The following is a 113694-nucleotide window of genomic DNA, read 5'->3' on the forward strand; positions in this document are numbered from 1 at the left end:
GGCGGTCGCCGTTGTCAGCCGGCTCGCCGGGCCCGGCCGCGCCGGATCGTCCGGACCGCCCCGGGGACGAACACCGCGCAGACCAGGGCCGCCACGCCCCACCACACCCACCCGTCCCGGCGCTCCGGCTCGGACCGGGACTCCGGCAGGTCGTCCAGATTGCCGGAGCAGGCGGTGGGCGCAGCGGACGGGCCGGCGTAGACGCAGACCGTGGAAGCGGCCCGCAGGGTGCCGGGAGCGGCGGTGACGCCGGGGGCACGCGGGGCACCGAGCACCGCGCCGGCGGTGAACACCTGGATGTCGTGCGCAGGCAGATCGGCGTGCCAGACGGCCTTCTGCTCGCCCATCCCGTGGCCGTCGACGGTGCCGCCGTCCGCGGTGGCCGAGATGGTGGTGGCCGGCATCTCCTGCTCGATGCGGGCCCTGTGGACGTCGTTGGCGCCCAGGTTGTGGACGGTGACGCGGTAGTCGAGCCGCCTGCCCGACTCGGCCCGGTCGACCCCGTCGGTCACCGATACCGAAACCGAGACGGCGGGCGGGGCGGGTGCGGCGGCCGTTGGTGCGGGGAGCGTGGCGGCGTACAGCAGCGCGCAGGCGGCGGCAGTTCTCATGCCGTCATCCGAGCACCGGGGCCGCTCCGGTCGGTGGCTTGCGGGGCGTTCGCGGGCCGGGTTCACCCGAGTGAGGGCGGCCCGCGGGCGGCGCTCAGTGCTGGTGCGGCCCCGGCCGGTGCACGGGCCCGTGGGAGTCGTCGCAGTGACCGGAGGCCGGCTCGGGCCCGGGGCCGGGGCCGGGACCCAGCGTCAGCAGCTCTTCGTCGTCCTGTTCGCCGACGTGGTCGACCTGGAGGGTGGCGTGGGTGATGCCGTACTCCCCGCTCAGCAGTTCCTGGAGGCTGCGGCGGACCTTGTGGCAGTCGCCGGCCGGCGCGACCAGGATGTGCGCGGAGAGCGCCGGCTGCCCGGAGGTGATCTGCCAGATGTGCAGGTCGTGGACCTCGACGACCTGGTCGGCGGCGACGAGGTGATCGCCCAAGGAGTCCGGGTCGATCCCGGCCGGGGCGGCCTCCATGAAGATCCGGCCGGACTCCCGCACCAGGCCCGTACCGGCCTTGAGCATCAGCGCCACGACGACGAGCGAGGCGATCGCGTCGGCCCGCTCGAAGCCCGTGGTCAGCACGATCAGACCGGAGATGGCGGTGGCGATGAAGCCGAACAGGTCGGTGAGGATGTGCTGGTAGGCGCCCTCGACGTTGAGGCTGGAGCGGTTGGCCTTCGACAGGAACCAGGTGCAGATCAGGTTCACCACCACACCGGACAGCGCGGTGACCACCACCAGCCCGCCGGTGACCGCGGGTGGCGAGATCAGCCGCTGTACCGCCTCGTACGCGAGCCAGAGGGACAGCAGTAGCAAGGTGATGCCGTTGGCCTGCGCGGAGAGGATCTCGGCGCGCTTGAGCCCGTACGTGTACCCGCCCCGGGCGGGCTTCGCGGCCAGCCGCATCGCGACCAGCGCCAGCACGATCGAGACCGCGTCGGTGAGCATGTGGGCGGCGTCCGAGATCAGCGCCAGCGACTGCGCCAGGAAGCCGATGGAGACCTCGACCGCCATATAGGCGGTGAGCAGGATGAGCGCGGCCTTCAGCCAGCGCCGGTCGGCGTCCGGGGAGACGGCGTGCGAGTGGCTGTGCGCGTGGCTGTGGCCGCTGTGGGCGTGCTCGGTCATGGGCGCGCTCCTTCCTGGGTCCTCGCTGCGAAGCAAACCGCACTTCTACAAAAGATCCAAAGGCTGCACCGGTGACCGTTGTCATTACCGTCGAACGGCGTATCGTCCCTGGTCAGAGCGGTGCAGCGAACCGAGTGCGCGGACCGGCACCAGCGGCGCCGGACAGCGCTGCCGCACGCCCGGCCGCCGTTTCACGTGAAACACGCCGTCCCGGAAACGACGCCATTCCGGAAGCGGTGCGCCCGCGCTGCCGCGTACCGGGCACCCCTCACGCGGCGAGTGCCCGCCCCGCCGTCACCGGGTGCAGCGCGGCGTACTCCAGCGGCGCCGACGGGTCGATCGAGACATCGAGCGGAGCGGGCTCGGCACCCGCCCGGACGAGCAGATCGCCGACCGCGGCGATTATCGCGCCGTTGTCCGTGCACAGCCGCAGCGGCGGTACCCGCAGCGTGATGCCCGCCGCGGTGCAGCGCTTCTCCGCCAGCGCGCGGACCCGGGAGTTGGCGGCCACCCCGCCGACCACCACCAGCGTCCCCACACCGTGCTCGCTGCAGGCGGCCACCGCCTTGCGGGTCAGCACATCGGCGACCGCCTCCTGGAGCGCCGCCGCACCGTCGGCGACCGGCAGCGGGCGCCCCCCGGCGTGATGGCTCTCCGCCCAGCGTGCCGCCGCGGTCTTCAGCCCCGAGAAGGAGAAGGTGAACCGCTTCTCGGGTGGGCCCGCGGTGAGCGGACGGGGAAAAGGGACAGCGCGCGGATCCCCCTCGCGCGCTGTCCGGTCAATGGCCGGGCCGCCGGGATACGGCAGCCCGAAGACCCGGGCGACCTTGTCGAAGCACTCCCCGGCGGCGTCGTCCAGAGTGTCGCCGAGGTGCACGATGCGGTCGCGGGCCAGGTCGCGTACGAGGAGCAGCGAGGTGTGCCCACCGGAGACGATCAGCACCATGCAGGGGTCGGGCAGCGGACCGTGCTCCAGGGTGTCGGCGGCGACATGCCCCGCCAGGTGGTGCACCCCGTAGAGCGGTACCCCCAGCGCGTACGCCAGTCCCTTGGCGCCGGCCAGCCCCACCTGGAGCGCACCGGACAGCCCCGGTCCGGTCGTCACCGCCACCGCCCCGATATCGGCGGCCCGCAGCCCGGCGTCGGCCAGCGCGCCCCGCACCACCGGGGTCAGCGCGTGCACATGCGCCCGCGCGGCGATCTCCGGCACCACGCCGCCGAACCGGGCGTGCTCGTCCATGCTCGACGCGAGCGCGTGCCCGAGCAGCCGCCCGTCGCGCACCAGGCCGGCGCCCGTCTCGTCGCAGGACGACTCGATGCCCAGCACCACTGGCGAGCCCATGGACCGCACTCCCCTCGTGTCGTGTCCCGTTCGGTGTCCCCGGACAGTCATAGTCATACCAAGTAATTGCAACCTATGTGCAATAGGGGCGTTCGGTCACCTCGCGGACCCGCTGTGGCCTCCCCGCGGGAGGGCGCGGCCCGGCCGGTCAGTAGAGTTCGGCACCCGTCCCCGTCCCTTCGCGCCCCTTGAGGTACCCGGCAGTGAGCGCCCCACCACCCCTCTCCGTCGTAGGCATCGGGGCCGACGGCTGGGACGGCCTGTCCGCCACCGCCCGGCGGGAGCTGTCCGCGGCCGAGGTGCTGATCGGCGGGGCGCGGCAACTCGGGTTGCTGCCCGCGGAGTGCGCGGGGGAGCGGGTGCCGTGGCCCTCGCCGCTGCGGCCCGCCGTACCGGGGCTGCTCGCCGCGTACGAAGGCCGCCGGGTGTGCGTACTGGCCAGCGGGGACCCGATGTTCCACGGGATCGGCCGGACGCTGACCGAGGTGCTGGCGGAGGGGGCGGCGGCGCCCCGGCCGCTGCGGGTGCTGCCGCATCCGTCGTCCGTGTCCTACGCCTGCGCCCGGCTGGGGTGGGCGGTGGAGGACACCGAGGTCGTCACGCTCGTCGGGCGGCCCGCGGGGAACCTGGCGCGGGCGCTCCACGACGGGCGGCGGGTGCTGGTGCTGTCGGCCGGGGCCGGGACGCCCGGCGAGGTCGCGGCGCTGCTGCGGGCGCGGGGCTTCGGGCCGACCCGGATGCGTGTCCTGGAGCAACTCGGCGGCGCGCGCGAGCGGTTGGCCGAGGGCACCGCCGACGGCTGGGACGCGCCGGCGGGCGATCCGCTGAACGTCATCGCGCTGGACTGCGTCCGCGCGCCGGGCGCACTGCGGCTGCCGGCCGTTCCCGGGCTCCCGGACGACGCCTACGAGCACGACGGTCAGCTGACCAAGCGTCATGTCCGGGCCGCCACCCTGGCCGCGCTGGCGCCCGCGCCCGGCGAACTCCTCTGGGACATCGGCGGCGGCTCCGGCTCCATCGCCATCGAATGGCTGCGCACGCACCGCAGTTGCCGTGCGGTCAGCGTCGAGCGCGACGCCGTACGGGCCGCGCGGATCGCCCGCAATGCCGACGCGCTCGGCGTACCGGCGCTGCGTGTGGTGCACGGCCCCGCGCCCGCCGCGCTGGACGGGCTGCCGACGCCGGACGCGGTGTTCATCGGCGGCGGCCTGACCGCCCCCGGCCTGCTGGACGCCTGCTGGGCGGCGCTGCCGCCGGGCGGCCGGATCGTCGCGAACACCGTGACGCTGGAGTCCGAGGCTCTGCTCGCCGACCGGTACCGGCGGTTCGGCGGCGAACTGGTGCGGCTGGCGGTCGCGCACGCGGTGCCGGTCGGCGGCTTCACGGGCTGGCGGCAGGCGATGCCGGTCACCCAGTGGTCGGCGGTGAAACCCGCAGAGCCCGGTGCCCGGGAAACCTCCGTGCACCCCGTCCCCCAGGAGACCGAGGAACCATGACCGTCCACTTCATCGGCGCGGGTCCCGGCGCCGCCGACCTGATCACCCTGCGCGGTGCCCGTACCCTCGCCGCCTGCGGGGTGTGCCTGTACGCGGGCAGCCTGGTGCCGCGCGAGCTGCTCGCCGAATGCCCGCCCGGGGCGCGGCTGATCGACACCGCGCAGCTCGACCTCGACAGGATCACGGCGGAGATGGTGCGGGCCCACGAGGAGGGCCAGGACGTCGCCCGGCTGCACTCCGGCGATCCGTCCGTCTTCAGCGCGGTGGCCGAGCAGATGCGCCGCCTGGACGCGGCCGGGGTGCCGTACGAGGTCGTGCCCGGTGTGCCCGCGTTCGCCGCCGCGGCGGCGGCCCTCAAGCGCGAACTGACGGTGCCCACCGTCGGGCAGACCGTCATCCTCACCCGCGTCGCACAGCGTGCCACTCCGATGCCCGAGGGCGAGGACCTGGCCACGCTGGGGCGCAGCGGTGCGCTGCTGGTGCTCCACCTTGCGGCCATGTACGTCGACCGGATCGTGGACGAACTCCTGCCGCACTACGGCGCCGACTGCCCGGCCGCTGTCGTGGCGATGGCCTCCCGCCCCGAGGAACTCGTCCTGCGCGGCACGCTGGGCGATATCGCCGGTCAGGTGAAGGAGGCGGGGGTGGTCCGGACGGCAGTGATCATGGTCGGCCGCACGCTGGGTGCCGAGCAGTTCCGCGACAGCCACCTCTACTCGGCGGAGCGGGAGCGCCCGCACGCACCGTGCGGAGAACCGGCGGCCTCTGAGGGTGCGTCAGCGCCGTGATGGGCCGATCGAGCCTGTCCGGCTGATTATATGACCGCATCGGGGTGAATGTCCGTTTCTGTGTCGAGGGCTGCCGGTAAGGAAGCTGCGACACCGGGGGGACCGATGCAAAGGAGCACGCCACGATGCGTACCAAAATGGCCGCGGGCGCGGCCGTCGCCGCGACCCTGCTGACCCTGTGCGGCAGCACCGTCGCCAGCGCCGACGGCAAGGAAGACCACGCCAAGATGAAGCGCCATCACTTCGAGATGAAGGAAAGCCCGATCAGAATGGCCGCCTGCGCCCTTGGGTCGGCGGTGGGCGCACTGACGGGTGGGGATGCCGCCTGCTGGCGGGACCACGGTTACGGACCTGCCTTCCACCCTCACGAGAGAACCGGTCTCCAGCGCATGGACAAGGGCCGCGAGGGCGATTTCGGGCGCCGGAACGAGATGCCGCAGATGTGACGACGGGCCGCGCGGCGGGGCGCCGGTCTCTTCCGGCGTCCAACCGCCGCGGCGCGGTTTCACGTGAAACCGTCAGGCAGCGGCCCGTTCAGCCTCCCGGCCCGCGCGGCTCCGCCCGTCCCACGACCATCCCCGCCCGGTCGATGCAGATGACATCGACCGCTACCGGCGCTCCGCGCAGCACGGCCAGTGACGCGTCACGTGCCGTGGCCGCCACCAGGTCGCCGAGCGGAACGCCGGCCGCCGCGCACAACTGGAGTGCGGCGAGGCCGGTGTTGGCCCCGGCCACCGCGTCCGCCAGCGCCTCGTCCGCGCCGCCCCGCCGAGCCAGCTCGGCCAGGAAGCCCTTGTCCACCTGGGACCGCGCCGAGTGCAGGTCCAGATGCCCGGCCGCCAGTTTGGACAGCTTGGCGAAGCCGCCGCAGATCGTCAGCCGGTCGACGGGATGGCGGCGGATGTACTTGAGCACCGCCCCCGCGAAATCCCCCATGTCCAGGAGTGCGTCCTCCGGCAGATGGTGCAGCGCGACGGCGACCTTCTCCGAAGTCGATCCCGTGCACCCGGCCACATGCCGCCGTCCCGCGGCGCGCGCCACATCCACCCCGCGCCGGATCGAGTCGATCCATGCCGAACAGGAGTACGGCACGACGATCCCGGTCGTCCCCAGGATCGACAGCCCGCCCAGGATCCCCAACCGCGGATTCCAGGTGCTGCGGGCGATCTCCTCGCCGTGATCGACGGAGACCTCCACCTCGACGTCCGCCGCTCCCCCGCCGCCGTACCGTTCGGCGACCGCCGCCAGATGCTCCCGGATCATCTGCCGCGGCACGGGGTTGATGGCGGGCTCGCCGACATCCAGCGGCAGCCCCGGCCGGGTCACCGTCCCCACCCCGGGACCGGCCCTGAACACCACGCCCGAACCGGCCGGCAGCGCGCGCACCGTGGCGCGCACCAACGCCCCGTGCGTCACGTCCGGATCGTCCCCCGCGTCCTTCACCACCCCGGCCATGGCGCGGGCCGGCTCCGGCCCCGGGGCCGTCAGCTCCTCGACGGCGAGCGCGAAGGACGGCGTCTGGCCCTTCGGCAGCGTGATCGTCACCGGGTCCGGGAACTCCCCGCTCAGCAGCGCCGTGTACGCGGCGGCGCTCGCCGCCGTGGCGCACGCCCCGGTCGTCCACCCGTGCCGCAGCCCGGTGTGCGCGAGCTGTGCGCTCCGCCCTCCCGTACCCTTCGGTTGCGCGTCAGCCACGGAGGAACCCACCACCCATGCCGATGAACGACCCCGCCCGCCACGTACTGGTCCTCGGCGGCACCACGGAGGCCCGCCGCCTGGCCGCCGTCCTCGAACCGGAGCCGGGGGTACGGGTGACGAGTTCCCTCGCCGGACGGGTGGCGGCGCCGCGGCTGCCCGCCGGGGAGGTGCGCATCGGCGGGTTCGGCGGCCCCGAGGGCCTCGCCCGCTGGCTGCGCGAGCACGCGGTGGACGCGCTCATCGACGCCACCCATCCTTTCGCCGGCACGATCAGTTTCCACGCGGCCCAGGCCGCCGCCACCGCCCATGTTCCCCTGCTGGCACTCCGCCGTCCCGGCTGGGTCCCCGGACCCGGCGACATCTGGCACCAGGTCCCCTCATTGGCCGACGCCGCCCGGGCCCTCCCCGGCCTGGGCGCCCGGGTCTTCCTCACCACCGGCCGGATGGGGCTGTCCCACTTCGCCCACCTCACGGACCTCTGGTTCCTGGTCCGCTCCGTCGACGCGCCCGAGCCGCCGCACCCGCCCCGTATGACGGCCGTTCTGGACCGCGGCCCCTTCACCCTGGACGGGGAGCGGGACCTGCTGCGCCGCCACCGGATCGACGTCCTGGTGACCAAGGACAGCGGCGCGGCGGCGACGGCCCCCAAGCTGGCCGCGGCGCGTGAGGCCGGGGTGCCGGTGGTGGTCGTCCAGCGGCCACCCGCCCCCGAAGGGGTGCCGGTGGCCGCGGGACCGGAGGAGGCCGCGGACTGGCTGCGGACGACCCTCGGACTGCCGCGGGGCACCCGCCAACTCGGCTGAGAACGGCCCGCCTTGGGGCCCTGCCCACCCGACGGGCCCTACGCCTCCGGGTACCTCCTGGGCGTCCAGACCGTCTGCGTCCCGTCGTCGCGCCGCACCGCCTGCGTCTGCGACGAGCCGACGAGGAGGATGGTGCGCATGTCGACCTGGTCGGGGTCCAGGTCGGCGAGCGGGACGGTCCGCAGGGATTCCTCCGGACCGCCGATGTCGCGGGCGAGGATGACCGGGGTGTCGGGCGCGCGGTGTTCCAGGAGGAGTTCGCGGGCCTTGGCCACCTGCCACTTACGGGAGCGGGAGCCGGGGTTGTACAGGGCGAGGGCCAGATCGGCGGAGGCCGCCGCATGGAGGCGGGTGGCGATGACGTCCCAGGGCTTGAGGCGGTCGGAGAGGGAGATGACCGCGTAGTCGTGGCCCAGCGGGGCGCCGGCGCGGGCGGCGGCGGCGTTGGCGGCGGTGACCCCGGGCAGCACGCGCACCGGCACGGACCGGTAGGGGTCCTGGGAGGCGACTTCGAGGACCGCGGTGGCCATGGCGAAGATGCCGGGGTCGCCGCCGGACACCACGGCCACCCGCCGGCCGCGGCGGGCCAGGTCGAGGGCGAGTTCGGCGCGCTCGGACTCGACCTTGTTGTCGGAGCCGTGGCGGCGCTGCCCAGGGCGTATCGGGACCCGGTCCAGGTACGTGGTGTAGCCGACCAGGTCCTCGGCGGCGGCCAGCGCGCCGCGCGACTCGGGGGTGAGCCAGAGGGGGCCGGCGGGACCGGTGCCCACCACGACGACCTCGCCGCGCTCCGCGGGCGGCGGCGGTTCGGTGGCCGCGATCCGGCTGGGCACCACCGCGACCGAGAAGTACGGGACGGTGTCCGCGTCGATGGCGGAGAGCCGGTCGGTGCGCTCACCGGGCATGGTGGCGCGTTCGACGTAGCGGGCCTCCGCGATCCGGCCGGAGCGTTCCATGGCGCGGCGCACGGTCGGGAAGGTGCGGCCGAGTTTCATGACGACGGCGGAGTCGGTGGCGGCCAGCCGCGCCGTCAGCTCTTCCTCCGGCAGCGTGCCGGGGAGGATGGTCAGCACCTCGTCGGCCTCGGCGAGCGGGGTACCGAGGCGGGCCGCGGCGGCGCTGATGGAGGTGACGCCGGGGATGACCTCGGTCGGATAGCGGTCGGCCAGCCGCTTGTGCATGTGCTGGTACGAGCCGTAGAAGAGCGGGTCGCCCTCGGAGAGGACGGCGACGGTGCGGCCGGCGTCGAGATGGGCGGCGAGCCGGGCCGCCGCGGACTCGTAGAACTCGTCCAGCGCGCCCCGGTAGCCGCCGGGGTGGTCGGTCGACTCGGTGGTGACCGGGTAGACCAGCGCCTCCTCGATGTGGTCGGGGCGGAGGTGCTGCGCGGCGATGGAGCGCGCGATCGAGCGTCCGTGCCGGGCGCTGTGGTACGCGACCACATCCGCCCGGGCGATGACCTCCACCGCCCGTACGGTCATCAGGGACGGGTCGCCGGGGCCGAGGCCGACGCCGTAGAGGCGGCCGGTGGACCGCTCGGGGTGCTGCGCCGTCTGCTGCTCCGGCACGCCGTTGTGGGCCTGCTGCTCGCTCACGCTCACTCTTCCTCGCTTGCCAGGGCGTTGATCGCGGCTGCGGTCATGGCGCTGCCGCCGCGCCGCCCGCGCACCACGATGTGATCCAGCTTCGACGGGTGGCCGATCAGCGCGTCCTTGGACTCGGCCGCGCCGATGAAGCCGACGGGGATGCCGATGACGGCGGCGGGGCGGGGTGCCCCTTCCTCGATCATTTCGAGGAACCGGAAGAGTGCGGTGGGGGCGTTGCCGAAGGCGACCACGGCGCCCTCCATCCGGTCCCGCCACAGTTCGAGGGCGGCGGCGCTGCGCGTCGTCCCCATCCGCGCGGCCAGCGCCGGCACGGACGGGTCGGCGAGCGTGCAGAGCACTTCGTTGTCGGCGGGCAGCCGCTTACGGGTGACGCCGCTGGCGACCATGTTGGCGTCGCAGAGGATCGGAGCACCGGCGCGCAGTGCGGTGCGGGCGCTCGCCACGACCCCGGGGCTGAAGGCCAGATCGCGTACGAGGTCGACCATGCCGCAGGCGTGGATCATCCGGACCGCGACCTGGCCGGCGTCGGCGGGCAGCCCGGAGAGATCCGTCTCGGCGCGGATGGTGGCGAAGGACTGGCGGTAGATCTCCGCCCCGTCCTTTTCGTACTCGAACGCGGTCACTGGGGCCTCGGGGTGGTGGTGGGTTGAGGGGTGCCGGGGGTGGCATGGGACGGACCCGGTGCCGGCGGCGTTTCACGTGAAACCGGCTCCGGTGCGGCGGATTCCCATGAAACGGAGGGCAGTTGGGCCGTTTCACGTGAAACCGGCGCCGGTCGTGGCGTTTCCCGTGCAACGGGGGACGGTGCCGGGTCCTCGGGCCGGACGACGGTGGTGCGGTAGCCGTCGGGTGTCGCGACGACATCGACCCAGGTTCCGTGGGGGTGTCCGCAGCGGCGTGCGCAGCCGGACCAGTGGACGGGGAGGCCGGCGCCGCCCGTGGGGGCGGAGGTATCCGCGGCGAGGGCGGCTGCCACATCGGCGCGGACATCCGTCAGGGACTTGGCGCAGCCGGGGCGGCCGATGCAGGCGCTGAGGCGGTGCCAGGGGGAGGCCGGGTCGGTGATCAGTCCGGCGGCGGCGAGTTCACGGAGGCGCGACGGCGCGGTCGCGGCCGGCAGGCCGGGGAGGACGATCCCGCGCCACGGGGTGAGGCGCAGTTCGCCCGCGCCGTCGGAGGCGGCGATGCCGGTCAGCGCACGCCATTGGGTGACGGTCAGCCGGCCCAGCGGTGCGAGGACGGCGAGGGCCCGGCGTCCGTCGGCGCCGTCGACGAGGCCGGGAGCGCCGGAGTCGGCGTACGGCGGGGCGGGGGCCTCGGCAGCGTATTCCGGGTATCCCGCGTACCCGGCGTATTCCGTGTATTCCGCGGCTTCCTTGTACTCCGCCGCGATGCCCGCCGCCCGCAGCGCTCGTGCCACCTCGCGGGCGGTGAGCGCGCGGTCGGCGGGGAGTTCGCGGACCCGCCAGGCACCGCTGCCGCTCGCCGCGGCGGCGGTCAGAAAGGTCTCGGCGGCGGTGAGCGCGGCCCGCGGAACGTCCTCGCCGGCGATCCGCAGCACCGCCGGGTCGTCACCGACCCGCAACAGCGCCCCGCGCCCGGACGCGGCACCCGCGGTGCTCTCCCCGGCCGATTCCGCGATGCCCGGTGCAGCGTTGCCCGGTTCTGCGATCAAGGTCACATCGCCGCCGAGACCCGCCACGTCCCCCCGCCCGTCGTCGAGGACGAAGAGGAAACGGCCCGAAAGCCCCGTCGCGGCCGTGCTCGCGCACAGCAGCGCGTCCAGGCCGCGGGCCCACAACCGCACGTCAGGCGGGGTGTACCGGTCCAGTCCGGCCAGCGGCGAGGCCACGATGTTGCGGATCCGCTCATGACGGACGGAAGGGAGCAGACCGGCGTCGGCGAGCAGGTCCGCGAGCTGCCGGCCGCAGCCGTCGGGCAGCCCGCGGAGTTCGGCGTTGCCGCGGGAGGTGAGCGAGAGGTGACCGTCGCCGAGGCGCTCGGCGGCGTCCGCCAGCGCGGTGGCCTGGCGCACCGTCAAGTCCCCTGCGGGCAGCCGCACTCGGGCCAGCCGGCCGTCCGCGGCGGAATGCAGCCGCAGCGCTCCCGGGCAGGCGTCACCGCGATCCCGTACGGGCGGTTCGGTCCCGTGGGGCAGCGGTGCGGGGGAGGGCGGCATGGCGGCGAGCATACCTACGCCGGGTCGCTCCGAAACCGGGGGCGCGGGGCCCCGGCGAGCGCTCCCGGAGGCGCGCTCCCGCAGCCGGGACGCAGCCCTTACTATGCAGGTCGGTGGGTCGGCTGACCCGCCGGACGCCAGCGACGGCGCCAAGGGAGGAAGCCCGGTGAGAATCCGGCGCGGTCCCGCCACTGTGAACCCGGCCACCGCCGGGTGAGCCAGGAACTCCCGCCGTCCATACGACCACCCGGGGCGCGGACACCCCGAGGAAGGGCTGCGCCGTGATTCTGCTGCTGTCGACCTCCGACACCGACCTGCTCAGCGCCCGCGCCGCCGCGGGACCCGTGCCGTACCGGCTCGCCAACCCGGCCCGTCTCGACGTCGCCGACCTGCCCGGCCTCCTCGACGGCACCGACCTCGTCGTCGTGCGCCTCCTCGGCGGCATCCGCGCCTGGCAGGACGGGCTCGACGTGCTGCTGGCCGCGGACCAGCACCGCCCGGTCGTCGTCCTCACCGGCGAACAGGCCCCCGACGCCCAGCTCATGGAGGCGTCCACGGTCCCGGTCGGCATCGCGGCCGAGGCGCACGCCTACCTGGCGCACGGCGGCCCGGCCAACCTGGAGCAGCTGGCCCGCTTCCTCAGCGACACCGTCCTGCTCACCGGCCACGGCTTCGAGCCGCCCGCGCCCGCGCCGTCCTGGGGCCCGCTGGAGCGCGCGGCGCGCGACGTCAGCGGCCCGACGGTCGCCGTGCTCTACTACCGCGCCCACCACATGAGCGGTAACACCGGCTTCGTACGGGATCTGTGCGAGCAGATCGAGCAGGCCGGCGGCCGTCCGCTCCCGCTCTTCGTCGCCTCGCTGCGGGCCCCCGAGCCGGAGCTGATCGACGAGCTGCGCGCGGCCGACGCGATCGTCACCACCGTGCTGGCCGCGGGCGGCACCAAGCCCGCGGAGGCGTCGGCGGGCGGCGACGACGAGTCCTGGGACGCGGGCGCGCTGGCCTCCCTGGACGTGCCGATCCTCCAGGCCCTGTGCCTGACCGGGTCGCGCGCCGCCTGGGAGGAGAACGACGAGGGCGTCTCCCCGCTCGACGCCGCCTCGCAGATCGCGGTGCCCGAGTTCGACGGGCGGCTGATCACCGTGCCGTTCTCCTTCAAGGAGATCGACGAGGACGGCCTCCCGGTGTACGTCGCCGACCCCGAACGCGCCGCCCGGGTCGCCGGAATCGCCGTCCGGCACGCCCGGCTGCGGCACATCCCGGCCGCCGAGAAGCGGCTGGCGCTGGTGCTCTCCGCGTACCCGACCAAGCACTCCCGGATCGGCAACGCGGTCGGTCTGGACACCCCGGCGAGCGCCGTCGAACTGCTGCGCCGGCTCCAGGCGGAGGGCTACGACTTCGGCACCGAGCCGGTGCCCGGGCTCGCATCCGGCGACGGCGACGAGCTGATCTACGCCCTCATCGAGGCCGGCGGCCACGACCAGGAGTGGCTGACCGAGGAGCAGCTGGCCCGCAACCCGGTCCGGATCCCGGCCGCCGACTACCGGCGCTGGTACGCCACGCTGCCGCAGGAACTCCGCGAGTCCGTCGAGGAGCACTGGGGCCCGCCGCCGGGCGAGATGTTCCTCGACCGCAGCCGCAACCCGGAGGGCGACATCGTGCTCGCCGCGCTGCGCCGCGGCAATCTGCTGATCCTCATCCAGCCGCCGCGCGGCTTCGGCGAGAACCCGATCGCGATCTACCACGACCCCGATCTGCCGCCCTCGCACCACTACTTGGCGGCCTACCGCTGGATCGCCGCCCCCGCCGAGGACGGCGGCTTCGGCGCCGATGCGATGGTGCACCTCGGCAAGCACGGCAATCTGGAGTGGCTGCCCGGCAAGAACGCCGGGCTCTCCGCCGCCTGCGGCCCGGACGCGGCCCTCGGCGACCTGCCGCTCGTCTACCCGTTCCTGGTCAACGACCCGGGCGAGGGCACCCAGGCCAAGCGCAGGGTGCACGCCACCCTCGTCGACCACCTCGTGCCGCCGATGGCCCGCGCGGACTCCTACGGCGACATCGCCCGCCTTGAGCAGTTGCTCGACGAGTACGCCGCGATCTCCTCGATGGACCCGGCCAAGCTGCCCGCGATCCGGGCCCAGATCTGGACGCTGATCCAGGCCGCCAAGCTCGACCACGACCTGGGCATGGACGAACGCCCGGACGACGACGGCTTCGACGACTTCCTGCTGCACGTCGACGGCTGGCTGTGCGAGGTCAAGGACGCCCAGATCCGCGACGGGCTGCACGTCCTGGGCGGCGCGCCGACCGGCGAGGCGCGGGTCAACCTCGTCCTCGCCATCCTGCGCGCCCGGCAGATCTGGGGCGGCACCTCGGCGCTGCCCGGACTGCGCGAGGCGCTGGGCCTGGACGAGTCGGCCGCGACCCGGACCGCCGCCGACGACGCCGAGGCCCTGGCCCGCGCGCTCGTCCAGGCCATGGAGGACGCGGCATGGGACCCGGCCGCGGTGGCGCGGGTCGCCGACGGGCACCCGGCCGCGGTCGCCGACATCCTCGACTTCGCCGCCCGGCAGGTCGTTCCGCGGCTGGCCGCCACCACCGACGAACTCGACCACACGGTGCACGCCCTCAACGGCGGCTTCGTGCCGGCTGGTCCGTCCGGCTCGCCGCTGCGCGGCCTGGTCAACGTCCTGCCGACGGGCCGCAACTTCTACTCCGTCGACCCCAAGGCCGTGCCGTCGCGCCTCGCCTGGGAGACCGGTCAGGCGCTCGCCGACTCGCTGCTGACCCGCTACCGCGACGACAACGGCGACTGGCCGGAATCGGTGGGCCTGTCGCTGTGGGGCACCAGCGCGATGCGCACCTCCGGGGACGATGTGGCGGAGGCGCTGGCGCTGCTCGGCGTCCGTCCCGTGTGGGACGACGCCTCGCGCCGGGTGACCGGCCTGGAGGCCATCCCGCTCGACGAGCTGGGCCGCCCCCGCATCGACGTCACCCTCCGCATCAGCGGCTTCTTCCGGGACGCGTTCCCGCACGTCATCGGCCTGCTCGACGATGCGGTACGGCTCGCCGCCGGCCTCGACGAGCCCGCCGACCGCAACTTCATCCGGGCCCACGCCCAGGCCGACCTGGCCGCCCACGGCGACGAACGCCGCGCCACCACCCGGATCTTCGGCTCCCGCCCCGGCACGTACGGCGCGGGCCTGCTCCAGCTCATCGACTCCCGCGACTGGCGCACCGACGCCGACCTGGCCGAGGTCTACACCGTGTGGGGCGGCTACGCGTACGGCCGCGGGCTCGAAGGCCGCCCGGCCCGCGACGAGATGGAGACCGCCTACAAGCGCATCGCGGTGGCCGCCAAGAACACCGACACCCGCGAGCACGACATCGCGGACTCCGACGACTACTTCCAGTACCACGGCGGCATGGTCGCCACCGTCAAGGCGCTCAAGGGCAAGGCCCCCGAGGCGTACATCGGCGACTCGACCCGCCCCGAGACGGTCCGCACCAGGACGCTCGTCGAGGAGACCTCCCGGGTCTTCCGCGCCCGGGTCGTCAACCCCCGCTGGATCGAGGCGATGCGCCGCCACGGCTACAAGGGCGCCTTCGAACTCGCCGCCACCGTGGACTACTTGTTCGGCTACGACGCCACGACCGGGGTCGTCGCCGACTGGATGTACGACAAGCTCGCCCAGACCTACGTCCTCGACCCGGAGAACCGCGCCTTCCTCCAGGAGGCCAACCCCTGGGCCCTGCACGGCATCGCCGAACGCCTGCTGGAGGCCGAGTCCCGCGGCATGTGGGAGAAGCCCGACGCGGAGACGCTGGCCGCCCTGCGGGACGCCTTCCTGGAGACGGAGGGCGAGCTGGAGGGGGAGGACTGAGGCGCGAAGTGGCGTGACGAGGGCGGTGTTTCACGTGAAACGCCGCCCTCGTGCCCTTCTGCTGACCGCGGCCCGGCCCCTCAACTCCGCGGCCACTCCCGCCGCTTGGCGAAGTGCGGCCACGCCGCCGGGACCACCAGGGCCGCGGTCGCCCCGCCCAGCACCATCACCGTCGACGGCGACGTACGGTCCACGATCATTCCGCCGGACAGTGCGCCGAGCGACAGCGCCCCCATGACGGCGCAGGTCGTCCGCCGGCCGGCGAGGTTGCCGAGGTAGGTCCCCGCGGGCACCCGAGCACCGAGCCCAGCGGAACCGCGGAGAAGATCACCGCGGTGGCCCGTCCCGCCGACTCCGCGGGCACCCGCCGCGCGGCCGGCCCGGCCCCGATCGACCAGAAGCCCCCGATGACGACGCCGGCCAGGACCCGGGACAGCAGCACCAGCCAGTAGGCCGGCGCGACCGCGGCGAGCAGGTTCGCCAGCGCCAGCAGCGCGATGAAGGCGCACAGCATCAGCCGCCGGTCGATCCGGGCGGTGGCCACCGTCACGGTCGGCGCGGCGCCGGCGGCCGGCAGCCCGGGGAGCGTCATCGTCAGTCCGGCCGTGCCGTCCGAGATGCGGAAGTCGGCCGCGATATCGGTGAGCAGGCCGATCGGCAGGATTTCGGTGGTGACGACGGAGAAGATCCCCAGCATCACCGCGATCACGGCGAGCCAGCCGTTCAGCGGCGAGCGGGCAGCTGCCGGCCCTGCTGAGACGGCTGCCGATACGGCTGCGGATTCGGAGTCGGTGGCGGTGCGGGCGGCGGTCGACATGGATTCCGTCCTGGTGAGCGGCCTGTTGCGGTGCTCACCGGTCCAGCACCCGGCCACCCCCGCAGTCCGGCAGCTTTACGACGTCGCACTGCGGGGCCGCGCACGGCGTTGCACACGACCTGACGGAGCGGCGGCGCAGCGGCCTCAGCCGGCGGCGCTCTCGGCGGTGATCTCCCCGTTCGTCGTGCTCAGGTCGAGGCGGTACCGCCCTGCCGGGTCCTGGGTGACGCCGATCTTCTTCGCGCCGTTGTCGGTGTCCGCGGACACCCGGTAGCGGGCGTTCGGCACCGTCACCGCGATCGCGCCGTTGGACGTCTTCGCCCGGATGTCCTGCGGCGTCGTCGTGGTCAGGTCGATCCGGCCGTTCGAGGTCTCGACGGCGGTGCGGGGGCCCGCCAGCCCCTTGCCGGTGACCTCGCCGTTCGTCGTCCGGACGTCCACGGCTCCGGACACCTGGTCCAGGTCGATGCGCCCGGAGCTGGTGGCCACCTTCACCGCGCCCACCCTGGACAGCTTCAGCGCGCCGTTGCTGGTCTCGCCGCTGACCGGGACCGTGCCGGGCAGATCGACGGTGTAGCTCACCGAGCACTCGTCGCCGCAGCCGCCGAGCACCAGGGTCCCGCCCTCGACGCGGTGGCTGGGCCCCTGCGGGCGGTCGCCGCGGTAGTCGACCGAGCGGTGGACGGAGACCGTGTCGCCGCCCTTGCCGCCGCGCACCGTCACCGCGCCGTTGCTGGTGTCCACCCGCACGGAGGTGATCTTCTGCGACACCGTGGCGTCGTCCGTGAAGGTCTCGCCGGCCACCAGGCTGCACGCGCCGAGGGCGAGGACCCCGATTCCGGCCAGTGCGGCGGCTCCCACGAAGCGGACGTGCCTGCGCATGAATTCCCCCTGATACGAGATGAGTTGGCCGCTCCTGCCGAGCGCCCCCGGGTGACGGTCCGGGGCCCGTCGCGCGGGCCTGCTCCCACCGGATCCCGGCCCGTCCCGCACGACATTACGGAGGAGGCTGCCCGCCCGGCCATGGGGCTATCCCCCCAATTGCCCTGCGGGCAGCCTCCAGATGCGGCCCGTGGGCGCCGGTGCGACGCTGTGTGTGGGGACTGTTCCCAGGGGGCGGAGGGAGGCTTCCGGTGACGGGTACGGGTACGCGTACGAAGACATGGAAAGCCGAGATCAGCATCGTCGAATCCGGCAGCGAGGTCAGGGCCGAGGCCCGGCTGCGCGGCGAGGACGGCGGGCAGATCGTCGGTGAGGGAACCGCCAGGTGCAATCCGGCGGACGAGAATGTCCCCGCCATCGGGGACGAGCTGTCGGTCGCGCGGGCGCTGTCGGACCTCAGCCACCAGCTGCTCAACCGCGCCGCGCACGACATCGAGGTGCACACCGCTCGCCCCGTCGAGCGGCTGCACGCCTGACGGACGGCGGGCGCCCGCCGCGGTGCGCTCCGGATCGGGCGAGCCGGAGCGCAACTGCGCGGCAGGCGTCAGCTGTTGGCCGTGGTGAAGTCCGGCCCGATGGTCAGCGTCACCGTGCCCGGTGACGCCTGCGCCGACTCCGCGGCCTTGGTGCCCGGCAGCCGGGCGGCGAGCACCTCGCCCTGGGTCTTCAGGGAAGCCGGGTAGCTGATGCTGGTCTTGTCCGTGGTCGGGGCGTTGCCGGTGGAGACGACGGTGAAGCCGAGCTTGCGGAGCTCCTCGGCGGCGGTGGCGGCCCGGCCGGGCGTGCCGGTGCCGTTGAGGACCCGGATCCGGACGGAGTGCGCGGTCACCGGGTTCTTGGCGGCCTCGGCGAACTTGGCCTTCCCGGCGGCGCCGACCTCGTGGTCGTGGGCCAGGTCGCTGAACAGCTCACCGGCCTCCGGGTACTGCCAGATCACGTTGGCCTTGTCGCTGGGGACGTCCGCCTCGCGCGGATAGGTGGGCACGGTGAGGAAGGTGAGGCGGTCGGAGGGGATGTCCTTGACCGTGGAGGCGAGGTCGGACAGGGGCGGGATGCCGGCCAGATCCTTGTCCGTGGTGAGGGACTTGGTCGCCGAGTCCAGGAAGCCGTAGAGATCGGTCGGGCTGGTGAGCTTGGACTGGGCCTTGGCCGCGAGCGCCTTCATGAACTCCTGCTGGCGGCCGATCCGGCCGAGGTCGGAGCCGTCGCCGACGCTGTAGCGGGTGCGGACGTAGCCGAGCGCCTTCTCGTCCTTGACGGTCTGGCAGCCGGCCTCCATGTCCAGTTGGGCCTTCTTGTCGTGGATGGCGTGCTTGGGGCAGACCTCGATGCCGCCCAGCGCGTTGACCATGCCCTTGAAGCCCTCGAAGTTGACGGAGACGAAGTGGTCGATCCGCAGCCCGGTGTTCTTCTCGATCGTCTTGATGCTGCACGCCGCGGCCTTGCCGACGTCGCCGCTGAGCCCGCCGATCGAGAACGCCTCGTTGATCTTGAAGTGGTGCGGTGACGACTGCCCGCCGCCGCCCTTGTCGCACTCCGGGATCCGCACCCAGGAGTCCCGCGGGAAGGACACCGCGGTGGCCCACTTATGGTTCGCCGCGATGTGCAGCACCATCAGGGTGTCCGACTGCATCGTCGTCAGGCCGCTGCCGTACTTGCCGCCGGTGCCCGCCCGGCTGTCGGAGCCGACGACCAGGATGTTCTTGGAGCCGGGGCTGAGGTTGACCGGCCGGTCGCCGCCCAGCGTGGAGCCGACGTCCGCGCCGGTGATGTTGCCGTCCAGGTGCTGGTACACCCACGCGCCCACCCCGGCCGTGCCGAGCAGGACGACGCCGACCACCCCGCCCGTCCAGGCCAGGATCCGGCCGCGCCGGGTCATCCGGGTCTTCCCGGCCTTGCGGCGCTCGGCGCGGGTGACGCCGTCCGCGGCGAACGCGTCGTCGTCCGCCGCCGCGCGCCGCCCCGAGCCCCGCCCGCTCCCGTCGCCGCCGCCCCGACGGGCCGTCTGCCTGTGCGTCTGCCTGTCATGCACGCCGATGGCCCTTCTGGTCCTTCTGGAGCTGGTCTTGCCGTACGAGGGGGTGCGCGGAAACGGAGTCGCGCGGGCGTCCGGGGATGGCCGCGTATCTGGAAACGCGCGTGTATCCCAGCACCGGCGCGGGTACGGGACAGGGCGTGGTTTCCGTGGCCGGGGACGGCAGCAGCGGCGATCCGGGGCGGGGCGGGTGCCCGTGCGGGCGGCTCAGATTCCCGTGGTGGGCAGGAGCCGTACGGACTCCGGGTCGTAGCGGAGCCACCGCGGGCTGGTGCCGGCGGGCACGGTGCGCAGCAGGCACCACTCGTCGCCCGCGGCGTCCGTCCACCAGGCGCTGATCCGGCCCAACTCCCAGGCGCCGTCCGGATATTGGACCTCGACTGGCTGATAGACCCATCGCACCTCCGCTTCTGGAGGCGGGCTGTCCCAGGTCAGGGGTCCGCACCTCGTCGCCATCTCCCCCTCCGGCCGCGCCCGTTGCGCATGTCAGGCGCAACCCTACCGGCAACTTCTACAACGCTGTAGAAGTTGGCTGGTGTGCTACGGATCACAGATCGGTGTCCGCCGCGTGGCGCGCTGGAGAGCCAGGCATCAGTGTGCCCTCACAAGGGCGTTGCCGCCTTCAGAACGAGGAACAGGGCTACCGCTGCGTTCAGCGAGGACAGCGCGGAGGCCGCCGTGCCCGCCGCCGCGACCAGCGCGGCCAGCCCCGCCGGGGTCAGCGCCGGCGGCCAACTGCGCGCCGACGGCACCGGTCCGAGCAGCGCCGCCACCCGCCGCGGCACCGGCCCCGGCTCGGGCGCTGCGAACTGCGCCAGCCCCGGATACGGCGCGGGCCGCGCGATCAGCGCCGCCTTGCCCACGGCCCGCGCGGTCAGCCGCCGGTCGCCGACCGCCCGCGCCGCCTCCTCGTCCGCCCAGCGCTCGGTGCTGAAGGCGACCGCCGAACGCAGCGGCAGCAGCAGCGGATTGACGCAGCCGGCCAGCCGTACGGCGAGCAGATAGCGGTGGTGGCGGCAGTGCAGATGCGCGCGCTCATGGGCGAAGAGGGCGCGCCGCTCGTCGCCGTCCAGACTGCGCAGCATGCCCCGGGAGACCGCGATCCGGCCGGGCCGGGCGGGCCGCCCCGGCCGCGCGGGGGTGCCGGGCACGGCATAGGCGTACGGATCGTCGTCCGGCAGCACCGCGGGATCGGCGCCGGCCGGCAGCACGTCCAGCGCGCCGTGGGTCCGTGCCCGGATGCGGCGGTCGCGGCGCAGCGTGCTGCCGACCGCGGTGAGCGCGGCGGCCAGCGCGAGGATCGCCGCGGTGCCGGCGATCTCCGCATGGGGCACCGCGGACCGGACCTCCGGGTCCGACCAGCTGTCCGGCAGGGGATTGCCGGGCAGTTGGGCGGTGCCGACGACCACCAGCAGCCCCAGGCAGAGCGTGCTGCACAGACCGAGGACCGCGGCGAGCAGGGTCAGCAGGCGGGTGGTGACCCGGGGGTGGAGATGCTGCTCCGCGAGCCGGGCGATCGGCAGCGTGCAAAGCGGCAGGACCAGCGGCAGGAACACGAAGACGCCCACCGGTCAGCCCCCGCGCGCTTCGTCCGAGGGGTGATCGGGACCCGCTCCGGGGCCGGGGGCTGCATCTTCGGCGTCCTCGCCGTCCGCACCGTCCTCGACGCGGTCCAGGAGGCTGCGCAGCAGTTGTTCGTCATGTGCGGACAGCGCGGAGACGAAGCTGGTCAGTACGGCGTCCCGGTCCGGTTCGCCGTCCAGCACGCGGCGCATCCGCAGCGCGGCGAGCCCGGCCTCGTCGGCGGCCGGCGTCCAGACGTACGCCCGGCCGGCCCGCTCGCGGGTGACCGCTCCCTTGGTGTGCAGCCGGGACAGGATCGTCATCACGGTGGTGTACGCGAGCCCGTCGCCGAGCCGGTCCTGGACCCAGGCGGCGGCGACCGGGCCCGGTGCGCGGTGCAGCGCGGCCAGGACCTGGGCCTCCAACTGCCCCTGCCCGCGCCGGATCCGGTCCCGCCCGGGGCTCTGGCCGAGGGCCTTCCCGAAAGGGGTGCCGCCCATCTCGTCGCCTCCCGTCGCACCGGGCGTCCCGGCCGTCCGGGACACCCCGGCATTTTACGGCGCGGAGCCCGCCCGGCCAGGGCCGGTGCCGGTCCGGTGGTGCAGGGCCGCGCGCGGATCGCGGCGGTTGCGCCGCGCGGCGCAGATCCCCGACGCCGGCTTCTACACTCCTGTAGTTTTTCTGGATCACCGCCGGAAAACGGGCAACACCGGACGATACCGGCACACCATCACGCAAACCGGCACCACCTGGAGGGAAGCCATGGGAGTCTCGCTGGCCAAGGGCGGCAATGTCTCGCTGTCGAAGGAGGCGCCCGGTCTGACCGCGGTCTCGGTCGGCCTCGGCTGGGACGTGCGGACGACCACGGGTGCGGACTACGACCTGGACGCCAGCGCGCTGCTGTGCACCGACGGCGGCAAGGTCGCCTCGGACCTGCACTTCGTCTTCTACAACAACCTCAACAGCCCGGACGGTGCGGTGCAGCACACCGGCGACAACCTGACCGGCGAGGGGGAGGGCGACGACGAGACCATCAACGTCAGCCTCACCGGCGTCCCGGCCGAGATCACGAAGATCGTCTTCCCGGTGTCCATCCACGACGCGCAGAGCCGGGGGCAGAGTTTCGGCCAGGTTCGCAACGCGTACATCCGCGTCGTCAACCAGGCGGGCGGGGCGGAGCTGGCCCGCTACGACCTGACCGAGGACGCCTCCACGGAGACCGCGATGGTCTTCGGCGAGCTCTACCGGCACGGCGGGGAGTGGAAGTTCCGCGCCGTGGGCCAGGGTTACGCCTCCGGGCTCGCGGGCATCGCGGCGGACTTCGGCGTCAACGTCTGAGCGGGTCCGGCCGCGCGGCAGGGGAGCGGGAGCCCGGTGGGGCGCCCGCTCCCTTCGTATGCGGTCAGAGGTCGAACTCGGCCGGGGCGATCCCCAGCGCGAAGCACACCTCGCGCACCAGTGCCCGCTCGGTCGCGTCGAAGTCGCCGTCGGCGCCGCCGATGACGATGCCGATCTGGATGACCGCCCGCGCCTCCACCGGCTTCTTCTTCGCCTTGCCGACCTCCTGGAGCACCGCGACCCTGCCGAAGTCGAAGTCGGCGGCGAGCTTGTCCAGGTAGCCGTCGAAGCGCCGCTGGAGATCGTCCGCCGGGAAGTTCCGGAGCACCTCGTTGGTGGCGATCAGCTGTGCCACCCGCCGCCGCTCCGCGGCGTCGACGGTGCCGTCCGCGGCGGCCACCAGGGCGCATATCGCCATGCTCGCGTCGCGGAAGGCGCCGCTCTTGAGGTCGTTCTTCCTGGCGACGAGCTGGGTCTGCATCGTCTGCGCGGAATCCTTGATCCGGTCCCACAGCGCCATCTGGATCTCCTCGACTGGTCGGGCGGACGGCATCCGGAAGCCCTGCGTGAGGCGAGCGTCAGGCATGCTTCCGGTATGCCATTGGTCATGCAGAAGTAAAATCTACCGCCCTGTGGAAGGTGCGCGGACGCCGCCCCTCGTCGCCCTGCCCCGCTTTGGTGCGCTATGCGGCACCACCGCGGGGTACCGTGGGAGGCGTCGTCGAAATGCGAAGAATGCCGAGGAAATTCCGAGATCATCTGGGATATCCGGAAGTATTCGGGTGAGCACCATGCAGACCTTCTTGAGCTTGATCGTGCTGCTGGCCCTGGTCGCGGTGGGCGTGCTGTTCCTCGCCCGGGTCAATGCCCAGCAGGCCGGACGCCCCAACCCGCACCGCTATGCGCACATGTGGGAGTCGTTCCAGCAGCGGCTCCACAAGCACCCGCACGGCGCCCACCCCGGACCGCATCCGGCGGGCCCGCCGCCATCCTCCCGGGACACGGGTCACGAGCGGTGACCCCGACCGCCGGCCACGTTCCGTCGGCGAAGGAGTACGACGGGACGTCACCGTTCCCCGATACCGGCCCCGACCCGCGGCCGAGCGGCGGCCGGAGGATGTATGTCGCGGTCACCGGCATCATCGTCGTCGCCCCGTTCGTCGGCCTGGCCGTCGCCATCCCGCTGCTGTGGGGCAGCGTCGTCCACCTCGCCGATCTGCTGCTGGCCCTCGTCTTCTACGTCGTGACCGGCCTCGGCGTCACCATCGGCTTCCACCGCGGCCTCACCCACGGCAGCTACACCGCGGCGCCCGCGCTGCGCGTCGTGCTCGCCGTCGCCGGATCGCTGAGCTTCCAGGGCGACGTCATCGACTGGGTGGCCACCCACCGCCGCCACCACGCCTTCACCGACCGCCCCGGCGACCCGCACTCCCCCTACCGCTACGGCACCAGCCTGCGCGGCCAGCTCCGGGGACTGGTGCACTCGCACATCGGCTGGCTCTTCGGCAACGACCCCACCCCGCACGACCACTACGCGCCCGACCTGCTCGCCGACCCCGCCATCCGCGCGGTGGACCGGGCGTTCCCCGCGCTGTGCCTGCTCACGCTGGCGCTGCCGTTCGCCCTGGGCTGGGCCCTCGGGGGCACCTGGGTCACCGCCCTGACCGCCCTGCTGTGGGCCGGCTTCATCCGGATCGCGCTGCTCCACCACGTCACCTGGAGCGTCAACTCGCTCTGCCATGTGGTCGGCGACCGGCCGTTCCGCACCCGGCGCCACGACCGGGCGACCAACCTGTGGCCGCTGGCCCTGCTCTCGTTCGGCGAGAGCTGGCACAACCTCCACCACGCCGACCCGACCTGCGCCCGGCACGGTGTCGACCGCGGCCAGATCGATGTGTCCGCCGCGGTCATCCGGCTCTTCGAACGCCTCGGCTGGGTATGGGACGTGCGCTGGCCGGACCCGGCGCGGGTCGCGGCCCGTCGCGTCAGGAGCCCCGTATGACCACCGCCCCCGGGGGCCGTGCCCCGCATCCCGATCCTCCCCGGCACCACGCGCCGCTGCCCGTCGCCCGGCTGGCCATCGCACCGCACAGCGCGGTGACCCGGCGGATCGACGGGGTCTGGTGGCCGCACTCGGCCGACCTGGTCACCGAACTCCCCGAGCTGCTGGCCGCGTTGCCCTTCGACTGGCCGCGGATCACCCATGCCACGGTGAACGGCGCCGGCTGGCCCGCGCTGCCCGGCAGCATCCTCGTCGCCGGCCATGTCGTCCGCCTCCGCCGGACCATCAACCGCTCCGGCCCGGACACCGTCTGCCTGGTCTCCACCGGCGTCGGCCGCTGGGACCTGCTGATCATCCCGCCCACGACCCCGGAGCCCACGGCGGTCCGCATCATGGCGGAAATGTCCCGATCCGGCGAGCCGGCACCGGCCTGACACCGGTACCTGTCCGGCGCCGCGCGGTCTGCAAGAGGCCTACCCCGGGGATCCACCGTGCGCATCCGCTGACGCTCAGCCGCGCCCGCCCCCGGCCCCCGCAGCCGGCCGCTCCGCCCCTGCCCGCACCCCCCGGGCCAGGGGTTTCGCGGGTCCGGCTACTGCGGACGGGTGGTGTTCATCAGAAGAACGCCGATCCGGGGGCGTCGGTCCGTGAATCCTCCCATTGCGTACTCATCATAAGAAAACGCAACAGAAGGAACGCGTGGATCCCCCAGTGGGGTCCCGACCGAAAGAGAGGGATCATGGCTGCGACCAAGGTCATGAAGTTCTGGGCGGCGTGCCTGGCCGTCCTCGGCAAGCTGCTGGCGTCACTGGGTGTCTCCGCCGCGGCATCGGCGGCCCGCCGCGACGCCGCGATCTACGAGCGCACCCTGGGCAGCACGGACCCGGGCCCGGCGACCCCCAAGGCGGTGACCGGCAACGAGCCGGATCACGATCCCGCGGTGACCCCTGCCGCGGAGCCGGTCCGGCCCCTCGTGCCGGCCGCGCGCACCGCACCGCGGTACGGCCAGTCCGGCTCCGTCCGGCTGATGCACCCGCTGCCGTCGCTCCCGCCCACCATCAAGCAGCGCATCGGCGCCGAGGCGCACGGATCCTCGCCCACCTCGCGTACCGCGCGCACCCGCGTCTTCGCCGGCAGCGCTCCGCTGTACAGCGCTCCCGCCGATGCCGCACTCCACGGCGGCAGCGCCCCGGTCACCCCGCTCATCCCGGCGGCCCGCGACCGTTCGCACAACGCCCGTGCCGTCTGAGCCGGGCGGACGCGTTGCGCGCAGGTCGGGACCGCTGGTCGTAGCGGCCGAACGCCGCGTACCAACTCCGCATCGCAGCACCACGGTTGACGTTCACGGGCAGCCCCGGACGGACGCAGCACACCTTCGTAGGACGCACGGCAGCACCCACAGCAGCACGCACGGTACGACGTAGCGCAAGACGTGCGGCAGAACACGGAGAAGCAGCCGCAGAAGCAGCCACAGCAGGACCCACAGCAGGACCCACAGACTTTGATGTGACGTTGCACAGGACGTCGCGGGCGCGAGGGCAGGACACCGCAGCCATCCGCCGTTTCACGTGAAACGGCCGGCGGCCGGGGTCCGTTCAGCCCCCCGCACCGGGGCCCGGCCCCGGCGCCAGACCCAGGAGCGCACGCAGCGCACGGGTGTCGGTCTTTCCGTTCGCGGTGAGCGGGAAGTGGCCCACGACATGGACGGCGTTGGGCTGTTCGTACTCCGCGAGATGCGGGGCGAGCCGCCGGCGCCACGTGAGCGGGGCCTCGCCATCGGGGTCCGCGACGACGAAGTGCAGCGCACTGCCCCGGCGTTGGTCCGGGACGGCCAGCACCTTGACCGGCCGCCCGCAGGCCTCGGCGCGGCGCTCCAGGCTCTCGGGGTAGAGCGTGAAGCCCAGCCGGTGCACGGCCTGATTGCGGCCCACGACCCGTACGATGCCGTCCGCGTCGACGCTGCCGAGGTCGGCCGTCGGATACCAGGCGTCCGGGTCGACCGGTGTCAGCGAGCCGTCCTCCTGGAGGTAGCCCGCCATCAGCCCCGGGGAGCGCACCTCGATGCCGCCGAGTTCGCCGGGCGCGGCAGCGGTGCCGTCGGGGCGCATCACGCGCAGCCGCACGCCGGGCAGCGGACGCCCGCAGCCGAGCGGTGCGTCGGGGGTGGCCAGCGCGACATTGCCGAGTTCCGTCAGGCCGTAGCCGTCCAGCAGCGGGCGGCCCATCGCCGTGCGGAAGGACTCGGCCAGCGGGGCGGGCAGCGGCGCGCCGCCGACGCCCCAGATGCGGACGCCCGCGAGGCCGGCGCGGACCTCGGGGCGGCGGCGCAGTACGCCGAGAAGCGAGTGATAGGTGGACGGGGCGGCGTCGACGGCGGTGGCGCCGTGCGCCGCGGCCTGCTGCACGGCCGCGTCGATCCGCTGGTAGGGGGTGACCAGCAGGGTGCAACGGGCCAGCCACCACAGCAGGATGACGGAGAGCCCGTACTGGTGGGAGAACGGCAGCAGCGGGGCGAGCACGTCATCCGCGCGGTAGCCCATGGCCTGGATGGTGCGCTGCGAGTTGTCGAGCACGGCGCGGCCGGGCTTCACCACGCCCTTGGGCCGCCCGGTGGTGCCCGAGGACCACAGGACCAGCGCGTCGGGGCGGTCGAACCAGCGGGTCAGGTCGACGGCGGCGGGCGGCAGCTGCGGGGCGTCCGCGGCGAGCCGGGGGTAGTGGACGACGCGGTGGGCGGGGAGGCCGGGGAGAGCCGTGGTGGTGCCGGCGGTGACCAGCCAGTGGGCGTGCGCCTGCCGGGCGGCGGCGCCCGCGTCGGCCGCGGAGAGGCGGTGGTCGAGCGGGACGAGGGAGGTGTCGAGGTGCATCAGGGCGAGCAGCGTCACGACGTAGTCGACGCTGTTGTCGCCCTGGACCAGGACCCGGTCGCCGGACCGGATGCCGAGTTCCCGTAAGGCGTGCGCGGCGGCGTGGACCCGGCGGTCGAGGGTGGGGCCTTCAATGCGGGCGGTGCCGTCGACGAGGCGGGCCGCACTGACCGGCGGGGCGAGCGTGGTGGCGATGGTGTCGGTCATGAGTGTTCCGATCCCGTGGGGTCGAGGGGGCGCCGTTCCGGTCCCCGCGGCACGGCGGCGGGGCACAGCAGCGAGGACGTGGTGGTGGCCACCCAGGTGCCGTCGGGGGCCCGGAACTCGCTCTCCAGCGTGAGGAGTCGGCGCCCGGCGAGGGTGCTGGCGGCGGTGACGCGGACTGTGGCGTGGAGGGTGTCGCCGGCGTGGACGGGGCGGGCGTGGCGCAGGCTCTGGGCGCGGTGCACGGCGCCGTCGGCGGTGCATCCGGCCCGGTCGCGCAGCAGCCGGTCCTCCGCCTCGGCGGTGAGGGTGGCGAGGTAGCCGGGCGGCGCGATGACGTCCGGGTGGCCGAGGGCGCGGGCGGCGGCCGGGTCGGTGTGCGCGGGGTGCGCGGTACCGCCGAGCGCCGCGGCGTAGGCGGCGATCCGGGCCCGCTCGATGACGTACGTACGGGTCACGGCCCCGCCCGCCGGTCTCCCGTCCATCGGCGGTCAGTCGCCGATCATGTGGTGGCCGCCGTCCGCGTGCACGATCTCGCCGGTGGTGGCGGGCAGCCAGTCCGACAGCAGTGCCAGGCAGGTCCGGGCGACCGGCTCGGCGTTCTGCGGGTCCCAGCCCAGCGGGGCGCGGCCGGCCCAGCCCTTCTCGAAGGACGGGCCGTCGCCGCCGATACCGCTCGCGGCCAGGGTGCGCAGCGGTCCGGCGGCGACGAGGTTGGCTCTGATGCCCTGGCCGCCGAGGTCGCGCGCCAGGTAGCGCGAGCACGCCTCCAGCCCGGCCTTGGCGACGCCCATCCAGTCGTAGCCGGGCCAGGCGCGGGAGGCGTCGAAGTCCACGCCGACGACGGAGGAGCCGGGCCGCAGCAGCGGGCGGCAGGCCATGGTCAGCGCCACCAGGGAGTACGTGGAGGTGTGCAGGGCCTGGGCGACATCGCGCCAGGGGGCGGTGAGGAAGCCGCCGTCCAGGCAGCCGGCGGGCGCGTTGGCCACCGAGTGCAGGACGCCGTCGAGCCCGTCGAGGTGGGCGCCGACCCGTTCGGCGAGGGTGCCGAGCTGCGCCTCGTCGGTGACGTCCAGTTCCACGACGGGGGGTTCGTCCGGCAGCCGGCGGGCGAGCCGGGCGACGAGGGACGGCCGGCCGTAGGCGGTCAGCACGATGCGGGCGCCTTCCTGCTGCGCGAGCCGCGCCACGGCGTAGGCGATCGAGCTCTCTGTGATCACTCCGGTGATCAGCAGCCGCTTTCCGTCGAGCAGACCACTCATCGCTCCTCCGTCTGACTCATCCTGACTCTTTCCCGACCCCGGAGTCACCGGACACAACTGAGAACGCGCCCGAATCCAGCGCCATGACAGCGGCCTGACAGGTCGTCAAGCCAATCATTGACAACATATCCGACCTCCAGTTGACTACAATAGTCAAGCAGAGTCAAAAGAATGACTGACGCGCGCGGGCCTCGTCACCGCGCGGCGACCGCACCCGCACGCCCACTCCGGGCGCGGGTGGCGACCGCCCTCCGTACGCACCCCCAGGCCGATGCCCCACCCCGTCAAGTCCCCTTCCACCCAAGAGAGGTGAACCGCCATGACACGCGAAGAGATCGTTGCTCAGCTCGCCGAGATCCTGAACGAGGTGGCCGGCGTCGTGCCGGCCGAGGTGACCGAGGAGAAGTCCCTGGTCGAGGAGCTCGATGTCGACTCCCTGGCGATGGCCGAGGTCATCGTCGTCGCCGAGGAGCGCTTCGGCATCGAACTCCCCGAAGAGGAGATGAAGGACATGCATACCGTTTCGGACATGGTGATCCGGGTGGAGAAGCGGCTGGCCTCCTGAACCCCGCCCGCTGTCCGCGGCGTTCCGGCCGGGCCGCGCCGGCCCGCCGGAACGCCCCTTCCGCAAGGGATTTGAATAACAGTCAGTGAATTGCGCCCAACGGCCGGGTGGCGCGCGGCCGGTCGTCAAGGCGTGACACGCCGTTCCGTCGCCCGGGTTCAAGTTGGCGAAATCTGGTAATCGCAGTCAGTAAACCGGAGTTGATTTAAGTCGGCACTTGTTGACTCAGGCATAGACCAGGGTTACCTTGAAGATCGCCAGAGAGTAATTGATATCGACTCAGTGCACTGCTTTCCCGGACGTGAACGGCCGGAGAAAGGAGACAAGGTGCGAGGGGATTTATGCGGGGGGATGAGCCCTTCTGTGGCGCGCATACGCTCGACCGAGCGAACGGACCCGCCGACTCCCCCTGGTGGGAGGGTGGTTGGGCATCGGATCGGCAGGATGAATTAGCCGACGGCTACTTGCACGTATTCGCGCCGGATGCCGCGGATATGCACCGGCCGGCCGTTTTACTGGATTTCCTGGCGCGATTGCTGCAATGCTCCGCGGACGATATTTCCCTGACCCGCGACGACTTCGGGCGCCCGGTCTCCGCCGAACCGCCCGGGTACACCGGCTGGCCCCCCGGAGCCCGCCTCTGCCTCGCCCTCGGCGACGATGCCGGTCGCCGGCTGCTGGCCCTGGCCCGTGATGTCCCGGTGGCCCTCAGCGTCCACACCGTGCCCCGCGGCCCGGTCAGTGAACTGCTGCTGCCCTTCACCGCGTTGGAGCGCGAATTCGTCCGCCGGGCCCCGGCCGAACGGCGGGCGCGGCGGCTGGCCCGGCTGTGGACCCGTAAAGAAGCCGCCCTCCGGCTCACCGGCCGGGGCGGGCTGGCCACCGCGGACGAGATCGACGCGCTGGGCGGGGCGCGGGAGGCGGACGGGACCGTTGCCCTGCCGGTCTCCGTGACGCGGTCCGGGGGGTCCGCGTACGGCGGTGGCGCTCACGGAGGCACCGCGCACGGCGGGCTCGCCTACGTACGGGAGCTGCCGGCCGGGCCGGGCCGGGTGGCCTGCGCGGCCACCGCCGCCCCGGTGCCCGGCGTGCGGCTCTGGGGGCCGTCCGCCCTGGACTCGCGGCCCGTTCCCGGCAGTTGAGCCGCGGGGGCGGCGACGCGGCGGCCCTACGGCATGATCACCGCATGCGGGTCCGGCCCCTCGCCGCCGCGTTCGCCGGCGCTCAGTTCGCGCCAGGTCTCCAGCGCCAGCCGGAACGCGCCGGCCCTCTCGTAGCCGGCCGCGGCGGCCTTGAAACCGTCCTCGGCGGCTGCCGCGTCGCCGGCGGCGCGGTGCGCGCGGGCCCGGTAGAGCGTGCACCGCGCGCGGTCCAGCGGGGACAGCTCGCCGGCTTCCAGGTCGATCGCGGCGGCGTGCCCGGCAGCCGCCGCGGGGTCGCCGTGGCGCAGCGCGGCGGCGGTCTCCAGGACGGCGAGCCAGCTCCGCGCGCCGGGCGTGGCGACCAGCGCCGCGGCCTGCCGGGCGCGCTCCACGAGGGCGTCCGCGGCGTCCTCGGGGCCCGCGGTGAGCGCCAGCAGCGTACGGGAGCGGCCCAGCCGCAGCCGGAGCCGTACGCCGTCGGTCTCGGCGATCAGCTCGTCCGCCTCGGCGAGGAGGGCCAGCGCCCGGTCGGGGTGGCCGCCCAGATACTGCGCACCGGCCGCCGCCCACAGGGCGCTCGCCCGCAGTTCGCCCGCGGGCAGCGGCGCGACCTCCGCCCGCAGCGGCGCCCCGAGCTCCTCGGCGCGGCTCCACTCACCGCTGTCCACGGAGGCGGAGAGCAGCGCGACCTGCGCCTGGGCCCGCTCCGGGCGGCCCGGCTCCAGCTCGCCGGTGACCCGTACGGCCTCCTCGGCGAAGCGGACGCCGTCGGAGAGCCGGCCGGCGGCGCGCAGCAGCTGGGCCAGCTCGATGGCGACCCGGGCGTGCAGGACGGGCGCGGAGCGGGTGAGCGGGTCGTCGAGCAGCCGGCGCAGCGCCGCCTCATGGCGGGCGGGGTCGTCGAGCCGGCCGAGGACCGTGGCCAGCTCCCAGCGGGCCTCCCAGCGGACCTCGTCCTGGTCGGCGCCGTCGGCCTGCTCGACCACGGACTCCAGCTGGCGCAGCGCCGCGGACCAGTCGCCGGCCAGCTGGCTGGCCCGGGCGGCGACCAACTGGCCGACCAGGCCCAGGCGTTGGGCGAGCCGGTCGGCCGGCTGCTCGGTGGCGCTCAGCGCCTCGACGGTGGTGCCGAGCCGTTCCGCGATGGACCGGGCGATCTTGGCGCCGGGGATTCTGCGGCCGTTCTCGACCAGTGAGACATAGCTGGGGGAGAGGTCGCCGCCGGCGAGGTCCCCCTGGGACAGACCCTGAGCGCGCCGGACCTCCCGCACTCGCTTCCCGAAAGCAGGCTGCTCAATCGTCAAGAAAATCGCTCGCAGTTGAGTTGGGGGGACGGACAGTGACGGTCGGTGGACGGCGTTGCGCGGTGTGGTGACGGTGAGTCTACTCACCGGGCCGTGGCGCGGTGCGGCCTGTGGACGGCCGGGCGCGGGCCGGATGGGTGCCCGGCCGCGGCATCCGTGGCCACCGTTGAGTCATTTTTTGTCATGGAGATGTTAGGGGGAAGGTCGCCCTGGTCGACGCGCGGGTGCCGGGAAGGCGCGCATGTCCTGGGGGTTCTGCTGCACTACCTCTTGTCATGTTCTCTGGTTGCATGCAATGACTCTGCTTGACAATAAATGACAATTGGCTGACGCTGACCCTCCATGGACTACGCCCCGAGGAGGGACACATGAGCTCCGCTCCCGCATGGCCGACCGTGGCCGCCGAGCCGGAGGAGGCCGACCGCACCGAAGGCCGTGGGGAGGGCGGCGCCGAAGGCGGCAGCGAGCGCCGGCGGGCGGCGGCGTTACGCCGGGTCCGGGACTTCCTGGTGGCGGACGGCGGCGCCGTGCACGAGCTGCTGTGCGAGATCTCCACCCACCGCGCCGCGCGCTACGAGATCGAGTCGACCATCGCCACCCTCGACGGAGCCCTGGACGAGGTGGCCGCCCACCGGCCCGGCCGGGTGCCGCGGCTCGCCGCGTTCATGCCGTCGAACGTCATCCTCTACTCCTACGCCCTCTACCTCCTCGTCCCCGCGCTCTACGCCGACGAGCTGGTCTTCCGCCCCTCCAGCCGGGTCAAGGACCAGATGCGCCGGCTGCACGCGCTGCTCGCCGAGCGGCACCGGCTGCCGATCGCCCTCAGCGGCGCCAGCCAGCGGGAGTTCCTCCGCGAGGAGGTGCTGCCCGCCGACGTCGTGGTGTTCACCGGCGCCTACCGCAACGCCGAGCAGATCCGCGGCCAGCTCTCCCCGGGGCAGCTCTTCCTCTTCCTCGGGTCGGGCGTCAACCCGTTCGTCGTCGCCCCCGGGGCCGATGTCGCGCAGGCCGCCCGGGACGCGATCGCCATCCGGGTGCTGAACACCGGTCAGGACTGCCTGGGCCCGGACCTGTTCACGGTCCACGAGTCGCTGCTCGGTCCGTTCGTCGACGCGCTGGTCGGCGAGCTGAAGGGCCTGCGCTACGGCCCGTACTCCGACCCGGACGCCGACTTCGGGCCGATCTTCTACGAGGACGCGCTGGAGGAGGCCGCCCAGTTCCTCGCCCGCAACCGGGCCGGCATCGTGCACGGCGGGCACGTCGACTTCCGTACCCGGAGGCTCGACCCCACGGTCGTCGTCGGCGAGGAGGTGAGCCCGCGCACGCACGTACCGGAGTTCTTCGCGCCGATCTTCAACGTCGCCGGCTACCGCGACCAGGACGCCCTGGCCGCGACCCTGACCACCGGCATGTTCACCGAGCGCGCCCTGGGCTCCAGCGTCTACGGCGACGCCCCCGAACTGGTCGCGGCGCTGCGCCGGCGGACCACCGTCACCGTCGACACCACGCTGCTGTCCATCGACAACGGCAACGCGCCCTTCGGCGGCTACGGCCGGATGGCCAACTACATCTCCGACGGCCACGAAGTGCGCGCCGAGCCGGTGCTGATCTCGCAGGCCGTCGCCGCACACCGCCCGGGAGCCGCCCGGTGACCCCGCAGACCTACCCCAGCGCCTGGGCGGCCGTCGCCGACCATCTGCACCACTTGGGCACCGGCGCGGTGTTCGGGCTGCCCGGGGACGACATGGCGCCGCTCGCCGAACTGGAGCGCGCCGACACCCCCGTCGTCCTCTGCCGGGACCAGCGCAACGCCGTCTTCATGGCGACCGGTTATGCGCTCGCCGCCGGTCGCCCCGGCGTGTGCGTGATCGGCAAGGGCCCGGCGCTGACCAATGCGCTCACCGGTGTCCTGGAGGCGCGTTCGGCCGCCGCCCCGCTCCTCCTGATCGCCGACGGCACCCGGCTCGACCGGCTCGGCACCGGCGCGTTCCAGGAGCTGGACCAGCTCACCGCGGTCCGCCCGTACGTCAAGTGGGCGGCCCGCGTCGACACGCCCGAGCGGCTGCCCGCCACCCTGGAGAAGGCCGCCGCGCTCGCCGTCAACGGCACCCCGGGCCCGGTCTACATCGAGCTCGCCGAACAGCTGGCGGACCGGCCGGTGACCCGTACCGGACCCTGGCGCAACGCCGCGCCGCAGCGGTTGGCGCCCGACCCGGACGCGCTGGCCGCCACCGCGCGCCGGATCGCCGCGGCCCGGCGCCCGCTGCTGCTGGTCGGCGGCGGCGCCCGGCACCGCAACACCGGCCGGCGGATCGAGCGGCTGGCCGAGCGGCTGGGCGCGGGCGTCTTCTGCACCGCCTCGGGCCGTGGCACGGTCGCCGAGGACCACCCGCTGTACTGCGGCGTCAGCGGCCTGTACACGGTCGCTCCCGCGGACGCGCTGTGGCGCGAGGCGGATCTGGTCATCGCGCTGGGCAGCCGGCTGGAGGAGACCGCGACGTTCGGCTGGCCGGACGCGGAGGCGGGCGAACTCCCCGTCATCCAGGCCGTGTTGGGCGAGGACGGGCTGTCCATGGAGCGGCCGGGGGCGTATGTCCTCGGGGACGCCGGGCGGATCGTCGACGGCTGGACGGAGCTGCTCGCCGGTCACGAGACGGGCACCGGGTGGCCGGACCGGGTCCGGGCGGTACGGGCCGGACTGGCCCGGCGGGCCGCGGACCGCACCGCGGAGGCGGAGAAGGCGGCGCCCGAGGGCACCGTTCCGGTGGCGCGGGTGCTGTCCTCCCTGGACCGCGCGGTCCCCGCGGACCGGGTGCTCGTCCAGGAGAACGGCCTCCAGGACATGTGGTCCTACTACTTCCCGCACGGGACGCTCGGTGCGGGCGGCGGGTCGGTGGTGCCCAGCGAGCAGACGCCGCTGGGCTTCGGCGCCGCCGCCGCGGTCGGCGTCCGGCTGGCCGGGCCCGCCGGGCGCCCCGTGGTGGCGCTGGTCGGCGACGGCGCGTTCCACCTCTTCCGGGCCGAACTGCCGTCCGTCGCCGACGCGCGGGCCGCCGTGCTGTACGTCGTGCTCGACAACGGGGGCTACGGCTGGCTCCAGTCCAACCTGGACCGGGTCTCCGGCGAGGGCTCGCGGTTCGCGTTCACCGTGGCGCGCCCCACGGGCACCGAGGGCCTGGCGGCGGCCTACGGGCTGGGCTACCGGCGGGCGACCGACGCCGGTGCGCTGGACGCGGCGCTGGCAGCCGCCTGGCAGGAGGTCGCCGGCGGCACCGCCTCGGTGGTGGAGGTGGCGGTCTCGCTGGCCGACACCCCGCCGGGGATGGCCGGTTCGGCGGGCGACTTCCCGGAGCGGGAGGGCGCGGAGGAGGACCCGGGCGGCGGATGAGCGCGGCGGCCGGCGCCGCCGATAGCGCGCGCCCGCCGCCGCCCGCCGCGCTGTGGCCCGGCGGTGTACGTCGTCCACGTCGTACACCGCCGGGCCTTGTGCGTGCCCCGCCCCTGCCGGCCACGGGGGAAGCCGGGCGGGGGCGGGGCACGTCTTCTTCGTACGGAGGGGGCCACGCCGCGGCGTGCCGGGGGTGGGTGCCGCCGCTCCGTACGGGTCCGGGTCAGGTCTTCCTGGCGAACTTGGCCAGGGCGATCGGGGCGGTGACCGCCGTGAGGCCCACCGACCACAGCACCGTCCAGGTCACCGGGCCGGCCACCGGGCCCTCGCCCAGGGCGAGTCCACGGGCCGCGTCGGCCATGTGGGTCAGGGGGTTGAGGCGGGTGAAGCCTTCGAGCCACGCCGGCATCGTCGTCGGCGACACGAAGATCGAGGAGCCGAACTGGAGCGGCGTCAGGACCACCACCGACAGCCCCTGGACGGCCTGGGCGCTGCGCAGCGTCAGCCCCAGGAGCATGAAGACCCACACCAGGGACGTGCCGAACAGGGCGGTCAGTCCGATCGCGGCCAGCAGGCCGGGCCAGCGGCCGGTGAAGTCGAAGCCGAGCAGCGCGGCGACGGCCAGCAGGACCGCGATGGCGACCAGCATCCGTCCGGTCTCCACCACGACCTTGGCGACCAGCACCGAGGAGCGGGCGATGGGCAGGGTGCGGAAGCGGTCCATCAGGCCGGTGCGGAAGTCGTCGTTGACGCCCGTGCCGACCGCCATCGCGATGGTCATCCCGAGGATCACCATCAGGCCCGGCACCAGGAACGCCAGGTACTGCGTGCGGTCGCCGCCGGCGCCGAGCACCCCGCCGAAGACGAAGACGAACAGCAGCGTCAGCACGACCGGCATCAGCAGCGCGTCGGTCATCGACTCCGGGTGCTGCCGGATCTGGAGGAGGCTGCGGCGGACCAGCGCGCCGATGTGCCGCAGATGGGACCGCACCGGGATGCGGCCCTCGGCACGCCGCGGGGCGGCCGGCGCGGCCTGCGGCAGGGCCTCGTACGACGTCATCGCTGCTCCTCCCTCGGATCCGGCGGCCGGCGGCTCAGGCCCCGCGCCGGCGCTCGTCGAGCCACTTCTGCCAGTACGTGCGCCGGTCGCTGCTGGGGTGGGCGACGACGATGTCGCCGAAGACCGCGGAGCCGGTGATGCGCACCAGCGGGGTGACGGACTCCGGGCCGGAGTGCGCCCGGGTCAGATCGCGCAGATCGCCGAAGAGCTTGCTGCAATTCAGCTCGACCCGGACGCCCTCGGGGAGGAGCAGGTGGACATCGCCGAGCACCGCGCGGGCCGAGATGGTCAGTTCGCCGGTCGTCGGGGCCGGGGAGGAGCACAGGTCGAGGGTCAGATCGCCGAAGACGGCGGTGGCCTCGATGCCGTGCTCCAGGGCGGGGCTGCTCAGCGTCAGGTCGCCGAACACCGCCTTGAACACCCGCTGTCCGGCGGAATCCGGGGAGGGCTGCGGTGCGGTGGCGGGCAGATCCTCGCCGACCGACGCCAACTCCTCGCGCGTACGGGCCAGATAGGCCGCCTCATAGCGCTCGGCCAGTTCCTCCAGCGTCAGCCGGCCTTCCGCGGTGGCTTCCCGCAGCCGCTCGATCATGTCCTCGCGCTCGGCGTCCGAGGCGAGTACCGAGGACTGCCGGGGCGCGGGCGGAACGGGCGCCGGATCCTTGTGCAGATCGGGGCGTTGGGGCTGCGTCATGGGAGGTGCCTCCGCTGGTCGGGCGGTAGTGGTGCGGGAGCCGCGAGGCTCCCGCGCGGTCTCATCCGACCACGTCACAGGGGGTGCGGACATCGGCGTCCGGTACTACATCGAAAGGTGCAGACGGCGGTGGCGGGCACCCGGTTCGGCCTACCCGCCGGCCGGTTCCGGCGGACGCGCGGGCGCTGCGCCGCGTCTGCCCCGCCTCTCCCCGGGGCTCCCCGTATTGATCCGGACTCCATTGATCCGGCTCCTGATCCAGACCTTTCGGGTCCTGATCCGGGCCCTGATCCGGGTCCTGCGAAATGATCTCGTCATGGCTTGGTGAAGCCCTGTGTGAAGGCGGGTGAAGAAAGTAAAAAGCGTGTCGACTTCTTCTTGACTACTTGGTAAAGTAGCCCGCGCTCATTGTGACTCGGGATTTGGCTAGCCGACCACAGTCATCAAACCGTTCGAATCCGGAGGATTTGTCGAATGCCTGAGCTGGCGGACACCGGGAGGCGAATCAAAGAGCTCCGGGTCGGCGCGGGAATGACCCAGCATGATCTCGCCGGGTCCGACATGTCCTCCAGCTACATCTCCCTCGTCGAACGCGGGAAGCGCATTCCCAGCGGCCGGGCCCTCAAGATCCTGGCCGAACGCCTCGGGGTCGGCGTGACGGAAATATCCGGCGGCGCCGAGCCGGCCGAATCCGGCGGCCGGGTCCGCCGGCTGGACCTGGTCGGCCGATTGGTCGCGGCCCGCCGCCAATGGGAGGGCGGCGACGCCGAGGGCGCGCTGCGGGAATTCCGCACGCTGGCCGAGACCGAATCGGCCGGCCGGCAGGACGACGTATATACCGAGGCGCAGCTCGCCATTGCCGAAATACTGGGCTCACTGGGCCGCGCCGACGAAGGCGCGGCCGTCCTGCTGCGGATGCAGGACGCGCTCGCCGCGGCGCCGTACGCCGAGGCCCGGCTGCGCGCGCTGATCGCGCTCGCCGACCTGCTGGAGTCGGCCGGCCGGGTCCAGGACGGGCTGCGCTATGCCCTGGCCGCCTCGCTGGAATCCGACCGGGCCCCCGGCACCGGCTTCCACTCGCTGCTGGTCCTCGACGTCCTGACCCGCTGCGCCTACTGGAGCGGCTGCGCCCACTGGGCCCCGGACGCCGACCGCGGCCGGCCGCCCGCGGACGGGGTGCTGCCCGGGCCGCGGGCCGGCATCGATCTGCACCGGGCGCTGGACCTGTGGGACCGCGGCGAGGCGGACCGGGCGGCGGAACTGCTGGCCGACACCGCGCGGCGGGTCACCCCGGCCGCCGGCTTCCGGCTCTGGGAGAAGATCAACGGCCACTACGCGCTGCTGCTGCTCGGCCGCGGCGAGCGGACGGCGGCGCGCAGCATCGTGGAGCGCGGGCTGGTCGTCGCCTCCGTGGCGCAGGAACCGGACTTCCCGCTCTGGCTGACGACCGCGGAGGCGGTCTGCGCGGAGGCCGCCGGCGACCGGGCGCGGGTCCGGGCGCTGGGCGACGAGCTGGCCGCGCTGCCCGATACCGGACGCAGCCACGAGAAAGCCGCCGCGCTCCTGGAGATCGCGGCGGCACACGAGCGGCTGGGGGACCGGGAAAGGGCGGCCGGTTACTTCCGGTATTCCGCCGAGCTGTTCCGGCGCGCCCAGGCGTTCCGGCACGCCGACCGGGCCCGGGAACGGCTCGCCGATCTCCTCGAAAAGCGGAACTGACGCACGCCGCGGAGAACCGCAGTCCACCCGGGCGGAGGCCGGAGCAGAAACTGCCAAAAGCGCCGGCCGTGCCGCAAATGCCGCCATTTCGACGCTATTTATTCGACTTCTTTCCCAGCCCCAGTAGCGCGAACAGCGCCTCCGCGCCGCCGACGATGGCCAGGACGAGTCCGGCCTTGTGAAGTGAGATGATCGGCGTCTCGACTTCCTTTGTGGTCAGCCACAGGATGACGCCGACGATCGCCAGAAAAATGCCTACGGCAATACCCTTCATGAGTTCCCTCGTCCCTCGTTGATGGTGCCGGAGCTGGTTGACCGCTCCAGCGTCCCGTCCGGCCCGGTGATGCGGATCATCCGCAGGTAGGCACTTTCCCCGGCGCCTCCTGTCACTTTCTATGTACGCCGGGCCCTACCCGAGGGCGGGCGCACGGGAGCGGACACGGGGCGCGGCGGTGGCGGCAGCCGGCGCACCGCCCTCGCCGGACGCCCCATCAGTCAAATTTCATGACTCTGTCAGTCATGTAAAGGGTGGCGTTTCCGCTGGTAGGCGGGGTTCTGGCCCCCGTTGACCTGGTCTATCGACTGACTCTGCCGCGGCGGAGCCGTTGACAACTCTCTGACTCAGCTGTCATCTTTCTGGTCATGAGGGCGCCCCAGTCGTGACAAGGGGCAGAAAAGTAGGAGGCGGGTTTCATGGAGTTACGGGCAGCGGATCGGCGGCGCGTCGTCGTCACCGGCTGCGGCGTGGTGTCCCCCGTGGGCAACACCACCGCGGACTTCTGGGCCGCTCTCCTGGCCGGCCGCAGCGGCGTCGGCGCCGTGACCCGCTTCGACGCCTCCGGCCTGCCGGTGCGCATCGCGGGTGACGTCAAGGACTTCGACCCGACCGCCGACGGTTCCCTCACGCCCCAAGAGGCCCGCCGCAGCGACCGGTTCACCCGGTACGCGGTGGCCGCCGCCGCCCAGGCGCTGCGCGCCGCCGGCCTCACGCCCCCGGACGGCATCGACCCGTACCGCTTCGCCGCGGTGATCGGCTCCGGCTACGGCGCCGCCCCCGCGATCCAGCAGCAGTACGACGTCCTCAGGGAGCAGGGCCCGCGCCGGGTCTCCCCGTACCACTCGGTGCTCACCGCGATCGACCACCCGGCGAGCCTGCTGTCCATCAAGTACGGCATCGCCGGCCCCAGCAACGCGGTCTCCGCGGCCTGCGCCACCGGCGCGGTGGCCATCGGGGAGGCGGCCGAGCTGATCCGGCACGGCCGCGCCGACATCGCACTGGCCGGCGGCACCGACGACTCGCTCACCGCCGTCGACCTGGCCGGCACCGCCAACGCCAAGGCCCTCTCCCGCCGCAACGACGACCCCGAAGGCGCCAGCCGGCCCTTCGACCGGGACCGGGACGGCTTCGTGATGGCGGTCGGCGCCACCGTACTGACGCTGGAGGAGGCCGGGCACGCCGAGCGGCGCGGCGCCCCGATCCTCGCCGAGGTGGCCGGTTACGCCGCGACCACCGACGCCCACCACGCCACGGCCCCCGACCCGACCGGCGCCGGAGCCGTCCGCGCGATGCGGGCCGCGCTCGCCGACGCCGGCCGAAACCCCGAGGACGTCGGGCAGATCAGCGCCCACGGCACCGGCACCGTCCTCAACGACCGCATCGAGGCCGCCGCGCTGCGCGAGGTGCTGGGACCCGACACCCTGCGGCGCATCCCGGTCACCGCCGTCAAGAGCATGACCGGGCACATGCTCGGCGCCTCCGGGGCCGCCGAGGCCGCCGCCGCGGTGCTCTCGCTGCGGGACCGGGTGATCCCCCCGATCCGCAACTGCGACCACCCCGGGGAACCCGATCTCGACCTGGTCACCAAGGGCGCCCGCGACTGGGACGGAGACGTGGTGCTCAGCAATTCGTTCGGCTTCGGCGGCCACAACGCCGTACTCGTACTGGCCCGCTACAGCGGCTGAGGAGGGAACGCACCGTGCAGGGACGACTGGTGACCTTGGAATGGCCCGGCGACGACGACTGGGCGGCGATCGCCTCCTGGCTGCGGCCCGGCTCGCCGGCGGCCGTGATGAGCGGCGACTGGGAGCTGCTGGGCGCCGCCGACGTCGAGCAGGCCAACCGCTCCGGGCGGGTCAGCCACATGGTGATCCGCACCCATGACGGCGAACGCATCGGCACCGTGAGCTACCAGCGCACCGGGCGGATCGGCGGCTACTCCGTCGGCGGCGCGATCGGCACCCCGGAGCTCTGGCGCCGCGGCTACGGCGCGGAGGCCGTGGTCCTCCTCGTCGACTACCTCTTCCACCAGCTCGACGCGCACCGCGTCCAGGTCACCACCGCCGCCTACAACAAGAGCATCATCCGGCTGATGACCAAGACCCAGTTCGTGGTCGAGGGCATCCTGCGGGACCACTGCTACCTCGACGGCGCCTACCACGACGCGATCGTGTGGGGGATCCTCCGGGACGAGCACTACGCCTCGCTCAAGCCCAGCGCCACCAACCGCGTACTGGCCGTCGGGCTGGAGGACTTCGTGCCCGAGGACGACAAGGTCCAGGCCCGCGAGATCCTCGCCGGGCACCTGGCGGCGACCGGCCGCAGCGCGGTCGCGGCCTTCCTCGACACGGCGGCGCCGGCCGGGAACGAGCGGGGTGCCGCATGAGAGACGGCGCCGAGAGCTTCGCCCTGGCCGACCGCACCTTCTTCGACTGGCCGGGCAACTGGGACCTGGAGGCCACCCGCTTCCCGGCCCCGCCGCTCCCCGAAGGCTGGACGCACGACGAGAACGAAGCCTGGTCCTTCTGCCGCCCGCCCCGGGACGCGAACCGCCAACTCCCCGACCAGGGCTGGAAGATCCACGTCAGCGCGGCCCCCGAGGACGCCGAGCGCACCCTCGCCGACGTCGCCGACTACTGCGTCCGGCACGGCCTGCTGTTCAAGTACCTCAAGAGCGCCAACGTCCTGCGCGCGCTGAGCCGCAAGTACGCCCAGCGCTCCTCCGCCGGCAAGCTGCTCACCGTCTACCCCGTGGACGAGGCGGACCTGGCCCGCACCCTCGAAGGGCTGGACGCCGTCGTCGGCGGCCGTCCCGGGCCGTACGTCCTGACCGACCTGCGCTTTCGCGAGGGCCCGCTGTACGTCCGCTACGGCGGCTTCCGCGCCCTCTACATGGAGGACGTCGAGGGTGGCGGCGACCTCGTCACGGCCGTGCGGCGACCCGACGGCACCCTGGAACCGGACCGCCGCACCCCCGTCTTCCACACCCCCGACTGGGTCCCGCTCCCGGACGTCCTCAAGGACTCGCTGGCCGCCCGCCAGGCCGTGGACGACTTCCCCTACCGGATCACCGGAGCGCTGCACTTCTCGCACGGCGGCGGCGTCTACCGCGCCGAGCCGGCCGGCGAGCACGCCCTCGGCGCGGGAGCGCCGAGCGTCGTCCTCAAGGAGGGCCGCCCCTACTCCGGTACGGACGGCGTCGGCCGGGACGCGGTCGCCCGGCTCGCCCACGAGCACCGGATCCTGACCACGCTCGCCGGGCTGCCCGGCATCCCCCGCACCTTCGGCACCTTCGAGGTCCGCGACCACCTGTTCCTGGTCCTGGAGGACATCGAGGGGCAGGACCTCCAGTCCTGGCTCGCCGGCGTCTACCCGCTGACCGTGCCCGAGCCCGACGAGGCGGCCGTGGCCGCCCACCGGGACCGCGCACTGGCCCTGTTCGGCCGGATCGAGGCGCTGGTCGCCTCGGTGCACGGACGCGGCATCCGCATCGGCGACCTGCACCCGGGCAACTTCATCATCCGGTCCGGCGACATCCCGGTCCTCCTGGACTTCGAGGTGGCCGACGCGATCGACCGGGCCACCCCCAGCAGCCTCGGCGCACCGGGCTTCCACCGGGCCGACGCCACCGGCGCGGACGGCGACCACTACGCACTCGCCGCCATCGCCCTGTGGCTGTTCCTGCCGCTCGCCGCGCTCGGCGGCCTGTCCCCCGACAAGGCGCCCGCGCTGCTCGACACCGCGGCCCGCCGGTTCGGCCTCCCGGAGGACCTGGTGGCCCGGCTGGCCGGGCAACTCGCCCCGGCCGCTCAGCCGGCCCCGGCAGCCCAGTCCGGCGGTGCCCCGCCGCGCGCCCTGGCCAGTGCCCCCGGCCCCTTCCCGGGCCCGGACCTGATCGCCTCCCTCGGCCGCGGGCTGCGCGACAGCGCCACCCCGCACCGCACGGACCGGCTGCACCCCGGCGACTTCGCCCAGTTCGCCGAGGGCGGCGCGGGGTTCGCGCACGGCGCGGCCGGCGTCCTGTGGGCCCGGCACACCGCGCTCGGCGACCGCGACGCGGACCACGGCGCCTGGCTGCGGGCCGCCGCCGACCGGGTGCCGGCCGAGCGGATCGGCTTCTACGACGGGCTGCACGGCATCGCGTACGTCCTCGCGGAGCTCGGCGACGAGGAAGGGGCGCGCCACGCCCTGGACCGCGCCGAGGGGCAGCTCGCCGTACGGCACTGCCCCAGCCTCTACCGCGGACTGTCCGGCGCCGGCCTCAACCTGCTGCACTTCGCGGAGCGTTGGGCGGACGACACGGCACGCGCCACGGCCCTGCGGCTGGCCGACCGGGTCACCGACCGGCTGGCCGCCGCCCACCGGGAGCCCGTCGAGCACAAGCGGCGGACCGGTTCCCGGCACGCCGGGGGGCTGATGTACGGCTGGTCGGGACCGGCGCTGTTCCTGCTCCGCGCCCACCAGGCCACCGGCGACGCCCAGTTGCTGGACGAGGCGGTCCGGGCCGTCCACCGCGACCTCGACCGCTGTGCGTCAGGACCGCAGGACACGCTCCAGGTCGACGAGGGGTTCCGGCTGCTGCCCTACCTGGACAACGGCAGTGCGGGCATCGCCCTGGTGGCCGCCGAACTCCTCCGGCACCGCGACGACGACCGGATCCGCGCGGCCCTGCCCGGCCTGCTGCGGGCCTGCTCCTCCGACTTCGTCATCGAATCGGGGCTGTGGGGCGGACGCGCCGGACTGATCGGCACCCTCGCCACCCTGCGCGAGTGGGTCCCGCTGCCCGCGGCGGACGCCGAGCGGCAGTTGCACCGCCATCTGGCCAATCTCCAGCAGCACGCCATGACGCTGAACGGCGCGACGGTCTTCCCCTGTGACGGCCGGGCCCGGATCTCCATGGACGTGGCCACCGGCGGGGCCGGCGTACTCCTGGCCCTCGCCGCCGCCGAACGGGGCACCCCACTGCTCCCGTTCCTCACCGACTCGCGTTCCGCCGCGGCCGTTCACCCGGCCGTCCCGGAGCGCGCCCGCGGCGCCCACGGCGCCGCGACCCCCGCCGTCCCGTCCGGGCCGGAGGGCACCGCGGACAACGGAAGGGAGGTGTCGTAAATGACCATCATGGACCTTCAGGGCATCGAGGTGCCGGCCGAGCGTGAGGCTCAGGCGCTGGGCTCGACCGTCAGCACCGGCTGCTGACGCGCCGCCAGGTGTCCCGCAACGGCACCTGACACGGCACGTCACCACCGTGGCCATCGACCACTACGACACATCGAAGGGAGGTTCCGATATGTCGATCATGGACCTTCAGGGTATCGAGGTGCCCGCCGAGCGTGAGGCTCAGGCGCTGGGCTCCACCGTCAGCACCGGCTGCTGACGCCCGTCCGGTGCCCGCTGAGCACCGGACCTCTCACCGTACACATCACCACCGAATCGCGGAAGGGAGGTGTCGTAAATGACCATCATGGACCTTCAGGGCATCGAGGTGCCGGCCGAGCGTGAGGCTCAGGCGCTCGGCTCCACCATCAGCACGGGTTGCTGACACGGCGCCCGGTGGTCCCGCGCTGCGGTGCGGGCCACCGGGCTCCTGTGTTTTCCGGGCGCCATCCGGGGCGTGCTCCGGGTCGGGTTCCGGTGGCGCGTTCATCAAAGGCACGGCAGGACGGGGAGGACGGCGATGGGGAAGGACCCGCACCACGGCGGGAACACCGGCGCACCGCTCTCCCTCTGCGTCATCGGCTGCGGCCCCCGCGGCGCCTCCATCGTGGAGCGCATCCTCGCCAACGTGCCCGCCCTGTACGGCGATCGGCCGCTCGACCTGCACGTCGTCGACCCGTACCCGCCGGGCGCCGGCCGCACCTGGCGCACCGACCAGCCCGGCCTGCTGTGGATGAACTCCGCCGCCGACCAGGTCACCATGTACCCGGACGAGAGCGTCGCCTGCGCCGGACCGCCGCGCCCCGGCCCCACCACCGCCGCCTGGCTCGGCGCGCCGCTGCACGACGGCGCCTATGCCGCCCGCCGGGACCAGGGCCGCTATCTGCGCCGCTTCTTCGCCGAGGTGACCGGCGCGCGGCCCGCGTCGGTACGGCTGCACCTCCACCGGGCGCGCGCCGTCGATCTGCTGCGGACCGCCCCGTACGGCGGCCCGGGGCGCCAGCGGGTGGTCCTCGACTCCGGCCGGACCGTTCTCGCCGACCGGGTGGTCCTCGCCCAGGGCCATGTGGACACCCTCGCCGCCCCCGCCCCGCCCGGACTGACCCGGATCGGCCCCGGCCCCGCCGACCCGGACGCGCTGGACCGCATACCGGCCGGCGCACCCGTCGTCGTGCGCGGCCTCGGCCTGGTCTTCATCGACTGCCTGGCCCTGCTCACGGAGGGCCGCGGCGGCCGGTTCTCCGGGGCGCCCGGCGGCCCGCTGCGCTATCTGCCGTCCGGCCGCGAGCCCCGCCTGTACGCGGGCTCCCGCCGCGGCGTACCGCTGCCCCCGAAACCGTCGGCCACCGCGCCCGGGGCACCGGACGGCGGCCTCCGCTTCGCCACCCCGGGCGCCTGCCGCGCCGCGCTGGCCCGCCCCGGCGCGTCCTTCGGCCGCGACGTCTGGCCGCTGGTGCTGGCCGAACTCGCCTGGCGCCACTACCGCGCCCTGTTCGCCACCGCGCCCGACCGCACCTGCATGACCTGGCAGGACTTCGACGCCCAGTACGCCCTGCTGTTCACCGACGCCGGGCGGCTCGCCAAACTGGCCCGCGCCGCGGTCCCCGACCCCGCCGACCGCTTCGACCTCGACCGACCGGCCGACCCGCTGTCCGGCCGCCGCTTCACCGGCGGCGACGACCTCCAGCGGCAGCTGCGCGCCCACCTGGCCGAGACCCTGCGTCGCCGTACGGGACCGGCGGCCGGCCCCGAACTCGCCCTGGTGGACGGCCTCCGCCGGACCGGCGAGGTCGTCGAGGAGCTCTGGCGCTCCGGCGACCTGGACGACGCCTCGGTCGCCGACGCGCTGCGCCGCTTCGCCGTCGGCACGTACCTGAGCTCGGGCCCGCCGCCGCTCCGCGCCCGGCAGCTGCTGGCGCTGTCCGAGGCGGGCGTCGTGACGTTCGTGGGCCCCGGCATGAGGGTGGAGACCGGGCCGGCCGGATTCCGGGCGCTGAGTCCCGCCGTACCCGGCGCCGTCCACGAGGCGGCCGTCCTCCTGGACGCCCGGCTGGCGCCCGCCGACCCGGACCGGGTCGCGGACCCGCTGCTGCGCGCCCTGGCGGCCCGCGGCGAGCTGGCGCCGGACCCCGCCGGGGAGGGGGGCGGGCAACCGCGGCTGTCCGGTGCGGAGCTGCACCCCGTCGCCGCGGACGGCACCGTGCACCGCGACCGGATCGTGGTCGGCCCGGCCCAGTTCCCGCGTCCGCAGGCCAACGCCGTGGCCTTCCGCCAGAACGACGCCGTCGCCCGGCGGCTGCTGACCGGCTGAGTCCGGGCCCGACCCACCGGACGGACCCCGAGTCCTCACCCCCGCAGGGTGATCCCGTGCTGTTGCGCCAGGATCGCCGCCTGCACCCGGCTGCGCAGGTTCAGCTTCGACAGGATCCGGCTGGTATGCGTCTTGACGGTGCCCTCGGCCAGATTCAGGGTCTGTGCGATGGCGCTGTTGGCCAGCCCGCGCCCGATACAGGCCAGCACCTCCAACTCCCGCTTGGTGAGGGTGTTCAGGGACTGCGCGGTGCCGTCCGGCAGTGAGGGCCCCGACGACGGCGCCTGGAGCGCGAACTCGGAGATCAGCCGCCGGGCGATCGCCGGGGTGAGGAAGCCCTCCCCGTGCGCCACCTCCCGTACGGCGCCGACCAGGACGGCCGGTTCCGCGTTCTTGAGGATGAAGCCGCCGGCCCCGGCCCGCAGCGCCCCGAAGATGTACTCGTTGAGGTCGAAGGTGGTCAGCACCAGCACCTCCGCCAGCCCGCGCTCGACGATCCTGCGGGTGGCGGCGACACCGTTGAGCAGCGGCATCTGCACATCCATCAGCACGACGTCGGGCCGCAGTTCGCCGGCCATCCGCACCGCCGCCTCGCCGTCGCCGGCCTCGCCGACGACCGTGATGCCCGGGTCGGTCTGGAGGACGAGGACCAGGCCGGACCGCACCGCCGCCTGGTCGTCGGCGACGAGCACCCGGATGTCCGGCCGGTTCTCCTCAGGGGCCACCGCACGCTCCGCCAGCCGATTCTCCACCGCATACTCCACTTCTGATCACCGTCCAGGAACTCGGGACTCGGACACACAGGACTTCGGGACGCGCCCACGGCAGGACGCGCCACCGCAGGACGCGCCCCCACAGGGCACGGGCCCGGGCCGGTGCGGGCGCGCAGCGGTGCCGCCGGCCCGCCGACTCCCGCCCGCCCATCAGGAGTTCTGGCCCAGCGGGAGCACCGCGCGGACCTGCCAGCGACCGGGGGCCGACCGGTCGGGACCCGCGTCGAAGACACCGCCGACCAGGGTGGCCCGCTCGGACATCCCGGCGAGCCCGGCGCCCGCCCCGGCGGTCGCCGGATCCCCGGGGCGCCGCTGCCGGGCCGGTACGTCCGGACGGGACAGCGGGCTGTCGACGGAGATGGTCAGCTGCTCCGTCCCGGCCTCGCAGCGGATCCGCACCCGCCCGGCCGCGGCGTGCTTGAGGCAGTTGGTCAGCGCCTCCTGCACGATGCGGTACGCGGTCACCTCGATCACCGACGACACCTCGGGGAAGCTCTCGGGGAATTCGGTGTGCAGCGTCAGCTCCGCCGCGGCGGCGGCGGGCCGGGCCTGTTCGACCAGCGCCCCCAGCGCGTTCAGCTGCGGCCGGTCCCAGTCGTCGTCCACCGCCCGGTCGGAGCGCAGCAGCACCACCATGCGCCGCATTTCGGCCAGCCCCTGCACGCTGTTCTCGCGGATCACCGCCAGCGCCCGCAGCACCGGATCCTCCTCGTCCGCCCGGTCCGGTGCCCCGCCGCTCCGGTCCTGCCGTCCGCTGTGGGCCTCCTGGAGGGACAGCACCGCGCTGGAGTGGATGGCGATGGCGCTGAGGTGGTTGGCGACCAGGTCGTGCAACTCCCGTGCCATCCGGGTGCGTTCGGTCTGGAGCACGGTCTTGCGGTCCAGCTCCGCCAGCCGGTTGATCTGCGCCGCCCGCTGCCGCTCGGCGTCCGCCTGCTCCTTGTGGTTCCGTATCAACACCCCGGTCCACACAGGCGAGATGAGCAGCAGCGCCACGATCAGCCCGGTCGTCACCCCCTCGGACCGGTCGCCGATGAAGAGGAAGACGACGGTGGCGGCCATGGTCGCGGCGACGGTCCCGAACTGGAGCGCCCGGCACAGCCAGGGCGCACCGTACAGCGCCGCCGCGTACAGCAGATCGGTGTAGATCAGCACCGGTCCGAGCCCGCCGCTGGCCGCCGCTTCGAGGCTGACGGTGACGGTGCCCACGAGCACCGCGACCAGCGGCAGCACGCTGCGGAAGGCGGTCGCCGCGCACAGCACCAGCACCGGAAGGACGGCCTGCCATACGGGAATCTCGCCGCCCATCACCCGCGCCCCGCCCAGCACGTACAGAATCAGGCAGCCGGCGAAGAAACCCACCGCCATTCTGAGGTCACGGAGAGGTATGGGTGCACGGCGCAGTTGCTTGCTTGCGAAATCGCGTAACCACACACCAGGACACTACTTCCGCGTACGGCCTGTTCCCTTGGCCTGGCTGCCGAATTGGGTGGCTGTTGCGTACATCGAAGTATGTAGCCGGACATCAGCAAGAGGGATGAGTCGAAGGATCCGGAGGATCTGCAAACCTTGGGCTGACTGTACCGATCGATGTAGGCGAAAAAGGGGGAGCAGGATTCGCCCATCGATTGAAGGCTGTCACTCACCGGTGCGGCCGTGCCACCGCTCGACTGTGGAGGACGGAAAGTACGTGGAAACGAACGCCGCTCTTCTCGATCTTGACCGGGAGCTCCTCGACCAGGAGCTCCTCGGCCAGGACGTCCCCGACCAAGTCCCCGTCTTCGTGGTGCCCGTGGAAGACGCCCCCGAAGAGACCGAACCGCCCACCGGATCCGGCAGCGAGTTGACCGCCGACCGATGTCCGGCCCTCAACGGACACACCCGGGCCACCCTGGACGCCGCGTCCCGCGGCTGGCTGCTCGCCCGGCTCCCCGCCCGGGTCCGCGCCGCGATGACCGCCGCCACCCACTGGGAGCTGTACGGCACCCGCGGCCTGCTGGTCGTGGCCTGCGGCGACGGCGCCCGCCAGATGGGCTTCTCCGTCGAATCCGTGCGCCGCGTACGCCAGGAGACCTCCCCGCTGCACACCCCGTACGAGATCCTCACCGCGCGGGAGTCCCGCGCCGCCGCCGACCGCCCGGCCGCCGAGCGCGAACGCCTCATCACCCGCTTCTGGGTGCGCAAGGACGCCGCCCTCCAGGCCGTCGGCCGTGGCCTCTCCCTCGCCCCCGAACGCATCGAAGCCGGTTTTCCCGCAGACTCCGGCACGGTCGCCGTCCCCGGCCCCTGCGGCACCGAAATCCCGGTCTGCGTACGCAACTTCACCTTCTCCCCGGCCTACGAGTTCGCGGTGGCCACTCCGGAACCGCACTGTGTCACCCCTGCGTTCGCCTATTCTGTCAGGTAAATTCCCGCGGAGACCGCCCGTTTCCACCCCGACGGACCGGGGAAAGGGAAACGGGCCGATCCGCGGCCGGTTTTCCGTCGCCGCAGAACGCCGCAGCCGAATTCGCGTAACCCGCCTGACAGGAGGCCCACCCGAGTGAAAAAGCCTTCTTCTGGCCTATGCAGTCCTGCCGAAAACCATATTGACGGGTTATCTGGTGCCTGCCCCTCAGTCGTGGCGCGCAGGACGTCGCGATGCCGCCGGAGCACGCAGGAGGAAGTACCGCCATGCCGTCGCCTCTCGCCACCCGCACCGCCGTCGCGCTCCCGTCCGCCCTATTGACGCTCCTCGCCCTCTTCGCCACCACCGGCAGCGCGGCGGCGGACCCGCCCCCCTCCGGTACCGACTGGGAGAAGATCGCCGCCTGCGAGAGCAGCGGCGACTGGCACATCAACACCGGCAACGGCTACCACGGCGGCCTCCAGATCTCCCGGTCCACCTGGCGCGCCTACGGCGGCGACCGGTTCGCGCCCCGCGCCGACCTGGCCAGCCGCGACGAACAGATCGCCGTCGCCGAGCGCATCGTCCAGGACCGCGGCCTGGGTGCCTGGCCCAACTGCGCCCCGCAGTCCCTCACCCACTCCCGCTACACAGCGGCCCACGCGGCCGGCAACACCACGCGGCCCGGCGACTGCCTCTCCGCCCTCGCCGAGCGTGCCGGGAGCGGCGTCCTCTCCGTACTCGGCCAGGAACGGCTCCTCAAGGGTCCGGACCGCAGGTGTCCGGAACGGCGCCTCCAGCTGCATTTCTGACCGGGCGGAATGCGCCACCGCAATCCGGCCGGCCCGCTCGGAGGGCCGTCACGGTGAATTCGGTGGTCGGAGAGAGTGAACGCGGGAGACCGGCCGCTATCCAGGCTTGGCCGGCGTGAGGCCGCCCGGTAGCAAGACTGCGGGGTTTACCAAGGGGTTCACCAACCGCGAGGGGCAGGACCGCACAGTGAAGAAAACGGCACGCATCAACATTCTGCTCGCAGGGGTTTTCGGCCTCCTGCTGGTCGGCGGCGCGGCGTCACCCGCCATGGCCTGGGACGGGGAGAACGACGCCGACGGCCACACCTACATCAACTTCGACGCCGGATTCAGCTGCGAGGGCCGCACCAGCAGGGTCTGCATCAACGGCCCCGTGGGCAGCGGGAACGTCCGGAACGCACAGAACATCAGCATCAGCGGCAATCCCGGCAGCACCGCCAGCCCGGTGTCCAACAGCGGTTCCACCAACAGCGGTTCCACGGGTACGGGCGCCTCGGCGGGCAGCAGCAACAAATACAGCTGACCGGGCAGCCGGGCCCCAGGGCCTGCCCGAACCGGCCCCGGAGCGATCCGGGGCCGGTTTTCCGTTGTCCGCGGGCCGGAGCCCGGTCGGGGAACGGCCTCAGCGAATGACCTTGATGATCTTGGCGATGTCGTTCTTGGAGATGTCGTTGTGACTGGCCTTCTCGATACCGTGGGCCTCGTTGAGGCTGTTGGTGGAGCCGGCGGCGATTTTGGGGTTGCCGGCGTCCACCGGGTTCCCGCGGTTGTGGAAGTTGTTGCTGTTCTTGTTGTTGCCGCTGTGCACCGGCCCGTTGATGCACGGATGCGGCGATTTCACCCTGGGGGACTGGTAGTTGAAGTCGACGAGGCGGTTGTCGCACAGCACGCCGGACATCATTCCGGTCACCGAGCCGAGATCGGCGCCCGCCACCGCGGACAGCAGCGATCCGTCCGTGCCCGCCAGCGCGGACAGCAGCGATCCGTTCGAACCGGTCTGCGCCTGCGCGGCTCCGCTGCCGAACAGCACCAGACCGCACACCCCGGCGACCGTTCCCGCCTGCACTAGTCTTTTCACGACGCTCCTTGCTTCGTCAGCCTGCTGTCCGGACGTATCGTGCTGCCGTTGTCCGCCCGTGTCGTCGATAACCCGCAGGGAGCCAAACCCTCACGGGCCATAATCAGTCGGGTGGCCCAACAGCTCCGGACGGCGCGGCGCGGCCCGGCGGGTGCGGGGGGATAACCCCACCCGAAGTCTGCGGCGGCCCTCATGGGCAGCACCGGCGGCGTCAACAACCCTTGATCCATGACGACTTACACGGGGATCCACACCCGGCGGGCGCTGCTGTGCGGGATATCCGCGGTCGCGCTCGCGGCGATGCCGCTCGCCGCCGCACCGGTGGCCCGCGCGCAGGCCGGCGGCGTTGCCGGCCCGGCCCGCACCGCGGTGCCGCCGCTCGCCTGGCGCGCCTGCGAGCGGCCCGGCGGCCCGGCCGGCCAGGAGTGCGCCGACCTGCCGGTCCCGCTCGACTACCGGCACCCGGACGGACCGCGGCTCACCCTCGCCGTGACCCGCATCCGCAGCGACCGGCCCGCGGCCCGGCGGGGGACGCTGCTGATGATCCCGGGCGGCCCGGGCTCGTCCGGGGTGCAGTGGCTGGAGCAGAAGGGAGAGGCGCTGCGCCGGCAGCTGGCCGGGGCGTACGACATCGTCAGCCTCGACCCGCGGGGCGTGGGCGGCAGCACGAAGGCGGCGTGCGGGCTGGCCGCGGCCGACCGGGAGCTGGTGACGCTGCGGTCCTGGCCGGCGGCGGACGGCGGCATCGGCGCGAACGTCCGGCGGGCCCGGCGGATCGCCGAGGCGTGCGGGCACAACGGCGGTGCGGTGCTGCGCAGCTTCAGCACGGCGAACGAGGTGCGGGACATCGACCGCTTCCGCCGTGCGCTGGGCGAGCGGAAGCTGTCGGCCTGGGGCGTCTCGTACGGGACGTACGTCGGGGCGGTGTACGCGCAGAAGTACCCGCAGCGCACCGACCGGTGGGTGCTGGACAGCAGCGGGGACCCGGATCCGGCCCGGGTCGAGCGGGGCTGGCTGGCGAACATGGCGCAGGCGGCGGACGACCGGTTCCCCGACTTCGCGTCCTGGGCGGCCGACCCCGCGCGCGACGCGGCCGGTCTGCGGCTGGCCCAACGGGCCGACGCGGTACGGCCGTTGGTGCTGGGGCTGGCGGCGAAGCTGGACCGGGAGCCGAAGCCGTCGAACGTGCCGGGCGTGCCGCTGACCGGCAACCGGCTGCGGCAGTCGTTGCAGATCGCGCTCTACGACGGCTCCGCCTTCCCGCAGCTGGCCCGGCTGATCAAGGCGGCCCAGGACCCGGCCGGCACACCGGAGCTGCCGGGCGACATCGCCGGGCCGCTGCCGGATGCGGACGCGGCGGTGACGGTCGCGACCATCTGCAACGACGTGCGGTGGCCGCGGTCGGTGGACACGTACCGGCGGGCGGTGGCCGCCGACCGGGCGCGCCACCCGCTCACCGCCGGGATGCCGGCGAACATCACGCCGTGCGCCTTCTGGAAGGACGCGCCCGCCGAGCCGCCCACCCGGATCACCGCCGACGGGCCGTCCGACGTCCTGATGATCCAGAACCTCCGGGACCCGTCCACCCCGTACTTCGGCGCGCGGAAGATGCGGGCCGCCTTCGGCGACCGGGCGCGTCTGGTCACCGTCGGCCGCGGCGGGCACGGCGTCTACCTGGCGAACGGCAACGCGTGCGGCGACCGGGCGGTGACGTCGTTCCTGACGACCGGGCAGCGGCCGGAACGGGACGTGTACTGCGCGGGGTGACGCGCGCGGTGCGGACGGGCCGGGCCACCCCGCGCGGGGCGGTCCGGCCCGTCCGTCCGCTCAGCGGCTCGCCGCTTCCGCGCCCAGCCGGACACCACCCCGCTGGCCTGGCTCACCGGCGAACGGCTCGCCCTCGCCTGCCGGTTGATCGAACGCGGCGAGCCCCGCCTCGACGTCGTCGCCCGGAAGTGCGGCCTGGGCACGGCGGGCGATCTGCGCGCCCTGATGCGCCGCGAGACCGGGCTGACACCGTCCGCGTACCGGCGCCGCTTCGGTCCGCCCACGGCGCCCCGCCCCGCCGCATGACATCCCCCGCCACCCGCCTTAACCTGGGAAAATGGCCGGTGATCTGGTCACAGTCAGTCTCTGCGGCGATGTGATGCTGGGCCGCGGTGTCGACCAGATCCTGCCGTGTCCCGGCGATCCCGAGCTCCGCGAGCCCTACGTGGCGGACGCCCGCTCCTACATCGGGCTGGCCGAGGCGGCGAACGGCCCGATCCCCCGCCCCGTCGCCTTCCCCTGGCCCTGGGGCGACGCGCTGGCGGTCCTCGACGGGGCCGCCCCCGACGCCCGCGTGATCAACCTGGAGACCAGCATCACCCGGAGCGACACCTTCGCCCCCGGCCGGCAGATCCACTACCGCATGAACCCCGCCAACCTCCCCTGCCTGGCCGCCGCCCGCCCCGACGTCTGCGTGCTGGCCAACAACCATGTGCTGGACTTCGGCCGCGCCGGACTGGCGGAGACCCTGGAGAGCCTGGCGGGCGCGGGCCTGCGCGCCGCGGGGGCGGGCGCGAACGCGGCGGCGGCGCGGCACCCGGCCGCCGTCCCCGTCGACGGGCGCCGCCGGCTGCTGATCCTCTCCTTCGGGATGCCGTCCAGCGGCATCCCCCGCACCTGGGCCGCGACCGCGCGGCACGGCGGCGTGCACTTCGTCGCCCGCCCGACGCCCGCCGCCGCGACCGAGCTGGTCGCCCGGCTGGGCCCGGAGAAGCGCCCCGGCGACCTGGCGGTGGCCTCGGTCCACTGGGGTTCCAACTGGGGCTACGAGGTCTCCGGCGACCAGATCGCCTTCGCCCACACGCTCATCGACGGCGGCGTGGACGTCGTCCACGGCCACTCCGCGCACCACCCCCGCCCCCTGGAGGTCTACCGGGGAAAGCTCGTCCTCCACGGGTGCGGCGACTTCATCGACGACTACGAGGGCATCACCGGCTTCGAGCGCTACCGCGACGACCTGCGCCCGCTCTACCTCGCCTCGCTGGAGCCCGACACCGGCCGGCTCCACGAGTTGCGGATCGCCCTCTTCCAGGCCCACCGGATGCGCCTGCGGTACGCCGGGCCGGACGACTGCCGGTGGCTGGCGGCCCTCCTCGACCGGATCGGCAACGGCTTCCGCCCCTGCGCCGTCTCCGCCGCGGAGGCCGCCCTGACCCTCCGCCCGGCACCGGCCGCGGCCTGACGGCCCCGGAACCGGACCGGCCCTACCTCCCGGCCACCGCCGCGGCCAGCGCCAACACCCGCCGGGCGTCCTCCACATGCAGGTTCTCGATCATCCGCCCGTCGACGGTGACCACGCCCCGCCCCTCCCGCTCGGCGAGCTCGAACGCCTCGATGACCTTCCGCGCGCGGGCGATGTCCGCCTCCGCCGGCGCGAACACCCGGTTGCACGGCTCGACCTGGGACGGATGGATCAGCGTCTTCCCGTCGAAGCCGAACTGCCGTCCCTGGACGCACTCCGCCTCGAACCCCGTGAGGTCCCGCACGTCGTTGTAGACCCCGTCCAGGATCGCCTTCCCGGACTCGCGGGCCGCCAGCAGCGCCAGCGACAGCCCGGTCAGCAGCGGTGCCCGGCCCGGCACATGCTCCGCGTGCAGCTCCTTCGCCAGGTCGTTGGTGCCCATCACCAGCACCGTGAGCCGCTCGCTCGCCCCGGCCACCGCACGGGCGTCCAGCATCGCCCGCGGCGTCTCCACCATCGCCCAGATCGCCGTGCGGTCCGGTGCCCCGGCCGCCTCCAGCGCCCGCTCGACGTCCCGTACGGTCTGTGCGGACTCCACCTTCGGCACCACCACCGCGTCCGGACCGGCCTGTGCCGCCGCCCGCAGATCATCGGCATGCCAGGCCGTGCCGGGCCCGTTGACCCGGATCGTCACCTCCCGGTGCCCGTACGCGCCCGAGGCGGCGGCAGCCGCGACCCGCTCCCGGGCCTCGGCCTTGGCGTCCGGCGCGACCGCGTCCTCCAGGTCGAGGATCAGCGCATCGGCCGGCAGCGTCCTGGCCTTCTCCAGCGCCCGCTCGTTGGCCCCCGGCATGTACAGCACCGACCGCCGGGCCCGCACGGCTCCGTGCGCCACCGCGTTCTCCGTCACATCCTCCGTCACGTCACTCACCGGTCCTCCCCTGCCGCGGCATACGCCGCCCGCAGCTCCGCGTCCCGTGCCGCGAGCGTCTCCGCCAGCTCCGCCACCACCTGGCACTGCTTGAACGTGGCGTCGTCCTGCATCTTGCCGTCGATCATCACCGCGCCGGTGCCGTCGCCCATCGCCGCGATGACCCGGCGGGCCCAGGCGACGTCCTCCGGAGCCGGCGAGAACACCTTCTTCGCGATGCCGATCTGCACCGGATGCAGGCTCCACGCCCCGACGCACCCGAGGAGGAACGCGTTACGGAACTGGTCCTCGCACCCGACGGTGTCCTTGATGTCCCCGAACGGCCCGTAATACGGCAGGATCCCGTGCGCCGCGCAGGCATCCACCATCCGCGCGATCGTGTAGTGCCAGAGGTCCTGCTGGAACACGGCCCGCGGCGCGTCCGGGCGCTCCCCGTCCGGATCCTGGCGCACCAGGTATCCCGGATGCCCGCCGCCGACCCGGGTGGTCTTCATCCGCCGGCTCGCCGCCAGATCGGCCGGCCCCAGCGACATCCCCTGCATCCGGGGGCTGGCCCCGGCGATCTCCTCGACGTTGGCGACGCCGGCGGGCGTCTCCAGGATGGCGTGCACCAGGATCGGCCGCCGGATCCCGGCCCGCGCCTCCAGCTGGGCGACCAGCCGGTCCACGTAGTGGATGTCCGCGGCGCTCTCCACCTTCGGCACCATGATCACGTCGAGCCGGTCCCCGATCTCGGTGACCAGGGTCAGCAGATCGTCCAACGCCCATGGCGAGTCGAGGCTGTTGATCCGCGTCCACAGCTGCGTCTCGCCGAAGTCGACGCTCTTGGCGACCTCCACCAGCCCCGCCCGCGCCGCCTCCTTGCGGTCCGCGGCGACCGCGTCCTCCAGATTGCCGAGCAGTACGTCGACCGTCGGCGCGATGGCCGGCACCTTGGCCGCCATCTTCGGATTCCCCGGGTCGAAGAAATGGATCATCCGTGACGGCCGGAACGGTACGTCCCGTACCGGCTCCGGCGCCCCGACCGCCAACGGGCGAAAGAAGTCCTTCGGAGAGCGCATCCACATCTCCCAAATCGGATCGGCATCCCGGCCGCCCCCACCCGCCATCCGACGGCGACCGCCGGCCTCACTCTAGGGCCGCGACCCCCCGACGTTACCGGGCAGTATGTGTGCCCTTGATCACCCAGCGCGAGAGACCCGCGGGTGTCGCCCCCGTCACGCCGCCCGCTGGAACGCCGCACCGGACCGCCGGTGCGGCAGGTCCACGACGCGCACCGGCACGAAGCCCGCCGTGCGGTGGCAGCGGTGCAGCCCGGGGTTGTCCTTCCAGGCGTCCAGCCGCAGATGCGCCTTCCCGGCCGCCGCCGCCCGGTCCGCGGCCCAGTCCGGCAGGGCGGCCCCGACCCCTTCCCCCGCGGCCTGTCGGCCGACCGCCATCCGGTGCGCGGAGAGCGCCGACTCCGGCCGGTCGCCGGACTCCCGGAACTCCGGGTCGGCGAAGCCGTCGAGCTGGACCGTCCCGACGGGGCGCCGCCCGCGCAGCGCGAGGAGCACCTCGCCGCGCCGCAGCGCCGCGGTGATCAGGTCGCGGCGCGGCGGATACTGCCACTGGTCAATTCCCCTTGCGACAAGCCAGGTTGAGGCTTCCGTGAAGAGCTCCTCCACCACTGCGCGCTCGTCGGGCCGGGCGGCCCGGATCTCCGGTTCGCTCATCTCTCCTCATTCCGGCCCCGGTTGCGGGTGTCCTCCATCGGCCCACCCGGCCGTTTCCTTCCCCGGGCTCGGCCGTTGGCCCAGGTACGACATATTCGCTCTCCTCACGAAAGGACCATGATGCGTCTGTTCCGCCCGATCACCCTCGGTCTCACCGGGTTCGCGCTTGTCGTGACCCTCCCCGCAAGCGCGGCGCTCGCCGCCGGCGGAGCGTTCGGCTGGGTGGGGCCCGGGGGCAAGTCGTACTTCGTCAAGAACCTGCCGGACAAGCGGTGCCTCGACATGCGCCAGGAAGCCCGCGGCGCCCGCAACGGGACGAAGCAGCCCCTCCGCATCTACGCCGGCAAGCACTGCACGGGACCGGCGACGCGTCTCGCCCCGGGCGCGTCGGCCCCCTCCGGCACGCGCTTCGCCAGCGTCGTCCTCAACCCCCGCTAGACCGCCCCGCCGCCCGCTCCGCCCGCGGGTCCGGGGCGTCCGGGCGGGCCAGCCCGGTCCGGTAGGCGAGGACGACGAGCTGAGCCCGGTCGCGGGCGCCGAGCTTGGCCATGGCGCGGTTGACATGGGTCTTGGCGGTGAGCGGCGTGACGCACAGCAGCTCGGCGATCTCGTCGTTGGACAGCCCGTCGGCGACCAGGGTGACGACCTCGTGCTCCCGCGGCGTGAGGGTGGCGAGTCCGGGCGGTGCGGTACGGCTGCGCGGGGCCGGCTGGGCGAGGAAGCGGGCGATCAGGGCCTTGGTGGCGTGCGGCGACAGCAGGGCTTCGCCGGCCGCCACGACCCGGATGGCGTCCAGGAGTTCATCGGGGTTGATGCCCTTGCCGAGGAAGCCGCTCGCGCCGGCGCGGAGCGCCTCGGCGACGTACTCCTCGTTCTCGAAGGTCGTCAGGACGAGGACCTTCACCCCCGCGAGGTCCTCGTCCGCGGTGATGAGCCCGGTCGCGGTGATCCCGTCGAGGTCGGGCATCCGGATGTCCATCAGCACGAGGTCGGCGCGCCGGCTGCGGGCGAGTGCGACGGCTTCGCGCCCGGTGGCCGCCTCGGCGACGACTTCCATGTCGGGGGTGGAGTCGATGAGCATCCGGAAGGTGCCGCGCAGCAGCGCCTGGTCGTCGGCGAGCAGTACGCGGATGGTCATGGTCAGCCCTTTCGGCCGGTGTGCAGCGGCAGTTCGGCGTGGATGCGGAAGCCCCCGGCGGGGTGCGGCCCCGCGGTGAGGGTGCCGCGCGCGGCCTTGGCGCGCTCGTACATGCCGATCATCCCGTGCCCGGTCCCACTGCCGGGGCCGCCCTGCGTACCGGTGCCGGCACGGCCGTCGTCCTCGACGGTGAGGCGCAGGACGTCGGGGCGGTAGTCCAGGTGCACGCGCGCCGGGACGGGGCCGGCGTGCTTGCGGGTGTTGGTGAGCGCTTCCTGGATGATCCGGTAGGCCGCCAGGTCGGTGATCGACGCCGGCTCGGTGGGGTGGCCGGTGCGCTCCAGGGTGATGTCGAGCCCGCTGTGCCGGAACGAGGCCAGCAGCGCGTCGAGGCCGGCGAGGCCGGGGGCGGGCTCGCGGGGCGCGTCCGGGGACTCACCGTGCCGCAGCAGCCCCACGGTGGTGCGCAGTTCGTCCAGTGCCGCCCGGCTGGTGTCCCGGATGCGTTCCAGCGCCTGGTAGGCGTGGTCGGGGTCGGACCGCATCAGGTGGTGGGCGACGCCCGCCTGGGCGTTGACCAGGGTGATGTGGTGGGCGACGACGTCGTGCAGCTCCCGGGCGATGCGCAGCCGCTCCTCGGTGACGCGGCGGCGGGCCTCCGCCTCCCGCGTGTGCTCGGCGCGGTCGGCGCGCTCCACGGCGGCGGCGAGCAGCCGGCGGCTGCTGCGCACCGCGTCGCCACTGGCCACCGCCAGGCCCATGCCGGCGAGTACGGCCAGGTACTGCCAGAGGCTGTCCGGGCCCGGCCGCCGGATCACCGATACGGCGAACAGCAGCGCGGCGCTGGCCGCGCCGATGCGCCACGCCGTACGCCGCTCGGTGCGCACCGCCACCGTGTAGAGCGCGACCCCGGTGGCGGCGGGCGACGGCCCGGGGAAGGAGAGGAGGGCGAGCTGGGCGGCGTTGGCGGCCAGGGTCGCCGCGACCACCTGGAAGGGCCACCGGCTGCGGACGAGCAGCGGCAGGCAGGCCAGCGCCAGGCCGGCGAAGTACCCGGCGGCCGGCGCCCGGTGGTAGTACGCGATGATCACCACCACCGGGCTCGACACGGCGAAGCAGAGCCCCGCGCCCGCCAGATCCGCCACCCAGGGCCGGACCGCCGGCCACCCGGTCCGGTCGCTCAACTGCACTCCCTCACCACTGCACTCCCTCACCGTACGCACATCGCTGGGGACCTGCGGCGAAGCCGTTGCGGCCGGCTACCTCTCCACCGTGATCGCGAGCGCGGGGCAGCTGGCGGCGGCCTCCTCGACCTCGACCAGCCGCGCGCCGGACGGCGTGGGGTCGAGCAGCACGACGATGCCGTCCTCGTCGCGCTGGTCGAAGACGTCGCCGGCCGCCAGCACGCACTGCCCGGCACCGACGCACCTGTCCTCATCGATGGTGACCTTCACAGGGATCCTCCGTACGCAAGGGTGTGGTGTTCCACGGTTCGTACCGCGCCGCTTCCGTGCTGCCGCGGTGCGCTCGTGCTCACCAGGTCACCGGCAGCTCGTGGACGCCGTAGACGATCATGTCGTCGCGCATCGGCACCTCCTCCACCGGCACCGCCAGCCGCAGGTCCGGGAACCGTGCGAACAGGGCGGACAGCGCGGCCTTCATCTCCACCCGCGCCAGCTGCTGCCCCAGGCACTGGTGGATGCCGTGGCCGAAGGCGAGGTGCGAGCGGCTTGTCCGGCTGACGTCCAACTGCTCGGGGTCGCCCGGGAATTGGGTGGTGTCGCGATTTCCTGACGGCAGCGCGGCAACCACCAGGCTGCCCGCCGGGATCCGGTGGCCGTCCAGCTCCACATCCTCCCGGGCGGTGCGGCGCACCCCGTACTGGATGACGCTGAGATAGCGCAGCAGCTCCTCGACGGCGCCGTCCATCAGCGACGGGTCGGCGCGCAGGGCGGCCAGCTGCCCGGGGTTGCGCAGCAGGCACATGGTGGCCAGGGCGATCATGTTGGCGGTCGTCTCGTGCCCGGCGACCAGCAACAGCACGCCGACACCGGCCAGTTCCTCCTCCGTCAGCTCGCCCGACTGCACCAGCTCGCTGAGGATGTCGTCACCGGGCTCGGCCCGCTTGTCGGCCGCCAGCCGGCGGAAGTACGCGTTCATCGCCGTCTGGGCCTCCTGCACCTCCTCCGGGGCCGCGTCGATCCGGAGCAGCGTGGCCGAGTTCCGCTGGAACTCCTCCCGGTCGGCGTACGGCACCCCGAGCAGCTCGCAGATCACCAGGGAGGGGATCGGCAGCGCGAAGGCGTGGACGAGGTCGACCGGGCCGCCGGCGGCGGCCATCGCGTCCAGGTGCTCGGCGACGATCCGTTCCACGGCGGGCGCCAGCTGCCGCATCCGGCGCACGGTGAACTGCCCGGTGAGCAGCCTGCGGAACCGGGTGTGCTCCGGTGCGTCCATCATGATGAACCACCCCGTCGGGGGTGGCGGCACCGGCGCGTCCGCCGCGGCGGTCCGCAACGGCCGCCGCCGCGCACTGAACCGCGGGTCGGCGAGCACGGCCCGTACGTCCGCGTACCGGCTGACCAGCCAGCCGGTCGCGCCGTCGGGCAGGGTCACCTCGGCGATCGGGGCCTCGTCCCGCAACGTGCGGTACTCCGCCGGCGGGTCGAACGGGCAGGTCCGCGTCACCGGCTGCCTCTCGGTGACGTGTTGCATCTCGCTCACGCAGCGGTCCTTTCACGACGAACGACGGAAGATCTCGGTGCCCGGGGCCCTCCTGGGCGGACGCTGTCCGCGCCGGCCCCGACCCTGTCCACCGTGCCGCCCCGCCCCGGCCGCTGTCGTCGCCCACCCGCAGACACTTCACCTGCCGCACACGCGGTACGCGGCCGATGCCCGTACCGCACCCGCAGCACCCCCTGCGGACCGCCGGGCCCCCTCGACGCCCCCTCGGCCGCCGCAGGCGGGCGACCACGACGGCGCCGACCGGGACCGCGCCCGGGCCCCACCATCGACCAGAGGATCCGGGTGCACGTCGACGCCGGGATCGACAGCGGCCCCGCCCGGGGCTGCCAAGTCGCCCCGGACGCACCGGCGTTCACCTGCCGACGGCCCGTCCACGGCGCTGCCCGCCGCGGAGCGAACCGTGCCGCACCACCCGCCCACGCATCGCTCGCGCGGGGGGCCGGTCCGACCCGGCCGGTCGTCCCGGACCGCCGGCCACTGCCGTTACGGCCTCGCCGTCCTGCCCGCGCCGCTACGCCGGACGGCTCGCCGTGACGACGTAGTAGTCGAGGAGCCGCTGCTCGTAGGCGCGCAGGAAGTTCCGTGGCCAGGTTCCCGGGGCCCACTTCTGGCCGAGCCAGAGGTCCCAGCCCGGCCAGACGTGCGGCCCGATCGCCTCGACGCGCACGTTCGTGAGTCCGCGCTCCGTGAACGCATCCGTGAGCGCCTTCACCGGCCGGGCGATGTCCAGGCCGTTCGCGTAGGTGTCCAGGAGCCTTGCGAGCTCCTCCGGTCGGCCGGGCGCGTCGTCCACGGTGAAGAAGCTGGCGACGGCCACCCGGCCGCCCGGTCGCAGTACCCGCGACGTCTCTGCTGCGAAGGCGCCGAGATCCGGGAAGTGCTGAGCGGCCTCCACGCTGATGACGGCGTCGAATTCGCCGTCTTCCACGGGCATGCGCTCCGCCGCGCCCTGGACGAAGCGCAGCCGCTCCGGCTCCGCCCGGAGCAGATCGGCGTGCGCGCCGCGCGCCCTCTGTAGTTGCTCCGGATGGATGTCCATGCCGGTGACCGCGGCGGGGCCGTATTCCCGCAGGGCCACCGCACATCCCATGCCGAGCCCGCAGCCCACTTCCAGGACTTTCCGGTCTTTCCGCAGTCCAGCGACGTCCATGACATGCCGGTAGAGATCCTCCTGGCTGCGGATCCGGTCCGCCTCGCCGAGCGGGCGGTCGAGGTCGATGGCCTGCCAGTAGCCGAAGTTGATGAACCCCCCGGCGAAAATCGGATCCCTGCTCAGATCAGCCGGACCATACGTCTCCTGCACCACGGGACGCATGGCGGGACAAGCCCGCTCAGCACCGTTAGCCACTGTGCCGTACCTCCCGAAAGAAACCATCACACCGTGCGCGAATCCTCGTGAACTCTCGTGAACCCTCGTGAACCCGTGCGGTCCGCAAGAGCCGCTCGACCGTGACAACGCCGCGCACGGTGGACGGGTGACGGTCGGGACCGAGGACGCGGTCGCGGGCGGCCCGCGCCACAGCCGAACCCTCCGCCGAAAGGTCGAGGACGCCCTCCACTTCACCCGCCCGCCCTCCCCCGTACCGCCCGGCCGACTCGCAGGCGGCAGCCGTGCCTACGAGGGCGTGCGCCGCCGCCCGACGGTCGGCTCACGCCCTGCGGGTGGGGGCATGTGGACTCACCTTCACCAAGGGCGGTCGGAGGCACAAGGGCGGTCGGCGGGACAAGGGCGGGTGGCGGCACACGGGACGGCGCTGCTCCGTGACCACTTTCGTAGACCGGGCACGCGACCTTCGGCGGTCGCCGCCCGGCGGGGCCGGTGCCTATGGTGCGAGGGTGAAGAGCGTGGAACGGGCGGGCGCAAGGGCGTGGGCCCGTGCACTGTGGCGGCGCATCGCCGAGCCTGGCCAGTGGTCCCGGCGGCGGGTGGCCGGGGAATGCGTGCTGGCTGTCGTGCTGGCCCTGCTCGCGGCGGGTACGGAGGCGCTGGGCGGGCCCGGCGGGCTGCGGACACTGCTCGTCGCGGTGGCCGTCGCGACGGTGTCCCTGCTCCGGCGTGCCCTGCCGGAGGCCATGCTGATCGCCGCGGGTGCCCTGGGCGGGAGCACCGGCGGCGGCGACCTGCTGCTGATCGTGGTGGCCTGGTCCGCGGGGCGCAGGATCGACGGGGTGCTGCGGGCGACGGTATCCCTCTGCGCGTCCTTCGCCGTCTACGAGGCGTTCGATCTGTGGCCGTGGCCCGAAGCGGCCCCGGCTCCGGCTGTGTTCACGGCCGTCGGGTTCCTGGTGCTCGCGGTGGTTCCGGGGCTGGCCAGCCGCTACTGGGTCCAGCGGCGCACCCTGCTGCGGACGCTCCAGGAGCGCAACCTCCAGTTGCTGCGCGAGCGGCAGATGATCGCCGGTCAGGCGCGGATGCGGGAGCGGCAGCGCATCGCGCAGGACATGCACGACAGCCTCGGGCACCAACTGGCCCTCATCACCGTGCACACCGGCGCCCTTGAGGTGGACCACGAGCTGACCGGGCGGCAGCGGGAAGCGGTCGCAGTGCTGCGCGAGGCGTCGGTGGCCGCCATGCACGAACTGAGGGCGGTCGTCGGCATCCTCGGCGACGGCACCCCGGGGGAGGCGAAACCCGCCGCCAAGGGGGTGGCCGGTATCCCGAGCCTCGTCGAGTCGGCGGCAGCCGCCGGTACGCCGGTGCACCTGGCGGAGTCCGGGGAGCCCCGTCCGCTCGCGCCGACGGCCGACCACGCCGGGTATCGCGTCGCCCAGGAGGGGCTGACCAACGCGTACAAGCACGCACCGGGTGCGCCGATCACCGTCAGCCTGCGCTACGAGCCGGACTCCCTGGTGGTGGAGGTGGCCAACGGGCCGGTACCGCAGGTCGGCGCCGGGCACCGGGCCGCGGTCAGCGGCGGGCAGGGGCTGACCGGCCTGTGGGAGCGGGCCCGGCTGGTCGGCGGAATGCTGCACGCCGGCTCGACGGAGGACGGCGGCTTCCGGCTCGCGGGCGTGTTCCCGTACGGAGCGGGGAACGGCCACGGTCCGGGCGACGCGCACGGTTCGGGGAGCACACGGACGACTTCCGACAGCGCTGTGGACGACTTTTGGCGGCAGAACGGGGCGGCGCCGCTCGGCGAGGGTGAGCCGGTCATCGACCAACTCGACCCACGCGAGGAGCTCAAGAGCATCATGGGTACGCGGAAGCGGAGCAACGGCTGCCTGATCATCGCCGGGACCGGCCTGCTGATCCTGGTGGGGCTGATGGCCGCCGCCCTCTTCGGGGTCGGCTCGCTGGTCGACGAGGCCGACAAAGGGGCGATCGACCCGCAGGACTACGCCTCCGTGAAGGTGGGCGATCCCGAGGCGCAGGTACGGCACGCACTGCCCTCCGGCAGTTCCCTCCTCACGTCTCACGCCAGGAGCAAGCTGCCGGCCAAGCCGGCCGGTTCGACCTGCCTGGTGTTCCTCTCCACCGCGGATGAGGACGACTCTGCCACCGACACCGTTTACCGTTTCTGCTTCAAGGACGGCAAACTGGCCGACAAGCGGGAGTTTCACGTCAAGAGCTGACCGCCGGCAGACAGGAGACCAGGTGATCCGCGTCCTCGTCGCCGACGACGAGCCGCTCATCCGGGCGGGCATCAAGATGATCCTCACCTCCGCCGACGACATCGAGGTGGTGGCCGAGGCGGCGAACGGACGCGACGCGGTCGAGCTGGCCCTCCGCCACACGGTGGATGTCGCCCTGCTCGACATCCAGATGCCCCTTCTGGACGGCCTCTCGGCCCTGGCCGAACTCGGCCGGGCCGCCCCCGGTATACGGGTGCTGATCCTCACGACCTTCGGGGAGCGCGACAACGTCCTGCGGGCACTGCGACAGGGCGGGGCGGGCTTCCTGCTCAAGGACACCGCACCCGGCGAACTGATCGCGGCGGTACGGGCAGCCGCTGCCGGCAAGGCGTACCTGTCACCCACGGCCACCCGGCACGTGGCCGACTCGCTCGCAGCGGAGCCCGCCGTGAGCCGTGGCGAGGAGGCGCGCCGGCGCATCTCGGCACTGACCGGGCGGGAGCGCGACGTACTGGCACTGCTCGGCGAAGGGCTCTCGAACGCCGACGCCGGGCGGCGCATCCACATGAGCGAGGCCACGGTGAAGACCTACGTCAGCCGCATCCTCGCCAAGCTGGACTGCGAAAACCGGGTCCAGGCCGCGCTGTTGGCCCGGGACGCCGGCCTTTCGGCCTGACACACCGACAGGCCGCAGTCCCGGCATTCCCCCGCCACCCCCTCAGGATCTCCCCTAACTCCCCTAACTCCCCTAACTCTCCTAACTCTCCTAACTCCCCTAACTCCCGTCTACCGACCGCCCCTTGCCGACCGCTGTTCACCCCTCTGTCCGGCACGACAGTGGCACGGCGGTGCACTCGGCCCCGGAGCGGGACTGTTCCCGCAGGGGGAGGCCCGCTGCGCGGCACGGGCTCCGCTGCCGACGGAACGCGGATCGCTTGGGCGAAGGGGGGCGTCCGGCGGTGTGCCGGTGGGCCGGGCAGATCGCCGAACTCCGCCGGATCGACGAGCGGGCGGAAGCGGACCGATGAGCGCCCCGGGCGCCCGGGCGCCCGGCCCGCCCGCCGCCCGGCTGGCCGAAAATCGCGGGCGCCCGCCCCCAGGTGACGCACCCTTCGGGCAGCGGCGCCGAGGGTGACGCACCCCCGCGCTAGTGTGCGCGCGTGAGCCATTACGTCGTCATAGGATTCGGGCCCGCCGGGGCGGCCACCGCTCGACTACTGGTCGAGAAGGGGCATTCGGTGCAAGTCGTAACCAAGTTAGGTAGAAGCCCCGAGCCCGGCATCGAGCATCTCGCGTTCGACGCGGCGGACCGCACGCGGCTGAGCGAGGCCGCGCAGGGGGCTGCCGCGATCTTCAACTGCGCCGGACCGCCCTACCACCGCTGGGCGGACGAGTGGCCGCCGCTGGCCTCCTCGCTCTGCGCGGCGGCCGAGGCGAGCGGCGCCGTCCTGGTGATGCTGGGCAACCTCTACGGCTACGGCCCGGTGGACGGCCCCATGACCGAGGAGCTCCCGCTCGCGGCGACCAGCCGCAAGGGGCGGATCCGCGCCGCCATCTGGCAGCAGGCCCGGGAACTGCACGAACAGGGCCGGATCAAGGCGGTCGAGGTGCGGGCCTCGGACTTCTTCGGCCCCGGTGTGACCGATGGCGGGCACCTGGCCGGGCGGGCCGTGCCGCGGCTGCTGCGCGGCAAGCCGGTCTCCACGTTCGGGGACCCGGACGCCCCGCACAGCTGGTGCTACCTCCCCGACGTGGCCCGCGCCCTGGTCGAGGTCGCGGGTGCGGAACAGGCATGGGGCCGGGCCTGGCACGTGCCGAACGAGCCCGCCCGGTCCGCCCGGGAGATGGTCGACCTCCTCGCCGCCGAGTCGGGAACGGGGCCGGTCGCGGTGCGCCCGATCCCGCCGGCCGTGCTCGCCGTCGCGTCGCTGCTCTCCCCGCTGATCCGCGAGATGAAGGAGATCCGGTACCAGTTCGACCGTCCTTTCGTGGTCGACGCGAGCGCGTACGAAGCCGCCTTCGCGGTACGGGCCACCCCCCTGGACGAGCAGGTCAGGGCGACCGTGGACTGGTGGCGTGAGCGACCGGTCGGCACCAGGTGAATCCTGTGGCAGCGAACGATCCCGCGGCGGGTCCGGCCTCCCCTGTGGATGCGGCGGGAGCCCGGCCCGCGGACATCGCGATCGTGGGAATGGCCTGCCGCTTCCCCGGGGCACGGAACGTCAACCAGTACTGGCGGCTCCTCACCGACCCGCAGGCGCAGTTCTCCCCCGTCCCCGACGCGCGGTGGCGCGCCGCCGCCTTCCTCAGCGACAGCTTCCGCGACTCCTCCGCGGCCTACACGGACACCATGGCGCTGCTGCCGGACGTGGGCCACTTCGACGCCGCGCACTACGGCATCCCGCCGCGGCGGGCGAAGTCCATGGACCCCCAGCACCGGCTGCTGATCGACCTCGCCCGTGAGGCGATCCAGGACGCGGGGTGGGAGACCGAGGGCTTCGACCGCGAGGAGACCTCGGTGATCACCTCGCTCACCGAGAGCGGCTACCGCGAGATCTCCCTCATGCAGATCCGGATGCGGCAGCTGGCCGGCGGGGAGTTCGGGGCGCGACCGGCCGATCCCCGCTGGCCGGAGATGGTCCGCGCGGTCGACGGGCTGCACGGCACGGCCGTGGCCGGGCTCCTGCTCAACATGGGACCGAACACGATCAGCTCGGTCTTCGATCTGCACGGCGAGAGCTATGCGCTGGACTCGGCGTGTTCCGGCGGGCTGATGGCCGTCGCCAACGCCGTCTTCGCACTGCGCGCCGGCCGCTGCCGGATCGCCCTCGCCGGTGGCGCGCAACTGATGCTCACCCCCGACCTGCTGGTCGGGCTGTGCCGGATCGGCGCCATCTCGCGCAGTGGCCGGTGCCTGCCGTTCGGTGCGCAGGCCGACGGCTTCGTCCTGGGAGAGGGCGCCGGGCTGCTGGTGCTGCGACCGCTGGCCGACGCGCTGGCGGCCGGCGACCGGGTCTACGCGGTGATCCGCGGGGTGGGCACGGCCAACGACGGGACCGTACAGGGCGGTCTGCATCCCCAGGTGGCCGGCCAGCTCCGTACGCTGCGCCGGGCCTACCGGGACGCGGGCGTGTCCCTGGACTCGGTGGGCTACCTGGAGGCGCACGGCACCGGGACCGCGGTCGGTGATCCGGTCGAGCTCGGTGTGCTGCGCGAACTGCGCGGTGCGCGGAGCGCCCCCGCCTTCCTCGGCGCGGTGAAGGCGGTGCTCGGGCACTCGCTCAACGCCGCGGGGATGGCCGGGCTCATCAAGACCGTGCTGGCCGTGCAGCGGGGAGTGGTACCGCCGCAGCCGGAGTTCGACCTGGCCGACCGGGCCGGTCTCGACGCCGCGGGGCTGACCGTCCCGACGGCGCCGGCCCGATGGCCGGGATCCGGCCGTCCGCGCCGGGCGGGAGTGAGCGCCTTCGGCTTCGGCGGCACCGGCGTCCACCTGGTGGTGGAGGAGTCCCCCGCGGCACCGGTCCGCCCGGCACCGGACGGCGGGCCGCACCTCCTCGTCCTCAGTGCCCGCGACCGGGCCGGGCTGGCCCGTTACGCCCGGGAAGTGTCCGACACCATCGTCGGCGAGCGGCTTCCGCTGGACGGGGTGGCGGACACCCTGGCCCGCCGGGCCCCGCTTCCGGAACGCCTCGCCGTGGTGGCTGAGGACGCCGCCGAAGCCGTCGCCGAGCTGACCGCGGCGGCCGACGCCGTGGCGGCGGGCCGGACCGGAACGCCGGATGGGCTCACCGAGCGCGCGATCGGCGGCGCCGGGCTCCGTCCGGAAGGGGAGCGGATACCCCCGTGCACCCTGCCGCCCAGCCCGCTCGCCCCGCGCCGCCACTGGGTGGTGAACGACGCCGCCCGCGATGCCGCGGAGACTCCCCCCGCCGAGGACACTCCCGCCCGGGCCCTCGGAACGGCCGGGGCGGAGCAGTCCGTCCAGCCCGTCCCGGCCGGGCCGGCGCCCGCGGTGGCGCCGCGGACCGGCACCGCGTCCGCCGCCTCCCTCGTGCTCGAAGAGGTCTCGCGGGCCGGCGTCTTCCCCCTCTCCGACCTGAGCGAGCCGATGGCCCTCGTGGCCGATCTCGGCTTCGACTCCCTGATGCTGCAGGAGCTGGAGATCAACATCGGCAAGCGGATACCGGGCTTCCGCACCGACGAGATGTTCCAGCCCGACCTCACCGTCGAGCGGCTGATCGCGCTGGTCGACCCGCACCTCACGGAGCCGCCGGCCACCGGGGCGCCACTGCCCCGGCAGACCGGGGCCGACTGGGACGCCGCCACCGCGTGCGTCGACGACTTCCCCGAGGTGCGGCGGTTCGAGGACCTGCTGACCTCGATCGCCGACACGGGTGCCGACTTCCCGTACTTCCGGGTGCACCAGGGCATCATCCGCGACACCACGGTGATCGGCGGCCGGCCGTACCTGTCCTTCGGCAGCTACAACTACCTGGGACTCTCCGGCCATCCGGCGGTCAACGAGGCCGTGCACCAGGCGATAGACCGGTACGGCACCTCGGTCTCCGCCAGCCGGGTGCTCTCCGGCGAACGGGACCTGACCGTACGGCTGGAACGGGCGTTGGCCGCCTTCCTCGGCGTCGGGGACTGCCTGGCCCTGGTCAGCGGTCACGCCACCAACGTCACCGCGATCGGCCACCTGGTCGGCGCCGGGGACCTCGTGGTGCACGACGCGCTGGCCCACGACAGCATCCTCCAGGGCATCGCCCTGTCCGGTGCGGCGCGGCGCCCGTTCGCCCACGAGGACATCGGCCGGCTGGAACACGTGCTGCGCCGGAACCGGTCCCGCTTCCGGCGGGTGCTGATCGCCGTCGAGGGCGCGTACAGCATGGACGGCGACCTGGTCGACCTGCCCGCCGTGGTCGAGCTGAAGAAGCGGTACGGCGCCCTGCTGATGGTCGACGAGGCGCACAGCATCGGCACGGTGGGTGAACGTGGCCGCGGCGTCGGTGAGTTCCACGGCGTCGACCGTGCCGACGTGGACCTGTGGATGGGCACGCTCTCCAAGTCCTTTGCCAGCTGCGGCGGTTACCTCGGCGGCTCGGCCCGGATGGTGCGGTGGCTCCGGCACACACTGCCGGGCTTCGTCTACAGCGTCGGCCTGACCCCGTCCAACGCGGCTGCGGCGCTGGCCGCCATCGAGCTGATCGAGGCGGAACCGCACCGGGTGCGCACGCTCCGTCGGAACGCGGAGCTCTTCCGTGGCCTGGCCACCGAGGCCGGTCTGGCGACCGGCTCCAGCGCCCACACGCCGATCGTGCCCTGTCTCCTCGGCGACTCGGCGCGTACCCTGCGCGTCGCGGACCGGCTGTTCGACCGTGGTGTGATCGCCGACCCGATCTTCCACCCCGCCGTGGAGGAGGGGCTCGCCCGGCTGCGGTTCTTCGTCACCAGCGAGCACCACGAGGACGACGTCCGACGGGCCGTGGCGATCCTGGCCGAGGAGGTGGCGGCTGCGGGCGGATGAGCACCTCACGTCAGATCAGGGTGCGTTCGATCCGGCTGAGCATGGCGGTCTTCCCGGCGTCCGCGGCGTCCCGGGGCCGTCCGGTGTCCCCGGCCACGGGTGCGCCGTGCCGTTCCGCGGTGCTTCCCACCCGTTGGGAGAGCAGATAGGCGATGATCTCCGCCTCCTGCTCCTGGACGTCGTCGTAGGTCGCGCGCAGGAGCATGTCACGCACGACGCCGGGGTCGAGGTTGGGGAAGAGGAGGCGGGCACTCGCCTCGTCCAGCCAACCCGCCCCGCGATGGCAGCAGATGATGTGACCCAGCTCGTGCAAGATGATGTGCTCCTGATGCGCGCTGGTCGTGTTGGCGTCGTAGAAGATCAGGTCCTCGTCGCGGGCGGCGACCCACATCCCGCACGGGTGCGACGCGGGCATCTGCATCGGGACCAGCGTGATCGGACGGTCCCGGATCTCGCTGAGGTGGCGGCAGAGCTCGGCGACGTCGGAGACCTCCGGCAGATCGAGTTCGGTGATCCGCCGGGCGCCGGCCTTCCGGAGCCGCTTGAGCTGACTGCGGCGGTCCTGGTCGACCGCGCGGCCTTTCCTGCTGCCCCTCACGCCCCCGTGCTCCTCACTCGCCCTCCGAGGGGTCGGTGACGGGCGGCAGGCCCTGCATCTGCCGGTACTGGTCCATGATGGCCGTGATGGCCTGGAGGTTCTCCTTCTTCATGCCGGCCGCCCGCATCGCCACCGAGCGGACGCCCGCCTGCCGCAGCGCCTCGATGGCGGCGACCTGGCTGAGCACCGACTCGGCGACCTCGTCGTCGAAGAAGTAGGCGACCGACACGCCGAAGAAGCGCGCCAGCGCGTCCAGGAGGTCCGGGGAGGGATTGGACCGCTTGCCCGTCCGCAACTGCGACAAGTACACGCCCCCGACGCGGAGTTCGGGGTTGGCCCGCTTCAGCTCCTCCGCGACCTCGGAATTGGTCCAGTGCTTGCCCTTGGGGCGAACCGTCTTGAAGAGGTTGTCCAGACGTACCGCCAGTTTGGGCCGGTCCTCAGTCTCGGACATTGTGGGTCTCCCTCCCGTCACCTCCTAGGCGTTAGCCCTCGGCTAATCGTCAGTTTCGCAGATTAGCGGTCAGTTGACAATCGGCCGAGACTCCGTCACCGTGGATCCCGCCGATAGCTGTCAGCTAACTTCGCTTACGGGGGTAGCCGAGTTGGTTGCCGGCCATGTCGGCCTGGAGCGGCACTCGGGGGAAGGGCCGGTCCAGAACCGGACGGGGACATCCCGCCCGGCCCGACAGGTGAACACGGGGGAGCAACGGGGGATCCTGCGGGGGAAGCAACGGGGGAACAACGCAAGTGACGGGGGGCAACGGGGGAGTACCGAGAAAAAACCCGCCCCGGTCTGACGGGGGACAGACCGGGGCGGGAGCTCCCAACGCGGGTGATATCAGCCCGCGTTGTCGAGTTTACGGTAGGCGTACGCGACTTTGGTGAGCCAGTCGACTTCCGCCGTGAAGTTGTTCGTATCGCGGTCCTCGAAGTCGCCGGCGTCCTTGTTGTCGTCGGGGATGGTGCCGATGCGCTTGGCGTGCAGGGCCTGCCGGATCTGGGCCGCCTCGGCCAGCGCCTGCCGGGACTCTTCGCTCGCCCCGCGGTCCGCGCCGGGCGCCCCGTTGGCCGTGCGCTCGATGTAGGGGCGCAGATCCCGCCATCCGTCGCGGATCTCGATGACCCGGCGGTGGAGCCGGTAGTTGAGGTCGGAGACCGAGGCCCCCGGAGGCTCCAGCACGATGTCCGGGGAGGACTCGTACAGATCCCGCCAGAGCGGGTACAGCGCCCGGTACGAGCGGTAACTGCGGGCCCACTCCAGCAACTTGCCGGCCGACGGTCCCCAGGAGGAGATCGTCAGGGCGAGCGAGAGGGTGGCGATGCCCGCCGCACTGAAGACGTTGGCGGCGAGCTGCCAGACGCCGATGTCGATCCCGCACGCCGAGGTGAGGATGTTGACGGTCCTGGACAGGCAGTAGAGGAAGAGGACCACCGCGGCCACGGAGAGCAGGCGCAGGGCCTGCCGCAGCTCGGCCTTGTCGGTCATCCGGGCGTAGGGGCCGCACTGGCGGAAGATGGTGACGCACGGAACCGCCTGGGAGACGATGAAGACCAGGAGGTAGGTGAGGACCAGCGGCTGACCGCTGCCGCTGTTGAAGTCCGAGGCCGGCCGCCCCGGGCCGTCGGCGATCAGGAAGAGCACGATCAGCAGCGCGTTGAGGGCGATACCGGTGATCAGCCAGTAGCGGGTCTTGCGCACCGCCTCCTCGGTGGCGGTCGCCCAACGCAGCAGGATGATCTGCGAGCTGACGCAGAAGGCGACCGCCGCGACGTGCATCACCAGGATCGCGAGGTTGCCGACGCCCAGGAAGCGCTCGCTCCCCATGGCGACGGCGCCCATCGTGAAGGTGAGGCACTGGAACAGCAGCGTGATCACCAGCGTGCGGTAGGCGTTGTCCCGCCAGCTGCGCCGCATCTGGGTGAGCCGGTAGACGAGCGCGGCATACGACGAGAGCGCCGCTATGACGAAGCAAAGGGTTCTGGTGGAGTTCAACGGCCTGATTCCCCGCCGGCGCCGCGCACGCGGCGAACGGAACTAGTCGGTGTGCTCGCCCAGGGGAACAACGAGCCCGATCCCCTCAGCCGCCACGGCGATGGCGCGGTCGAAGAAGGCCGACTGGTCCTGGACGCTGTCGTGGGTACGGCTGAAGACCTGGAACACCAGGAGCCCGATCAGATTGCTCCACAGCACCATGCCGCGTTCGATGAGGTCCGCGAACGGGGCCTCGGGCGCCCCGCCGAAGACCTCCACGGCCGCCGGCAGCAGCACCGACGGCCCGGGCAACGGCCGCCGGGGCGGGGTGAGTTCACCGTCCTGAAGCGCCGAGCGGATGATGGCGCCCAGTGCCTCGGGGGTGCGCGAGGCGGGCGGCACCGTCTCCTGCGGGGCGTGGTACCCCGGGACCGGCGAACCGTAGATCAGCGTGAACTCGGCCATGTTGGCGAAGGACCACGTCCGCAGCGCCCGCACCACCGCCAGCAGCCGCTCCCCCGCCGACGCCTGCGCGTCCCGGGCGGCCTGGTCGGCCTGCTCCATCGCCGCGCCGGAGGCGTTGTAGGCATCGATGACCAGCGCGGTCAGCAGGTCGTCCCGGTGCGGGAAGACGGCCGCCACCTCGCTCACGGCAAGATCACTGACGGCGGCAACGGCATCCAGGGACAGCCCTCCGGCGCCCAGATCCACCAGCAGGCGGCGCGCGGCGGCCTTGACGGCCTCCGGCAGCTTGGTGTTCACGTCGTCCGTGCTCGTTCCGGAAACATCCATGGCCAAACCGTACCTGTCGGCTATCGCGGCCGGCGGCCCGATCACCCGGCCCGTCCGGCGATGCACGAGATCCGGCCATCCCCTGCCGCGGGGGCAGCCCCAACGCGGCGAACAGCTCACGGACGCCCCCCTGGAACGCGGACAACTCCGTGGACATGACCAGCAGTTGCACCCGGAGATCGTCATGGAACACCCGCACCACGTCCAACAGCCGTCGGCAGAGCTGACGTGGGGCACCACGAGCGATACCCGACGACACGTCGTCCGACCGACCCAGCGATCGGAGTCCTCCCCGACCGGCACGCGTATCACCGGGGAATCGCTCCCACTCCTGGGCCAGAAGAGGGTGCCGCCGCCCGGTCCGCACCGACGTCGCGCACGGCGCCGGTGAAGCGTCTGGGCGCGTCCCGGAGTTTCGCCGGGTGCCGTGGGCGGAGTTCCTGGTGGCGCCGGATGCTGTGGCGGATGGTCTCCGGCGGGGTCCCGGGGGCGTGCCTGGGCGCCGTGCCGTCCGCGTGGTGGCCCAGGTGGTGGTGGCTGCGTGGACCGGGCCCGGACTTGTGCCTGAGCCCGGGAAGGACGGGCTTCTGTTCGTAGGGGAGAAGAGAGCCCGGTTCCGCGGCTCCTCCTTCGGCCGGAAAGGGCGCCGAGCACGTGCCGCCGTGAGGATGCCGGAGAACCTCCGCTTCTACGGCCCACGTCACACCGGTCACACGCTCGCGACCCGATCCGGGGCCACCCTCCAGGGACACCATGGCGCGAGCCGGCCAGCCGTCCGGGAAGGCCGCAATGATCTACCAGCACTCCGACCTTGAGAGGCGGCGGGAGGTGGCCGGCGGGCGGGATCAGATGGTGCGGGCCGCGCGGAGAACGGCCGTTGAGCGACCGAACGAGGGCGAAGGTGGTGCGGGGGTGGCGCCCGGTGCCGGAGTCTGCCTGGACAACACAGAGGCCCAGCTTGGGGGTTGTACCCCTGAGCTGGGCCTGAGTCCTTGGAGCGGGTGACGGGAATCGAACCCGCGCTCTGAGCTTGGGAATCAGGGGGCTTTCACGACTTCAATGCTTGCCTGACCAGCGAAAACACCGCACCTGGGGCGGGGTTCCCGGCTGCATCTCTGGCCCGCGGTTGACCGATGCCTACCGCTCTGTCGGGCACGGCACTGGCACGGTGGTCGACGCGGCCGCGAAAGGAGCGTCGTCGCGTAGGGCACCTCGCCGTTCGCCACCGGGGAAGCTGCCGACGTAGGCGTGGATTGCTTGGGTGAAGGGGCTCCGGCAGGGCGAAGACTCGATGCACGTTGGCGTAGCACTGGAGGCAGGACGGCTCTCCGGACGGCGGACGGCTCTCGCTGGCCAAGTCCCGCCTCTCATGCCACGCCCGAGGCGCTTTGACGGCATAAGGGGGATTGTGCGGCAGTGGGGTGGCTGGGCTCCCGGAAGCGGCCTTCGTGTCGCCGTCAGCCCCGTTCCTCCTCTTCGGCTTCCAGGAGCCGGATTCCCTGGTGCGTCAGCGTGACCATCACGGGGGTGTTTCCCTGCGCCCAGTCGACGGTGACCAGCCCCTCGCCCACCAGGTATGCGCAGGCGGCGGCCAGATCCTGCTCGGGGATCTGGAGATCGTCGCGCAGCTTCGCCCCGGTGACGCCGAGGAATCGATTGCCTTCCGTGGTCTCGTACAGGGCCTTCATGATCGTCTCGCGGTAGTGCTTCCGCTCGTGCAGTGTTGCCATGATCGCTGCTCACTCGTGCCGGGCACCGACTCGGTGCCTGTGGGCCAGGCGCGGTGGTACGCCTGCCCCACCGCCCTTGCGGGCCTTCGCTTCAGATTTCGTCTGTCTGGGGGCGGACGTCCCCGGAGGGCCGACTGGATACCAGCCAGGGCTGCGCCGGCTCCGGTGTGTGGATGGTGTCGACGGTGAGGTGGAGGCGGGTTCCGCCCGAGTCGTCGACGGGGTAGCTGCGCTGTTCGGTGGCGGCGAAGCGACGACGGAGGACGTCTGCGACCTGACGGGCGGCTTCGGGGGACGCGGCGACGATGCGTACGTCGGCGCGCCCGGCCGAGGGGAGTTCTGGTGGCTTCATGGTGACCTCGCTCGCGTGGAACAGCAGGACGACGTGTCGGTGGGCGTGATGCCGTCGCGTCACACCCACCGCCCCCGGTTCAGAAAAAGGTCGGTGTCATGCGCGGCCCCCGTTTGCCGAGACGGCTCCGCCGTCGGTCTCCCAGTCCTCTTCCCGCCACAGCTTCTCCTGTGCGTCATGGGTGGTGTGCTCGCTCGTCATGAGGGCGCTGGCGGTCAGCAGGCCGCCGGAGGTGGCTGCGGCGGACATCAGCCGGGCGGCGGCGGCCGGATGGGTCTCCGGCGGGATCACCAGCAGGTCCCAGCGGCCCTCGGTGTAGGAGAGGAGGATCAGCTTGTTCGGGTCCTGCTCTTCCGCGAACCAGCCCACGTGCACCGTGTGACCGGCCACCGGCACCTTGCGCGGCACCACGGGCCAGTAGGTCGGGTTCACCGTGACATGAGTGATCCGGCCCCAGCGCGCGTCCAACACCGCTATCAGAGCGGGAAGTTCACGGAAGAAATCGCGAGAGCGAGGCCACCAGGCACCGTCCAGAAGACCCGGAGGCGATCCTGCCGGAGTGAAGGAGAGGCGGGCCGGTGGCGAAGGTGCGCGCTCGCCGATGATGACGCGGTCGATGGTCGCGGCCATGGCGCGGACCTGTCCCCGGGGCTCGTCGTCGAACGTCCCGGTGTTGTTGCTCGCCGGAAACGACACCGGCGTGGGAGCCGGTGTGCGAAATACTCCCGGTCTCTTCACCCTACTCCGGCCAAGGCCGTCCGTGACGGTGTACGTGAGCAGGATCTTTCCTGGCGAACGCGGATCCGGCGCAGTCACCGCGGGGTGCGACCGTGCCCCGGCACGCGGAGTACGGTGCAGTGAGGAGGTCGCCTCGCCGGGCGGACGCACCGCGCTGGAAGGCGGGCGAATGCACATGGCCGACTCCGACACTCCCGGCGTCCCGCAGCTTCTGCCGGACGCGGTGCACCACGCCGTCAGGCCCGGGGCGGCCCTGTTGAGGCGTGGCGACCACGCACACCCGCGAGCAGGTTCTCGACGGCGCGTGGTGGCCGCGGTCACGCGACATCGGCGCCGAGCTCCCCAGCCTGATCTCCGCGCTGACCGAGCACCTCGGACCCGTCCTGCGCGTCGGCCTCGACGCCGGCGCCTGGGAAGGACTACCGACCCGTCTGGTCATCGACGACCGGGTCGTGCACATCGACTCCTTCCCGGTCGGCGACGACACCGTCCTCATCACCCGAGGCGACCAGGACCACTTCTCCCTGCTCGTGGTCCCGCCGCACGCGACACCTGAAGCCGCCCGATCCGCCATGGCCAGGGCCGTCCAGGCCGGCAACCTCACCCAGGCCGAGCAGATCCTCATCGACACCGGCACCCATCGGGCATACCCGGTTCCCGCGGAAGAGCCTCGGACGGGCCGTGAACCCGGCGAGCGGTGAGGCAGCCGTCGAGGCTTCGGCGCTCCTTTGACGACAGGGACGCAGGTCGCCTCGAAGGTGCGGTTCCGAGGGGCACCAATAGGTGACACTACGTCACGTGTCGCACGTGCAGAGTGATGGCGGTGGAGAGGGCCGGGACTCCGGTGCGCTGAGCCCTTCGGCCGTCTTGCCGGGGCTCGACGAGGAGCAGCTGCGGCTGCTGCGTCGGGTGGGGCGTGAATGGGGGCGGGTGTCGGCTCCCGAGGCGTGGCACCGGGCGCTGCCCGTGGATTCCGATCTGGGCCGTTTTCCGTCCCCCGCGGAGATCCAGCCTGTCGGGTGGGGTCGTCTGGTCAGCGTCTCGCCTCTCGGCGGGCGGCCGCCCGCCCCCGGCGAGGCCGCGGGAGAGCTGCCGCCCGGCCGACTGGGCCGCTTCGGCTACCACGTGCGACGCGTCGTCCTGGGGGCCGCCCTGAAAAGCACGGCGATCGCGCAGGAGCGGATGCGCAAGCTGGTGGCGTTGCCCGTCCTGTCCGCCGACGCGCTCTCCTCGGTTGCCTACGGGCCCGAGGCCATGCTCGCCGTCCTCGTGCTCGGCGGCGCGGCGGGACTGGCCTGCTCCGTGCCGATCGCCGCCACGATCGCCTTCCTGATGCTGGCGGTGGGGGTGTCGTACCGCCAGACGATCCGCGCGTATCCGCACGGCGGCGGCTCGTACATCGTCGCCAGCGACAATCTGGGCCGCGTTCCCGGACTGATCGCCGCCGCCGGCCTGATGACCGATTACATCCTCACGGTCGCCGTGTCGATCGCCTCCGGGGTGGCGGCGATCACCTCGGCGGTTCCCTCACTCGCCACCGACGCGGTCCCGATCGGCGTCGGTGTGATCGCCCTGCTGCTCGCCGGGAACCTGCGAGGCATCCGGCAGGCCGGCGCACTGTTCGCCGCGCCGACCTACGCCTTCATCATCGCGGTGTTCGCGCTCGTCACCGTGGGCCTCGTCGACGCCGCCGGCCGCGGTTTCCACCCCACTGCGGCTCCGCACCTGAACGCCACGGAGAGCGTCGGTGTACTGCTGGTGACGCGCGCCTTCGCCTCCGGGGCCACGGCGATGACCGGTATCGAGGCGATCTCCAACGCGGTGCCGGCATTCGAGCCCGTGGAGTGGCGCAACGCCCGTACCACGCTGACCTGGATGATCGGCCTGCTCATCGCGCTGTTCGCCGGCACGATCGCCATGGTCCGACTCGACGGCGTCGTGCCCGGCACCCAGGAGACGGTCCTCTCCCAACTCGCCCACCACAGCTTCGGCTCCGGACCGCTGTACGCCCTCACACAGGCCGCCACGGCCGCGGTGCTGCTGCTCGCGGCGAACACCGCCTACAACGACTTCCCCCGCGTGCTGTTCCTGCTCGCCCGCGACCGACACGCCCCGCAGCTCTTTCTGCGCCTGGGCGACCGCCTCGCCTTCAGCAACGGGATCATTCTGCTGACGATCGCGGCGACGCTGGTCTACGTGGCCTTCAACGGCACGACCGCGTCCCTGATCCCGCTGTACGCCGTCGGCGTCTTCCTGGCCTTCACCCTGTCCCAGGCCGGAATGGTGGTCCACTGGTGGCGCCTGCGTGACCGCCACTGGCGCAAGAGCCTGTTCTTCAACGCCACCGGCGCCCTGCTGTCGGCCGTCGTCTTCCTCACCGCCGGCCTCACCAAGTTCACCGAGGGCGCATGGGTCGCCGTGCTCGCCGTCGGACTGTTCCTCGTGGTGACGATGCGCATCCGGCACCACTACGAGACCGTGGGCAAGGCTCTTCGTCTGCACCCGCACGCCATCGAGCTGCCCACCCCCACCCTCCCGGCCCGCCCCGGTCCCGACGCGGCACCGTCCGCGGCGACAACTCCGCAGTCCCCCACGGCACTTCCCGACGCCCGGACGGAAGAAGAGGACGAGGAGACACCCCAGGAGATCCGCCACCTGTCGGTCGTCCCCATCGCGGCCATGGACCTGGCCGGCATGCGCGCACTGGCCTACGCCGCCTCGCTCCACCAGCCCGTACTCGCCCTCCACGTCAGCCCCGAAGAGGACGAGGCCGAACGCTTCCGCCAGTACTGGACCCTGTGGGGCGACCACCTCCCGCTGGAAGTCGTGGTCTCCCCCTATCGCGCGATCGTCGCACCACTCGTCCACTACATCGAAGCCCTGCACGCGAAGCGCCCGGACCTCACCGTGACGGTCATCGTGCCGGAGATCGTCACCGTGCGCCGGCGTTACCGCCTGCTGCACAGCAGGATCGCCCCACGGCTGCGGCACGCCCTGCGCCCACTGCCGAAGATCGTCATCACCACGGTCCCCTTCCACGTGTAGCCACCTCCCCGTGGCTGTGTCGGTGCTTTGCGGCCTGCCGACCAGGACGTGCCGGTGACCTGAACGGTGTGCGACAGCTCGGGCGGCCCATCGGGGGTGGAGGATGATGTGCTGGCCGGTGGCTCGCTGCGGGGGCATGGCGATCTCCGCCCAGACGCATGTGCCGCAGGTGGTCCGATCCCCTCCAGCCGGCCCCTTTCCGCGAGTTGGGGCACGAGGAGGGCACGCGGCCTTTGAGAGGTCCAGGCAATAGACACGGCCCAGGTCGCTGACCTGGGCCTCAACTATGGAGCGGGTGACGGGAATCGAACCCGCGCTCCGAGCTCGGGAATCAGGTGGGCTTTTGGGGCATCCTGTCTGACCGGCAAAGACGCCGCGGCGGGAGAGCTGGCCCGGTACAGCCCTCGCATGGTGGTGCGGCTGTCGGCTCACTCCGGGACGGCGAGGTGGTCGGCGGCGCCCCCGCGCCACTCGATCAGGAAGAGGGTTGCGTCGTCGCTGGTGCTCCCGCCCCGCTCCTGTCTCAGGGTGTGGGAGAGCGAGCGCACCACCGCCCGCGGCCCCTTCCCTGAGTGCTCGATGCGGTTGACCCAGTGGATGAGTTGTTCCTCGCCGAACTGCTCTTCGCCGGCTTCGTGCTCCTCGATCAGGCCGTCGGTGAAGCACAGCACCCGGTCGCCGCGTTGGAGCATCTGCTCGCTGATCTGGGGCTCTTCACCACCGAAGCCGACCGGCAAGGTGGTCGGGCTCTCCAGTTGCCGGACGACCCGGCGGTTGCGGATCAGCAGCGGTGCGGGGTGGCCCGCGTTGACCCACTGCAGGTGGCCCATTGCGATGTTGAGGCGCATCATCTGCGCGGTGACGAAGTGGTCGGGTCCGAATTGCTCGGCGATGGCCCGGTCCATGAACGCGTAGATCTCGGACAGACCGACTTCGGCGCGTCTGGCGTGCCGGTAGGCGCCGATGGCGACGGTCGCCATGGTGGCGGCATCCAGGCCGTGGCCCATCGCATCGACCATGGCCACATGCAGGATGTCCTCGTTGAGGGCGTAGTCGAAGCTGTCGCCGGCGACGTTGTAGGCGGGCTCCAGGATTCCCGCCACCGCGACCTGCGGGACGGACATCGCCAGCGGCGGCAGCAGGGACCACTGGATCTCCGCGGCCAAGCTCATCGGTTCGCGGCGCCGGGCGAGGAAGAACTGGTCGGTGTAGCTGTGCTTGGTGACCAGCATGTCGGCGACGAGGCCGGCGAGTCTGCGCAACAAGCGCCGGTCATCGTCATCGACGGTGTCCAGGGTGAGGGCCAGCACACCCACCTGGTCGCTGCCGTCCAGCAACGGCAGATACATCCGTACGCCGTCGTCCTGCGGTACCTCGACAGGGGCCCCGGACAGGAAGGCCGTGCCCGCGTGCGAGTCATCGATCAGCTCGGGCCGGCCGACGGTCAGCCGCCTGCCTGGCAGCGGCACCAGCAGCAACTGCGCATAGTCCTGGAGGAGGATCGAGACGTGACGGCCGCCGACGCTCGCCACCTCTTCCGCGGTCAGCGGGGCGATCAACTGCGGCGGCATCTCGTGCGCCCGGTCCAGCAGCACCCCCAGCAGTCGCTCGCCGAACCCTTCCGACCGGTCCACGGCGCCCGTGTCCGCCTCCCGCTCACCTGCCGCCATACCCATGCCCTTTCACCAAGCAGCCTCGTTGCGACGTCACCCGCCATGCCGGCCGGCTCCAACGGGTCGGTCACCGAGCGGCCTGGCGTTCGACTTCGGTGGCTTGGCTCCGGTAGCACTGCGCGCGGGTCTGGATGAGGGGGAGGGGAAGGTGAGCCGGTCCGTGAATGACTGAGCGCGGGCGGGAGGCAACGAGGCCCTGCCGCACTCCACGGTCGGAGTGTTCGAGTCCGTTGCGGCCCTTCGGCTCCTCCCGCTCGGTGAGGGGCCGGAGCACAAGTTCACGCCTTGCTCGGCGGCCGCCGGCCGCGCAAGGACTGGCAGACCCCCTCATGCGACTGTGCACGCGGGCTCCGGAAACCACCGTGATCGACTCGCACAGAGTGACCCGGCCAACCGGGCCAGAGGGCTCATTGAGCCAGTGGCGGCGTGTCAGTCTCTCCTTCAGGGACGCCGGCTGAATGGCGTGGCGTGCGGTGGAAAGGTCCGGATAAGAGATAAGCCCCAGGCTGGTTGGCCTGGAGCTTTCCTCCGGAGCAGGCTGCGGGACCGGCGTCGCGCTCCCGATGACTGACACGATGCTCAGGCACCTTTCGTGGCATCTGGTACCTGGGCAATGGCTGCTTGGGCGGGCGAACGTGAGGTCGGCAGGCTTGCACCATGGCCGCCTTCGGAGTCCCAGACCGAGACCAGGGACAGTTCCATCTCCTCCGCGATCCGGCGTTGCTCCGCTTCGTCCATCAGGGCGCTCGCGGTGAGGGTGCACCGCGGATCGGCGGCCTCGGTCATGAGCCGGGCGGCCGTGGCGGGGCTGGTCTCCGGAGGGATCACCAGGAGGTCCCAACGGCCGACGGTGTAGGAGAACAGCAGCAGCTTGTGGGGATCTTGCTCGGCCTTGAACCAGCCGACACCCACCACATGCCCGTCGACGGGCACCTTCCGTGGGATGACCGGCCAGAACGTGGGGTTCACCGTGGCATGGGTGATCCGCCCCCACAGTGGGTCGAGGACGGCCGTCAGTGCGGGCAGTTCCGCCGCGAGGTCACGGGAGCGGGGCCACCACGCACCGTCGAGCAGAGCCGGAGCACTGCCGGCCGGCGCCAGCACGAGTCGCAGGGGCAGCGAAGCGGTCCGGTCTTCGACCTCCGGCGTATACGCAATGGTCGTGGTCATGACGCGGACCCTGCCCCGGGCCAACCGTGACCGGCCCGGTGTCGTGAATCGCCGAAAACGACACGAGCATGGGAGCTGGTGTGCGGAGTGCCCTCGGTAGTTCCAGATTACTCCCGGTAAGGCCCGCTGGACCGATGCGGAGCGATGTGGGTGCACGACAGAGAAGATCTTGGAGCAGTCGGCCCGAGAACCGCGAAGGGGCAGAGCCTCCCGTGCGGGCAGCCGGCGTGTGACATCGGCTGCCAAAAGGTGCCCCTATGGTTTTCGTCAAGCGGCGATGGCGGTAGGGGGCTCATAGAAGGTGCCGTCGCGGAGCATGGCGAAGAGCACGTCGATGCGCCGCCGGGCGAGGCAGACGAGGGCGGCGACGTGGTGCTTTCCCTGCCGTCGCTTCTTGTCGTAGTAAGTGCGTGATTCGGGCTGGGACAGCGATGCGAACGCAGCGAGGTAGAAGGCTCGTTTGAGCTGCTTGTTGCCTCGTCGGGAGGGATGCTCGCCGCGTATGGAGGAGCCGGAGCTCCTGGTCACGGGTGCCAGTCCGGCATAGGCGGCCAGGTGGCCAGCCGTGGGGAAAGCGCTGGCGTCGCCGACGTCGATGAGGATGCGGGCTGCGGTCCTGACCCCGATGCCGGGCATGGAGGTCAGGACCGGGGAAAGAGGGTGGGCCTCCAGCAGTTCCTCGATGCGGGAGGCGAGGTGCTTGCGCTGGTCGAGCACGGAGGTGAGTGAGCTGGCGAGGCTGGGGACGATCAGCGAGGCTGCGTCGGTGCCGGGCACGACGACGCTCTGCTCGTCGAGGGCGTCGAAGACGTCCTCGACCAGGCGCTCGGCCAGCCGCGGGGCCTTGGGCCGAAGCAGGGTCACCAGCCGGCGTCGCCCGGCTTTTCTCAAGTGGGCCGGGGAGCCATGACGTTCGAGGAGTGCCAGGACGGCGGGATGATCCAGTCTGGGACCGAGGACCCGCTCCAACGACGGGTGGATCTGGGTGAGCAGGCCACGCAGACGGTTCTTGATCCTCGTGGACTCGGCGGCCAGGTCGTCGTCGAAGCCGACGATCATCTCCAGCTCGGCAACGGTCTCGTCGGACGGCGCCAGGTTTCGCAGCGTGTGCGGTATCGTCCGCGCGGCATCGGCGATAATCGCCGCGTCTCGGGCATCGGTCTTGGCCTCACCGGTGTAGAGATCGGCGATCCGTCGCATCGTCAGGCCGGGCAAGTAGGCGACGCTGCAGCCCGTGTCGCGGGCCACCGCCAGCGGAAGAGCTCCGATCGAAGCCGGCTGGTCGACCACCACCAGCACAGTGCCGTGCTTGGCCTGCAGCTTGGCGAACACCTCACGTAGTTTCGGCTCGGTGTTGGGCAGCCGCTTGTCGAAGACCCGCTTGCCCGCCGGAGTCAGGGCGGTGGCATGGTGCTCGCCCTTGCCCACGTCCACGCCCAGGTAGACGTCGATGTCACCCGTGTCGATCACGTGCACTCTCCACAGCGGTCGCGCCCTCCCCGGCCTCACCTACGACATCAGCGTGCCGGCATCCACGTTACGAAGAGACTGCCTCACCCGGAACGGGATCGGCGCTCGTGCCCCTAATCAGCGGTCTGCCAATGCCTCCGGTACCCGGTGACACCACCTTTTCAATCATGATCGACTGGGGCTGCAAGTCATGCCGGGACCGGAGGCCGGGAGGCCCGTTGCGGGGCCACGAAGAAGGTAACGGGGCTGTCAGCCGCGGGACGGCGTGGGCCGTCATCCGAGGAAGGACAGCCGGACTTGGCGTTCGGGGCTGTCCCGGTCGGTGTTCACCAGTACGACGGACTGCGAGGTCCCCAGCTCCAGCTCACCGTCGACTACGGGCAACGTGGCGTGTGGCGGGACCAGAGCCGGGAGTACGTGGCCGCTGCCGTGGCCTGGACCGCCGTGGCGGTCCCGCCAACGGCCGTCCGCGGGAAGAATGTCGCGGAGCGCCGCCAGCAGGTCATCGTCACTGCCCGCGCCGGTCTCGATGATGGCCAGGCCGGACGTCGCGTGGGGGGTGAAGACGTTCAGCAGTCCGTTTCGCCCGTGTGCGACCTCCCGGAGGAACGCGGAGCATGCGTTCGTCAGGTCGTGCATGGTCTCCGTGGCGCCGGTTGCAATGTCGAGGGTGCGGGTGGTGAAGGTGCTGCCAGTCATGGTTCACCGGTACCCCTCGCGGAGGAAAAGCACTAACGGCCGGATGGGTTGTTCCTCCGGGCCTCCGCCGATAGGGGCACGTGCTCCCGGTTCGGACGCCGCCTGAGCAGGGCGTCAACTGTGCTCTTCTTCTTCGGCCTCCATACGCCGGATGCCTTGGTGCGTCAGCGTGACCATGGCCGGCGTATTGCCCGCGGTCCAGTCGACCGTGATCAGGTCCTCGCCCACCAGATACGTGCAGGCGGCAGCCAGATCCTCTGCCGGGATCGCGAGATCTTGGGCCGGCTTGGCTCCGGTGACACCCAGGAGGCGGTTGCCTTCAGTGGCCTCGTACAGAGCCTGCATGGTCTTCTCGCGGTACGCCTTCCGCTCGGTCAGTGATGCCATGACCGCTGCCTCCGGGGAGAACGGTGTCGCGCTCATCGCGGCGGAGAAGTGCCGGATGCCCGGTCGAGGGGCCGGCTCTGTCACAGCCGCGTATCCGAGGCCCGGCTTCCTCGGACCTCGTCCGCATGCGGGCGGTCACGCGCGGATGACTCGCTGGTCACCAGCCATGGCGCGGCCGTCGCGTTGGGCTCGGAGGTGTGCGTGGTGTCCACCGTGATGTGGAGCCGGGTCCCGCCGTCGTGGCCGGCGGGGTAGCTGCGCTGTTCGGTGGCAGGGAAGCAGCGCCGGAGCACTTCTGCGACCCGGCGCGCGGCCTCGGGGGATGCGGCGACGATACGGACCTCGGCCATCCCTGCCGAAGGCATCGGTTCTACCGGTCTCATGCTGGCCTCTCTGTCAGGCGTATGAGGTGCCCACGGGGTGAATGCTCATACCTACCGCCGCCGGTCGTGCAACGGTTGGCGTCCTCATCGCCCTTGTCGTGCTGTCCGCGGCGAGTTGCCGACGGGCCGGGAGATGAGCCGGCCGGGCCCACCGCCGGCCTTCCGACTCCGGTGAGGGGGGAGCGCGCGAAATGTCCCGATGTATTCACCGTACTCCGGGCGGTGGTCCACCGACCCCATGCGAGACCAGACGTTCGTGGAGGCGGGGGATGCGCCGCTTGGGCACACCCCCCGCCGACGCACGACCGCCGCGTTGGACCGCGCGTCGACGGCACGGACGACCATGCCGGGGCCGTAAGCGCGTCCCTGGGCTCGGCGGTGATCAGGTCGCTGACCTCGGCAGCACGGGCCGGCCCCAGCCGTGCCGGCACTGAGGGCGGCGGCGAGCCGGGGCGGCGGAGCGGCGGCAGCGCTCTTCCCCGTTGTGGCGCGCTCACCGGACCCAAACCGGCATCAGCCGAAGGGAGTTCGACGAGTACATGAGTGGCGCCCCTGCCGGCGAACGGGGCCGGGCTGACGAGAAGTCGGCCCGGCCCTCGCCGTACCCGCCTCGGTCGTGGCGATGCCAGGGGTGTTTGCAGATGTGTTGTTGCAGGTCACCCAGTAGCACGTGGCGCAGGCCGCAAAATCGCGTCTCGCGATGCGAGATGACAGCCGGTCACATTGCTCAGGAGGGGCTTGTGGGCGCCAACTCGGTGCGTTAATCGGTGGCTTATGGCACACGGATGGCGCGCGGGCCAGGAAGGGTCTAGGTAACAAATAAGCCCCAGGTCCCTGACCTGGGGCTCAAGCTTGGAGCGGGTGACGGGAATCGAACCCGCGCCCTGAGCTTGGGAATCACGGGCGCTGTGGGCACCAATACGTGTCTGACCTGCGGATACGGTCTGAAATGAGGGCTTGCCGAGGGGCTGTCCGCACCGGTGTCGACCGCTGTGCACCGGTCCGAAGGGCACGGCTGGGGCACGTCGGCAGGACCGCGACCCGTCCATCAGCATGGTGGAACGAGCCCAAGGCGTCTTGTCGCCCGGATCAGGAGCGCCAGGGCCGTGGACGAGATCGGCCGCGCCCGCCGGATCGTCGGCGTAGCGGGTGACCTGGAGAGGGCCCACCTCGCCAAGGATCACACCTTCCCACGCCAACACGAAAGTCAGCGCGAGCAGGGCCGAGTGACCGTTGCCATCGGCGAAGGGGTGGAAGAACGCGATGTCCAGATACGTCCGGGCCGCCCGGGCGGCCAGCGGCGCACCCCCTCGTCGCTTCTGCGCAGACATTAGGCGTCGCCCCGCCGGAACGGTGCGCTGCCAGTTCCGAGGAGGAGGTGCTGCCAGCAGCCGTTCCGCCCGTGAGGGGTCACGCCGGCGCACCAGGCCGCGGCACGACATTGTGGAACCGTCCATGCTCGGAGCGCGCCCCGGATTTCACCAGGCGTGGGTGTCAGTGCCCGGTTCTAGGGTGGCCCGCATGGCGACATTCCGATCCGGCTTCACGCTCTGGCGCATGGTGCAGGCGGCACGGGAGCTGACCGAGCACGTGCGCGTGCGGGAGCGCATCGACGCGGTGCTGGGCATCATGGGTGGCTTCGGCGGGACGTACGGCAAGGGCAGACCGCTCGTGAACGCTCTGGAGGATGTTGCCCAAGAGGCTGTTCTGCACGAGGACATCGGCCTCGCTCAGCGCTTTCAGCGTTTCGCCGCCTACGCCGGAGGCGAACTGTTCCTCGACATCTTGGAGATGTACTACGACGAGGAGGCGCGGCAGCGCAGTGAGGAGCACATGCGGAGGATGACCGCCATGGGCGCCGACCGAGCGGTCGCCGCCCTAGACGTCCTGTGCCGTGACAAGCCCGATGCCACCGCCGCCGACGCTCGTGATCTCTTCCGCGGCATCGCCTTGTCCGCCGACCACCTGGGCCTCGGGACCGGCGAGGGCGGCATCCAACTGTCCACCAAGGACATGAGGCGGCTTCAGGAGTACGGCCACATGGAGCTGATCCTCCGGAACCTGCCCCGACCTGCCTCTGCCGAGGCCGCCCGGATGATGAGTGACGTCCTGGCGGACACCGATGCGGGACTGCTGGCCCAGCTGCTGGAACTGAAGGCCAGGCGGGCCGGCCTCGCGGCCCTGCGTGCCGCGGTGGAGGACCCGGACAGCTCCGAGAGTGCCCTCCACGCCTGTTTGAAGAAGCAGGAGTGGATCTTCGGCGGAGCCTATGTGGCCGAGCTGGCCCGCCGTCAGTACACCCCGGACACCATTCTCGACATTCCGCTGTTGCGTGGTGATGGGTCCTTGCACGTGGTGGAGCTCAAGCGCGCCAACGTCAAGGACCTGGTCATCCGGCGCGGCGGCCATCTCATGCTGGGCGCCCCGCCGCATCACGCGGTCTCCCAGGCGCAGAACTACCTCCGGGCCATGGACGAGAACCGTCGGACCATCCTTGCGGATCACGGCGTCGACACCCGCAGGGCCTCGGCGACGGTCGTGATCGGGCACCCGCGGTACGTGAGCGGAAACATCACACCCCAGGAGGTCGCGGAGACGCTGCGGACCTACAACACGCATGCGGCACGCATAGAAGTGATCACGTACGAGACTCTGCTGGAGTCAGCGGCCCGGATGCTGGCGCTCTCGTCGGCACGGCAGGACCCCGACCCGACAGAGGAGCCCCCGGCGTGAAAAACAACCCTCCTGCAATCGAGCCGCTCCTGGCCCGACTGAGCGGTGGTGCAATCACCGGCAAGGACTACGTCGGCTACTTCCAGAACGAGCACGGGGAGGAGCTGGTCTTTGCCCAGCGTAGGGGTGAGAAGACCGCCCGGCTGTGGCACAGCGACGCGGAGTGGCAGATGTTCCGCGTCGGCGACCACTCGATCCGCGTCGGCAGCATGATGGACGGGATGATCACCGTCGACGATCTGATCATCAATCGCGCGGAGGCGACGTGGTTGTCCTCCTGCCTGGCTGCCTCCCGCCACCTGCGCCCGGGGCGCGCCTGACGAGTACCAGGCCGCACAACGACGAAGTAGGCGACCGGCGGCCAAAGGCCGCCTGGACCTTTCGAGGGCGGTGATCGACAGCTCCCATGTCCGGGCGCTCAAGGGCGGCCCAAAACCGGACGGAGCCCGGTCGACCGAGGACGTCCGGGCTCCAAACACCACGTGATCTGCGACGCCACCGGCATCCCCCTGGCCGTCACGTTGACCGGCGGCAATTGCAACGACGTCACCCAGCTCATGCCGCTACTGGCAGCGGTTCCACCCATCCGCGGCTACGACCATGACTGCTACCGCCGATAGGTCTGGGCGAAGGGCATCAAGCCCGTCGTCGCCCGACGGCGCACCGGCCACGGCTCCGGCCTGGGAACCAAGCGATGGGTCGTAGAGCAGACCATCGCACTCCTGCACTGGTTCGGACGCCTGCGAATCCGATGGGAGACCCGCGACGACATCCACGAAGCATTCCTCAAAATCGCCTGCTCACTCGTCTGCTGGCGCCGCCTGCAACCCGCGTTGCGTTAGGAGTTCTTAGGGCACGCGGAGGGCGCGTCGATCACTGGGAGGTCTAGACAACCAATAAGGCCCAGGTCATCGACCTGGGCCCTCAACTATGGAGCGGGTGACGGGAATCGAACCCGCGCCCTGAGCTTGGGAATCAATGACGTTTGTCGCCGTCATCGAGGGGCTGACCTGCGTATACGCGTGCTGTGGGGCGGAGCGGGCAGTGCCAGAGGGCACCCGCATTGACCTTGATTTACCGCTGGTTAGGGCATGCGGAGGGCACGAGCCTCGTCAGGAGGCTGCTGGTTACTGCAACCAGAGAGGGGCCGTTCTCGCTCGTCAGTAGTGCTTCGTGGGGGCGTTGATGGCGCCGCATCCAGCCGCGACATCCCCACCATCGCCCAGATCGTCGTACGGTCCGGGGTGCCGGCCGCGTCCAGCGTCGCTCGACCTCCCGCGCCGCCTCCTTGGCCTCCCGCGCACGCGACCGCGTGCACCAGATCCAGGATCAGCACGCCCGTCGGCAGCGACGCCGCCTTCTGAAACGCCCCCTCGCCGGCGCCCGGCATGTACAACCTCGACCACTGCGCCCCGCACATCCCCGTATTCCTCGCCGACGCCGGCATTTTCACCGCACACACTCTAGATCCGTCGAGCATCTCTGTTGCCGGACAGTACGTGCGCCATTGCTCACACAGGGCAAGGGATGCCCTTGAGTTCATGCGTTCGATCAATACCGGGCGGCTCAGGGGAGTAACAAGCCATATGCCGCCAGCTCCCTTGCCTTCCTGCGCCCCGACGGCAGCATGGGCAGGCCAGTTGGAGAGACGCGGCAGCGCCGCGGCACAGCATGAAGTAGTCGGGGGTAGCAGTGACGCATGTCTGGCCGCATTCCACTTTCCTTGGCCGGCTGTGGAGCAGTACTGCGGATGACCTCATTCGTCGCGGGACCCTGATGGCGTACCCCAGTCACCGGCTGCTTCTGCGGCAGGGTGAGGAGAGTCGGCACGTGCTGCTGCTCACCCACGGTGTGGTGAAGGTGGTCGCCAGCGCGGAGAGCGGGTACGAGATGTTGCTCGCCGTCCGCGTAGCAGGCGACCTTGTCGGTGAAATGGCCGCGTTCGAGGAGCGCCCCCGTTCCGGGAGTGTGATCGCCTGTAGTGAAGTGACCGCACGCATCATCCAGGTGAGCACGCTGGAGACCTTCCTTACCCAGCATCCGGACGCGATGCGGGCCATGCTCGGCATGCTGAGCGCGCGGCTGCGATGGGCCAACCAGTGCCGCATCGACTTCCGTGCGTATGACTCGCGAACCAGGCTGGCGCGGGTACTGGTGGAATTGAGCCGGGCTTACGGGCATCCCATGTCGGAAAATTACGCAAAACAGCGCGTGATTGGCATAACGCTCAATCAGGCGGAATTGGCTTCGCTCGCCGGAGTGGCCCTGCCCACGGCAGAGAAGGCTCTCGCCGAACTCTCGCGACTCGGGCTGGTGGAGCGCAGTTACCGAAAGTTGACGATCAGTGACGTAGCCAAACTGCTTGAGTTCGCCAAAGTAGTTGAGTGAAACCCATATAGATATGGAATCGGTTGCGGCCGTGGCTCCTAACCTCTCGGGCAGCGCTTCGTGGGAAGTGCTGTCGGAGAAAGGAATGGCCGGGTGGCCGAGTGGGTCGGGTTCTACCCCTGTACGTGCATAGCCGTTGATGCGCAGGCATATGGAGGCAACAACGATCGTAGGCAGTCCGAAATCCAGTACGACCTGCGGCGGATTCTTTCCCAAGCGGCAAGGGGAACTGGACTGGACCGCTCGCAATGGCAGATTCAACCCAAAGGGGACGAGGAACTCGCAGTCCGCCCCATGGACGGCACAGAGCCGCGTCTGGTGGACGACTTGGTTCGGCACCTTGTGTCCGAGCTGCGTGAGTACAACGGACTTCGGGTCCCCGCTGCGCGCCTGAGACTACGCGCCGCGATCCACCACGGCCCGGTGGAACTCGCCGACAACGGATTTGCCGGCACGGCCGTGGTGGCGACCTCTCGGCTGCTCAGCTCCCGGTACCTCTATGAGGCGCTGAAGGTGCACGACGCCGCCGACCTCGCGCTCCTGCTCTCCGATGACGTCTACCGGTCCACGGTGGCCGGTGGCCACACCACCCTCTCCGTCGCGGACTTCCGACGCGTCACCGTGCGGGAGAAGGAGTACGAGGCCACCGCCTGGCTCCAGGTCCCCGGGCACGATGTCCAGGGTCTTCGTACCGTCGGAACGGTGCGGGAGCAGTCACCGGCGCCTCTCGGCGGTGACCCGACGGTGCGCCACGACTATCGGGGCGAGCAGATCAGCGTCAACAACTTCACCGCCCCGGTGGACATGCGCGGAGGTGTCGTCGGCTTCGGGAGTGCCGGTGGTTGACGGTGCCGAGGTCCTGGATCTCAGCGAAGCTCCCGGCCCCGTCGCTGAGAAGGGGGTCCCCCAGCAACGGGAGGATTCCGCCTCGACGGCCGAGCCGGGCAGCGAGGCCGGCCCACGCCCCGGTCCCGAGCACGATGAGCGGGAGGAAGACGGCAGAGGATACGACGATCTGGGCCGCGTACTGAGCCAGAGGGTTCACAACAACTTCTACGGACCCGTGGATGCCTCGGGCGCGGCGTTCGGCTTCGGTTCCGTCGCCGCTCCTGGTCTGGCGCCCGGCTTCGTGGGGCCCGAGGAGGTCACGAGGACCCTTCGCTTCTTCCTGCCCCCGCAGCCGTGCTTCGACGACGCGCTCTCCAAGCTCGGCGCGGACCGCATCGTCGTCCTGGCCGGCCCGGAGAGCAGTGGTCGCGGGGCAGGCGCATTTGCGCTGCTCCGAGAGGCGCTGGGCAAGGACAGCGGCCTGCGCAGCCTTTCTCCGGCAAATTCCCTGGCCGAACTTGCAGCGTCGAGCGCCATCAAGTCTGGCCAGGCGTATGTGATCCTCGACTACGTCGGTGAGATGAACGTCGACGCGGTGCAGGCTTTCGAGATCCGTCGACTGAGCGAGGAACTGCGCCGCAAGGATTCGTATCTGGTGATCACGGCCCCCGAGGCCACCCGTCGGCGGCTGGCGCTGAAAGACCACTGCGTGCCGTGGCAGGCCCCCGATCCGCTGGAGCTGTTCGAGCACTGCAGGCAGAGGGTTCCCTCGGTGGACCTCCCGCCGGGCGTCGAGGCGCAGTTGGCGGAGCGGGTCACCGCACTGCGCCGTCCGTCGGAGGTCGTCGACGCAGTCACCGGACTCGGCGCGGGACCCGAAGCCGTGCTTGAGCGGTTGCGTGACAGCGAGAAGGAGCGCGTCCAGAACTGGTTCAGACAGGAGCCGCCGGCCGCCGGCGACCTGCTTCCGCTGGCGGCTCTCGCCTTCCTGGAAGGCATTCCGGAGCGCAACTTCGAGAAGGAGTCCGTCCTGCTCGGTGTCTACGTGCGTGAGTGGGAGCAGACCGAGGCGCACACCACTGAGCCGGACGCCACGGTGAAAACGCCCTTGCGCGGCGTGTCCTTCGAGCAGACGCGGGTCCGGTGGAAAGAGCGGGCTACCGGACTCGTACGTACCGAGCGGCGTCCAGGGCCGGGACAGGATCCCAGCCGCAGTGAGCGACGCATCGTCTTCGAGTCACCACGGGTCCGCGCGCTGGTCATCGCAGAACTGCACGACCTGTACGGGTACGAGCTCTGGTACCCGGTGCGCCAGTGGCTGAGCCGACTCTCGGAGCTGGGAGACCTGGAAGTCCGCACCGAGGTGGCCCGGGGTATGGCGCTGTACGCACGCCACGCGCTCGCCGAAGTGGACGAGAACCTGCTGCGGGTGTGGTCCGATGGAGTCGCCAGCCAGCGCGTGACCACCGCGCTCGTGCTCCAGTTCATGTGCGAGGACGGGCATTTGGCGCCGCAGGCGTTGAACCTAGCGTTGAGCTGGGCGGACAACAGGGGAGCCGGCCGAGCTGTCACGACGGCGATGGCGCTGACCGGAATGCTCGGCTCGCTCTACCGCCTCGAAGCTCTCAACTGGCTCTGGTTCCTGGCGAACCGCGGCGAGCGGGTCGCCTTCGCCGCTCGCCGGTCACTGGTCCTGCTGCTACAGACCGCCGAGCAGGATCCGGATCGTGCCCTGTTCACGCTCCGCTATGTGCGTACCCGGACTGCCGGCACCGCCCAGCGGTCAAGGGAAGGTTCCGTTGCGTTGCGGACCACAGCCCAGTTGCTTGAAGCGGAAAGACTGGAGGACCGCCCTGGCACGCTCGCGGCAGCACTGCTGCGCGACGTCCCGGCCAGCGCGCGCCACCTTGGCCTGCTGTGGGTGAGCGTGCTGCTGAGCGTCTACCGTCGACGGGCGGTCGGTGCCCTATGCCAGACCCTGGTGGTCCTGCGCGACGACAGCCCGGTCGCCGGTGCCGTGCGTGCGCTCGGCGAGGCGATGCGTAGCGGGATGACTCCCCGACAGTGGAACACGCTGTGTAACGACCTGTCGAACGCACTGAAGCACCCCGAATATGCGATCCCGGGCACCCGCCAACTGGCGCGCGTGCTTCTCGGGTCGTTGAGGAGCTAGCCGGTGCAGCAGCCTGCTCGTCTCCCTCTCCTCCCCCCACCTTCCCTTCACCCTCTCTTCCACCAAGGAGGCCGAAGCAAGTGAACTACCCGGTGGTCGCCGAGCATGTGCTGGGCGCCGTACAGGGCAGCTGGTGGTCGCGGCGGCGCCGCCGCGACGACGTGCCCCCGCTACCGCCCGGCGCGGTCTACGTCTTCAGGGTCGGCGGCAACTATCGCCAGTTCCCCGAGGGCATGGTGTTCGACCCGTCCCACCCCGATGTGCTCGATGCTTCCTCGGTCAGTCTGGTGGACACCAGGGCGCGCATGGTCGAGGTCGTGCGCAGCGTTCCTTCGGTGAGCGAAGCCGACAATTTCACGGTCCGGGCGTCCTTCGCGTGCCAGGTCATCGACCCCACGGTCGTCGCCCGGCAGGGCGTCATCGACGTGGTCGTTCCTCTGTGTGCCTATCTGGCGGGCGACAGTGAACTGCCCCGGGTGAGCGCCGGGCACCGTGTGGAGGAGATCAACGCGGTACGGCGGGAGGTGAGCCACCGCATGACCGCGTACAGCGCGATTGTGCCGCCACGGGTCGCGGGGATGAGCGTCGAGTTCGTGAGTGCTGAGGTGCATGCCTCGGAGGACCTGCGGAACTGGGAACAGACGATGCGTGACGAGCGTCGGTCGCGGGAACTCCTGCGGGGCCAGCGGGATTTCGAGACGCAGGACACCCACCGGATCGCCGAGCTGCTCTCCCAGGGTTCCGACTATGCCGACGCCTTCGGGATCGCCAGGGAGCGCATCGATGTGCCGGAGGCCGCGGCACGGATCCACCGGATCTCGGACGAGGAGGCGGCCCGTCGCCATCGTGCCGCCGAGGAGGACCGGGCCCATGTCCGCGCCCGGGAGACGGCAGAGCAGCAGATGCGGGGCGAGATGGTGATCACGTTGCTGCGGCAGATGGGCGCCTCCGAGAACTACGTCGACTACCACCAAGTGCTGGAACAGGTGCTGAAGGAGAGCGGCGGGCAGCTCGCCTACGGCGGTGACGGACCGGTCCCTGCAGTGGAAGCCGGGCCGGGACGCCCCGGCGGGGATGCGCCCAGGCGGACCGGTGGTGGCCTGGGGCGCCCGAACGACGGCTTCGTCAAGGATGAGGAAGATCTCCTTGACTGACGCCCCGACCACCGGCCAGACCACTGCCGGGCGTTTCGATTTCGCGCGACGACTGCGCGCTCTGACCGGGGTTGACGAGACGCTTCTCGCCAGGGTCGGGTACGAGCGGAACAGGTACACGGCGCTGGGCGGAGTGGTGCTCGGCACGTCCGTCGTCGCGGCGTTCTCGATGTGGAACTTCGCGTCCGAGGCTCTGGGCGGGGCATCCTTCCTGGCCTTGATCCCCACCGTGATCTGGATGCTCTTCATCCTCAACCTGGACCGCTGGCTGGTGACCCCCCAGCCGAACGCCCGACGTCGGGTCGGCCCCCTGCTGCTGCGCCTGATGATCGCCCTGGTACTCGGCGCCGTGGTCGCCGAGCCGTTGGTGCTGCGCATCTTCGCCACCGCGGTGGAGGAGCGCGTCACGGACGACCGGAACAGGGACCTCGACCAACTCCGCGGCAACCTGCTGCGGTGCAACCCGGTGCCGTCCCAGACCGACACTACGGCGCGGGTCGGCTGTGGCCGTTATGTGCTCTCCTTCGGGGCCACGCCCGGCGGGCAGTCCGACGAACTCTCACAGCTCCGCTCGGAGTCCGCTGCGCTTCAGAAGCGTGTGGACCAGGACAACAGCAGCCTGGAGGCCATTGACACGGAGGTGCGGAACGAATGCCGGCAACTCGTCCGTATCGCCTCCACGGGGCTGTACGAGCGGACGTCCGAATGCCTGCGGATGCGCGCGAAGGCGCAGGACTACCGCACCACCCACCGCACGCAGGAGAACGAGCGGCGGCTGGCGACCATGAACGGTCGCATCGCCCGGCTTGAGGGCAAGGTGACGGATGCGCGCGGCACATTCCTGAAGGCGCGCGCCGCGGGTATCCAGCAGCGCCTTGCCGAGGAGCGTGCCAAGCAGAAGGAGATCGGCGTCCTGGAGCGCATGCGGGCGCTGGACGAGCTTGCGAGCGGTAACACCGTGCTCCTGGCTGGCGTATGGCTGGTCCGGGCCCTCTTCGTCCTCCTCGACGCGCTTCCGGTACTGGTCAAGTTCCTGAGTGGGGAGAGTGCCTACGACCGGATGCTCACCAGTGAGAGCAACAGCGCCGTCAAGATCCACGGTGAGCGGCTGCGGCTCGCTGAGCGCAAGGCCATGGCTGACATTGAGATCGCGCAGGACGCCATCGAGCAGAAGGTCCGGCGGAGCCGGGCCGAATCGGAGGCGGGCCATCGTGAGCACACCGCGGCGATGAACATCCGGGTCCGGCAGGCGGTGCGGGCTCTGGAGGACGAACTGCGACGCACCTCGGCAGTCTGACCGCGATCTGAGCACAGAGGCAGCAACAGTACGGGCCGCCCCGGACCTTACGCCGGGGCGGCCTGCGGGCGCTCATGGAGGTACAGGACATGACCATGCGCAGGCAAGACGCGAGAGCAGGCCACGGCGGGGGACTCATCCGCACCCTGATTACTGAGACCCGGGAGGAGTTGCAGAAGGCGGACAGCAAGGCGGGGCTGATGCTCACCGCTCTTGGAGCGGCGTTGACCGCACTGCTCGGCGCGATCAGCGCCGGCGGCATCCGACCGCAGCACTACGCTCTGGTTCCTCAGGTGCTCTTCTGGACGGGCTGCGCGTCGTGGGTGCCGGCTCTCGTGATGCTCGGATTGGCCGTGGTGCCCCGACCGGGGAGGCCGCAACGGCTGCGTGCTCACTACTACGGGGATGCGGTCAGGACGGCCTCCGCCCGGCTGCTGGCGGCCGCCGTGCAGCGGACCGATCCCGAGGACCGAGATCTGAGCCAGTTCGTGTCGTTGTCGCGAACCGTGTGGATCAAGTACCGCTACATACGCCACGGGATGGTCTGGGGCGCGGCATTCCTCGTCCTTACGTCGTTGGGCCTGCTGGCAGGGACATCGTCCTGAGGAGCCCTGAGCCGGTGGGCGAGCTGCCGGAGGCGGTGGCAGCGCGCCGCCTCCGTGGCTTCCGCCTCGGGAGATGGTGCCCAGGGACGGGCCCACGATCTCGTATCTACCCTCGCACGATAGGGACCGACGCCCACGAGGGGCGATCAACGAAGGTCGCGCAACCGGTGGCTGCAAATGTGTGTCGGGAAGTCGCCCCGTTCCCGTATTTCGCCGACCTGCCCAACCCTCCCTGCAGCAAAGCGAATTAGCATCACTCCAGCGGCATGGTGACGCGGCTCACGCCGGTTCACGAGGAGACGTCTCCGTCGAAACCCTCCGCCAGACCTGAACGACAACAACAAAACCCCAGGCCGTCGACCTGGGGCTTCTATGTGGAGCGGGTGACGGGAATCGAACCCGCGCTCTGAGCTTGGGAATCATGGGGGCTTTGGGTGCGTCGCCGGAGGTCAGAGGTCGTGGCGCTGTCAGGCTCGGCCGGCCGGGGCTGTTGTCTGCGCCCCCGGTTGTCCGTGGCTGACCGCCTCTACTGGTGCGGCAGTGGTGCGAGACGTACGAATGCCGCCATGTCGAGCGACGAGGGGATGGGCGGCGGCGCGGACCAGGGCCATGCTCCGGGCGGGTCCAGCATGTCGATCTCCACTTTGTGGAGGCTTGGCCGGGCAGATCGCGGGCTGATCCCGGCGTCGATCGGCTGGTAGCGGAGGAAGGGTGTCGGAGTGCAGGGCAACCGCTGAATCAAAAAATACCCCTGGGGGTATAGTCGCCAATGAGGGGCCCGCTGGGGGCCGCCACATGAGGAGTTGTGATGTGTCGACGCGTTATCTGTCGTACCTGCGGCAAGTCGACCTATGCCGGGTGCGGCATGCATGTGGAGCAGGTGTTGGCCGGGGTGCCCAAGTCCGACCGGTGCAGCTGCGGGAAGGACGTGCCGAGAGGCGGCGGCCGGCTGGGGCGGCTGTTCGGTCGGCGCTGACGGCCGGACCGCAGTCGATTCGCCTCGATGGGGGACGAGAGCCGTGAACGGCGCCACTTCCAGCCTCCGTCCCTCCCTCGCGCAGCCGTGCGATCTGCGGTTGGGGCTGCGCGCGAACCTGGCTCAGTTCTCGCTGCTGGTCGCGGTCAACGCGCTGGTCGGCGGCATGCTCGGCCAGGAGCGCACTGTCTTGCCGTTGCTTGCCGACCGGACGTTCCACCTGTCCGCCTACACCGCCGCCCTGACCTACATCGTGGCGTTCGGCGCGACCAAGGCGGTGACGAACTTCTTCGCCGGGACACTGTCGGACCGCTTCGGCCGCAAGCCGGTGCTGGTGGCGGGGTGGCTGATCGCGCTGCCGGTGCCGCTGCTGCTGATCTGGGCCCCGTCCTGGGGCTGGGTGGTGTTCGCCAACGTGCTGCTCGGCGTCAACCAGGGCCTGGCCTGGTCCACCACCGTCATCATGAAGATCGACCTGGTCGGGCCGGCCCGCCGGGGCCTCGCGATGGGCCTCAACGAGGCCGCCGGCTACGGTGCGCTCGCCGCCACGGCGATGGCCACCGGCGCCATCGCCGCCCACTGGGGGCTGCGCCCGCAGCCGTTCTTCCTCGGCATCGCCTACGCCGCATTCGGGCTTGGCCTGTCTGTCCTCGCGGTGTGCGAGACCCGGGAACACGCCCGCGCCGAAGCCGCCCTGCACCGCACACCCGCAAACCCGGACCACCGCAGCGAGCTGGCTACTCGCCAGGTCACCCGCGCCGTCAGCCTCACCGACAGGGCATTGTCGTCAGCCAGTTGGGCCGGGATGGTCAACAACCTCAATGACGCCCTCGCCTGGGGCGTCTTCCCCCTGCTGTTCGCCGCGCACGGCCTGTCGGTCGCCCGGATCGGCCTGCTCGCCGCGCTCTACCCGGCAGTGTGGGGACTGGGCCAGATCCTGACCGGCTGGTGGTCCGACCGGATCGGCCGCAAACACCTCATCACGGCGGGGATGCTCGTGCAGGCCGCCGCGATCGTCCTGGTCGCCGTCGGCGGCACCTTCCCTCTCTGGGCGCTCGCCCAGGTCCTGCTCGGCGCGGGCACCGCGATGGTCTATCCGACCCTGCTCGCCGTGATCGGCGACGTCGCCCACCCCGCCTGGCGGGCCCGCGCGGTCGGCGTCTACCGGCTGTGGCGCGACGGCGGCTTCGCCGTGGGAGCCGTGCTCGCCGGAGCCCTCGCCGACGCCTACGGCCTGACCGCCGCGATCTGGGCCGTCGCCGCCCTCACCGCCGCCTCCGGTCTCGTTGTCGCGCTGCGCATGTACGAGACCCGTCCGCAGGAGTGAATCCAGTTCGGCACGGCTGCGGGCTGTCCTCGGCGGGGCCGGACGGCGAACCGGATGCCGGCCGCCCCTCGGCTTCCTCTAGATGATTGATTCCAAGGTCAGTGGTCGTAGGCGGTCAGTGATCGCAGTGTTGGCTGGCCGGTCTTGTAGTTGTGCCAGATCGCCGCGGTCAGCGCGAGGATCCGTTGCAGGACGCGGACGATCACTCCGGCCGGTGTGCGGCCGCCGTGACGCTCAAGGTCCAGCTGGGCCTTGAATCGCCGCGCACCGCCGAGGCGACGCGTTCGCCGATCCTCGCGGCGAGCGGAGAAGTTGAGAACGTCAGCTATGACGTTCGGGAGAACCCAGCCGCAGGGAGCCGGGCCCTCGGTCACGCCTCCCGGCCGCCGGTCAGCCCTGCCTGCCCGGCGGGGTCTGGAAGTTGTTGACCCTCCCGGCCTGGATCGTCACACCGTTGAAGTCACCGCCGCTGATGGTGTTGATCACCACGTCGCCTTTGTCCCGCACCTGCTTCGCCCCTTCCTCCCAGGCCGACAGCTCACCGGCGAACTCCGGGTCCAGCGCCGCCCGCATCCCCAGCGCGATGCTCAGCTGCTGGGCCAGTGCCGGATCACCGGGCGCCTGCTCCAGCGCGACCAGCTCCGCCTCCCCGCTGCTCGCGGCCGGCAGGTGCGCGGGCCGCTGGAACGGCCGTCGCACCACCTTCAGGGCCCCCTGCAGTGCCTGCTTGCCTGCCTCGCCGCCGGCCCCGCCCGCGAACGCCGCGAGCAGTGCGGTCACCGTCATCGGATCCACCGTGCACCCTCCCTGTCGAGCCGTCGCCCCAACCCTACGGCTTCGGCGGCCGGACTGATGGGCCATCAGGCGAACCGGACCGCGTACCTGCCGTAAGGTGTCCGGTGCAGTCGACGGGACCGGATGGCCGGGGGAACGCCATGGAACCGAGAACGCAACGCCCGACCAAGGTGCACCGGGTGCGGACAAGGAGCCGGAGCATCCCCGGCGACACACCGACCACCCTCCAGGTCAACAACTGGTTCAGCGGCACGATCACCGGCGTCCTGATCCAGGCCGGCACCGTGTTCATCCGTCACCTGCCCGGGCCGCAGGACTGGGCAGCCGAACTCGCCCAGCAGGTGCTCCACCTGGAGGGCAGCGAGTGCCGCCGCCTGCTGGGGCACTCGCTGCAGCGCATCGACCTGAGCTACACGCTCGTCACCCAGCCGGGCCGGGCGGCCCGGAAGGCCGGCCCGGCCGGCCGGCAGCTGACCGAAGCGGCGGACACGCCGGGCATCGCCCAGTACTACCGCGAGCTCAACCCGCGCCGACTGGTCATCACCGGAGCTGGCGGCGCCGGGAAGACGGTGCTCGCGATGGAGCTGATGATCGCGCTGCTCCAGGACTGCGGGGCGGACGACCCCGTCCCGGTACGGATACCCCTCGCCGACTGGCCCAGCGGAGTCGGCCTCACCGACTTCCTGACCGACTACCTGCACAAGACCTACCGCTGGACCAAGCGGAAGGCGCGCCGCCTGGTCGGCGAGCAGCGCGTGCTGCCCGTCCTGGACGGTCTGGACGAGATGGATCCGCCGCTGGCGAACGGCAGACCCGATCCGGCCGCCCCCCGGGCCCGGGCGGCACTGCGCGCGATCAACGGCCTACACACCGGGTTCCAGCACGACGCGGTCATCCTCACCTGCCGCTCGGAGGCCTACGACGCGCTCGCACAAGGGCAGCACGACCCCGAGGCGCGCCGACTGCTCGACGCCGCCCGGATCGAGGTCGAGCCGATCGAGCGCGACACCGCCCTCGGCTACCTCACCGAGCGGGCCGCCGAGCAGGACCGTTGGCAGCCGCTGCTGAAGCGGCTGGCCGCGCAACCCCGCTCACCACTCGCCCAGTTGCTCTCCACTCCCTGGCGGCTCTGCCTGGTCGCGCGCAGCTACGCCACCGACGGCGACCCCGGCGAACTCACCCGGTTCCGCAACGCCGAGCAGCTCGACCGGCACCTGCTGAACCGGTACATCCCCGCGCTCCTGAAGCCGGACCCGGCGCTGCCGTCGGCCACCGCGCGCTACCACCCGGCGAACGTGCACCGCTGGCTCCACCAGCTCGCCCGGCACCTGGAGACCGCCGGCGGCGGCACCGAGTCCCGCGCCGTGCTGACCCTGCACGAGCTATGGCGGATGCGCCCCTGGCTCGCACTCCAGGTCCAGACGGTCGCCATCCTGCTGGTCGGCGCAATCTTCGGATTCCTCGCCCCGCTCCTGCCGTTGGACCACCCGGCCGACGCGGACCTGGTGTCCACGATGTGGGTGTGGGGGTTGCTCGGGCTCGGCTTCTCCCGTACACGGTTCGCCCGGCGCCCGCGCAGCCTGCGGCTCAGCATGACGGGCTGGACCTGGCCCGCGCTGGTCTTCGTGCTGCTGATGGCGGTCGGCGGCGCCGCATTCCTCCACCAGTTCTTCCCCGGCCACCTGCCACCGGTGTCGGCCGTCCTGATGCCGCTGTCCACGCTGGCGGCCGCGTCCTACGTTAACCCCTCTAAACCGGCCCGCTCCCCCCGCACCGTGCTACGTGAGGACCTGGTGGCCGGCGTGGTCGGCGGCTTGCTGACCGGAGTCGGCGCGCCGTTCGGCTTCGGCCACGACGCCCACGACATCGCGGTGCTCGCCGTCGCCGAGGGCGTGTTCATTACCCTGACCTTCACCGGCGGCCTGTACCAACTCCACCTGGCTTTCCTGTTGGCCTCCCGCCGACTGCTGCCGCTCCGGCTCGGCTCTTTCCTGGACTGGGCCACCGGGCTCGGCCTGCTCCGGCTGGCCGGCCCGGCCTATCAGTTCCGCCACCGCGAACTGCAAGCCTGGCTGGCGGCCAACCCGCACCCTCTCACGTCCGACGCATAGATGATTGTTCCGAGGGGTAGCTGCGCAGACAGCGCGAGGGTGTGCAGTCTCAGTGTGTGACGACCGAGATAGACACCCTCGCGACTGCGCTCTACGTGCAGACTGACGACCTGTTGAAGAGTTCGCCGCAACTGGCGCCGTGGCGCCCTCGGGTCGGCCTTGCGCCCAGGCTCACGGACGCCGAACTGGTCACTCTGGCGGTAATGCAGGCCCTCCTCGGGTACACGTCCGAGGCCCGCTGGCTGCGCTTCGCCCGTGCCCACCTGCGGCACGTGTTCCCCTACCTGCCGCAGCAGAGCGGCTGGAACAAGCGCCTTCGCCGAACGGCCGGGCTGATCCAGCACACCATCCGCGCACTCGCCCAGGACACCGCCCTGTGGACGGACGATGTCTGGCTCGTGGACTCCACCCCCGTTGAGTGCGGCCGTTCCCGCGAGACTGTCAAACGCTCCGACCTGGCCGGATGGGCCGAATACGGCTACTGCGCCAGCCACTCGCGGTTCTTCTGGGGCCTGCGCCTGCACCTGGTCTGCACTCTGCACGGCCTGCCGGTCGCCTTCGCACTGACCGGTGCCAAGGCCGTCGAACGCGAGGTCCTGCTCGACCTCCTCGCCGCCGAGCAGGACCTGGTCCGCAGGCGGCCCGACCAGATCCTGCTAGCGGACATGAACTACTACGGGCGCGCGTTCGAGCGCGAGCTGGCCGCCAGGGGCCTGCGGCTGCTGCGGCCGGCCCGCAAGGGCGAGCCCCCACGAGCCGGATCGGCGCTGTTCAAACCACTGCGGCAGCTGATCGAGTCGGTCAACCAGACCCTCAAGGCCCAGCTGGACCTTGAGCGTCACGGCGGCCGCACACCGGCCGGAGTGATCGTCCGCGTCCTGCAACGGATCCTCGCGCTGACCGCGGCGATCTGGCACAACTACAAGACCGGCCAGCCAACACTGCGATCACTGACCGCCTACGACCACTGACCTTGGAATCAATCATCTAGCCGTAACGGGCTGCCCGAGGCACACGGCCTCGGGCAGCCCACTCACGCTGCCCCGCGGGGTGCAGCCCTCGTCGAGGGCGACGAGGCCAACGAGCCGCCGCCGACGCGCATGGCCTCCCGAACCGCTTGCCGCTCCAGGTGGATACCCAGGGGGGTATTTGACAGTCGCGCCACAGGGGCGTTACGTTCGAAACCGAGATACCCGAGGGGGTATGTAGGGAATGGTGTACGGACCCGCTTCCGTGCTGCCCGCTACTCCTTCGCTCCTCCCGCCCCCGAAGTCGCGGCCTGTCGTCAACCGGCCACGACCTCACTCTGCCCGTTTTAATACCCCACCGGGTATATCAAGCCACTGTGTGGCTCCTGGATCGGAAGGTTGTTCACCGTGTTCTTCGCCCAGTACTACCTCGACTGCCTCTCCCAGGCGTCGTACATGATCGCCGACGAGTCCACCGGCAAGGCGGTGGTGATCGACCCACGCCGGGACATCTCCGAGTACCTGGCCGACGCCGAGGCCCGCGGCTTCACCGTCGAGGCCGTCATCAACACCCACTTCCATGCCGACTTCATCGCAGGTCACCTGGAGATGGCCGCCCGCACCGGCGCGTGGATCGGCTACGGGCAGCGCGCCGAGACCGAGTACCCGATCCGCAAGCTCGCCGACGGCGAGCGGATCAGCCTCGGCGACGTGACCCTCAAGATCATGGAGACCCCCGGCCACACCCCGGAGTCGATCAGCGTCCTGGTCTACGAACACGCCGCCGACGAGGTCCCCTACGGCGTACTGACCGGAGACGCGCTGTTCATCGGCGACGTCGGCCGCCCCGACCTGCTCGCCTCGGTGGGCGTCACGGCCGAGGAACTCGGCCGGATGCTCTACCGCAGCGTGCAGCACAAGCTGATGGGCCTGCCCGACGAGGTACGGGTCTTCCCCGCCCACGGCGCCGGCTCGGCCTGCGGCAAGAACCTCTCCACCGAGAAGCAGTCCACCATCGGCGCCCAGCGCGCCACCAACTACGCCTGCCGACCGATGAGCGAGGACGACTTCGTCGCCATCGTCGCCGCCGGACAGTCCGCCGCACCCGGCTACTTCGCCTACGACGCCACCCTCAACCGCCAGGAGCGCGACCTGTTCGACCCGGCTGCCGCGCCCCGGCCGCTGTCGGTGGCGGAGTTCGGCACCGAGCGTGTGGCCGGAGCGGTGGTGGTGGATGTCCGCAGCCCGCAGGAGTTCGGCACCGGTCACGTGCGCGGCGCGATCAACATCCCCGCCGACGGCCGCTTCGCCGAGCAGGCCGGCTCCGTGCTGACCCCCGAGAGCCGCATCGTGGTCGTCGCGCCGCAAAACCGCGAGGAGGAGATCACCACCCGCCTCGCCCGCATCGGCTTCGACCACGTGGTCGGCTACCTGCGCAGCCCCGACGACGCCCTGGCGGCGATGCCCGACGAGGTCGCCCCGGCCAGCCGCCTGACCGCCGACCAGCTGCGCACCGCCCTCGCCGGCGACCAGCCACCGGTGGTCGTCGACGTTCGCAACTGCTCGGAGCGCGCGGGCGGCTTCATCGACGGCTCGCTGCACATCGCGCTGGGCGAACTGCTCCGCCGCCTGGACGAGATCCCCACCGACCGCCCCCTGGTGCTGCACTGCGCCGGCGGGCACCGCTCGTCCATCGCCGCCAGCCTGCTGCGCCACCACGGCTTCCAGGACGTCTCCGACGTACTCGGCGGCTACGGCGCCTGGGCACCGCGCACCGAACCCGCCGCCTGACCACAGTCAAAGGCAACCGGGATCCGATGCGGAGGCCGCAGTCATCAGCCCTGCGCACCGACCCCGTCCCCTCCCGAGCCGCCGGTGTCCGGCAGGAGACTGCCCCCGCCGTCTCCGCCGGACACCCCTGCCCGGCCACACCCCCGCATATACCCGGGCGGGTATTCCTCCCGACCCGGCCGAACCGACACCGGAGCCCACATGACCACCGCAGCCCGCACCCCCGCCGTACTCGACGCCGCCGCTCTGAGAGAACTCGCCAAGGACGGCAGCGGCCCGCGTCTGCTGGACGTGCGCACTCCCGGCGAGTTCCACACCGTCCACATCCCCGGCGCCTACAACGTGCCCCTGGACACACTGCGCGAGCACCGCGCCGAGCTGCTCCACCACCTCGACGAGGACACCGTCCTGATATGCCGCTCCGGCGCCCGCGCCACCCAGGCCGAACAGGCGCTCTCCGAAGCCGGACTGCCCAACCTGCGCGTCCTTCAGGGCGGCATGGTCGCGTGGGAGACGGCCGGGGGCCCGGTGACCCGCGGGGCCGCGCGCTGGGAACTGGAGCGCCAGGTCCGGCTGGTCGCCGGTTCGATCGTGCTCGTCTCCGGGCTGGTCGGCCTCGCCGTGCCCGGCGTGGGCCTGATCGGCACGGCTGTCGGAGCCGGTCTCACCTTCGCAGCGGTCACCAACACCTGCGCGATGGGCATGCTGCTCGCCAAGCTCCCCTACAACCGCGGCCCGCGGACCGACATCACCTCGGTGATCGCCGCCCTCAGGAGCCGGCCGTGATCACTCTCACCCTCGCCGCCGCGCTCCTGATCGGGGTCCTCCTCGGGGTCCTGGGCGGTGGCGGATCCATGCTCACCGTCCCGATCCTGGTCTACCTGGCCGGCCAGGACACCAAGCAGGCGATCACCACCTCGCTGTTCGTCGTCGGCGTCACCAGTCTCGCGGGCCTGATCTCCCATGCCCGCGCCGGCCGGGTGCGCTGGCGCACCGGGACGCTCTTCGGCCTGGCGGGCATGGCCGGCGCCTACGCGGGCGGACGGGTGGCCGCGTACGTCCCGGACACCGTGCTGCTGGTCGCGTTCGCGCTGATGATGCTCGCCACGGCCGCCGCGATGCTCCGCAGCCCGCGCAAGGCACCCCGGCAGGCGCACGGCGAACTCCCGCTCCACCGCCTGCTGATACAGGGCCTCGTCGTCGGCGCGGTCACCGGCATCCTCGGCGCCGGGGGCGGCTTCCTCATCGTGCCCGCACTCGCGCTGCTGGCCGGCCTGCCGATGGGCATCGCGGTCGGCACCTCTCTGCTGGTCATCGCCATGAACTCGTTCGCCGGACTGGCCGGACACCTCTCCGGCCCGCACCTCGACTGGAGCCTGGCCCTCGCCGTCACCGCCGCCGCCGTCCTCGGCACCCTCATCGGCGGACGCTTCGCCGGACGCATCCCCCAACACACCCTGCGCACCGGCTTCGGCTGGTTCGTCATCGCCATGGGAATCTTCGTCCTCAGCCGGCAGATCGGCCCGGTCGTCCTGGCCTCGGTCCCTGCGATCGCGGCAATGCTGCTGCTCCAACGCAGGCGCGCACACCGCACCGAAAACCCGCCCAGGGCGATGGCGCCCACCTCAGAACCCAGCCGCCACTGACCCGACATATACCCGCTGGGGTATCCTGGAGAGCAGTCTGCACGAGCAAGGAGGAGTCCGGTGAAGGTGGAAGAAGAAGCGATGAGCGCGGTCCTCAACCGGCTGCGCCGCGCCCAGGGACAGCTCACAGGCGTCATCGCCATGATCGAAGCCGGCCGGGACTGCAAGGACGTTGTCACCCAGCTCGCCGCCGTCTCCCGGGCCCTCGACCGGGCCGGCTTCAAGATCGTGGCCAGCGGAATGCGCCAGTGCCTCAGCGCCGAGCAACAGTCCGACGCCGCCCCGATGACCGAGGCGGAACTTGAGAAGCTCTTCCTCGCCCTCGCCTGACCGAACGAGCTTTAGCGGGCCAGGCGGAGGTTCCAGCCGCTCAGGCCGGGCTCGTCGCGGCTTACGAGGGTGGGAGTGTACGCCTCGGGGGCCGGGCGGCCGGCGTCCTCCCAGGCGGTGAGCCAGTCGCGGAGGACGGACAGGGACGGGGAGTCGGGGGCGTCGGCGATGATGCTGCCGTCCTGCTGGAGGACGGCAGCCGTGGTGGGTGTGGAGTGACCGATGGCCCACAGGTCCGGGCTGATCCCGGCCATGGTCAGCTGCGGTTCGGCGAGGGATGCGGCGTAGGTCCGCCAGGACGGCCAGTCGACTTCCTCCCCGCTATACGGCTCGGTGTGCGGGTCCTTCAGTAGCCTCCCCAGTGCGGTGCGGGCGCCGGTGTGGAGGCGGTCGTCCTGCTCGCGCCAGGCGATGGAGATCCAGGACGGGGCGGGGACGCGGATTTCCCAGTCCACCCAGCGACCGGGCAGATCCAGGTCGGTCTTCGGGGAGGCGGTCGCCTCGATGTAGCCGCCGTTGAACACCTGCTCCACGGCCGGCTCGCCGCCGTGGATGCGGATCTTGGCGACCACGGTCATGTTGGGCACGGCCGCGATGGGCAGCGGCGCGACGATCAGCCCGCTGTCTGAGACCTGGTCCACCCACGCCTTGGGCAGCAGCGGCGGGGTGCACCAGGCCACCAGCCGGTCGTACGGGGCGCGTTCGGGGAAGCCGACGGTGCCATCGGCGGTGTGACAGCGCACGTTGTCGATTCCGCGTTCGTGGTGGATGAGGTTGGCCCACTTCACGAGGTAGGTGTCGATGTCGAGGCTGGTGACCGTGCCGGTGGAGCCGACGAGCTGGGCAAGGAGGGCACCGGAGTAGCCGGAGCCGGTGCCGAACTCCGCGATGTTCATGCCCGGTTGGACCTCCAGCGTGGTCAGCTCGCGATGGATGGCCTTGGGGTTGGAGCGGTGCGGAGTGGCTCCGCGGCCTTCGTGGTGGGTGTAGTGCTGCTCGGGCACCTTCTCGGCAGCAACGACGACGGTGGTCACGGAGTTCACTCCTTAGGGCACGGGGAAGGGGGACGCGTTCCTCAACTGCGATGAGAGAGCGGGGGACACGCGTCAACGGGGCGCCGTATTGACGTTCTCGTTGACGCGCTCAGATGACGAGCGCGGCGTAGTGGTGCCATCCGCCCTGGGTATATTCCCTGATCGGTCCCCTGTCGGGCAGTTCCGCCCAGGCGTGGTACTCGACCGGTGGCGGGGAGAAGCGGGCTCCGATGCACCAGGTGAGGCGCTGGCCGAGCAGGGCGGCTGCGAGCACGGCGCCGAGCGAGGTTTCCATGCAGGCGGCGCGTCCGGGCCACCATCGGGCGGTGTGCCGTACGGCGCCGACCAGCGCCTCGGCTCGTGCTGGGTCGAGCGGGCGTCGGCCGGCTCGGCTGGCGAGGCGGGCGGCGCGGACGGTGTAGCGGAAGGGCAGCCGCAGCAGGACGAGCGCCAGGGTGAGTCCCGCGGCTGCCGCGACACGCTCGACGGGGGTGCCGGTGCGGACGGTGGAGTACGCCTCCATGCTGGTCACCGCCACCACCTCCATCGGCGCCGCCGGGCCGGGCTCTGGCCGTCGTGGGCAAGGCCCTTGGCCATGAGGTTGCTCGCAACGGCGCGGATGTCGGTGGCGGCCTGCTCGGCGCCGATGCCGTACCGCTGGGCGAACCGGTCGGCCGCCTGCTGCTCGGTCGGGCAGGACAGCAGGAGCATCACGGCGGCGGCTGCGGTCGGGGTGAGCTGGGTCCAGCGTCCAGTGTGCTCGTCGAGGATGGCGCCGCCCTGGTCGGTGAGGATCGGGTGGGCACGTTCACGCAGCTGCCACATGAGGCTTTACCTCCTCCCACCATTGCTTGGGTGCGAAGGCCAGTTGCCGTAGCCAGACCTCGGCGGTGACCGCCAGGTGGAGGGCGCCCTGGGCGGTGGGCTGCCCGGCGGCGGCCCGCGCGAGCGCTGCGGCGACGGGGTATTCGGTGACGAGCCCCAGCGCGGCCAGCCTGGAGGAGGGTCCCAGCAGGTCCTTGAGGACTCGGGCGTGGTCGCGCAGGCCCGCGTAGGCGAGGGCGTTGAACCCGCCCTTCGTCGTCCGGGCCAGGACGAAGTCCGGCAGTACGCCGGCTTTGGTGAAGGCCGCTGCCAGCAGCGGCTTGTACTGTGCGGGCTCTCCGCGCCGGTCGGCGGGGACGGCGAGGCAGGCCCGGATCACCTCGTTGTCCAGGTACGGAGCGGCCAGCTCGATGCCGTGCTCGGCGAGCGCCAGCGTCCGCCAGCCAGCGGTGTTCGCGGCGACCCGGGCCAGGTCTTGGCGGTCGCTCCAGTCCGCCAGCCGAGCGGGGGCGTCGGTGAGATCTTCGGCGGCTTGGTCGAGGGCAGTGGCGAGGCGGCGACGTACGTCGGGGGCCATCCAGTCCGCCGAGGCAAGCAGCGGTGTCCAGGTGATCGGCCGCTGGGCTTGGGGGATCCAGTCCCGTGCGGGGCGGCGGAGTTCGGCAGCCGTCCGCATCCAGGACCCGGCAAGGTCCGTTCGGGCCGCGTCCTTGACGCGAGCCAGGACGGTGAAGGCGGAGGTATGCCGCAGCCGGGCGTGCACGACTGCGTGGCTGAGGGCACGGCGGTGCTGCCGTTCGCGCAGCAGGTCCGCGAGGTAGGAGGAGGGGGCGGACAGCACCGCGTCGCCAGCCGCTCCGGTGAAGTGCACCCCGGGCGCCCGGGTCTGCTCGGAGACGGTGCCGAGCACGGCCCGTTTGATGGAGGCGGTGACCACATAAGCGTTGGGTGCGTCGGTGACCGGCAGAGCCGTCAGGTCGCTGAGTCCGGCGTAGTACACCGCGTCGGCGGTCCCGGGCACTGTGCGGTGCACCAGGCCCGGCACCGTGGCCACGGTGCGGTGTGCGTACGCGAGGTCATCGTCACGGAGGCGTTCGTCGGCGAATGTCACCGCGGTCACCGGGGCGTGCTGGGCGGCCAAGCACGCGAGGGTGGTGGAATCCAGACCCGCCAGGTCCGCGCTCACGGGCCGGTCGTCGATGCGGGAGGCGACTGCCTCGGCGAGCGCGGCCCGCACCGTCGGAGCCGCTTGCCGTAGCGCGACGGGCGGGTACGTGATCGGCTCGTAGCGCTCGACTGTGGCACCGTCGGGTCCGATCAGCAGCAGGTGCCCGCCTGGCACCCGCCGCACCGAGCGGAACAGGCTTCGGTCGGCGAACACGTCAGGCTGGCTGAAGCCCAGATGAGCGGCGAGCGCGGTCACATCCACCGGTGCCCCGTCCAGCGCTGCCAGCGCGGAAGCCGCGGTCGACCACCACGTTCCGGCCGCGTCGGTGCGGTAGTAGACCGGGTGCTGGCAGGCCAGGTCGCCGATCGCGGCCAGGGTCTGGCTGCTGCGGGCGACCACGAGGTAGGAGCCGGGCCAGCGGGTCAGCGCTCGCCACTTTTGTGCCTGCACCACGGGCAGTGCGTTCTCCAGTTGGTGGTCATCGGCGCCGCATTCGCCGATCACGGCCAGGGCCGCCGGGCCCTGGCCGACGGAACGCACCCGGGCCTTCGGCCACCCGGTGGTCCATGTCGATTCCAGGCCGGGCACAGCCCGGCCTCCCGCGGGCCGCCGGTCGTTGCCGGTGCTGCCGTACCATCCCGCGCTCCACCTCATCATCGCCCTCTCCTCGTCCGTGCGCGTATGTGTGCGACAAGGCGAAGGCGCCGGGCCGCCCGTCTCGTGCCAAGCACGAGAACGACGTTGGCCCGGCGCCTCCTTATGTGCCGGGGCCGGCCGTGGCGCTCAATTCCCTGCCCGGCCCCGGCAGTCCGCGGCTAGTGCTTGTATTCGGTGTCGTCGGCGGTGTCGAAGGGCTGGGTGCCCAGCGTCACCGTGACAACGTCGCCGGCATCCAGCACGACGGGCGCTTCGTAGACCTTGGTGGTGTCGTCCATGACGAATCCCTTCGCTCGCTGCCCGGCTCTCTCCGCCGGGCCACGACGAACAGTCAACGCGCAGACGCACAGCGTGGGCAGCTGCCACAATGTGGGCCAGCTGTAGGCCAGTTGTGAACCAGCACGACCAACGATCGGCCGGACATGACTATCGGGAAGCGCATCCGCGCGACACGCGAAGCATGGCGCCCCAGATGCAGCCAGCAACGGCTCGCAGACGAGCTGTCGGTGGCGCGCTGGGGGAAACCAGGGTTTCTCGACCGGCAGCAGGTCTACCGGTGGGAGACCGGACGACGGGTGCCCAAGGAGTGGCTGCCGTTCATCGAACAGGTACTGCACCTTGATCTGTCCGAGGACAATGAGGCCCAGTTCGCCGATACCGTGACCTCAGTCATGCGCTTGGGAGGCACCGACGTGGACCGACGGCAGTTCCTCGCGGCATCCGCTGCCGTTGGCCTGGCAGCCCTCGACCTACCCGATGCCGAGGCCGTAACCCGCCGTGCGAACCGCCCCGGCCCCGCCGGGGTCGGTATGGGTGAAGTCTCTGCGGTCCGCACGATGACCACAACGCTCGGCAACGCAGCTTCCGAGCTCGGTGGCGGGCACGCCCGGCACCTGGCCGTCCGATACCTGACCATGGACGTCAAACGCTGGCTGGACGGCCGCTACACCGAGAAGGTCGGCCGCGAACTGTTCGCCGCCACCAGCGAACTGGTGCACCTGATCGGCTGGATGGCCCGCGACGAGGGCAACCAGGGGCTGAGCCAGCAGTACCACCTGCACAGCTTCAAGCTGGCCGCCGAGGCCGGCGAGAACGAGCTCGCCGCCACCGCCTTGCGCGGGCTCGCGGACCAGGCCATCGACCTGGGGCACATCCCCACCGCCGTCCGGCTCGCCGAAGCGTGCGAGCAACGCGGTCGCAAGCTGGCCAACCCCAAAGCGCTGGCGTACTACCGCAACACGTTCGCCCGCGCGTGTGCCGCCGACGGCGACCACACCACCGCCGCGAAGATGCTCACCTCCGCGCAGGTCGCGATCGAGCACGCCCCGGCCAGGCCCGGCCAATCGTGGGCCAGCCACTACAGCCACGGACGGTGGGCCCACGAATCCGGCATGATCCATGCCAAGCTCGGCGACCTCACCGCCGCCGAGGAACACCTGCACCTCGCCCTGGACATCCACGGTCTGGACCGGAAACGCACCCGGGCGATCGTGCTCGCCGACCTCGGCCACGTCCAGCTCAAACGCGGCAACACCGCTCAGGCCCTCGCCACTTGGAACGACTTCCTCAACTGCGCCGACGGCGTGCAGTCCGTCCGCATCAACGACGGGCTGACCAACATTGCCGCCCGCCTGCCCGGCATCCCCGACAGCCAGGCCGCCCAGGAGCTTGGCGAGCGTATCGCCGCCCGCGAGTAGGCCGCCTAACCGGTCCGCCGTCGAGAACGCCGACGTGATGTGGGTCCCCAGAAACGCGGTGCCCCGGCCCCCGCCCGCCGATACGATCCATCCACAGTGCTGGCCGTTCTGGAGGAGCAGACGTGACGCAGCCGACAGCCGATGAGCGACCGGGCATCGCAGCCGCGATCATCGTTCACGAGGGCTGTGTTCTGATGGTGCGGCGCCGGATCAGCGAGGGGAAGCTCTCCTGGCAGTTCCCGGCCGGCGAGGTCGAGTCCGGCGAATCCCGCGAGGATGCCGCCGTGCGGGAGACCAAGGAGGAGACCGGCCTGAACGTCTCCGCCGTCAAGCTGCTGGGCGAGCGCGTCCACCCGGCGACGGGCAGGCTGATGTCCTATACCGCCTGCGAGGTGGTGAGCGGGACCGCACACATCGCGGACACCGAGGAACTGGCAGAGCTTGCCTGGGTCGCCCACGACGAGATCCCCGAGTATGTCCCGTACGGGCTGTTCGGGCCGGTGCAGCAGTACCTGGATACAGCTCTCGCCGGCTAGCCACTTCGCGCACGAGTCGTTCGAAACACATGACGGGCCCGACCGGGGGAACCGGGCGGGCCCGTGTGCGATGCGCGGTCGGTGTCTTCAGCGACGCTGGCCGGCTGCGGTCCTCGCCGGGATCAGCGTCTCGGTGGCGTTCGCATACGCTCGACCGCGGTTGCTGTTCAGCTCGGCCCCGCGCTCGGGATCGGCTGGGGCGCCGGATCAGCTCCGTGCCGTAGGGCTCCCTCCCTACCGCCCTGCTGCATCCATGCGTTCCTGCTGCACTGCGGTGAGTGCCCGGACGACGAAGATGCCGGCCACGGCCGCACCTACGATGGCTGCGTCAGCCATCACCAGGAACTGCACGTTCGTGTAGGCACGCTTGATGATGTCGTCTGTGGAGCCGGTGTACATCAGCCCCACCCCGCTCAGCATCCCGGCCAGCCACAGCCCCCACCACCAGTTCACGGCGCGCGGCAGACGCTCTCCCGGGGCACTCTTCTGATGGACGTCCACGACGATTCCACGGGGCACCCACAGATTCATGACAGGCACGATCCAGCCCACGTAGACCCACGGCCAGGCGTAACGCGGCGCCTGTCCCGAAAGGGCACGCGCGTTGTCCCCCATGCGCAACAGCCACACGAGGAAGGCGGCCGCGCACAGCAGCGTGGCCGCACCGCCCAGGGCGCTGACAACGTGGTAGGCGTCCTCAAGCCCAGTCAGCGGACGGTGCTGGCCGCCACCCTGGTCTGGCGGCCCCGAAGGCGGCATCCCCACCAAGGCGAGCCGCACTTGCCACACGGCCTGGGCCGCCCAGGCGGCGCCGGCGAGGGTGAGGCCGGCGATCGCACAACGGGCCACTCCCCGGACCGGACGCAGAGCGGGCTGCTTGATGTCATCGTTCACCCGGTCATCCTGACCTACGGCAGGTCCCTGATGCCAGGCCGTGATCACTTCACCGGCGGCACCTGGGGCATGAACACGCTCCAGTCACCCGCCCCAGTCGGGCATGCCCTGGGTTCCGTACGGCTGCCACGCCACTCACCTAGGCACTGCATCCGTCTGTATGAGCCGCGTCGGCCGAAGGCAGGAAGGGGAGAGCCGACCGGTTCGGCTGGGGGATGCGCTGGAGTTGCTCGGTCCTGGCGGCGTAAGGGCGAATGTGATCACCGTCGCCGGGGGCGGTTCGCCTCCTGGTGGGCGACGGCGGATGCGGTGGCCACTGCAGCGGGCGCAGTCCGAGGTCGCTGCACCCGGGGCGCGGACGCAGGTTGGGTGATGTAGCCGAGGTGCTGCAGTCGCCAGACCAGGACGTCGCTGATCGAGTCGGCGCTGTCGAGTTCGCGTTGTGCGGCCGCTTTGGTGAGCAGGGCGACGGTGTCATGGCCGGCGCGTTCGGCCTGGTCGAGTACTGCGGCCAGGGCGTGCCAGCCTGGTTCGGCCTGGAGGCGGTCGGCGAGGTGGGGGAGGGCGGTGTGGACCGTGCTCGTTTGCCGTTGCCTGTCCGGGGCGGGAAGACGTTGGCCGTAGGCGCGCATGGCGGCCAACGGTGGTGCGGCGGTTGCCTGGTAGGCGGCGC

105 protein-coding genes, 7 pseudogenes and 1 riboswitch (1 of these 113 cut by a window edge) are annotated in these 113694 nt (G+C 71.9%); of the genes and pseudogenes, 57 read left to right on the forward strand and 55 right to left on the reverse strand.

Annotated elements, in window-relative coordinates; translation table 11 throughout:
* Positions 1–14 precede the first annotated feature (14 nt).
* From IEZ17_RS12235 to tsaD, 3 genes are all read right to left on the reverse strand, one after another.
* Positions 15–611, reverse strand: coding sequence for a hypothetical protein (locus IEZ17_RS12235; RefSeq protein ID WP_189299411.1), 597 nt, complete (start codon positions 609–611; stop codon positions 15–17).
* A 94-nt stretch (positions 612–705) separates the two neighbouring features.
* A complete protein-coding gene (locus IEZ17_RS12240) occupies positions 706–1725 on the reverse strand; it encodes a cation diffusion facilitator family transporter (RefSeq protein WP_189299413.1) in 1020 nt (339 codons plus the stop codon).
* A gap of 268 nt (positions 1726–1993) precedes the next feature.
* The gene (gene tsaD, locus IEZ17_RS12245) at positions 1994–3067 is read right to left on the reverse strand and encodes a tRNA (adenosine(37)-N6)-threonylcarbamoyltransferase complex transferase subunit TsaD (RefSeq protein ID WP_189299415.1); all 1074 of its coding nucleotides are present in this window, start codon (positions 3065–3067) and stop codon (positions 1994–1996) included.
* A 203-nt stretch (positions 3068–3270) separates the two neighbouring features.
* Between tsaD and cbiE the strand changes: the two genes are divergently transcribed.
* The 3 genes from cbiE to IEZ17_RS12260 all read left to right on the forward strand — a co-directional run bounded on the left by cbiE (position 3271) and on the right by IEZ17_RS12260 (position 5797).
* On the forward strand, positions 3271–4563 hold the full coding sequence (gene cbiE, locus IEZ17_RS12250) for a precorrin-6y C5,15-methyltransferase (decarboxylating) subunit CbiE (RefSeq protein WP_189299417.1): 1293 nt from the start codon (positions 3271–3273) through the stop codon (positions 4561–4563).
* Positions 4560–5351 carry a precorrin-4 C(11)-methyltransferase gene (gene cobM / locus IEZ17_RS12255; protein WP_189299419.1) on the forward strand — a complete coding sequence of 264 codons (792 nt, stop codon included), beginning with the start codon at positions 4560–4562 and terminating at the stop codon, positions 5349–5351. Before cbiE ends, cobM begins: the two co-directional genes overlap by 4 nt.
* Before the next feature lie 125 nt (positions 5352–5476).
* Entirely contained in the window at positions 5477–5797 is a 321-nt protein-coding gene (locus tag IEZ17_RS12260; protein WP_229852181.1) for a hypothetical protein, read from the forward strand.
* An 88-nt stretch (positions 5798–5885) separates the two neighbouring features.
* Here the strand turns inward: IEZ17_RS12260 and IEZ17_RS12265 are convergent, their stop codons facing one another.
* Positions 5886–7046 carry a cobalt-precorrin-5B (C(1))-methyltransferase gene (locus IEZ17_RS12265; protein WP_189299420.1) on the reverse strand — a complete coding sequence of 387 codons (1161 nt, stop codon included), beginning with the start codon at positions 7044–7046 and terminating at the stop codon, positions 5886–5888.
* 23 nt (positions 7047–7069) lie between these two features.
* Here IEZ17_RS12265 and IEZ17_RS12270 point away from each other — a divergent pair, with 23 nt between their 5' ends.
* Positions 7070–7852 (forward strand): cobalt-precorrin-6A reductase, encoded by a 783-nt coding sequence (locus tag IEZ17_RS12270; RefSeq protein ID WP_189299657.1) that lies wholly within the window; start codon positions 7070–7072, stop codon positions 7850–7852.
* Positions 7853–7890: 38 nt separating this feature from the next.
* Here the strand turns inward: IEZ17_RS12270 and IEZ17_RS12275 are convergent, their stop codons facing one another.
* The 3 genes from IEZ17_RS12275 to cobG are packed head-to-tail and all read right to left on the reverse strand — an operon-like array spanning position 7891 to position 11650.
* Positions 7891–9420, reverse strand: a complete 1530-nt coding sequence (locus tag IEZ17_RS12275; protein ID WP_229852210.1) for a precorrin-2 C(20)-methyltransferase — start codon at positions 9418–9420, stop codon at positions 7891–7893.
* A 29-nt stretch (positions 9421–9449) separates the two neighbouring features.
* Positions 9450–10082 carry a precorrin-8X methylmutase gene (locus tag IEZ17_RS12280; RefSeq protein ID WP_189299422.1) on the reverse strand — a complete coding sequence of 211 codons (633 nt, stop codon included), beginning with the start codon at positions 10080–10082 and terminating at the stop codon, positions 9450–9452.
* Positions 10079–11650 carry a precorrin-3B synthase gene (gene cobG, locus IEZ17_RS12285; protein WP_189299423.1) on the reverse strand — a complete coding sequence of 524 codons (1572 nt, stop codon included), beginning with the start codon at positions 11648–11650 and terminating at the stop codon, positions 10079–10081. Before cobG ends, IEZ17_RS12280 begins: the two co-directional genes overlap by 4 nt.
* Before the next feature lie 90 nt (positions 11651–11740).
* Positions 11741–11888: riboswitch (cobalamin riboswitch) on the forward strand.
* 31 nt (positions 11889–11919) lie between these two features.
* On the opposite strand from cobG, the gene cobN reads away from it, so the two are divergent.
* Entirely contained in the window at positions 11920–15522 is a 3603-nt protein-coding gene (gene cobN, locus IEZ17_RS12290) for a cobaltochelatase subunit CobN (protein ID WP_189299424.1), read from the forward strand.
* A 209-nt stretch (positions 15523–15731) separates the two neighbouring features.
* Here the strand turns inward: cobN and IEZ17_RS12295 are convergent.
* Together IEZ17_RS12295 and IEZ17_RS12300 are read right to left on the reverse strand one after the other, a co-directional pair.
* Positions 15732–16339: pseudogene (locus IEZ17_RS12295) on the reverse strand (MFS transporter); the annotation flags it as partial.
* Positions 16340–16483: 144 nt separating this feature from the next.
* Positions 16484–17221 carry a DUF4097 family beta strand repeat-containing protein gene (locus IEZ17_RS12300; protein WP_189299425.1) on the reverse strand — a complete coding sequence of 246 codons (738 nt, stop codon included), beginning with the start codon at positions 17219–17221 and terminating at the stop codon, positions 16484–16486.
* Between the two features lie 251 nt (positions 17222–17472).
* Here IEZ17_RS12300 and IEZ17_RS12305 point away from each other — a divergent pair, with 251 nt between their 5' ends.
* Positions 17473–17757 (forward strand): DUF1876 domain-containing protein, encoded by a 285-nt coding sequence (locus tag IEZ17_RS12305; protein WP_189299426.1) that lies wholly within the window; start codon positions 17473–17475, stop codon positions 17755–17757.
* Positions 17758–17825: 68 nt separating this feature from the next.
* Here IEZ17_RS12305 and IEZ17_RS12310 read toward each other — a convergent pair whose 3' ends face one another.
* From IEZ17_RS12310 to IEZ17_RS12325, 4 genes are all read right to left on the reverse strand, one after another.
* Positions 17826–19160, reverse strand: coding sequence for an LCP family protein (locus IEZ17_RS12310; protein WP_189299659.1), 1335 nt, complete (start codon positions 19158–19160; stop codon positions 17826–17828).
* Positions 19161–19523: 363 nt separating this feature from the next.
* Entirely contained in the window at positions 19524–19718 is a 195-nt protein-coding gene (locus tag IEZ17_RS12315; RefSeq protein WP_189299427.1) for a hypothetical protein, read from the reverse strand.
* A 200-nt stretch (positions 19719–19918) separates the two neighbouring features.
* Positions 19919–20884: a M56 family metallopeptidase gene (locus IEZ17_RS12320; RefSeq protein WP_189299429.1), complete on the reverse strand. Its 966-nt coding sequence runs from the start codon at positions 20882–20884 to the stop codon at positions 19919–19921.
* Positions 20885–20887: 3 nt separating this feature from the next.
* Entirely contained in the window at positions 20888–21379 is a 492-nt protein-coding gene (locus IEZ17_RS12325; protein WP_189299661.1) for a BlaI/MecI/CopY family transcriptional regulator, read from the reverse strand.
* 262 nt (positions 21380–21641) lie between these two features.
* On the opposite strand from IEZ17_RS12325, the gene IEZ17_RS12330 reads away from it, so the two are divergent.
* Positions 21642–22217, forward strand: a complete 576-nt coding sequence (locus IEZ17_RS12330) for a TerD family protein (protein ID WP_189299430.1) — start codon at positions 21642–21644, stop codon at positions 22215–22217.
* 64 nt (positions 22218–22281) lie between these two features.
* On the opposite strand, the gene IEZ17_RS12335 is transcribed toward IEZ17_RS12330, so the two are convergent.
* The gene (locus IEZ17_RS12335) at positions 22282–22737 is read right to left on the reverse strand and encodes a tellurite resistance TerB family protein (RefSeq protein ID WP_189299663.1); all 456 of its coding nucleotides are present in this window, start codon (positions 22735–22737) and stop codon (positions 22282–22284) included.
* Between the two features lie 271 nt (positions 22738–23008).
* Here IEZ17_RS12335 and IEZ17_RS12340 point away from each other — a divergent pair, with 271 nt between their 5' ends.
* The 4 genes from IEZ17_RS12340 to IEZ17_RS12355 all read left to right on the forward strand — a co-directional run bounded on the left by IEZ17_RS12340 (position 23009) and on the right by IEZ17_RS12355 (position 25468).
* Entirely contained in the window at positions 23009–23236 is a 228-nt protein-coding gene (locus IEZ17_RS12340) for a hypothetical protein (RefSeq protein WP_229852182.1), read from the forward strand.
* Positions 23233–24219, forward strand: coding sequence for an acyl-CoA desaturase (locus IEZ17_RS12345; protein ID WP_189299432.1), 987 nt, complete (start codon positions 23233–23235; stop codon positions 24217–24219). Before IEZ17_RS12340 ends, IEZ17_RS12345 begins: the two co-directional genes overlap by 4 nt.
* Positions 24216–24653 (forward strand): DUF5994 family protein, encoded by a 438-nt coding sequence (locus tag IEZ17_RS12350; protein WP_189299433.1) that lies wholly within the window; start codon positions 24216–24218, stop codon positions 24651–24653. Before IEZ17_RS12345 ends, IEZ17_RS12350 begins: the two co-directional genes overlap by 4 nt.
* A gap of 305 nt (positions 24654–24958) precedes the next feature.
* The gene (locus IEZ17_RS12355) at positions 24959–25468 is read left to right on the forward strand and encodes a DUF6344 domain-containing protein (RefSeq protein ID WP_189299434.1); all 510 of its coding nucleotides are present in this window, start codon (positions 24959–24961) and stop codon (positions 25466–25468) included.
* A 346-nt stretch (positions 25469–25814) separates the two neighbouring features.
* Here IEZ17_RS12355 and IEZ17_RS12360 read toward each other — a convergent pair whose 3' ends face one another.
* Genes IEZ17_RS12360 through fabI form a run of 3 tightly spaced genes read right to left on the reverse strand, consistent with a single transcriptional unit; the run spans position 25815 to position 28552 of the window.
* Positions 25815–27293, reverse strand: a complete 1479-nt coding sequence (locus tag IEZ17_RS12360; RefSeq protein ID WP_229852183.1) for a class I adenylate-forming enzyme family protein — start codon at positions 27291–27293, stop codon at positions 25815–25817.
* On the reverse strand, positions 27290–27748 hold the full coding sequence (locus IEZ17_RS12365; RefSeq protein WP_229852184.1) for a MaoC family dehydratase: 459 nt from the start codon (positions 27746–27748) through the stop codon (positions 27290–27292). The genes IEZ17_RS12360 and IEZ17_RS12365 overlap by 4 nt, the downstream gene beginning before the upstream one ends.
* 33 nt (positions 27749–27781) lie before the next feature.
* Positions 27782–28552, reverse strand: coding sequence for an enoyl-ACP reductase FabI (gene fabI, locus IEZ17_RS12370; RefSeq protein WP_189299436.1), 771 nt, complete (start codon positions 28550–28552; stop codon positions 27782–27784).
* A gap of 319 nt (positions 28553–28871) precedes the next feature.
* On the opposite strand from fabI, the gene IEZ17_RS12375 reads away from it, so the two are divergent.
* Positions 28872–29117: an acyl carrier protein gene (locus IEZ17_RS12375; RefSeq protein ID WP_189299437.1), complete on the forward strand. Its 246-nt coding sequence runs from the start codon at positions 28872–28874 to the stop codon at positions 29115–29117.
* Positions 29118–29650: 533 nt separating this feature from the next.
* Positions 29651–30259, forward strand: a complete 609-nt coding sequence (locus tag IEZ17_RS12380) for a 4'-phosphopantetheinyl transferase family protein (protein ID WP_189299438.1) — start codon at positions 29651–29653, stop codon at positions 30257–30259.
* Positions 30260–30285: 26 nt separating this feature from the next.
* Here the strand turns inward: IEZ17_RS12380 and IEZ17_RS12385 are convergent, their stop codons facing one another.
* Positions 30286–31563: a helix-turn-helix transcriptional regulator gene (locus IEZ17_RS12385; RefSeq protein ID WP_189299439.1), complete on the reverse strand. Its 1278-nt coding sequence runs from the start codon at positions 31561–31563 to the stop codon at positions 30286–30288.
* A 368-nt stretch (positions 31564–31931) separates the two neighbouring features.
* On the opposite strand from IEZ17_RS12385, the gene IEZ17_RS12390 reads away from it, so the two are divergent.
* Together IEZ17_RS12390 and IEZ17_RS12395 are read left to right on the forward strand one after the other, a co-directional pair.
* Positions 31932–33215 carry an aldehyde dehydrogenase family protein gene (locus tag IEZ17_RS12390; protein WP_189299440.1) on the forward strand — a complete coding sequence of 428 codons (1284 nt, stop codon included), beginning with the start codon at positions 31932–31934 and terminating at the stop codon, positions 33213–33215.
* Positions 33212–34951: a thiamine pyrophosphate-binding protein gene (locus IEZ17_RS12395; protein WP_229852186.1), complete on the forward strand. Its 1740-nt coding sequence runs from the start codon at positions 33212–33214 to the stop codon at positions 34949–34951. Before IEZ17_RS12390 ends, IEZ17_RS12395 begins: the two co-directional genes overlap by 4 nt.
* 223 nt (positions 34952–35174) lie before the next feature.
* Here the strand turns inward: IEZ17_RS12395 and IEZ17_RS12400 are convergent, their stop codons facing one another.
* Complete coding sequence (locus tag IEZ17_RS12400) at positions 35175–36011, reverse strand: ABC transporter permease (protein WP_189299442.1); 837 nt, start codon at positions 36009–36011, stop codon at positions 35175–35177.
* Between the two features lie 34 nt (positions 36012–36045).
* Positions 36046–36705, reverse strand: a complete 660-nt coding sequence (locus tag IEZ17_RS12405) for a DUF1707 SHOCT-like domain-containing protein (RefSeq protein ID WP_189299444.1) — start codon at positions 36703–36705, stop codon at positions 36046–36048.
* Positions 36706–37179: 474 nt separating this feature from the next.
* On the opposite strand from IEZ17_RS12405, the gene IEZ17_RS12410 reads away from it, so the two are divergent.
* Positions 37180–38424 (forward strand): helix-turn-helix domain-containing protein, encoded by a 1245-nt coding sequence (locus IEZ17_RS12410; protein WP_189299446.1) that lies wholly within the window; start codon positions 37180–37182, stop codon positions 38422–38424.
* Between the two features lie 94 nt (positions 38425–38518).
* Here the strand turns inward: IEZ17_RS12410 and IEZ17_RS12415 are convergent, their stop codons facing one another.
* Positions 38519–38698: a DUF5708 family protein gene (locus IEZ17_RS12415; protein ID WP_189299448.1), complete on the reverse strand. Its 180-nt coding sequence runs from the start codon at positions 38696–38698 to the stop codon at positions 38519–38521.
* Positions 38699–39117: 419 nt separating this feature from the next.
* On the opposite strand from IEZ17_RS12415, the gene IEZ17_RS12420 reads away from it, so the two are divergent.
* The 7 genes from IEZ17_RS12420 (at position 39118) to IEZ17_RS12450 (ending at position 46166) form a co-directional block, all read left to right on the forward strand.
* On the forward strand, positions 39118–40386 hold the full coding sequence (locus tag IEZ17_RS12420) for a beta-ketoacyl-[acyl-carrier-protein] synthase family protein (RefSeq protein ID WP_189299451.1): 1269 nt from the start codon (positions 39118–39120) through the stop codon (positions 40384–40386).
* A 14-nt stretch (positions 40387–40400) separates the two neighbouring features.
* Positions 40401–41087 (forward strand): GNAT family N-acetyltransferase, encoded by a 687-nt coding sequence (locus tag IEZ17_RS12425; RefSeq protein ID WP_189299452.1) that lies wholly within the window; start codon positions 40401–40403, stop codon positions 41085–41087.
* A complete protein-coding gene (gene lanKC / locus IEZ17_RS12430; RefSeq protein WP_189299453.1) occupies positions 41084–43810 on the forward strand; it encodes a class III lanthionine synthetase LanKC in 2727 nt (908 codons plus the stop codon). Before IEZ17_RS12425 ends, lanKC begins: the two co-directional genes overlap by 4 nt.
* Positions 43811–43819: 9 nt before the next feature.
* Entirely contained in the window at positions 43820–43897 is a 78-nt protein-coding gene (locus tag IEZ17_RS44420) for a class III lanthipeptide (RefSeq protein ID WP_373299802.1), read from the forward strand.
* 49 nt (positions 43898–43946) lie between these two features.
* Positions 43947–44075 carry a class III lanthipeptide gene (locus IEZ17_RS12440; RefSeq protein ID WP_189299454.1) on the forward strand — a complete coding sequence of 43 codons (129 nt, stop codon included), beginning with the start codon at positions 43947–43949 and terminating at the stop codon, positions 44073–44075.
* Between the two features lie 87 nt (positions 44076–44162).
* On the forward strand, positions 44163–44240 hold the full coding sequence (locus IEZ17_RS44425; protein ID WP_373299803.1) for a class III lanthipeptide: 78 nt from the start codon (positions 44163–44165) through the stop codon (positions 44238–44240).
* A 135-nt stretch (positions 44241–44375) separates the two neighbouring features.
* The gene (locus IEZ17_RS12450) at positions 44376–46166 is read left to right on the forward strand and encodes an FAD/NAD(P)-binding protein (RefSeq protein ID WP_189299455.1); all 1791 of its coding nucleotides are present in this window, start codon (positions 44376–44378) and stop codon (positions 46164–46166) included.
* A gap of 35 nt (positions 46167–46201) precedes the next feature.
* Here IEZ17_RS12450 and IEZ17_RS12455 read toward each other — a convergent pair whose 3' ends face one another.
* Together IEZ17_RS12455 and IEZ17_RS12460 are read right to left on the reverse strand one after the other, a co-directional pair.
* Positions 46202–46918, reverse strand: a complete 717-nt coding sequence (locus IEZ17_RS12455; protein ID WP_229852189.1) for a response regulator — start codon at positions 46916–46918, stop codon at positions 46202–46204.
* Positions 46919–47089: 171 nt separating this feature from the next.
* A complete protein-coding gene (locus IEZ17_RS12460) occupies positions 47090–48307 on the reverse strand; it encodes a sensor histidine kinase (RefSeq protein WP_189299456.1) in 1218 nt (405 codons plus the stop codon).
* A gap of 322 nt (positions 48308–48629) precedes the next feature.
* Here IEZ17_RS12460 and IEZ17_RS12465 point away from each other — a divergent pair, with 322 nt between their 5' ends.
* The 3 genes from IEZ17_RS12465 to IEZ17_RS12475 all read left to right on the forward strand — a co-directional run bounded on the left by IEZ17_RS12465 (position 48630) and on the right by IEZ17_RS12475 (position 50660).
* Positions 48630–49346, forward strand: a complete 717-nt coding sequence (locus IEZ17_RS12465) for a 4'-phosphopantetheinyl transferase family protein (RefSeq protein WP_189299457.1) — start codon at positions 48630–48632, stop codon at positions 49344–49346.
* A 266-nt stretch (positions 49347–49612) separates the two neighbouring features.
* Entirely contained in the window at positions 49613–50137 is a 525-nt protein-coding gene (locus IEZ17_RS44155) for a transglycosylase family protein (protein WP_189299458.1), read from the forward strand.
* A 187-nt stretch (positions 50138–50324) separates the two neighbouring features.
* Positions 50325–50660, forward strand: a complete 336-nt coding sequence (locus tag IEZ17_RS12475; RefSeq protein ID WP_229852190.1) for a hypothetical protein — start codon at positions 50325–50327, stop codon at positions 50658–50660.
* Positions 50661–50759: 99 nt separating this feature from the next.
* Here IEZ17_RS12475 and IEZ17_RS12480 read toward each other — a convergent pair whose 3' ends face one another.
* The gene (locus tag IEZ17_RS12480; protein ID WP_229852192.1) at positions 50760–51215 is read right to left on the reverse strand and encodes a hypothetical protein; all 456 of its coding nucleotides are present in this window, start codon (positions 51213–51215) and stop codon (positions 50760–50762) included.
* 228 nt (positions 51216–51443) lie between these two features.
* Here IEZ17_RS12480 and IEZ17_RS12485 point away from each other — a divergent pair, with 228 nt between their 5' ends.
* The 3 genes and pseudogenes from IEZ17_RS12485 to IEZ17_RS12495 all read left to right on the forward strand — a co-directional run bounded on the left by IEZ17_RS12485 (position 51444) and on the right by IEZ17_RS12495 (position 54444).
* Positions 51444–52982, forward strand: coding sequence for an alpha/beta hydrolase (locus tag IEZ17_RS12485; RefSeq protein ID WP_189299459.1), 1539 nt, complete (start codon positions 51444–51446; stop codon positions 52980–52982).
* A 51-nt stretch (positions 52983–53033) separates the two neighbouring features.
* Positions 53034–53288, forward strand: a pseudogene (locus IEZ17_RS12490) (helix-turn-helix domain-containing protein); the annotation flags it as partial.
* Positions 53289–53319: 31 nt separating this feature from the next.
* Positions 53320–54444: a CapA family protein gene (locus tag IEZ17_RS12495; RefSeq protein WP_189299460.1), complete on the forward strand. Its 1125-nt coding sequence runs from the start codon at positions 53320–53322 to the stop codon at positions 54442–54444.
* Between the two features lie 22 nt (positions 54445–54466).
* On the opposite strand, the gene IEZ17_RS12500 is transcribed toward IEZ17_RS12495, so the two are convergent.
* From IEZ17_RS12500 to IEZ17_RS12510, 3 genes are all read right to left on the reverse strand, one after another.
* Entirely contained in the window at positions 54467–55375 is a 909-nt protein-coding gene (locus tag IEZ17_RS12500) for an HpcH/HpaI aldolase/citrate lyase family protein (RefSeq protein ID WP_373299795.1), read from the reverse strand.
* The gene (locus IEZ17_RS12505) at positions 55372–56436 is read right to left on the reverse strand and encodes an HpcH/HpaI aldolase/citrate lyase family protein (protein ID WP_189299462.1); all 1065 of its coding nucleotides are present in this window, start codon (positions 56434–56436) and stop codon (positions 55372–55374) included. The genes IEZ17_RS12500 and IEZ17_RS12505 overlap by 4 nt, the downstream gene beginning before the upstream one ends.
* 156 nt (positions 56437–56592) lie before the next feature.
* Positions 56593–57090 (reverse strand): GNAT family N-acetyltransferase, encoded by a 498-nt coding sequence (locus IEZ17_RS12510; RefSeq protein ID WP_189299464.1) that lies wholly within the window; start codon positions 57088–57090, stop codon positions 56593–56595.
* A gap of 117 nt (positions 57091–57207) precedes the next feature.
* Here IEZ17_RS12510 and IEZ17_RS12515 point away from each other — a divergent pair, with 117 nt between their 5' ends.
* Entirely contained in the window at positions 57208–57528 is a 321-nt protein-coding gene (locus IEZ17_RS12515) for a hypothetical protein (protein WP_189299466.1), read from the forward strand.
* Here the strand turns inward: IEZ17_RS12515 and IEZ17_RS12520 are convergent.
* The 5 genes from IEZ17_RS12520 to IEZ17_RS12540 form a co-directional block, all read right to left on the reverse strand.
* Positions 57515–58228: a response regulator gene (locus IEZ17_RS12520; protein ID WP_189299468.1), complete on the reverse strand. Its 714-nt coding sequence runs from the start codon at positions 58226–58228 to the stop codon at positions 57515–57517. The genes IEZ17_RS12515 and IEZ17_RS12520 overlap by 14 nt on opposite strands.
* Positions 58229–58230: 2 nt before the next feature.
* Positions 58231–59418, reverse strand: coding sequence for a sensor histidine kinase (locus IEZ17_RS12525; RefSeq protein WP_189299470.1), 1188 nt, complete (start codon positions 59416–59418; stop codon positions 58231–58233).
* 69 nt (positions 59419–59487) lie between these two features.
* A complete protein-coding gene (locus IEZ17_RS12530; RefSeq protein ID WP_189299472.1) occupies positions 59488–59682 on the reverse strand; it encodes a ferredoxin in 195 nt (64 codons plus the stop codon).
* A 79-nt stretch (positions 59683–59761) separates the two neighbouring features.
* Entirely contained in the window at positions 59762–60943 is a 1182-nt protein-coding gene (locus tag IEZ17_RS12535) for a cytochrome P450 (protein ID WP_189299678.1), read from the reverse strand.
* A 541-nt stretch (positions 60944–61484) separates the two neighbouring features.
* Positions 61485–62288 (reverse strand): class I SAM-dependent methyltransferase, encoded by an 804-nt coding sequence (locus tag IEZ17_RS12540; RefSeq protein WP_189299474.1) that lies wholly within the window; start codon positions 62286–62288, stop codon positions 61485–61487.
* A gap of 521 nt (positions 62289–62809) precedes the next feature.
* On the opposite strand from IEZ17_RS12540, the gene IEZ17_RS12545 reads away from it, so the two are divergent.
* The 4 genes from IEZ17_RS12545 (at position 62810) to IEZ17_RS12560 (ending at position 70076) form a co-directional block, all read left to right on the forward strand.
* A complete protein-coding gene (locus tag IEZ17_RS12545) occupies positions 62810–64546 on the forward strand; it encodes a sensor histidine kinase (RefSeq protein ID WP_229852194.1) in 1737 nt (578 codons plus the stop codon).
* A 22-nt stretch (positions 64547–64568) separates the two neighbouring features.
* Positions 64569–65222 carry a response regulator gene (locus IEZ17_RS12550; protein WP_189299476.1) on the forward strand — a complete coding sequence of 218 codons (654 nt, stop codon included), beginning with the start codon at positions 64569–64571 and terminating at the stop codon, positions 65220–65222.
* 484 nt (positions 65223–65706) lie between these two features.
* Entirely contained in the window at positions 65707–66648 is a 942-nt protein-coding gene (locus IEZ17_RS12555; RefSeq protein WP_189299478.1) for an NAD-dependent epimerase/dehydratase family protein, read from the forward strand.
* An 89-nt stretch (positions 66649–66737) separates the two neighbouring features.
* Entirely contained in the window at positions 66738–70076 is a 3339-nt protein-coding gene (locus IEZ17_RS12560; RefSeq protein WP_189299683.1) for an aminotransferase class I/II-fold pyridoxal phosphate-dependent enzyme, read from the forward strand.
* A 10-nt stretch (positions 70077–70086) separates the two neighbouring features.
* Here IEZ17_RS12560 and IEZ17_RS12565 read toward each other — a convergent pair whose 3' ends face one another.
* From IEZ17_RS12565 to IEZ17_RS12580, 4 genes are all read right to left on the reverse strand, one after another.
* A complete protein-coding gene (locus tag IEZ17_RS12565; RefSeq protein ID WP_189299480.1) occupies positions 70087–70674 on the reverse strand; it encodes a toxin in 588 nt (195 codons plus the stop codon).
* Between the two features lie 13 nt (positions 70675–70687).
* Positions 70688–71128, reverse strand: coding sequence for a helix-turn-helix domain-containing protein (locus IEZ17_RS12570; RefSeq protein WP_189299482.1), 441 nt, complete (start codon positions 71126–71128; stop codon positions 70688–70690).
* A gap of 387 nt (positions 71129–71515) precedes the next feature.
* Positions 71516–72670 carry an MAB_1171c family putative transporter gene (locus IEZ17_RS12575; protein WP_189299484.1) on the reverse strand — a complete coding sequence of 385 codons (1155 nt, stop codon included), beginning with the start codon at positions 72668–72670 and terminating at the stop codon, positions 71516–71518.
* Between the two features lie 42 nt (positions 72671–72712).
* Positions 72713–73441, reverse strand: coding sequence for a TetR/AcrR family transcriptional regulator (locus tag IEZ17_RS12580; protein WP_189299486.1), 729 nt, complete (start codon positions 73439–73441; stop codon positions 72713–72715).
* 566 nt (positions 73442–74007) lie between these two features.
* On the opposite strand from IEZ17_RS12580, the pseudogene IEZ17_RS45665 reads away from it, so the two are divergent.
* Positions 74008–74446 (forward strand): annotated as a pseudogene (locus IEZ17_RS45665) (hypothetical protein); the annotation flags it as partial.
* 452 nt (positions 74447–74898) lie between these two features.
* On the opposite strand, the gene IEZ17_RS12585 reads toward IEZ17_RS45665, so the two are convergent.
* The 3 genes from IEZ17_RS12585 to IEZ17_RS12595 form a co-directional block, all read right to left on the reverse strand.
* Positions 74899–75171, reverse strand: coding sequence for a hypothetical protein (locus IEZ17_RS12585; protein WP_016577979.1), 273 nt, complete (start codon positions 75169–75171; stop codon positions 74899–74901).
* Positions 75172–75262: 91 nt separating this feature from the next.
* Positions 75263–75523, reverse strand: coding sequence for a hypothetical protein (locus IEZ17_RS12590; protein ID WP_189299684.1), 261 nt, complete (start codon positions 75521–75523; stop codon positions 75263–75265).
* Between the two features lie 96 nt (positions 75524–75619).
* Complete coding sequence (locus tag IEZ17_RS12595; RefSeq protein WP_189299686.1) at positions 75620–76153, reverse strand: DUF5994 family protein; 534 nt, start codon at positions 76151–76153, stop codon at positions 75620–75622.
* Positions 76154–76436: 283 nt separating this feature from the next.
* Between IEZ17_RS12595 and IEZ17_RS12600 the strand changes: the two are divergent.
* A pseudogene (locus IEZ17_RS12600) lies at positions 76437–76962 on the forward strand (DUF5994 family protein).
* Between the two features lie 481 nt (positions 76963–77443).
* Positions 77444–79306, forward strand: a complete 1863-nt coding sequence (locus IEZ17_RS12605; RefSeq protein WP_229852211.1) for an APC family permease — start codon at positions 77444–77446, stop codon at positions 79304–79306.
* Between the two features lie 428 nt (positions 79307–79734).
* On the opposite strand, the gene IEZ17_RS12610 is transcribed toward IEZ17_RS12605, so the two are convergent.
* From IEZ17_RS12610 to IEZ17_RS12640, 7 genes are all read right to left on the reverse strand, one after another.
* Entirely contained in the window at positions 79735–80976 is a 1242-nt protein-coding gene (locus tag IEZ17_RS12610) for a PP2C family protein-serine/threonine phosphatase (RefSeq protein ID WP_189299488.1), read from the reverse strand.
* 582 nt (positions 80977–81558) lie between these two features.
* Positions 81559–82149 carry a DUF5994 family protein gene (locus IEZ17_RS12615; RefSeq protein ID WP_189299490.1) on the reverse strand — a complete coding sequence of 197 codons (591 nt, stop codon included), beginning with the start codon at positions 82147–82149 and terminating at the stop codon, positions 81559–81561.
* Between the two features lie 267 nt (positions 82150–82416).
* Positions 82417–83619, reverse strand: a complete 1203-nt coding sequence (locus IEZ17_RS12620; protein ID WP_373299796.1) for an IS110 family RNA-guided transposase — start codon at positions 83617–83619, stop codon at positions 82417–82419.
* A gap of 273 nt (positions 83620–83892) precedes the next feature.
* Positions 83893–84318, reverse strand: coding sequence for a YjbQ family protein (locus IEZ17_RS12625; protein ID WP_189299493.1), 426 nt, complete (start codon positions 84316–84318; stop codon positions 83893–83895).
* A 114-nt stretch (positions 84319–84432) separates the two neighbouring features.
* Positions 84433–84705, reverse strand: a complete 273-nt coding sequence (locus IEZ17_RS12630; protein ID WP_189299495.1) for a hypothetical protein — start codon at positions 84703–84705, stop codon at positions 84433–84435.
* 80 nt (positions 84706–84785) lie between these two features.
* Entirely contained in the window at positions 84786–85088 is a 303-nt protein-coding gene (locus IEZ17_RS12635) for a hypothetical protein (protein ID WP_189299497.1), read from the reverse strand.
* A 656-nt stretch (positions 85089–85744) separates the two neighbouring features.
* Positions 85745–86545, reverse strand: a complete 801-nt coding sequence (locus tag IEZ17_RS12640; RefSeq protein ID WP_189299499.1) for a Fic family protein — start codon at positions 86543–86545, stop codon at positions 85745–85747.
* A gap of 64 nt (positions 86546–86609) precedes the next feature.
* Between IEZ17_RS12640 and IEZ17_RS12645 the strand changes: the two genes are divergently transcribed.
* The 11 genes and pseudogenes from IEZ17_RS12645 to IEZ17_RS12695 all read left to right on the forward strand — a co-directional run bounded on the left by IEZ17_RS12645 (position 86610) and on the right by IEZ17_RS12695 (position 98569).
* The gene (locus IEZ17_RS12645; RefSeq protein WP_189299501.1) at positions 86610–87821 is read left to right on the forward strand and encodes a Shedu anti-phage system protein SduA domain-containing protein; all 1212 of its coding nucleotides are present in this window, start codon (positions 86610–86612) and stop codon (positions 87819–87821) included.
* Positions 87818–88141 (forward strand): hypothetical protein, encoded by a 324-nt coding sequence (locus IEZ17_RS12650; protein WP_189299503.1) that lies wholly within the window; start codon positions 87818–87820, stop codon positions 88139–88141. Before IEZ17_RS12645 ends, IEZ17_RS12650 begins: the two co-directional genes overlap by 4 nt.
* Positions 88142–88181: 40 nt before the next feature.
* Positions 88182–88663: pseudogene (locus IEZ17_RS42285) on the forward strand (transposase); the annotation flags it as partial.
* Positions 88664–89597: 934 nt separating this feature from the next.
* On the forward strand, positions 89598–90209 hold the full coding sequence (locus IEZ17_RS12665; RefSeq protein WP_189299694.1) for a Crp/Fnr family transcriptional regulator: 612 nt from the start codon (positions 89598–89600) through the stop codon (positions 90207–90209).
* A gap of 294 nt (positions 90210–90503) precedes the next feature.
* Complete coding sequence (locus IEZ17_RS12670; protein WP_229852196.1) at positions 90504–91055, forward strand: hypothetical protein; 552 nt, start codon at positions 90504–90506, stop codon at positions 91053–91055.
* A complete protein-coding gene (locus tag IEZ17_RS12675; RefSeq protein ID WP_189299507.1) occupies positions 91048–93210 on the forward strand; it encodes a hypothetical protein in 2163 nt (720 codons plus the stop codon). The genes IEZ17_RS12670 and IEZ17_RS12675 overlap by 8 nt, the downstream gene beginning before the upstream one ends.
* Positions 93211–93290: 80 nt before the next feature.
* Positions 93291–94364 carry an SPFH domain-containing protein gene (locus IEZ17_RS12680; protein WP_189299510.1) on the forward strand — a complete coding sequence of 358 codons (1074 nt, stop codon included), beginning with the start codon at positions 93291–93293 and terminating at the stop codon, positions 94362–94364.
* Positions 94357–95661, forward strand: coding sequence for a DUF4407 domain-containing protein (locus IEZ17_RS12685; RefSeq protein WP_229852197.1), 1305 nt, complete (start codon positions 94357–94359; stop codon positions 95659–95661). Before IEZ17_RS12680 ends, IEZ17_RS12685 begins: the two co-directional genes overlap by 8 nt.
* A gap of 95 nt (positions 95662–95756) precedes the next feature.
* Positions 95757–96266 carry a Pycsar system effector family protein gene (locus IEZ17_RS12690; protein WP_229852198.1) on the forward strand — a complete coding sequence of 170 codons (510 nt, stop codon included), beginning with the start codon at positions 95757–95759 and terminating at the stop codon, positions 96264–96266.
* A gap of 808 nt (positions 96267–97074) precedes the next feature.
* The gene (locus tag IEZ17_RS45670) at positions 97075–97242 is read left to right on the forward strand and encodes a DUF8730 family Cys-rich protein (protein ID WP_506005246.1); all 168 of its coding nucleotides are present in this window, start codon (positions 97075–97077) and stop codon (positions 97240–97242) included.
* Positions 97243–97285: 43 nt separating this feature from the next.
* On the forward strand, positions 97286–98569 hold the full coding sequence (locus IEZ17_RS12695; protein WP_229852199.1) for an MFS transporter: 1284 nt from the start codon (positions 97286–97288) through the stop codon (positions 98567–98569).
* A 98-nt stretch (positions 98570–98667) separates the two neighbouring features.
* Here the strand turns inward: IEZ17_RS12695 and IEZ17_RS12700 are convergent.
* Both IEZ17_RS12700 and IEZ17_RS12705 read right to left on the reverse strand, forming a co-directional pair.
* A pseudogene (locus IEZ17_RS12700) lies at positions 98668–98826 on the reverse strand (IS982 family transposase); the annotation flags it as partial.
* Positions 98827–98959: 133 nt separating this feature from the next.
* Positions 98960–99355, reverse strand: coding sequence for a hypothetical protein (locus IEZ17_RS12705; RefSeq protein ID WP_229852200.1), 396 nt, complete (start codon positions 99353–99355; stop codon positions 98960–98962).
* Positions 99356–99543: 188 nt separating this feature from the next.
* Here IEZ17_RS12705 and IEZ17_RS12710 point away from each other — a divergent pair, with 188 nt between their 5' ends.
* The 6 genes from IEZ17_RS12710 (at position 99544) to IEZ17_RS12735 (ending at position 106210) form a co-directional block, all read left to right on the forward strand.
* Positions 99544–101475 carry an NACHT domain-containing protein gene (locus tag IEZ17_RS12710; RefSeq protein ID WP_189299518.1) on the forward strand — a complete coding sequence of 644 codons (1932 nt, stop codon included), beginning with the start codon at positions 99544–99546 and terminating at the stop codon, positions 101473–101475.
* A gap of 56 nt (positions 101476–101531) precedes the next feature.
* The gene (locus IEZ17_RS12715) at positions 101532–102446 is read left to right on the forward strand and encodes an IS982 family transposase (RefSeq protein WP_189299520.1); all 915 of its coding nucleotides are present in this window, start codon (positions 101532–101534) and stop codon (positions 102444–102446) included.
* A 405-nt stretch (positions 102447–102851) separates the two neighbouring features.
* A complete protein-coding gene (locus tag IEZ17_RS12720) occupies positions 102852–104234 on the forward strand; it encodes an MBL fold metallo-hydrolase (RefSeq protein WP_189299522.1) in 1383 nt (460 codons plus the stop codon).
* Between the two features lie 201 nt (positions 104235–104435).
* On the forward strand, positions 104436–105020 hold the full coding sequence (locus IEZ17_RS12725; RefSeq protein ID WP_189299524.1) for a rhodanese-like domain-containing protein: 585 nt from the start codon (positions 104436–104438) through the stop codon (positions 105018–105020).
* A complete protein-coding gene (locus IEZ17_RS12730; protein ID WP_189299526.1) occupies positions 105017–105880 on the forward strand; it encodes a sulfite exporter TauE/SafE family protein in 864 nt (287 codons plus the stop codon). Before IEZ17_RS12725 ends, IEZ17_RS12730 begins: the two co-directional genes overlap by 4 nt.
* Before the next feature lie 60 nt (positions 105881–105940).
* Positions 105941–106210 (forward strand): metal-sensitive transcriptional regulator, encoded by a 270-nt coding sequence (locus IEZ17_RS12735; protein ID WP_189299528.1) that lies wholly within the window; start codon positions 105941–105943, stop codon positions 106208–106210.
* An 11-nt stretch (positions 106211–106221) separates the two neighbouring features.
* Here the strand turns inward: IEZ17_RS12735 and IEZ17_RS12740 are convergent, their stop codons facing one another.
* The 5 genes from IEZ17_RS12740 to IEZ17_RS12760 form a co-directional block, all read right to left on the reverse strand.
* On the reverse strand, positions 106222–107244 hold the full coding sequence (locus tag IEZ17_RS12740; protein ID WP_229852201.1) for a methyltransferase domain-containing protein: 1023 nt from the start codon (positions 107242–107244) through the stop codon (positions 106222–106224).
* Positions 107245–107353: 109 nt separating this feature from the next.
* Positions 107354–107767 (reverse strand): lasso peptide biosynthesis B2 protein, encoded by a 414-nt coding sequence (locus IEZ17_RS12745; protein ID WP_189299697.1) that lies wholly within the window; start codon positions 107765–107767, stop codon positions 107354–107356.
* A 5-nt stretch (positions 107768–107772) separates the two neighbouring features.
* Entirely contained in the window at positions 107773–108069 is a 297-nt protein-coding gene (locus tag IEZ17_RS12750) for a PqqD family peptide modification chaperone (protein ID WP_189299532.1), read from the reverse strand.
* Positions 108053–109894 carry an albusnodin/ikarugamycin family macrolactam cyclase gene (locus IEZ17_RS12755; protein ID WP_189299534.1) on the reverse strand — a complete coding sequence of 614 codons (1842 nt, stop codon included), beginning with the start codon at positions 109892–109894 and terminating at the stop codon, positions 108053–108055. The genes IEZ17_RS12750 and IEZ17_RS12755 overlap by 17 nt, the downstream gene beginning before the upstream one ends.
* Positions 109895–110052: 158 nt before the next feature.
* Positions 110053–110172 (reverse strand): lasso RiPP family leader peptide-containing protein, encoded by a 120-nt coding sequence (locus IEZ17_RS12760; RefSeq protein WP_189299536.1) that lies wholly within the window; start codon positions 110170–110172, stop codon positions 110053–110055.
* 144 nt (positions 110173–110316) lie between these two features.
* On the opposite strand from IEZ17_RS12760, the gene IEZ17_RS12765 reads away from it, so the two are divergent.
* From IEZ17_RS12765 to IEZ17_RS12770, 3 genes and pseudogenes are all read left to right on the forward strand, one after another.
* On the forward strand, positions 110317–111591 hold the full coding sequence (locus IEZ17_RS12765) for a helix-turn-helix domain-containing protein (protein ID WP_229852203.1): 1275 nt from the start codon (positions 110317–110319) through the stop codon (positions 111589–111591).
* Between the two features lie 7 nt (positions 111592–111598).
* Positions 111599–111717 (forward strand): annotated as a pseudogene (locus tag IEZ17_RS44430) (NUDIX hydrolase); the annotation flags it as partial.
* Complete coding sequence (locus IEZ17_RS12770; protein ID WP_189299538.1) at positions 111714–112127, forward strand: NUDIX hydrolase; 414 nt, start codon at positions 111714–111716, stop codon at positions 112125–112127. The pseudogene IEZ17_RS44430 and the gene IEZ17_RS12770, both read left to right, overlap by 4 nt.
* Positions 112128–112361: 234 nt before the next feature.
* On the opposite strand, the gene IEZ17_RS12775 is transcribed toward IEZ17_RS12770, so the two are convergent.
* Positions 112362–113021 carry a DUF4328 domain-containing protein gene (locus tag IEZ17_RS12775; protein ID WP_189299540.1) on the reverse strand — a complete coding sequence of 220 codons (660 nt, stop codon included), beginning with the start codon at positions 113019–113021 and terminating at the stop codon, positions 112362–112364.
* 260 nt (positions 113022–113281) lie between these two features.
* Positions 113282–113694: the 3' portion of a relaxase/mobilization nuclease domain-containing protein gene (locus tag IEZ17_RS12780; protein WP_189299542.1), read on the reverse strand. 1303 nt of this gene lie beyond the right edge of the window; only the last 413 of its 1716 coding nucleotides appear in the window; the start codon falls outside the window, past its right edge — the gene reads right to left on this strand; it ends in the stop codon at positions 113282–113284.

The organism is Streptomyces albospinus (assembly GCF_014648695.1).
Taxonomy (GTDB): Bacteria; Actinomycetota; Actinomycetes; order Streptomycetales; family Streptomycetaceae; genus Streptomyces; species Streptomyces albospinus.

Coding starts and splice junctions, on each gene's coding strand:
- IEZ17_RS12670 (WP_229852196.1), top strand. CDS start 90,504: ATGGACGGCACAGAGCCGCGTCTGGTGGACGACTTGGTTCGGCACCTT.
- IEZ17_RS12640 (WP_189299499.1), bottom strand. CDS start 86,545: ATGGACGGTTCCACAATGTCGTGCCGCGGCCTGGTGCGCCGGCGTGAC.
- IEZ17_RS12755 (WP_189299534.1), bottom strand. CDS start 109,894: ATGATGAGGTGGAGCGCGGGATGGTACGGCAGCACCGGCAACGACCGG.
- IEZ17_RS12350 (WP_189299433.1), top strand. CDS start 24,216: ATGACCACCGCCCCCGGGGGCCGTGCCCCGCATCCCGATCCTCCCCGG.
- IEZ17_RS44420 (WP_373299802.1), top strand. CDS start 43,820: ATGGACCTTCAGGGCATCGAGGTGCCGGCCGAGCGTGAGGCTCAGGCG.
- IEZ17_RS12625 (WP_189299493.1), bottom strand. CDS start 84,318: ATGACTGGCAGCACCTTCACCACCCGCACCCTCGACATTGCAACCGGC.
- IEZ17_RS12420 (WP_189299451.1), top strand. CDS start 39,118: ATGGAGTTACGGGCAGCGGATCGGCGGCGCGTCGTCGTCACCGGCTGC.
- IEZ17_RS12340 (WP_229852182.1), top strand. CDS start 23,009: ATGCAGACCTTCTTGAGCTTGATCGTGCTGCTGGCCCTGGTCGCGGTG.
- IEZ17_RS12270 (WP_189299657.1), top strand. CDS start 7,070: ATGAACGACCCCGCCCGCCACGTACTGGTCCTCGGCGGCACCACGGAG.
- IEZ17_RS12485 (WP_189299459.1), top strand. CDS start 51,444: ATGACGACTTACACGGGGATCCACACCCGGCGGGCGCTGCTGTGCGGG.
- IEZ17_RS12535 (WP_189299678.1), bottom strand. CDS start 60,943: ATGCAACACGTCACCGAGAGGCAGCCGGTGACGCGGACCTGCCCGTTC.
- IEZ17_RS12410 (WP_189299446.1), top strand. CDS start 37,180: ATGCCTGAGCTGGCGGACACCGGGAGGCGAATCAAAGAGCTCCGGGTC.
- IEZ17_RS12260 (WP_229852181.1), top strand. CDS start 5,477: ATGCGTACCAAAATGGCCGCGGGCGCGGCCGTCGCCGCGACCCTGCTG.
- IEZ17_RS12360 (WP_229852183.1), bottom strand. CDS start 27,293: ATGACCGACACCATCGCCACCACGCTCGCCCCGCCGGTCAGTGCGGCC.
- tsaD (WP_189299415.1), bottom strand. CDS start 3,067: ATGGGCTCGCCAGTGGTGCTGGGCATCGAGTCGTCCTGCGACGAGACG.
- IEZ17_RS12725 (WP_189299524.1), top strand. CDS start 104,436: ATGACCACCGCAGCCCGCACCCCCGCCGTACTCGACGCCGCCGCTCTG.
- IEZ17_RS12595 (WP_189299686.1), bottom strand. CDS start 76,153: ATGGCCGCGACCATCGACCGCGTCATCATCGGCGAGCGCGCACCTTCG.
- IEZ17_RS12750 (WP_189299532.1), bottom strand. CDS start 108,069: ATGTGGCAGCTGCGTGAACGTGCCCACCCGATCCTCACCGACCAGGGC.
- IEZ17_RS12355 (WP_189299434.1), top strand. CDS start 24,959: ATGGCTGCGACCAAGGTCATGAAGTTCTGGGCGGCGTGCCTGGCCGTC.
- IEZ17_RS12505 (WP_189299462.1), bottom strand. CDS start 56,436: ATGCGCTCTCCGAAGGACTTCTTTCGCCCGTTGGCGGTCGGGGCGCCG.
- cobG (WP_189299423.1), bottom strand. CDS start 11,650: ATGCTCGCCGCCATGCCGCCCTCCCCCGCACCGCTGCCCCACGGGACC.
- fabI (WP_189299436.1), bottom strand. CDS start 28,552: ATGAGTGGTCTGCTCGACGGAAAGCGGCTGCTGATCACCGGAGTGATC.
- IEZ17_RS12615 (WP_189299490.1), bottom strand. CDS start 82,149: ATGACCACGACCATTGCGTATACGCCGGAGGTCGAAGACCGGACCGCT.
- lanKC (WP_189299453.1), top strand. CDS start 41,084: ATGAGAGACGGCGCCGAGAGCTTCGCCCTGGCCGACCGCACCTTCTTC.
- IEZ17_RS12375 (WP_189299437.1), top strand. CDS start 28,872: ATGACACGCGAAGAGATCGTTGCTCAGCTCGCCGAGATCCTGAACGAG.
- IEZ17_RS44425 (WP_373299803.1), top strand. CDS start 44,163: ATGGACCTTCAGGGCATCGAGGTGCCGGCCGAGCGTGAGGCTCAGGCG.
- IEZ17_RS12690 (WP_229852198.1), top strand. CDS start 95,757: ATGCGCAGGCAAGACGCGAGAGCAGGCCACGGCGGGGGACTCATCCGC.
- IEZ17_RS12510 (WP_189299464.1), bottom strand. CDS start 57,090: ATGAGCGAACCGGAGATCCGGGCCGCCCGGCCCGACGAGCGCGCAGTG.
- cobM (WP_189299419.1), top strand. CDS start 4,560: ATGACCGTCCACTTCATCGGCGCGGGTCCCGGCGCCGCCGACCTGATC.
- IEZ17_RS12540 (WP_189299474.1), bottom strand. CDS start 62,288: ATGCGTCCCGTGGTGCAGGAGACGTATGGTCCGGCTGATCTGAGCAGG.
- IEZ17_RS12415 (WP_189299448.1), bottom strand. CDS start 38,698: ATGAAGGGTATTGCCGTAGGCATTTTTCTGGCGATCGTCGGCGTCATC.
- IEZ17_RS12495 (WP_189299460.1), top strand. CDS start 53,320: ATGGCCGGTGATCTGGTCACAGTCAGTCTCTGCGGCGATGTGATGCTG.
- IEZ17_RS12560 (WP_189299683.1), top strand. CDS start 66,738: ATGGCCTGCCGCTTCCCCGGGGCACGGAACGTCAACCAGTACTGGCGG.
- IEZ17_RS44155 (WP_189299458.1), top strand. CDS start 49,613: ATGCCGTCGCCTCTCGCCACCCGCACCGCCGTCGCGCTCCCGTCCGCC.
- IEZ17_RS12585 (WP_016577979.1), bottom strand. CDS start 75,171: ATGGCAACACTGCACGAGCGGAAGCACTACCGCGAGACGATCATGAAG.
- IEZ17_RS12405 (WP_189299444.1), bottom strand. CDS start 36,705: ATGACGCAGCCCCAACGCCCCGATCTGCACAAGGATCCGGCGCCCGTT.
- IEZ17_RS12665 (WP_189299694.1), top strand. CDS start 89,598: ATGGCGTACCCCAGTCACCGGCTGCTTCTGCGGCAGGGTGAGGAGAGT.
- IEZ17_RS12590 (WP_189299684.1), bottom strand. CDS start 75,523: ATGAAGCCACCAGAACTCCCCTCGGCCGGGCGCGCCGACGTACGCATC.
- IEZ17_RS45670 (WP_506005246.1), top strand. CDS start 97,075: ATGTGTCGACGCGTTATCTGTCGTACCTGCGGCAAGTCGACCTATGCC.
- IEZ17_RS12760 (WP_189299536.1), bottom strand. CDS start 110,172: ATGGACGACACCACCAAGGTCTACGAAGCGCCCGTCGTGCTGGATGCC.
- IEZ17_RS12765 (WP_229852203.1), top strand. CDS start 110,317: ATGACTATCGGGAAGCGCATCCGCGCGACACGCGAAGCATGGCGCCCC.
- IEZ17_RS12705 (WP_229852200.1), bottom strand. CDS start 99,355: ATGACGGTGACCGCACTGCTCGCGGCGTTCGCGGGCGGGGCCGGCGGC.
- IEZ17_RS12460 (WP_189299456.1), bottom strand. CDS start 48,307: ATGGCGGTGGGTTTCTTCGCCGGCTGCCTGATTCTGTACGTGCTGGGC.
- IEZ17_RS12310 (WP_189299659.1), bottom strand. CDS start 19,160: ATGACCCGGCGCGGCCGGATCCTGGCCTGGACGGGCGGGGTGGTCGGC.
- IEZ17_RS12450 (WP_189299455.1), top strand. CDS start 44,376: ATGGGGAAGGACCCGCACCACGGCGGGAACACCGGCGCACCGCTCTCC.
- IEZ17_RS12570 (WP_189299482.1), bottom strand. CDS start 71,128: ATGTCCGAGACTGAGGACCGGCCCAAACTGGCGGTACGTCTGGACAAC.
- IEZ17_RS12605 (WP_229852211.1), top strand. CDS start 77,444: ATGCGCAAGCTGGTGGCGTTGCCCGTCCTGTCCGCCGACGCGCTCTCC.
- IEZ17_RS12335 (WP_189299663.1), bottom strand. CDS start 22,737: ATGGCGCTGTGGGACCGGATCAAGGATTCCGCGCAGACGATGCAGACC.
- IEZ17_RS12610 (WP_189299488.1), bottom strand. CDS start 80,976: ATGGCGGCAGGTGAGCGGGAGGCGGACACGGGCGCCGTGGACCGGTCG.
- IEZ17_RS12400 (WP_189299442.1), bottom strand. CDS start 36,011: ATGACGTCGTACGAGGCCCTGCCGCAGGCCGCGCCGGCCGCCCCGCGG.
- IEZ17_RS12330 (WP_189299430.1), top strand. CDS start 21,642: ATGGGAGTCTCGCTGGCCAAGGGCGGCAATGTCTCGCTGTCGAAGGAG.
- IEZ17_RS12390 (WP_189299440.1), top strand. CDS start 31,932: ATGAGCTCCGCTCCCGCATGGCCGACCGTGGCCGCCGAGCCGGAGGAG.
- IEZ17_RS12645 (WP_189299501.1), top strand. CDS start 86,610: ATGGCGACATTCCGATCCGGCTTCACGCTCTGGCGCATGGTGCAGGCG.
- IEZ17_RS12325 (WP_189299661.1), bottom strand. CDS start 21,379: ATGGGCGGCACCCCTTTCGGGAAGGCCCTCGGCCAGAGCCCCGGGCGG.
- IEZ17_RS12240 (WP_189299413.1), bottom strand. CDS start 1,725: ATGACCGAGCACGCCCACAGCGGCCACAGCCACGCGCACAGCCACTCG.
- IEZ17_RS12515 (WP_189299466.1), top strand. CDS start 57,208: ATGATGCGTCTGTTCCGCCCGATCACCCTCGGTCTCACCGGGTTCGCG.
- IEZ17_RS12520 (WP_189299468.1), bottom strand. CDS start 58,228: ATGACCATCCGCGTACTGCTCGCCGACGACCAGGCGCTGCTGCGCGGC.
- IEZ17_RS12300 (WP_189299425.1), bottom strand. CDS start 17,221: ATGCGCAGGCACGTCCGCTTCGTGGGAGCCGCCGCACTGGCCGGAATC.
- IEZ17_RS12635 (WP_189299497.1), bottom strand. CDS start 85,088: ATGAGACCGGTAGAACCGATGCCTTCGGCAGGGATGGCCGAGGTCCGT.
- IEZ17_RS12580 (WP_189299486.1), bottom strand. CDS start 73,441: ATGGATGTTTCCGGAACGAGCACGGACGACGTGAACACCAAGCTGCCG.
- IEZ17_RS12745 (WP_189299697.1), bottom strand. CDS start 107,767: ATGGAGGCGTACTCCACCGTCCGCACCGGCACCCCCGTCGAGCGTGTC.
- IEZ17_RS12630 (WP_189299495.1), bottom strand. CDS start 84,705: ATGGCATCACTGACCGAGCGGAAGGCGTACCGCGAGAAGACCATGCAG.
- IEZ17_RS12235 (WP_189299411.1), bottom strand. CDS start 611: ATGAGAACTGCCGCCGCCTGCGCGCTGCTGTACGCCGCCACGCTCCCC.